This window comes from Streptomyces sp. NPDC026417 (assembly GCF_055567695.1).
Window position 1 is genome coordinate 316,693 of record NZ_JBVHPY010000002.1, and the last position, 110,990, is coordinate 427,682.

At 70.2% G+C, this 110,990-nt stretch carries 107 protein-coding genes and 5 pseudogenes (2 of these 112 only partly in view); 54 read left to right on the plus strand and 58 right to left on the minus strand.

Annotated features, from left to right (window positions below; all coding sequences use genetic code 11):
• Positions 1–1,025, plus strand: partial view of a ThuA domain-containing protein gene (locus ACZ4NT_RS04100; protein WP_121409276.1) — the 3' portion only. Its footprint begins 265 nt before the window's first position; only the last 1,025 of its 1,290 coding nucleotides appear in the window; its start codon lies off the left edge, out of view; its stop codon occupies positions 1,023–1,025.
• A 68-nt stretch (positions 1,026–1,093) separates the two neighbouring features.
• On the opposite strand, the gene ACZ4NT_RS04105 is transcribed toward ACZ4NT_RS04100, so the two are convergent.
• Positions 1,094–1,927, minus strand: a complete 834-nt coding sequence (locus ACZ4NT_RS04105) for a DUF1206 domain-containing protein (protein WP_121409277.1) — start codon at positions 1,925–1,927, stop codon at positions 1,094–1,096.
• Positions 1,924–2,322: a hypothetical protein gene (locus tag ACZ4NT_RS04110; RefSeq protein WP_121409278.1), complete on the minus strand. Its 399-nt coding sequence runs from the start codon at positions 2,320–2,322 to the stop codon at positions 1,924–1,926. Before ACZ4NT_RS04110 ends, ACZ4NT_RS04105 begins: the two co-directional genes overlap by 4 nt.
• A gap of 169 nt (positions 2,323–2,491) precedes the next feature.
• Here ACZ4NT_RS04110 and ACZ4NT_RS04115 point away from each other — a divergent pair, with 169 nt between their 5' ends.
• The 6 genes from ACZ4NT_RS04115 to ACZ4NT_RS04140 all read left to right on the plus strand — a co-directional run bounded on the left by ACZ4NT_RS04115 (position 2,492) and on the right by ACZ4NT_RS04140 (position 7,705).
• Entirely contained in the window at positions 2,492–3,415 is a 924-nt protein-coding gene (locus tag ACZ4NT_RS04115) for a MurR/RpiR family transcriptional regulator (protein ID WP_467723231.1), read from the plus strand.
• A 322-nt stretch (positions 3,416–3,737) separates the two neighbouring features.
• Positions 3,738–4,118, plus strand: a complete 381-nt coding sequence (locus ACZ4NT_RS04120) for a hypothetical protein (protein ID WP_183117251.1) — start codon at positions 3,738–3,740, stop codon at positions 4,116–4,118.
• 61 nt (positions 4,119–4,179) lie between these two features.
• On the plus strand, positions 4,180–4,746 hold the full coding sequence (locus ACZ4NT_RS04125; RefSeq protein WP_121409281.1) for an antibiotic biosynthesis monooxygenase: 567 nt from the start codon (positions 4,180–4,182) through the stop codon (positions 4,744–4,746).
• Positions 4,747–4,865: 119 nt separating this feature from the next.
• Positions 4,866–5,759: an MBL fold metallo-hydrolase gene (locus tag ACZ4NT_RS04130; protein WP_467723233.1), complete on the plus strand. Its 894-nt coding sequence runs from the start codon at positions 4,866–4,868 to the stop codon at positions 5,757–5,759.
• A gap of 9 nt (positions 5,760–5,768) precedes the next feature.
• Positions 5,769–6,074: a YkvA family protein gene (locus ACZ4NT_RS04135; protein WP_121409283.1), complete on the plus strand. Its 306-nt coding sequence runs from the start codon at positions 5,769–5,771 to the stop codon at positions 6,072–6,074.
• A gap of 89 nt (positions 6,075–6,163) precedes the next feature.
• A complete protein-coding gene (locus ACZ4NT_RS04140; protein WP_467723236.1) occupies positions 6,164–7,705 on the plus strand; it encodes a CAP domain-containing protein in 1,542 nt (513 codons plus the stop codon).
• A 7-nt stretch (positions 7,706–7,712) separates the two neighbouring features.
• Here ACZ4NT_RS04140 and ACZ4NT_RS04145 read toward each other — a convergent pair whose 3' ends face one another.
• Genes ACZ4NT_RS04145 through ACZ4NT_RS04155 form a run of 3 tightly spaced genes read right to left on the minus strand, consistent with a single transcriptional unit; the run spans position 7,713 to position 11,375 of the window.
• Positions 7,713–8,249, minus strand: coding sequence for a P-loop NTPase family protein (locus tag ACZ4NT_RS04145; protein ID WP_467723238.1), 537 nt, complete (start codon positions 8,247–8,249; stop codon positions 7,713–7,715).
• A 28-nt stretch (positions 8,250–8,277) separates the two neighbouring features.
• Positions 8,278–10,641 (minus strand): glycosyl hydrolase family 65 domain-containing protein, encoded by a 2,364-nt coding sequence (locus ACZ4NT_RS04150; RefSeq protein WP_121409285.1) that lies wholly within the window; start codon positions 10,639–10,641, stop codon positions 8,278–8,280.
• Positions 10,638–11,375 carry a beta-phosphoglucomutase family hydrolase gene (locus ACZ4NT_RS04155; RefSeq protein WP_121409286.1) on the minus strand — a complete coding sequence of 246 codons (738 nt, stop codon included), beginning with the start codon at positions 11,373–11,375 and terminating at the stop codon, positions 10,638–10,640. Before ACZ4NT_RS04155 ends, ACZ4NT_RS04150 begins: the two co-directional genes overlap by 4 nt.
• 225 nt (positions 11,376–11,600) lie before the next feature.
• Between ACZ4NT_RS04155 and ACZ4NT_RS04160 the strand changes: the two genes are divergently transcribed.
• The gene (locus tag ACZ4NT_RS04160) at positions 11,601–12,332 is read left to right on the plus strand and encodes a nucleoside/nucleotide kinase family protein (RefSeq protein WP_467723240.1); all 732 of its coding nucleotides are present in this window, start codon (positions 11,601–11,603) and stop codon (positions 12,330–12,332) included.
• Between the two features lie 92 nt (positions 12,333–12,424).
• On the opposite strand, the gene ACZ4NT_RS04165 is transcribed toward ACZ4NT_RS04160, so the two are convergent.
• On the minus strand, positions 12,425–13,393 hold the full coding sequence (locus ACZ4NT_RS04165) for an aldo/keto reductase (RefSeq protein WP_467723242.1): 969 nt from the start codon (positions 13,391–13,393) through the stop codon (positions 12,425–12,427).
• Here ACZ4NT_RS04165 and ACZ4NT_RS04170 point away from each other — a divergent pair.
• The gene (locus tag ACZ4NT_RS04170) at positions 13,392–13,985 is read left to right on the plus strand and encodes a dihydrofolate reductase family protein (RefSeq protein ID WP_467723244.1); all 594 of its coding nucleotides are present in this window, start codon (positions 13,392–13,394) and stop codon (positions 13,983–13,985) included. The genes ACZ4NT_RS04165 and ACZ4NT_RS04170 overlap by 2 nt on opposite strands.
• A gap of 18 nt (positions 13,986–14,003) precedes the next feature.
• Here ACZ4NT_RS04170 and ACZ4NT_RS04175 read toward each other — a convergent pair.
• Positions 14,004–14,465: pseudogene (locus ACZ4NT_RS04175) on the minus strand (flotillin domain-containing protein); the annotation flags it as partial.
• Positions 14,466–14,730: 265 nt separating this feature from the next.
• Here ACZ4NT_RS04175 and ACZ4NT_RS04180 point away from each other — a divergent pair.
• Positions 14,731–15,567 (plus strand): endonuclease/exonuclease/phosphatase family protein, encoded by an 837-nt coding sequence (locus tag ACZ4NT_RS04180; protein WP_467723248.1) that lies wholly within the window; start codon positions 14,731–14,733, stop codon positions 15,565–15,567.
• 15 nt (positions 15,568–15,582) lie between these two features.
• Here ACZ4NT_RS04180 and ACZ4NT_RS04185 read toward each other — a convergent pair whose 3' ends face one another.
• Both ACZ4NT_RS04185 and ACZ4NT_RS04190 read right to left on the minus strand, forming a co-directional pair.
• The gene (locus ACZ4NT_RS04185) at positions 15,583–16,209 is read right to left on the minus strand and encodes an NAD(P)-dependent oxidoreductase (protein WP_467723250.1); all 627 of its coding nucleotides are present in this window, start codon (positions 16,207–16,209) and stop codon (positions 15,583–15,585) included.
• 96 nt (positions 16,210–16,305) lie between these two features.
• Positions 16,306–17,136, minus strand: a complete 831-nt coding sequence (locus ACZ4NT_RS04190) for an inositol monophosphatase family protein (RefSeq protein WP_467723252.1) — start codon at positions 17,134–17,136, stop codon at positions 16,306–16,308.
• A 113-nt stretch (positions 17,137–17,249) separates the two neighbouring features.
• Between ACZ4NT_RS04190 and ACZ4NT_RS04195 the strand changes: the two genes are divergently transcribed.
• On the plus strand, positions 17,250–18,197 hold the full coding sequence (locus ACZ4NT_RS04195) for a LysR family transcriptional regulator (protein ID WP_467723254.1): 948 nt from the start codon (positions 17,250–17,252) through the stop codon (positions 18,195–18,197).
• Positions 18,198–18,276: 79 nt separating this feature from the next.
• Entirely contained in the window at positions 18,277–18,576 is a 300-nt protein-coding gene (locus ACZ4NT_RS04200) for a YciI family protein (RefSeq protein ID WP_121409293.1), read from the plus strand.
• A gap of 67 nt (positions 18,577–18,643) precedes the next feature.
• On the opposite strand, the gene ACZ4NT_RS04205 is transcribed toward ACZ4NT_RS04200, so the two are convergent.
• Positions 18,644–20,542 (minus strand): SMI1/KNR4 family protein, encoded by a 1,899-nt coding sequence (locus ACZ4NT_RS04205; RefSeq protein WP_467723256.1) that lies wholly within the window; start codon positions 20,540–20,542, stop codon positions 18,644–18,646.
• A 118-nt stretch (positions 20,543–20,660) separates the two neighbouring features.
• Between ACZ4NT_RS04205 and ACZ4NT_RS04210 the strand changes: the two genes are divergently transcribed.
• Positions 20,661–21,242 (plus strand): sugar O-acetyltransferase, encoded by a 582-nt coding sequence (locus tag ACZ4NT_RS04210; RefSeq protein ID WP_121409295.1) that lies wholly within the window; start codon positions 20,661–20,663, stop codon positions 21,240–21,242.
• A 10-nt stretch (positions 21,243–21,252) separates the two neighbouring features.
• Positions 21,253–21,810 carry a TetR family transcriptional regulator gene (locus ACZ4NT_RS04215; protein ID WP_121409296.1) on the plus strand — a complete coding sequence of 186 codons (558 nt, stop codon included), beginning with the start codon at positions 21,253–21,255 and terminating at the stop codon, positions 21,808–21,810.
• Here ACZ4NT_RS04215 and ACZ4NT_RS04220 read toward each other — a convergent pair.
• Both ACZ4NT_RS04220 and ACZ4NT_RS04225 read right to left on the minus strand, forming a co-directional pair.
• A pseudogene (locus tag ACZ4NT_RS04220) lies at positions 21,811–22,089 on the minus strand (DUF899 family protein); the annotation flags it as partial.
• A 94-nt stretch (positions 22,090–22,183) separates the two neighbouring features.
• Positions 22,184–23,209: a GAF domain-containing protein gene (locus ACZ4NT_RS04225; protein ID WP_467723259.1), complete on the minus strand. Its 1,026-nt coding sequence runs from the start codon at positions 23,207–23,209 to the stop codon at positions 22,184–22,186.
• A gap of 683 nt (positions 23,210–23,892) precedes the next feature.
• Between ACZ4NT_RS04225 and ACZ4NT_RS04230 the strand changes: the two genes are divergently transcribed.
• The 7 genes from ACZ4NT_RS04230 to ACZ4NT_RS04260 all read left to right on the plus strand — a co-directional run bounded on the left by ACZ4NT_RS04230 (position 23,893) and on the right by ACZ4NT_RS04260 (position 32,404).
• Positions 23,893–25,842, plus strand: coding sequence for a beta-ketoacyl synthase N-terminal-like domain-containing protein (locus tag ACZ4NT_RS04230; protein WP_183117271.1), 1,950 nt, complete (start codon positions 23,893–23,895; stop codon positions 25,840–25,842).
• The gene (locus tag ACZ4NT_RS04235; protein ID WP_467723261.1) at positions 25,809–27,368 is read left to right on the plus strand and encodes an amino acid adenylation domain-containing protein; all 1,560 of its coding nucleotides are present in this window, start codon (positions 25,809–25,811) and stop codon (positions 27,366–27,368) included. Before ACZ4NT_RS04230 ends, ACZ4NT_RS04235 begins: the two co-directional genes overlap by 34 nt.
• An 87-nt stretch (positions 27,369–27,455) precedes the next feature.
• Positions 27,456–28,643, plus strand: coding sequence for an NAD(P)/FAD-dependent oxidoreductase (locus tag ACZ4NT_RS04240; protein ID WP_467723263.1), 1,188 nt, complete (start codon positions 27,456–27,458; stop codon positions 28,641–28,643).
• 235 nt (positions 28,644–28,878) lie between these two features.
• The gene (locus ACZ4NT_RS04245) at positions 28,879–31,032 is read left to right on the plus strand and encodes a sensor histidine kinase (RefSeq protein ID WP_467723265.1); all 2,154 of its coding nucleotides are present in this window, start codon (positions 28,879–28,881) and stop codon (positions 31,030–31,032) included.
• Complete coding sequence (locus ACZ4NT_RS04250) at positions 31,029–31,460, plus strand: roadblock/LC7 domain-containing protein (protein ID WP_121409302.1); 432 nt, start codon at positions 31,029–31,031, stop codon at positions 31,458–31,460. The genes ACZ4NT_RS04245 and ACZ4NT_RS04250 overlap by 4 nt, the downstream gene beginning before the upstream one ends.
• Entirely contained in the window at positions 31,453–31,827 is a 375-nt protein-coding gene (locus ACZ4NT_RS04255) for a DUF742 domain-containing protein (protein ID WP_121409303.1), read from the plus strand. The genes ACZ4NT_RS04250 and ACZ4NT_RS04255 overlap by 8 nt, the downstream gene beginning before the upstream one ends.
• Positions 31,808–32,404, plus strand: coding sequence for an ATP/GTP-binding protein (locus ACZ4NT_RS04260; protein WP_121409304.1), 597 nt, complete (start codon positions 31,808–31,810; stop codon positions 32,402–32,404). Before ACZ4NT_RS04255 ends, ACZ4NT_RS04260 begins: the two co-directional genes overlap by 20 nt.
• 497 nt (positions 32,405–32,901) lie before the next feature.
• Here ACZ4NT_RS04260 and thpR read toward each other — a convergent pair whose 3' ends face one another.
• The 5 genes from thpR to ACZ4NT_RS04285 form a co-directional block, all read right to left on the minus strand.
• Positions 32,902–33,504 carry an RNA 2',3'-cyclic phosphodiesterase gene (gene thpR, locus ACZ4NT_RS04265; RefSeq protein ID WP_467723268.1) on the minus strand — a complete coding sequence of 201 codons (603 nt, stop codon included), beginning with the start codon at positions 33,502–33,504 and terminating at the stop codon, positions 32,902–32,904.
• Between the two features lie 378 nt (positions 33,505–33,882).
• Positions 33,883–34,599, minus strand: a complete 717-nt coding sequence (locus tag ACZ4NT_RS04270) for a GAF and ANTAR domain-containing protein (protein WP_121409306.1) — start codon at positions 34,597–34,599, stop codon at positions 33,883–33,885.
• A 5-nt stretch (positions 34,600–34,604) separates the two neighbouring features.
• Positions 34,605–35,342 carry a GAF domain-containing protein gene (locus ACZ4NT_RS04275; protein WP_147464455.1) on the minus strand — a complete coding sequence of 246 codons (738 nt, stop codon included), beginning with the start codon at positions 35,340–35,342 and terminating at the stop codon, positions 34,605–34,607.
• A gap of 965 nt (positions 35,343–36,307) precedes the next feature.
• A complete protein-coding gene (locus ACZ4NT_RS04280; RefSeq protein WP_467723270.1) occupies positions 36,308–36,979 on the minus strand; it encodes a hypothetical protein in 672 nt (223 codons plus the stop codon).
• A 337-nt stretch (positions 36,980–37,316) separates the two neighbouring features.
• The gene (locus ACZ4NT_RS04285; RefSeq protein ID WP_467723271.1) at positions 37,317–37,952 is read right to left on the minus strand and encodes a DUF6461 domain-containing protein; all 636 of its coding nucleotides are present in this window, start codon (positions 37,950–37,952) and stop codon (positions 37,317–37,319) included.
• A 178-nt stretch (positions 37,953–38,130) separates the two neighbouring features.
• Here ACZ4NT_RS04285 and ACZ4NT_RS04290 point away from each other — a divergent pair, with 178 nt between their 5' ends.
• Together ACZ4NT_RS04290 and ACZ4NT_RS04295 are read left to right on the plus strand one after the other, a co-directional pair.
• The gene (locus ACZ4NT_RS04290; RefSeq protein WP_467723273.1) at positions 38,131–38,697 is read left to right on the plus strand and encodes a DUF4240 domain-containing protein; all 567 of its coding nucleotides are present in this window, start codon (positions 38,131–38,133) and stop codon (positions 38,695–38,697) included.
• Between the two features lie 344 nt (positions 38,698–39,041).
• On the plus strand, positions 39,042–39,512 hold the full coding sequence (locus tag ACZ4NT_RS04295) for a DUF4279 domain-containing protein (RefSeq protein WP_467723275.1): 471 nt from the start codon (positions 39,042–39,044) through the stop codon (positions 39,510–39,512).
• 259 nt (positions 39,513–39,771) lie between these two features.
• On the opposite strand, the gene ACZ4NT_RS04300 is transcribed toward ACZ4NT_RS04295, so the two are convergent.
• Positions 39,772–39,978, minus strand: a complete 207-nt coding sequence (locus tag ACZ4NT_RS04300) for a hypothetical protein (protein WP_467723277.1) — start codon at positions 39,976–39,978, stop codon at positions 39,772–39,774.
• A 320-nt stretch (positions 39,979–40,298) separates the two neighbouring features.
• On the opposite strand from ACZ4NT_RS04300, the gene ACZ4NT_RS04305 reads away from it, so the two are divergent.
• Positions 40,299–40,964 carry a DUF4389 domain-containing protein gene (locus ACZ4NT_RS04305; protein ID WP_467723279.1) on the plus strand — a complete coding sequence of 222 codons (666 nt, stop codon included), beginning with the start codon at positions 40,299–40,301 and terminating at the stop codon, positions 40,962–40,964.
• Between the two features lie 307 nt (positions 40,965–41,271).
• On the opposite strand, the gene ACZ4NT_RS04310 is transcribed toward ACZ4NT_RS04305, so the two are convergent.
• Positions 41,272–41,790, minus strand: a complete 519-nt coding sequence (locus tag ACZ4NT_RS04310) for a winged helix-turn-helix transcriptional regulator (RefSeq protein ID WP_467723281.1) — start codon at positions 41,788–41,790, stop codon at positions 41,272–41,274.
• 176 nt (positions 41,791–41,966) lie between these two features.
• Between ACZ4NT_RS04310 and ACZ4NT_RS04315 the strand changes: the two genes are divergently transcribed.
• The 4 genes from ACZ4NT_RS04315 to ACZ4NT_RS04330 all read left to right on the plus strand — a co-directional run bounded on the left by ACZ4NT_RS04315 (position 41,967) and on the right by ACZ4NT_RS04330 (position 47,638).
• Positions 41,967–43,439, plus strand: coding sequence for an MFS transporter (locus ACZ4NT_RS04315; protein WP_467723283.1), 1,473 nt, complete (start codon positions 41,967–41,969; stop codon positions 43,437–43,439).
• A 588-nt stretch (positions 43,440–44,027) separates the two neighbouring features.
• A complete protein-coding gene (locus ACZ4NT_RS04320; RefSeq protein WP_467723285.1) occupies positions 44,028–44,507 on the plus strand; it encodes a hypothetical protein in 480 nt (159 codons plus the stop codon).
• A 424-nt stretch (positions 44,508–44,931) separates the two neighbouring features.
• Positions 44,932–47,007: an MMPL family transporter gene (locus ACZ4NT_RS04325; RefSeq protein WP_467723287.1), complete on the plus strand. Its 2,076-nt coding sequence runs from the start codon at positions 44,932–44,934 to the stop codon at positions 47,005–47,007.
• A gap of 208 nt (positions 47,008–47,215) precedes the next feature.
• Complete coding sequence (locus ACZ4NT_RS04330; RefSeq protein ID WP_467723569.1) at positions 47,216–47,638, plus strand: DUF742 domain-containing protein; 423 nt, start codon at positions 47,216–47,218, stop codon at positions 47,636–47,638.
• Positions 47,639–47,884: 246 nt separating this feature from the next.
• On the opposite strand, the gene ACZ4NT_RS04335 is transcribed toward ACZ4NT_RS04330, so the two are convergent.
• Positions 47,885–48,715, minus strand: a complete 831-nt coding sequence (locus tag ACZ4NT_RS04335) for an SDR family NAD(P)-dependent oxidoreductase (protein ID WP_121409314.1) — start codon at positions 48,713–48,715, stop codon at positions 47,885–47,887.
• A 93-nt stretch (positions 48,716–48,808) separates the two neighbouring features.
• On the opposite strand from ACZ4NT_RS04335, the gene ACZ4NT_RS04340 reads away from it, so the two are divergent.
• Both ACZ4NT_RS04340 and ACZ4NT_RS04345 read left to right on the plus strand, forming a co-directional pair.
• On the plus strand, positions 48,809–49,231 hold the full coding sequence (locus ACZ4NT_RS04340; RefSeq protein WP_467723289.1) for a MarR family winged helix-turn-helix transcriptional regulator: 423 nt from the start codon (positions 48,809–48,811) through the stop codon (positions 49,229–49,231).
• Positions 49,232–49,728: 497 nt separating this feature from the next.
• Entirely contained in the window at positions 49,729–49,887 is a 159-nt protein-coding gene (locus ACZ4NT_RS04345) for a hypothetical protein (protein WP_183117254.1), read from the plus strand.
• A 243-nt stretch (positions 49,888–50,130) separates the two neighbouring features.
• Here the strand turns inward: ACZ4NT_RS04345 and ACZ4NT_RS04350 are convergent, their stop codons facing one another.
• The 8 genes from ACZ4NT_RS04350 to ACZ4NT_RS04385 all read right to left on the minus strand — a co-directional run bounded on the left by ACZ4NT_RS04350 (position 50,131) and on the right by ACZ4NT_RS04385 (position 60,715).
• Positions 50,131–50,976, minus strand: coding sequence for a lasso peptide biosynthesis B2 protein (locus ACZ4NT_RS04350; protein ID WP_467723291.1), 846 nt, complete (start codon positions 50,974–50,976; stop codon positions 50,131–50,133).
• Complete coding sequence (locus tag ACZ4NT_RS04355) at positions 50,973–52,862, minus strand: albusnodin/ikarugamycin family macrolactam cyclase (RefSeq protein WP_467723293.1); 1,890 nt, start codon at positions 52,860–52,862, stop codon at positions 50,973–50,975. The genes ACZ4NT_RS04350 and ACZ4NT_RS04355 overlap by 4 nt, the downstream gene beginning before the upstream one ends.
• A 17-nt stretch (positions 52,863–52,879) precedes the next feature.
• Entirely contained in the window at positions 52,880–53,161 is a 282-nt protein-coding gene (locus ACZ4NT_RS04360) for a lasso RiPP family leader peptide-containing protein (protein ID WP_467723295.1), read from the minus strand.
• A gap of 333 nt (positions 53,162–53,494) precedes the next feature.
• Positions 53,495–54,604 carry an ROK family transcriptional regulator gene (locus ACZ4NT_RS04365; RefSeq protein ID WP_467723297.1) on the minus strand — a complete coding sequence of 370 codons (1,110 nt, stop codon included), beginning with the start codon at positions 54,602–54,604 and terminating at the stop codon, positions 53,495–53,497.
• 507 nt (positions 54,605–55,111) lie between these two features.
• Positions 55,112–57,709 carry an aminotransferase class III-fold pyridoxal phosphate-dependent enzyme gene (locus ACZ4NT_RS04370; protein WP_467723299.1) on the minus strand — a complete coding sequence of 866 codons (2,598 nt, stop codon included), beginning with the start codon at positions 57,707–57,709 and terminating at the stop codon, positions 55,112–55,114.
• Positions 57,710–58,138: 429 nt separating this feature from the next.
• The gene (locus ACZ4NT_RS04375) at positions 58,139–59,362 is read right to left on the minus strand and encodes a beta-ketoacyl-[acyl-carrier-protein] synthase family protein (RefSeq protein WP_467723301.1); all 1,224 of its coding nucleotides are present in this window, start codon (positions 59,360–59,362) and stop codon (positions 58,139–58,141) included.
• On the minus strand, positions 59,359–59,655 hold the full coding sequence (locus ACZ4NT_RS04380; protein WP_121409320.1) for a phosphopantetheine-binding protein: 297 nt from the start codon (positions 59,653–59,655) through the stop codon (positions 59,359–59,361). Before ACZ4NT_RS04380 ends, ACZ4NT_RS04375 begins: the two co-directional genes overlap by 4 nt.
• Positions 59,656–59,698: 43 nt before the next feature.
• Positions 59,699–60,715, minus strand: coding sequence for a 3-oxoacyl-ACP synthase III family protein (locus ACZ4NT_RS04385; protein WP_467723303.1), 1,017 nt, complete (start codon positions 60,713–60,715; stop codon positions 59,699–59,701).
• Positions 60,716–61,157: 442 nt separating this feature from the next.
• On the opposite strand from ACZ4NT_RS04385, the gene ACZ4NT_RS04390 reads away from it, so the two are divergent.
• The gene (locus ACZ4NT_RS04390) at positions 61,158–62,060 is read left to right on the plus strand and encodes an AurF N-oxygenase family protein (RefSeq protein ID WP_467723305.1); all 903 of its coding nucleotides are present in this window, start codon (positions 61,158–61,160) and stop codon (positions 62,058–62,060) included.
• A gap of 94 nt (positions 62,061–62,154) precedes the next feature.
• Here the strand turns inward: ACZ4NT_RS04390 and ACZ4NT_RS04395 are convergent, their stop codons facing one another.
• On the minus strand, positions 62,155–63,048 hold the full coding sequence (locus ACZ4NT_RS04395) for an SDR family NAD(P)-dependent oxidoreductase (RefSeq protein WP_121409322.1): 894 nt from the start codon (positions 63,046–63,048) through the stop codon (positions 62,155–62,157).
• Between the two features lie 243 nt (positions 63,049–63,291).
• On the opposite strand from ACZ4NT_RS04395, the gene ACZ4NT_RS04400 reads away from it, so the two are divergent.
• Positions 63,292–64,197 (plus strand): AurF N-oxygenase family protein, encoded by a 906-nt coding sequence (locus tag ACZ4NT_RS04400; protein WP_467723307.1) that lies wholly within the window; start codon positions 63,292–63,294, stop codon positions 64,195–64,197.
• 144 nt (positions 64,198–64,341) lie between these two features.
• On the opposite strand, the gene ACZ4NT_RS04405 is transcribed toward ACZ4NT_RS04400, so the two are convergent.
• On the minus strand, positions 64,342–65,079 hold the full coding sequence (locus tag ACZ4NT_RS04405; RefSeq protein WP_467723309.1) for an SDR family NAD(P)-dependent oxidoreductase: 738 nt from the start codon (positions 65,077–65,079) through the stop codon (positions 64,342–64,344).
• 84 nt (positions 65,080–65,163) lie between these two features.
• Here ACZ4NT_RS04405 and ACZ4NT_RS04410 point away from each other — a divergent pair, with 84 nt between their 5' ends.
• Complete coding sequence (locus tag ACZ4NT_RS04410) at positions 65,164–65,805, plus strand: TetR/AcrR family transcriptional regulator (RefSeq protein ID WP_467723311.1); 642 nt, start codon at positions 65,164–65,166, stop codon at positions 65,803–65,805.
• A gap of 142 nt (positions 65,806–65,947) precedes the next feature.
• On the opposite strand, the gene ACZ4NT_RS04415 is transcribed toward ACZ4NT_RS04410, so the two are convergent.
• Together ACZ4NT_RS04415 and ACZ4NT_RS04420 are read right to left on the minus strand one after the other, a co-directional pair.
• Positions 65,948–66,610 (minus strand): response regulator, encoded by a 663-nt coding sequence (locus ACZ4NT_RS04415; RefSeq protein WP_467723313.1) that lies wholly within the window; start codon positions 66,608–66,610, stop codon positions 65,948–65,950.
• A 3-nt stretch (positions 66,611–66,613) separates the two neighbouring features.
• Positions 66,614–67,906 carry a sensor histidine kinase gene (locus ACZ4NT_RS04420; RefSeq protein WP_467723315.1) on the minus strand — a complete coding sequence of 431 codons (1,293 nt, stop codon included), beginning with the start codon at positions 67,904–67,906 and terminating at the stop codon, positions 66,614–66,616.
• A gap of 404 nt (positions 67,907–68,310) precedes the next feature.
• On the opposite strand from ACZ4NT_RS04420, the gene ACZ4NT_RS04425 reads away from it, so the two are divergent.
• The gene (locus ACZ4NT_RS04425; protein WP_467723317.1) at positions 68,311–69,765 is read left to right on the plus strand and encodes an alpha/beta hydrolase family protein; all 1,455 of its coding nucleotides are present in this window, start codon (positions 68,311–68,313) and stop codon (positions 69,763–69,765) included.
• 192 nt (positions 69,766–69,957) lie between these two features.
• Here the strand turns inward: ACZ4NT_RS04425 and ACZ4NT_RS04430 are convergent, their stop codons facing one another.
• The gene (locus tag ACZ4NT_RS04430) at positions 69,958–70,410 is read right to left on the minus strand and encodes a flavodoxin family protein (protein ID WP_467723319.1); all 453 of its coding nucleotides are present in this window, start codon (positions 70,408–70,410) and stop codon (positions 69,958–69,960) included.
• A 506-nt stretch (positions 70,411–70,916) separates the two neighbouring features.
• Here ACZ4NT_RS04430 and ACZ4NT_RS04435 point away from each other — a divergent pair.
• Positions 70,917–71,291 carry a hypothetical protein gene (locus ACZ4NT_RS04435; protein ID WP_121409329.1) on the plus strand — a complete coding sequence of 125 codons (375 nt, stop codon included), beginning with the start codon at positions 70,917–70,919 and terminating at the stop codon, positions 71,289–71,291.
• A 143-nt stretch (positions 71,292–71,434) separates the two neighbouring features.
• A complete protein-coding gene (locus tag ACZ4NT_RS04440; RefSeq protein WP_121409330.1) occupies positions 71,435–71,791 on the plus strand; it encodes a metalloregulator ArsR/SmtB family transcription factor in 357 nt (118 codons plus the stop codon).
• A 102-nt stretch (positions 71,792–71,893) separates the two neighbouring features.
• On the opposite strand, the gene ACZ4NT_RS04445 is transcribed toward ACZ4NT_RS04440, so the two are convergent.
• On the minus strand, positions 71,894–72,334 hold the full coding sequence (locus ACZ4NT_RS04445; protein ID WP_467723321.1) for a hypothetical protein: 441 nt from the start codon (positions 72,332–72,334) through the stop codon (positions 71,894–71,896).
• Positions 72,335–72,627: 293 nt separating this feature from the next.
• Positions 72,628–73,590: a GlxA family transcriptional regulator gene (locus tag ACZ4NT_RS04450; protein ID WP_467723323.1), complete on the minus strand. Its 963-nt coding sequence runs from the start codon at positions 73,588–73,590 to the stop codon at positions 72,628–72,630.
• A 142-nt stretch (positions 73,591–73,732) separates the two neighbouring features.
• On the opposite strand from ACZ4NT_RS04450, the gene ACZ4NT_RS04455 reads away from it, so the two are divergent.
• Entirely contained in the window at positions 73,733–74,371 is a 639-nt protein-coding gene (locus tag ACZ4NT_RS04455) for an HD domain-containing protein (protein WP_467723324.1), read from the plus strand.
• A gap of 105 nt (positions 74,372–74,476) precedes the next feature.
• Positions 74,477–75,415, plus strand: a complete 939-nt coding sequence (locus ACZ4NT_RS04460) for an NADP-dependent oxidoreductase (protein ID WP_121409520.1) — start codon at positions 74,477–74,479, stop codon at positions 75,413–75,415.
• Between the two features lie 275 nt (positions 75,416–75,690).
• Here ACZ4NT_RS04460 and ACZ4NT_RS04465 read toward each other — a convergent pair.
• A pseudogene (locus ACZ4NT_RS04465) lies at positions 75,691–75,768 on the minus strand (PadR family transcriptional regulator); the annotation flags it as partial.
• Between the two features lie 170 nt (positions 75,769–75,938).
• Here ACZ4NT_RS04465 and ACZ4NT_RS04470 point away from each other — a divergent pair.
• Positions 75,939–76,412, plus strand: a complete 474-nt coding sequence (locus ACZ4NT_RS04470; protein WP_467723326.1) for a hypothetical protein — start codon at positions 75,939–75,941, stop codon at positions 76,410–76,412.
• A 273-nt stretch (positions 76,413–76,685) separates the two neighbouring features.
• On the opposite strand, the gene ACZ4NT_RS04475 is transcribed toward ACZ4NT_RS04470, so the two are convergent.
• The 4 genes and pseudogenes from ACZ4NT_RS04475 to ACZ4NT_RS04490 form a co-directional block, all read right to left on the minus strand.
• On the minus strand, positions 76,686–77,426 hold the full coding sequence (locus tag ACZ4NT_RS04475; RefSeq protein ID WP_467723328.1) for a class I SAM-dependent methyltransferase: 741 nt from the start codon (positions 77,424–77,426) through the stop codon (positions 76,686–76,688).
• A gap of 567 nt (positions 77,427–77,993) precedes the next feature.
• A pseudogene (locus ACZ4NT_RS04480) lies at positions 77,994–78,923 on the minus strand (ADP-ribosylglycohydrolase family protein); the annotation flags it as partial.
• 234 nt (positions 78,924–79,157) lie between these two features.
• Positions 79,158–80,393, minus strand: coding sequence for a PP2C family protein-serine/threonine phosphatase (locus ACZ4NT_RS04485; RefSeq protein ID WP_467723330.1), 1,236 nt, complete (start codon positions 80,391–80,393; stop codon positions 79,158–79,160).
• A 169-nt stretch (positions 80,394–80,562) separates the two neighbouring features.
• Positions 80,563–80,925 (minus strand): DUF4180 domain-containing protein, encoded by a 363-nt coding sequence (locus ACZ4NT_RS04490; RefSeq protein ID WP_467723332.1) that lies wholly within the window; start codon positions 80,923–80,925, stop codon positions 80,563–80,565.
• Between the two features lie 96 nt (positions 80,926–81,021).
• On the opposite strand from ACZ4NT_RS04490, the gene ACZ4NT_RS04495 reads away from it, so the two are divergent.
• Together ACZ4NT_RS04495 and ACZ4NT_RS04500 are read left to right on the plus strand one after the other, a co-directional pair.
• A complete protein-coding gene (locus tag ACZ4NT_RS04495) occupies positions 81,022–81,450 on the plus strand; it encodes a helix-turn-helix domain-containing protein (protein WP_467723333.1) in 429 nt (142 codons plus the stop codon).
• Between the two features lie 344 nt (positions 81,451–81,794).
• Entirely contained in the window at positions 81,795–82,376 is a 582-nt protein-coding gene (locus ACZ4NT_RS04500; RefSeq protein WP_467723335.1) for a DUF1360 domain-containing protein, read from the plus strand.
• 198 nt (positions 82,377–82,574) lie between these two features.
• Here ACZ4NT_RS04500 and ACZ4NT_RS04505 read toward each other — a convergent pair whose 3' ends face one another.
• Positions 82,575–82,913, minus strand: coding sequence for a MerR family transcriptional regulator (locus ACZ4NT_RS04505; protein WP_121409339.1), 339 nt, complete (start codon positions 82,911–82,913; stop codon positions 82,575–82,577).
• Between the two features lie 983 nt (positions 82,914–83,896).
• Entirely contained in the window at positions 83,897–84,304 is a 408-nt protein-coding gene (locus ACZ4NT_RS04510; RefSeq protein ID WP_121409340.1) for a YciI family protein, read from the minus strand.
• Between the two features lie 266 nt (positions 84,305–84,570).
• Between ACZ4NT_RS04510 and ACZ4NT_RS04515 the strand changes: the two genes are divergently transcribed.
• The gene (locus ACZ4NT_RS04515; protein ID WP_467723338.1) at positions 84,571–85,569 is read left to right on the plus strand and encodes an RNA polymerase subunit sigma-70; all 999 of its coding nucleotides are present in this window, start codon (positions 84,571–84,573) and stop codon (positions 85,567–85,569) included.
• A 50-nt stretch (positions 85,570–85,619) separates the two neighbouring features.
• Here the strand turns inward: ACZ4NT_RS04515 and ctaD are convergent, their stop codons facing one another.
• Complete coding sequence (ctaD, locus tag ACZ4NT_RS04520; RefSeq protein ID WP_121409342.1) at positions 85,620–87,320, minus strand: aa3-type cytochrome oxidase subunit I; 1,701 nt, start codon at positions 87,318–87,320, stop codon at positions 85,620–85,622.
• A 602-nt stretch (positions 87,321–87,922) separates the two neighbouring features.
• The gene (locus ACZ4NT_RS04525) at positions 87,923–88,444 is read right to left on the minus strand and encodes a hypothetical protein (RefSeq protein ID WP_467723340.1); all 522 of its coding nucleotides are present in this window, start codon (positions 88,442–88,444) and stop codon (positions 87,923–87,925) included.
• Positions 88,445–88,622: 178 nt separating this feature from the next.
• Between ACZ4NT_RS04525 and ACZ4NT_RS04530 the strand changes: the two genes are divergently transcribed.
• Positions 88,623–89,051 (plus strand): VOC family protein, encoded by a 429-nt coding sequence (locus tag ACZ4NT_RS04530; RefSeq protein ID WP_467723342.1) that lies wholly within the window; start codon positions 88,623–88,625, stop codon positions 89,049–89,051.
• Positions 89,052–89,119: 68 nt separating this feature from the next.
• On the opposite strand, the gene ACZ4NT_RS04535 is transcribed toward ACZ4NT_RS04530, so the two are convergent.
• Positions 89,120–89,533 carry a hypothetical protein gene (locus tag ACZ4NT_RS04535; protein WP_121409345.1) on the minus strand — a complete coding sequence of 138 codons (414 nt, stop codon included), beginning with the start codon at positions 89,531–89,533 and terminating at the stop codon, positions 89,120–89,122.
• Positions 89,534–89,960: 427 nt separating this feature from the next.
• Positions 89,961–90,419 (minus strand): hypothetical protein, encoded by a 459-nt coding sequence (locus ACZ4NT_RS04540; protein WP_147464456.1) that lies wholly within the window; start codon positions 90,417–90,419, stop codon positions 89,961–89,963.
• Between the two features lie 362 nt (positions 90,420–90,781).
• On the opposite strand from ACZ4NT_RS04540, the pseudogene ACZ4NT_RS04545 reads away from it, so the two are divergent.
• A pseudogene (locus ACZ4NT_RS04545) lies at positions 90,782–91,441 on the plus strand (SAM-dependent methyltransferase); the annotation flags it as partial.
• 207 nt (positions 91,442–91,648) lie between these two features.
• Positions 91,649–92,311, plus strand: coding sequence for a class F sortase (locus ACZ4NT_RS04550; protein ID WP_467723571.1), 663 nt, complete (start codon positions 91,649–91,651; stop codon positions 92,309–92,311).
• A 210-nt stretch (positions 92,312–92,521) separates the two neighbouring features.
• Here ACZ4NT_RS04550 and ACZ4NT_RS04555 read toward each other — a convergent pair whose 3' ends face one another.
• Positions 92,522–92,896, minus strand: coding sequence for a hypothetical protein (locus ACZ4NT_RS04555; RefSeq protein ID WP_467723345.1), 375 nt, complete (start codon positions 92,894–92,896; stop codon positions 92,522–92,524).
• Positions 92,897–92,919: 23 nt separating this feature from the next.
• Positions 92,920–93,330, minus strand: coding sequence for an alpha/beta fold hydrolase (locus tag ACZ4NT_RS04560; protein ID WP_467723347.1), 411 nt, complete (start codon positions 93,328–93,330; stop codon positions 92,920–92,922).
• Positions 93,331–93,600: 270 nt separating this feature from the next.
• Between ACZ4NT_RS04560 and ACZ4NT_RS04565 the strand changes: the two genes are divergently transcribed.
• On the plus strand, positions 93,601–94,506 hold the full coding sequence (locus tag ACZ4NT_RS04565; RefSeq protein WP_467723349.1) for an alpha/beta fold hydrolase: 906 nt from the start codon (positions 93,601–93,603) through the stop codon (positions 94,504–94,506).
• On the opposite strand, the gene ACZ4NT_RS04570 is transcribed toward ACZ4NT_RS04565, so the two are convergent.
• The 3 genes from ACZ4NT_RS04570 to ACZ4NT_RS04580 all read right to left on the minus strand — a co-directional run bounded on the left by ACZ4NT_RS04570 (position 94,472) and on the right by ACZ4NT_RS04580 (position 96,624).
• Positions 94,472–95,275, minus strand: coding sequence for a sigma-70 family RNA polymerase sigma factor (locus ACZ4NT_RS04570; RefSeq protein ID WP_467723351.1), 804 nt, complete (start codon positions 95,273–95,275; stop codon positions 94,472–94,474). The genes ACZ4NT_RS04565 and ACZ4NT_RS04570 overlap by 35 nt on opposite strands.
• Before the next feature lie 461 nt (positions 95,276–95,736).
• Positions 95,737–96,270 (minus strand): CbrC family protein, encoded by a 534-nt coding sequence (locus tag ACZ4NT_RS04575; protein ID WP_467723353.1) that lies wholly within the window; start codon positions 96,268–96,270, stop codon positions 95,737–95,739.
• 129 nt (positions 96,271–96,399) lie between these two features.
• A complete protein-coding gene (locus ACZ4NT_RS04580; protein WP_467723355.1) occupies positions 96,400–96,624 on the minus strand; it encodes a DUF1214 domain-containing protein in 225 nt (74 codons plus the stop codon).
• 266 nt (positions 96,625–96,890) lie between these two features.
• Here ACZ4NT_RS04580 and ACZ4NT_RS04585 point away from each other — a divergent pair, with 266 nt between their 5' ends.
• From ACZ4NT_RS04585 to ACZ4NT_RS04595, 3 genes are all read left to right on the plus strand, one after another.
• Positions 96,891–97,304, plus strand: a complete 414-nt coding sequence (locus tag ACZ4NT_RS04585; protein ID WP_467723357.1) for a hypothetical protein — start codon at positions 96,891–96,893, stop codon at positions 97,302–97,304.
• 400 nt (positions 97,305–97,704) lie between these two features.
• Positions 97,705–98,712, plus strand: a complete 1,008-nt coding sequence (locus ACZ4NT_RS04590; RefSeq protein WP_467723359.1) for a glycosyl hydrolase — start codon at positions 97,705–97,707, stop codon at positions 98,710–98,712.
• A 202-nt stretch (positions 98,713–98,914) separates the two neighbouring features.
• The gene (locus ACZ4NT_RS04595) at positions 98,915–100,636 is read left to right on the plus strand and encodes an MOSC domain-containing protein (RefSeq protein WP_467723361.1); all 1,722 of its coding nucleotides are present in this window, start codon (positions 98,915–98,917) and stop codon (positions 100,634–100,636) included.
• 239 nt (positions 100,637–100,875) lie between these two features.
• Here the strand turns inward: ACZ4NT_RS04595 and ACZ4NT_RS04600 are convergent, their stop codons facing one another.
• The 3 genes from ACZ4NT_RS04600 to ribB all read right to left on the minus strand — a co-directional run bounded on the left by ACZ4NT_RS04600 (position 100,876) and on the right by ribB (position 103,145).
• Positions 100,876–101,460 carry a hypothetical protein gene (locus ACZ4NT_RS04600; protein ID WP_467723363.1) on the minus strand — a complete coding sequence of 195 codons (585 nt, stop codon included), beginning with the start codon at positions 101,458–101,460 and terminating at the stop codon, positions 100,876–100,878.
• Positions 101,461–101,775: 315 nt separating this feature from the next.
• The gene (locus ACZ4NT_RS04605) at positions 101,776–102,471 is read right to left on the minus strand and encodes an HAD family hydrolase (RefSeq protein WP_467723365.1); all 696 of its coding nucleotides are present in this window, start codon (positions 102,469–102,471) and stop codon (positions 101,776–101,778) included.
• Complete coding sequence (ribB, locus tag ACZ4NT_RS04610) at positions 102,468–103,145, minus strand: 3,4-dihydroxy-2-butanone-4-phosphate synthase (RefSeq protein WP_220784205.1); 678 nt, start codon at positions 103,143–103,145, stop codon at positions 102,468–102,470. The genes ACZ4NT_RS04605 and ribB overlap by 4 nt, the downstream gene beginning before the upstream one ends.
• A 313-nt stretch (positions 103,146–103,458) precedes the next feature.
• Here ribB and ACZ4NT_RS04615 point away from each other — a divergent pair, with 313 nt between their 5' ends.
• Entirely contained in the window at positions 103,459–104,250 is a 792-nt protein-coding gene (locus tag ACZ4NT_RS04615; protein ID WP_467723368.1) for a hypothetical protein, read from the plus strand.
• Positions 104,243–104,629, plus strand: coding sequence for a GntR family transcriptional regulator (locus ACZ4NT_RS04620; RefSeq protein ID WP_121408812.1), 387 nt, complete (start codon positions 104,243–104,245; stop codon positions 104,627–104,629). Before ACZ4NT_RS04615 ends, ACZ4NT_RS04620 begins: the two co-directional genes overlap by 8 nt.
• Positions 104,630–104,840: 211 nt before the next feature.
• Here ACZ4NT_RS04620 and ACZ4NT_RS04625 read toward each other — a convergent pair whose 3' ends face one another.
• On the minus strand, positions 104,841–105,425 hold the full coding sequence (locus tag ACZ4NT_RS04625) for a 3'-5' exonuclease (RefSeq protein ID WP_467723370.1): 585 nt from the start codon (positions 105,423–105,425) through the stop codon (positions 104,841–104,843).
• Between the two features lie 436 nt (positions 105,426–105,861).
• Here ACZ4NT_RS04625 and ACZ4NT_RS04630 point away from each other — a divergent pair, with 436 nt between their 5' ends.
• From ACZ4NT_RS04630 to ACZ4NT_RS04640, 3 genes are all read left to right on the plus strand, one after another.
• Entirely contained in the window at positions 105,862–106,419 is a 558-nt protein-coding gene (locus ACZ4NT_RS04630) for a SigE family RNA polymerase sigma factor (RefSeq protein WP_467723372.1), read from the plus strand.
• Positions 106,416–107,639: a WD40 repeat domain-containing protein gene (locus tag ACZ4NT_RS04635; RefSeq protein WP_467723374.1), complete on the plus strand. Its 1,224-nt coding sequence runs from the start codon at positions 106,416–106,418 to the stop codon at positions 107,637–107,639. The genes ACZ4NT_RS04630 and ACZ4NT_RS04635 overlap by 4 nt, the downstream gene beginning before the upstream one ends.
• A 188-nt stretch (positions 107,640–107,827) precedes the next feature.
• A complete protein-coding gene (locus ACZ4NT_RS04640; RefSeq protein ID WP_183117214.1) occupies positions 107,828–107,983 on the plus strand; it encodes a hypothetical protein in 156 nt (51 codons plus the stop codon).
• Positions 107,984–108,185: 202 nt separating this feature from the next.
• Here the strand turns inward: ACZ4NT_RS04640 and ACZ4NT_RS04645 are convergent, their stop codons facing one another.
• From ACZ4NT_RS04645 to ACZ4NT_RS04655, 3 genes are all read right to left on the minus strand, one after another.
• A complete protein-coding gene (locus ACZ4NT_RS04645) occupies positions 108,186–109,208 on the minus strand; it encodes an LLM class flavin-dependent oxidoreductase (RefSeq protein ID WP_467723377.1) in 1,023 nt (340 codons plus the stop codon).
• A 339-nt stretch (positions 109,209–109,547) separates the two neighbouring features.
• The gene (locus ACZ4NT_RS04650; protein ID WP_467723379.1) at positions 109,548–110,579 is read right to left on the minus strand and encodes a LacI family DNA-binding transcriptional regulator; all 1,032 of its coding nucleotides are present in this window, start codon (positions 110,577–110,579) and stop codon (positions 109,548–109,550) included.
• A gap of 75 nt (positions 110,580–110,654) precedes the next feature.
• Positions 110,655–110,990, minus strand: the final stretch of a protein-coding gene (locus ACZ4NT_RS04655; protein WP_121408808.1) for an ATP-binding cassette domain-containing protein. Its footprint extends 501 nt past the window's final position; 336 of the gene's 837 nt are visible here — the last part of the coding sequence; its start codon lies beyond the right edge, outside the window — the gene reads right to left on this strand; its stop codon occupies positions 110,655–110,657.

Below are 110,990 nucleotides of genomic sequence, written 5' to 3' on the forward strand. Positions count from 1 at the left end.
TGAACGGCTACCAGGTCGTCCTGTTCCTGGACGACCTGCCGCAGACCGCCGCCCAGCGAGCGGGCTTCGAGCAGTACATGCGAGGCGGCGGCGCCTGGCTGGGCTTCCATGTGGCCGCCTTCACGACCGATGCGGGCAGCTGGCCGTGGTACCACGACCGGTTCCTCGGCAGCGGGAACTTCAGCAGCAACACCTGGGGGCCGACCACGGCGGAACTCAAGGTCGAGGACCGGACGCACGCCTCGACGAGGAACCTGCCGGCCACCTTCACCTCGTCGGTCAGCGAGTGGTACAGCTGGACGAAGGACCTGCGGCAGAACCCGGACATCAAGGTCCTGGCCTCCGTCGACCCCGTGAGCTTCCCCCTGGGCACGGACCCCGCCCAGTCCTGGTACAGCGGGTACTACCCCATCCTGTGGACCAACACGCAGTACCGGATGCTGTACGCGAACTTCGGGCACAACGCGATGAACTACTCGACCGACACGCGTCTTTCGTCGACCTTCGCCAGTACGGTCCAGAACCGCTTCCTGCTGGACGGGCTGAAGTGGCTCGGCGGCGCGGGCGCGACGACCCCTCCGGCGGACGGCATCTCCGAGACCGCCTGGTACTCCTTGACGAACCAGGCCAACGGCACCTGCGTGGACACCCGTTCCGCGGCCACGGCCAACGGGACGGCGGTCCAGCAGTACGCCTGCAACGGCACGCAGGCGCAGCAGTTCCGGTTCCCTGCCACGGACGGCGGCTACACGCGGATCACCGTCCGCGGGAATCCGCAGCAGGTCGTCGACGTCGTCGACCGTTCCACGGCCGACAACGCGGGGCTGCAGCTCTGGAGTTACTCGGGCGGCACGAACCAGCAGTGGCGGCCCGTACGGGAGGCCGGCGGGCGGTACCACTTCGTCGCCCGTCACAGCGGGAAGTGCCTGAGCACGGCGAGCACCGCGACCAACGGCGTCCGGCTCACCCAGCGAACGTGCGACGACTCCTCGGCTCAGAGCTTCACACCGGCCGCACAGCCCTGAGCCCGCACGCACGGAACGGCCGCCCCCGCTGAGCGGAGTCGGCCGTTCACTGCCCTCGGGCCGTCTTCTCAGACCCTGCGCCAGCGCGCCATCGCGAAGGAGAAGACGCCGAACAGGACCAGGCCGGCGGCGACGCAGGCGAGGAGCCACGGTCCCGCGGGCGTCTCGGCGAACGACCTCAGTGTGTCGTCCAGCCCCTTGGCCTTGTCGGGCTCGTAGTCGACGGCTGCCCGCACCGCGAAGGCGCCGGCCACCGCGAACACCAGACCACGGGCGACTCCGCCGCCCACGCCCGTGATGTCGACCACCCGGCGCGTCGTGCGCGACATCTCACCGAGCTTCAAGTGCTTGTGGTACTTGCGCATCACGGCCCGGGCCGCGATCCACACACCCGCACCCACGATGCCGATACCGGCCGCGCCCACGATCCACTGCCCCGCGGGCATCTCCAGCACCCGGGCCGTCACGTCCCGGGACTGCTTGTCGCTGGACTTGCTGCCGCCCGAGCCCGCGGCGAAGGACAGCACCGAGTAGGCGACGAACGCGTAGAACACGCAGCGCGCCGCCGACATCGCCCGCTTGCGCACGGACCGGCCGTCCTTCCCGGCAACTCCGAACACCGCCTCGGAGAGCCGCCACAGCGCCATGCCCACCAGCCCGGCCCCCAGGAGCCACAGCACCGCCGCCCCGAAGGGCTGCGCGGCGATCTCCTCCAGCGCACCGCTGCGGTCCGCCTGACGGTGCCCCTCGCCGAAGGCGATCTGCAGCGCCAGCACACCGACCAGCAGATAGATCACACCACGGGCGGCCAGCCCGGCTCTGGCGGCCTTCTCGGTCGCCGAGCCTGTCGCCGCACCCCGGACGCGGAATCGCCCTCCCCGCACCGCCGCGTCCGCGTTCATATGGACCGCGTCTGGGGGGTCGACTTGTTCTCGAGCTTCAATTGGACCTCTACTTCCTGGTCACCGGCTTCCTCACCCAGCTGGTGCACGGTGAACGCCTCGTCGAGCGCCTCGCGCAGGTGTTTCACCGCGTGGGGGCCGCCCTGTACGTCAGCCGTGACCGGTGCCGAGAGCTGCGCCGGAGGGACGGGTTTGTCTCCGGACGCGCCGGACGTGTCGAAGGTGCCGGTCCACATCGTGGGCCGTTTCCCCTCGGTCTCATGAGGCTCGTCCTCGGCACAGCGGTCCGAGGAGAAGCGGCTGCACAGTGCAGCGAACAGGCTCCCGGCGTCCGCCGCGGAGCAGTCGCTGAGCACCACCTGAACCTGCGATGCGGCCAGCGGACTCGTACTCATCGAAACCCTCTCCCTCTCGCCTGCGCACAGACGCGTTCGTACCGACACGGGTACCCCGCGGGTGGCGGTGAAACAGGTTCGCGGCCGCAGGTGTGTGGCGGTACCCGCCCAGGTCAGCACGGACAGTGAGCTATGTTGAGTCCTCGTGGGACATCAAGGAGGCGGCCCGGTGCCATCGCCGCAGCAGGCACGCGCGCAGGCATCTGCGATCACCTCGGGAAAGACGGCTCCGGAGGCGGGCGCGGCGCCCACCTCCCAGCTCAGGGAGCTGTTCGACGGCCCCCGGCTCTCGCCCGGGCAGCGGCGCATCGCCCAGTACCTGATCGAACACATCACCGAGGCGGCGTTCCTGTCGATCACCGATCTCGCCGAACGGGTGGGCGTCAGCCAGCCGTCGGTGACCCGGTTCGCCGCGGCGGTCGGCTTCAGCGGCTACCCCGCGTTGCGGGAGCGGTTGCAGGCGATCGCGCTCGCCACGCTGGGCAGCGCCCCCGGCACCCCGGCGGAGAACCGCAGCAACGAACTGCAGGCCGCGGTGGACGCCGAGATCGAGAACCTGGAGAACCTGCGGCGCGACTTCGCCGACCCCGACAAGGTGATCGACGTCGGCCGGGCCCTGTCGCGCTCGGCCCCGCTGACCGTGCTGGGGCTGCGGATCTCGGTGTCCCTGGCCGAGTACTTCGCCTACGCGGCGCGGCGCATCCACCCGGACGTGCGGCTGGTGACCCGGGGTGGCAGTGTCGCGTACGACGCACTGCTCCAGTCGCGGGAGGCGGGCGGCACCTGGGTGCTGGCTTTCGCCATGCCCCGGCACGCCCAGGAGACGCTCACCGCGGTGCAGGTGGCGCGCCGGGCCGGGCTGCGGGTCGCGCTGGTCACCGACCTGGCGCTCGGGCCGCTGGCCGACGAGGCCGACGTCACCTTCGCCACCGGGACCGGCTCCCGCCTCGTCTTCGATTCCTACGCGGCGCCCGTCGTGATGTCCTCGGCGCTGCTCCAGGCCATGACGGACGCCGATCCGGAGCGGACGCAGGGGCGCCTGGAGGAGTACGAGCAGATCGCCGAACAACACCACTTCTTCCTGAAGGACTGACGTTCTCCGGGAAGAACTGAAGGGCTGCGGCACGGTGGGTGACCGTGTCTTCACGGACGAATCGGCCCATATCTCGCATGAATTTTTTCATGTCCTTGCGTATCCGGCGGTATATATAAATACTCCTTGCGGATCGTGGCTCCAGAGGCCTCCGGGGCCACGTCCGACGAACACCCGGGGCCGTCCGCTCCTACCCAACGGGTTCCGGGTGCTCGGAACGGGACTCGCTCGCGAGTGCCGTGGCGGCGGCCCCGGTCATCCCCTAGGTCGGGGCCGCCCCAGAACCCGCACTGAGCCGCCGACGTCCCCGGAAGCGATGAACATGGCCCTGACTTACTCGCCGATCAGTACGGACTGGCCGTGCCAGGTCAAGAACCCCGGCAGCTACGACTGGGAGAGGTCCGCCGCCAGGTGGCTGCGCGACCTGGTGCCGGCCCGCTACGCCAGCTACCCCGCATTGATGCGCCACCCCGTGCTGCTCGCCCGCCACGCACAGATCCAGGTGCAGCACGAGATCCGGGTCGCCCGGACCGCCCTGCAGACCGCGCGGGCCGAACTGCCCGCCCTCGGGATCCCGGAGTCGGTCATCGAGCACACGATCAAGATGTACGCCGCCGAGGTCGGCCAGCTCCACCACATCGCCCGCAGTATCAGGGCCGTCAGCCAGGCCCTCCTCGACGGCGGCGGCGGGCGCCCGCACTGACGTCCCGGACCGGACGCGCGTCGGGGCATGACCCGCGCCGCACGTGGCAGACGATGTCGACATGAGCACCCCGCACGAACAGCACGCCGACCCCATCACGACCGTCCTCACCTGGCGGGTCCGGCCCGGACACGAGGCCGAGTTCGAGCAGTGGACGCACGGCATCACGCGCTGCGCGAGAGAGTTCACCGGCAACGAGGGCGTCTCCTGGCTGCGGCCCGAGGACGGCCACCTCTTCCACGCCGTGCTCCGCTTCGCCGACCCGCAGCGGCTCACCGACTGGCTGGCGTCTCCCGAGCGCGCCACGTGGCACGCCCGCATCGAGGGGGTGGCGACCGAGGTCAGCAGCGAGCGGCAGTCGACGACCGGCCTCGAGACGTGGTTCAGCCTCCCGGGCACCGCGGTGCGGGCGCCGGCCCGCTGGAAGATGGTGCTGACGACGTTCCTCGGCGCCTATCCGTGCACGCTGCTGATCCAGTGGCTGGTGACCCCGAAGACCACCGCCTGGCCCCTGCCGCTGCGCGCCGCCGTCTTCCCGATGATCCTGCTGCCCCTGCTGACCTACGTGATCATGCCCGGACTGAGCCGGCTGTTCCGGCTCTGGCTGTACCCGACCCCGGACGCCTGATCACCGTCCGGGCGGGTAGACGAGCCGTGGTAATTTCCCGGCGGCGGCGCGGCCGTGCCTGCCCCGGACGAGATGTGCGCCGTACCCGGTCGGCAGGAGGACGCACCGAAGGAGACGTCGTGGACACGCCAGGGCCCGAGGACACCGCCACCGCCGCATCCCCCGCGGCCCGCACGCTGGACGTGCGGTGGATCCACGGGTCGCCGTCGGCCAAGCACGACACGAACCCGGAGATCCAGGTCCACGCGTACGACGAGCACACCGTCGTCCTGCGGCAGAACAAGGCCGTCGACTACGAAGCGCCGTTCCTCTTCCTGCTGTTCGGCGAGACGCGCGCCGTGCTGATCGACACCGGGGCCACGTCCCGGCCCGAGTTCTTCCCGCTGCGCCGGGTGATCGACCAGCTGATGGAGAAGTGGCTGGCGGCCCACCCCCGCGACGGCTACGAGCTGCTCGTGCTGCACACCCACCCGCACGGCGACCACATCGCCGGGGACGGTCAGTTCGCGGACCGCCCGGACACCCGCGTCGTGGACGCGGCCCGGGACAGCGCCTTCGGCTTCTTCGGGTTCACCGACGAGCCCGGCAAGGTCGCCCGCGTCGACCTCGGCGGGCGCGTGCTGGAGTGCCTCGCCACTCCGGGGCATCACGAGGCCGCCGTCACCTACTTCGACCCCTGGACCGGATTCCTGCTCACCGGTGACACCGTCTATCCCGGCCGCCTCTACGTGACCGACTGGGCGGCGTTCACCCGCAGCATCGACCGGCTGATCGACTTCTGCGCGAGCCGGCCGGTCACCCACGTGCTCGGCTGCCACATCGAGATGACCCGGCGTCCCGGCGAGGACTACCCCGTCCGCACCACGTACCAGCCCGACGAACCGCCGCTGCAGATGACGCCGGACCACCTGCGCGCCATCCGTGCGGCGATCGACACCGTCGGGGACCGGCCCGGACGGCACGTCTTCGACGACTTCGTCATCTGCCGCCTCGACACTCCCGACCAGGACTAGGACGCGGACATGGACCTCACCGCACGGAACCTGCTCGTCGTCGGCGCGATCCTCGCGGCGGCCGTCCTGGCGGTGGCCGTCGTGCTGCTGGTCCGGCTCGTCCGGGCCCGCCGCGACCTGCGCCGCGCCGGGCTCCCGTCCGGACCCCGCTGGGTGTTCTGGGGTGCCGTCGCCTACCTCGTGCTCCCCACCGACCTGCTGCCCGACCCCGTCTACCTCGACGACATCGGCGTGCTCCTGCTGGCCCTGAGGTCGCTGCGCGCGGCCGTGCCGGAACGGGAACCGCGCGGCACCGGCCGCGCGTTGTCCGACTAGGCGCGGGCGGGCCGGTCTGCGCGGGCGGACCCGCGGCGTCCGGGGACGGCGGGCCGGTGCGGGCGTGACTCAGCGACGGGGGGGGTGTCGTGACGAGCGAGCTGGTTCCCGGGGGCAACGTGCCCCTCCCGCCCGGCACCCTGACGCTTCGGGTGCCGGGGCCCTTCGACCTCTGCGCCCTCGTCACCGACGACGGCGGAAAGGTGCGCGGCGACGACGACTTCGTGTTCTACAACCAGCCCGGCGCTCCCGGAGTCCGGCTGCTCGGCGAAGAACTGGCCGTCGATCCGGCGAAGCTGCGGTCGGGGGCCACGCGCGTCACGGTGCTGGTCAGCCCCACGGCTTCCGGGACCCCGCTGGGTCGCCTTCCTACTCCTGTCCTGCACGTGACGGGTCCGGGCGCGGGCACCCTCGCCCGGTTCGTGCCACCGCGCCCCGAGCGTGAGACCGCCCTGCTGCTCGCCGAGCTCTACCGCCGCGGCACCGGCTGGAAGCTCCGCGCCCTCGGCCAGGGGTACGCCGACGGACTGGCCGGCGTGGCCCGCGACTTCGGCATCGAGGTCACGGAGGAGCCACCCACGGCTCCGGTCCGCCCCGCCCCGGGAACCACCGCACCGACGGCCCGGAGGACCCCCGGCCCCGCACCGCGGACCACCGCCCCGGCGCCCCGGGCCGGACCCACGAGAGCCGTGCCGGGCTCCACCGGCGCGGCGCCCACCCCCGCGGGACCCGCTCCCCGGACCGCCCCCTCACCGCCCCGTCCGGCGCTCGGGAGGACTCCGCCGCCGCCCCGCTCCGCACCCCGAGCCCTCGCGCCTCCGGGGGACGCCGCATCCCGGACCGGCGGCGGCTCGGCCCCCGACGGCTTCCTCGATCGCGTGAACGCGGCCCGCGCCGCCGCGGGCGCCCCGCCCGTCTTCGCCGACGCGCGCCTGACGGCCGCGGCGAGCGCCCACGCCACCGCGATGGCGTCCGCCGGGCGCCTGGGGACCGAGAGCCCGGACGGCGTCTCCGTCCACCAGCGCGTCACCGCGACCGGATACGCGTATCTGGCCGTGGGCGAACACCTGGTGTCCGGCCCCCGCACGCCGGCCGAGTTCGTGGCGTACTGCCTGTCCGCGGAGCGGACCCGGCTCACCCTGTGCGACCCGCGCTTCCGTCAGACCGGTCTGGCCTCGGCCGCCGATCCGCGCACCGGTGACATGTTCTGGACGGCGCTGTGGGCGTGCCCCTTCTCCCCCGCCGGGCTGGCTCGGACGGCGGCCGAGGTCCTCGCGCTCACCAACTCCGCACGGACGTCGGCCGGTCTCCTCCCGCTCGCCGCGGATCCGCGGCTCACCGCGGCGGCCCAGGCGCACAGCGGCGACATGGCGGCGCGCGACTTCTACGCACACACCACTCCCGAGGGGCGCGAGCCCTGGGACCGCGCGGCCGCCGCGGGCTCCGTCCACCGCTCCGTCGGGGAGAACATCGCCTGCGGTCAGCGCTCCCCCGCCGAGGTGGTCCGCGGCTGGATGAACAGCCCCGGCCACCGCGCCAACATCCTCAAGCCGGCCTTCACGCACCTGGGCGTCGGCTTCGCCGGCGGCGGCAGGGCCGGCACGTACTGGACCCAGCTCTTCGGGGGCTGACGGCGCGTCAGAGCAAGTCGCCGGCCGCGACGGACCGCAGCCAGGCCGCGGCCTCGCCCGGCGTGCCGAAACGCACCACGCGGAGCGGCGCGAAGCGGGGGTCCCGGGTGCGGCGTGCGATCTCCGCGCGTCTTGCCCCGTGCCGGGACCACGCCCACCACGCGGGGTGGCCGGGCCGGAACCAGTCGGCCAGGGTCTCCCGGTTGCCGCCGAAGAGCCGCTCGCGCAACAGCGTCCTGCGCAGCGACCGGCGCAGCACGCGGGGCATCACCACGCGGCGCCCGTAGTCCAGCCAGAGCACGGTGTCGGCGTGCTCCCACAGCAGGTCGCGGACCTCCGGATAGCCGAGCGAATCGAAGATCCAGCCCGGCGACCGGGCGATGCGCCGCACGTCCTCGGAGAACGTGCAGTTCACCGCCCAGCCCGGCCCGGCGTAGTACAGCTCGTCCATCTCGTGGTAGGGCAGCCGTAGTCGCGTCGACAGGGCGCGCGCGAGCGTGGACTTCCCGGCTCCGCTGATGCCGACCACGAGGATGCGCTTCATCCCGGGAGCCTACGTCCGGGCCGGCCACTTACCCGTCGACGCTGCCCAGCAGATCGCTGTTGGGCCGCCGGTGCACCGGTTGTTCCGGTGCCGGCCGGTGCGGGGTCTTCGGTATGTCGCGCCGTTGCGGCTTGTCGGCGTCGACCGTGAGCGGCTCACCGTAGTGATGGAGGGTCAGCGGCTCACCGGTCAGCAGGGTGTAGGTGGCGGTGGTCGGCCTGACCTCCACGCGCAGGCGGCGGCCGAGCAGTTCCAGGTGGAAGGCGAGGCGGCTGAACCGCTCGGGCAGCCGGGGAGAGAACTCGATCGTCTCCCCGTGGTGGCGCATCCCGCCGAAGCCGGCGACGAGCGCCATCCAGGCACCGGCGAGGGAGGCGATGTGGAGCCCGTCGCGGGTGTTGTGCTCCAGGTCCTCCAGGTCCATCAGCGCCGCTTCCATCAGGTAGTCGTAGGCGAGGTGCGGATGGCCCGCCTCGACGGCGATGACGGCCTGGCAGCAGGCCGACAGGGAGGAGTCGCGGACGGTGAGCGGTTCGTAGTACGCGAAGTTGCGCGCCTTGTGCTCCGCGTCGAAGAAGGGGCTGCACTTGTACATCGCCAGCACCAGGTCGGCCTGCTTGACGACCTGCTTGCGGTAGAGGTCGAAGTACGGGAAGTTCAGCATCAGCGGGTACTGCTCGGGGCGGGTGGCGGCGAAGTCCCAGCGCTGGTAGCGGGTGAACCCGGCGTGCTGCTCGTGGACGCCCAGGTCGTGGTTGTACGGGACGTGCATGGCCTCGGCGGCGTCGCGCCAGGCCGCGCTCTCCTCGTCGTCGACCCCCAGGGCCGCGGCCTGGCGCGGATGGCGCTCGACGACCTCGGCCGCGGCGAGCAGGTTCGTGCGGGCCATGAGGTTGGTGTACGTGTTGTCGTTCGCGACCGCGCTGTACTCGTCCGGTCCCGTCACGCCGTCGATGTGGAACGCGCCGTGGTGGTCATGGTGTCCCAGTGACCGCCACAACCGGGCGGTCTCCACGAGGAGTTCGACACCCGTGTCCCGTTCGAAGCGCCGGTCGCCGGTGACCGCGACGTAGCGCACGACGGCGTCGGCGATGTCGGCGTTCACATGGAACGCGGCGGTTCCGGCCGGCCAGTACGCGGACCCCTCCGAGCCCTCGATGGTCCGCCAGGGGAAGGCGGCGCCCCTGAGCCCGAGCTGGGCGGCCCGCTCACGGGCGGCGGGCAGCGTGTTCTGGCGCCAGCGCAGCGCCTCGGCCACGGCGTTGGGCGAGGTGTACATGAGCAGGGGCAGCACGAAGGTCTCGGTGTCCCAGAAGGCGTGTCCGTCGTAGCCGGAGCCGGTGAGTCCCTTCGCGGGTATCGCCCGCTGTTCGGCACGCGCACCGGCCTGCAGGACGTGGAAGAGGGCGAAGCGGACGGCCTGCTGGATCTCCTCGTCGCCGTCCACCTCGACGTCGGCCCGCGCCCAGAAGTCGTCGAGGTAGGCGCGCTGTTGCTCGACGAGGCCCTGCCAGCCCGACCGGGTGGCGGCCGCGAGTGCCGCGTCCACCTGGTCGCTCACGGCGGGCAGCGACCGCGCGCTCGACCAGCCGTACGACACGAACTTCTCGACCCGCAAGGTCTGTCCGGGGGCGAGGACGGAGGTGACGGTGAGGCGGGCGACGTCGTCCGTGCTCTCGCCGTCCGTGGTCGTCGGTTCGGGGCCGTCCACGGTGTGGTCGGCCGCTGCGGCGACGCGCAGGCCGCTGCTCCGGGTGCGGTGCACGAGCCGCAGCCGGCTGTCCTTCGCGAAGTGCTCCTCCGGCTCCAGCGGAGACTCCAGGGCGATCGCCGCCCTCGGGTCGCCGTTGCGGCCCGGCAGCTGTTCGTTGGCGACGAGTTCCGACTGGACGACGATGCGGCTCTCGCTGTCGACGGCCTCGACCTCGTAGGCGACGGCGGCGATGGCCCGCTGGGTGAAGGAGACCAGCCGCGTGGAGCGCACGCGGACCGTCGAGCCGGCCGGCGACGTCCACTCGCAGGTCCGGGTGAGCAGGCCGGTCCGCAGGTCGAGCACCCGCTCGTGCGAGCGAAGCCGTCCGTAGCGCAGGTCGAACGGCTCGTCGTCCACGAGCAGCCGGATGATCTTTCCGTTGGTGACGTTGATGACGGTCTGCCCGGACTCCGGGTAGCCGTATCCCGCCTCCGCGTAGGGCAGCGGGTGGGTCTCGTGGACCCCGTTCAGATAGGACCCCGGCAGGCCGTGCGGTTCGCCCTCGTCCAGGTTCCCCCGCCAGCCGACGTGGCCGTTCGACAGCGCGAACACCGACTCGCTCTGCGGCAGGACGTCGAGATGCAGGATGTGCTCGCGCACCGCCCAGGGCTCGACGGCGTACGACGTGTGGGTGATCAACGCTGCTCCCTCAGTTCCGCCAGGTCCGGTACGACGACGTCGGCGCCGTGGTCGCGCAGGGCGTCGGCCTGACCGACGCGGTCCACTCCGACGACGTATCCGAAGTGCCCGGAGCGCCCGGCGTCCATCCCGGCCAGTGCGTCCTCGAAGACGGCCGCGGCCGAGGCGTCCACGCCCAGGTCGCGGGCCGCGGCCAGGAAGGTGTCCGGACGCGGTTTGCCGGGCAGTTTCCGCTCGGCGGCCACGACCCCGTCGATACGGACGTCGAAGAGGGACTCCGCGCCGATCGAGCGCAGGACGTCCCGGCAGTTGGCGCTGGAGGAGACGACGGCCGTGAGCAGTCCCTCGGCGCGGGCCGCCTGGATGTAGCGCAGCGTGCTGTCGTACGCCTCGACGCCGTCGGTGCGGATCAGCTCCAGCAGGAGTTCGTTCTTGCGGTTGCCGAGGCCGTGCACGGTGTCCCGGTCCGGCGGGTCGTCGGGGCCGCCCTCGGGCAGTTCGACGCCGCGCGAGGCGAGGAAGGTGCGCACGCCGTCGGCGCGGGGAAGCCCGTCCACGTACTGGTCGTAGTCGGCGTCCGAGAAGGGCCGGAAGCCGTCGCCGTCGCGTCGGTGCAGGAAGTCGTCGAACGTCCGCTTCCATGCGGCCCTGTGCACGACGGCCGTCTTGGTGATGACCCCGTCGAGATCGAAGAGGCAGGCCTGGATTGCTTTCGGAAGACCGAGCTGCGTCATGGTGAGAACCTTCCCCGGGCGGTGCCGTCCCATCGAGTGGCGGGCACCACATGCCGATCGCTTGCGTCAGCCGCGCGAGGCCGGGGGCGCATGGGCTGGTCGGCTGCGGGCATCGTCGGTTCATACTCCTTCCACGATCTCGGGAAGCGTCTTCCCGAGATGGGGGGTGTCATCCCCGTGAGTCCTGCCGGCACCCGTCCGAGCACCGAACGAGGAAGCGCGTTCATGACCTTCGACGACCCGACTCCCGACGATCCGTCCTCCGACGCCCCGACCTCCGGCGATCCTTCCTTCGGCGATCTGCTGAAGCGGGCGGCGGCGCTCGTACGTCCCGGCCGCCGCGCCGTGCTCGGCATCGCGGGCAGCCCGGGGGCGGGCAAGACGACGCTCGCCGAGCACCTGGTGAAGGCGTTGAACGGGAACGCGGCGCCATGGGCGGCGCATGTCCCCATGGACGGCTTCCATCTCGCGGACGCCGAGCTGGACCGGCTCGGGCGGAGGGACCGCAAGGGCGCTCCCGACACGTTCGACGCCGCGGGTTACGCGGCACTGCTGCGCCGGCTGCGCGCGGACGAGGACGACGTCGTCTACGCGCCGGGCTTCGAACGGACCCTGGAGCAGCCCCTCGCGGGGGCCGTTCCGGTGCCTCGGGACGCCCGACTGGTCGTCACGGAGGGCAACTACCTGCTCGTCCCGGACGGCGACTGGGCACGTGTGCGCGCCCAGCTGGACGAGGTCTGGTTCTGCGAGCTCGACGAGGAGGAGCGCGTACGGCGGCTCGTCGGCCGCCACGAACGCTTCGGCAAGGACCACGCCACGGCGGTGGCCTGGGTCCTCGGCACGGACCAGCGCAACGCCGACCTGGTGGCCACCACACGCGACCGCGCGGACCTGGTGGTACCGGCGGCACTCCTGTCGCAGGCTGAGCGCGACACCGGTCCGGTGTCGCACGGCTGAGCGCTGCACCGGACCGGGCGCCGGTGGCGGGATCGGCACAGGCCCGGCCCGGGCGGTGGGCGAGCGGGGGCCGCGGCCCGGCGCGGCGGGCGTCAGTGGCCGCTGACGGCCCGCGGGGTGTACGGCTGCTCCAGTCGTTCGGTCTCCTCGTCGGTCAGCTCCAGGTCGACGGCGGCGACGGCGTCGTCCAGCTGCCCCGCCTTGGTGACACCGACGACGGGGGCGGTGACGGGACTCTGCCGCAGCAGCCAGGCGAGGGCGATCCGGGCCCGGGGCACCTCGCGCTCGGCGGCGATCCGGCCGACCGTGTCGACGATGCCGCGGTCGCCCTCCTGGTAGAGCTTCTTCCCGTACTCGTCGGTGCGGCTCCGCGCGCTCTCCGTGTTCCACGGCCGGGCCAGCCGTCCGCGGGCGAGCGGGCTCCAGGGCAGCACACCGACCCGCTGGTCCCGGCAGAGCGGCAGCATCTCGCGCTCCTCCTCCCGGTACAGGAGGTTGTAGTGGTTCTGCATGGAGACGAACCGCGTCCACCCGTTGAGCCGGGCCGTGTACTGGGCCTTGGAGAACTGCCAGGCGTACATCGAACTCGCCCCGATGTAGCGGGCCTTGCCCGCCTTGACCACGTCGTGCAGGGCCTCCATCGTCTCCTCGACGGGGGTGACCGCGTCCCAGCGGTGGATCTGGTAGAGGTCGACGTGGTCGGTGCCCAGGCGGCGCAGGCTTTTGTCGATCTCCGTCATGATCGCCTTGCGGGACAGGCCGCGGCCGTTCGGGCCCGGGTGCATCGCGCCGTTCACCTTGGTCGCGATGACCACCTCGTCCCGGCGCGCGAGATCCGCCAGCACCTTGCCGACGATCTCCTCGCTGGTCCCGTCGGAGTAGACGTTCGCCGTGTCGAAGAAGTTGATCCCGGCCTCGAGCGCCTGCCGGATCAGCGGTCGGGACGCCTCCTCGTCGAGCGTCCACTCATGGGAGCCCCGGTCGGGGAGGCCGAAACTCATGCACCCCACACAGATCCGGGACACGTCCAGACCCGTCGCGCCCAGCTTCACGTACTGCATGCTCACTCCTGCCGTCACGGAGGCGGGGCGCGCCTCACCCCAGGGGCGACGGTACCCAAGACACCCCCTCCCGGCACTCCCCCGCACCGGCGCCGCGGGCGGGGCCGACGAACTCCTCGACCACCGCCTCGCGCTCTACGACGGGGAGCAGCGGATGGTCTTCGGCGCCCACACCTATCGCGCGTTCGCGCGGATGCTGGCCGGCGCCACCGAGGAGTCCGAGGTGCGCGACCCGTGGGTCACCCGGATGAGGAGCCTGCCGGCAACGGTCGTGTCGACCACCCTGGAAGGCCCCCTCGACTGGCCGGACGCGCAGGTCGCGAGCGGCGACGCCGTCGACGTCGTCGCCCGGCTCAAGGAAGAGTCCGAGGTGCCGTTGCGCTCGCACGGCAGCCTGTCGATGAACCGGGCGCTGATGGCCGCCGGTCTGGTCGACCGCGTCCAGGTGACGCTCTTCCCGGTGATCACCGGCCGCACCGGGCTGGATCCGATCTTCGCGGGTGCGGCCGACTTCGATCTCCGGCTCGTCGAGTGCCGGACGCTCGACGGCGACATCCAAGAGCTCGTCTACCGGCCCACCCTGCACGGCTGAGTCCGCGGGGACTCGGTCACCCGCGACCTCGATCCTTCCGCTGGCCCTGCCGGGAGCGGGCACGGTGGTGGCGGGCTCCGCGCCCTCCGTCCGTCCGGTGAGGTTCCCCAGCAGTGCGGACGGGTCGACTCCCGGGGCGGAGGTGAGGAGTTCGACGCCCGGAGCGACGTTGTCCACGACCGTCCGGTGGAGGCGGCTCGCTCCGTCGGTGGAGATGACGGTCATCCTGCCGATCGCGCCGAGGGGTTCGGACGCGTGGGCGACGACCTGGGGCACGGCCTCGACGAGCATCTCCAGAACGGCCGCCGTACCGCGCGAAAGCGTCGGCCTTCTTCCGCACCGCCCCGGCCTGAGCGGCACTCTTCGCCCCGATCGCGGCGGCCTCCGCCTCCCCCTCGATGCGGACCGCGTCGGCGAGCGCCGCACGGTGCGCCCTCTCCCCTCACCGGTCACGCGGGACCGCTGTGCGTCCACCTCGGCCACAACGTCACGAGAGTCCCCCTGCCGCCTTCACGCCACGTCGCGGTGATCTTCCCGCTCGCCGGGCATGACGGTCATGGCCGGATTCCGGCAGTCTTCACACGCCTTCGATGCCGGGACCGCGCCCCGTTCCGCTCGTGCGGGGCACTCCCGACGACCCGCCTCGGGACGAGATCGAGCACCCATACGCGGCGCCGACCGGACGCCCCATAACCTGGTGTCCGAAGACCTCGGATGCACGAGGGGCCGATGAGGGGAGGCGCAGGTGCTCGGTAGCGGCACGCGTCTGCTCGCGGGCGCCGTGGTCGTGGCCTGCGTGGTGCTCGTCGGCCCCAGCGCACCGAGCGGTGCTCCCTCCGCCCGGCCGCTGCCCGCCGGAGCCGCCGCGGACGTCGTACCGAACCGGCTCATGACGTGGAACCTCTGCAACCCCTGCGAGGCGGGCGACGTCGACCGGGCGGCGGAGATCGCCACGTACGCACCCCAGGTCGTCGGCCTCCAGGAGGCGTGCGTACGCGACGTGGAGCGTATCCGGGACGACCTGGAGAGCTTCTACGGGCTCGTCTACCACGTCGAGTACGGGTCGGTGCTCCGGAAGTGGGGGCGCTGCGGAGGAGCGCCGTGGAGTCCGGGGGCGTACGGCCAGGCGATCCTCTCGGCGGCACCGATGAAGGACGTCGTCACCGCGGAGTACCCCGAAGGCGGTTCCGAGGACCGCGGGTACATGGCGGTGACCACCACGGTGGGCGGCCGGACGGTCCGGGTCTTCAACACGCACCTGGCGCAACGGCGTCAGGAGGCCGTCCGGGCGGACCAGACCCGGGTCCTCGCCGCGGAGGTCGCCCGGCACGAACGCGCGATCGTCCTCGGCGACTTCAACGCCGTACCGAACGCCCCCGAGCTCGCCCGGATCTGGGCACTGGCCACGGACACGGACCCGCAGTGCCACCCGTCGCACACCGGCGCCTGCAAGCCGACCACCGACTGGCAGAGCAAGTTCGACTACGTCTTCCTGCGCGGTGTCGCACCGCTCCGGCACCGGGTGCAGCCGACCCGGTACTCGGACCACCACATGCTGTACGCCGACGTCGACCCGACCTGACGGGTCGTCAGTCGCTCAACCGCCCCCGAACCGGGCGACGGTGTCCGCGTCGGGGAACGACGGCGTCTCCGCCTCCGCGACCATGAGCGCGGCGATCCCCGCACGCGGCGCCGAGGGCGGGATCGTCCGCGGCGCGAACTCCTCGGCGCGGGTGAGGCGTCCGTCGCCCCGGTAGGGCCGGGCGGTCAGCGGGCCGGCATGGACGGTGGTTCCGCCCGCGGCGCGGACGATCCGGTCGGCGACGTCCTTGGCGTGCCACTCGTGGCGCAGCATGCGCTTGAGGAGCGCGCCGGTGACGGCGCCGAGCGCCCCCTCGGTGGCACCCGTGCCCAGCGAGGTGAGCCAGATGACGCGCGGGCCGGCCGAGGCGATCTGACGGGCGCCGTCGGAGAGGATTGCGGCGTCCTGCTTCCGGGAGACACCCAGGGCGCTCACCACGACGTCGGCACTCGCGACAGCGGCGGCGACACTGCCGGGATCGGACACGTCCGCCCGCACGACCCGCAGGTTCCCGCCGGCCGCCGGCGTGTCGACCGCCTCCGGCCTGCGGGCGAGGGCCAGGACGTCGTGTCCGCGCTCCAGGGCGCGGGCGATCACCAGGCGGCCCGTCCGCCCGGTGGAACCGAGTACGGCGATTTTCACGTTGCTCTCCGGTTGCACTGACAGGGGAGATGGATGAAGTGGGTTGCACGACAAGAAGTTGACGACACGTCATGGGTGCGGGCCGGGCGGCTCGGGTCAACTCCGGCCGGACAGGACGTCGACGGCCTCGGCGTGCAGGCCGGGAGCCGACGCCAGCAGATCGCTGCTGCTCAGGCTCCACGGCTCTCCCCGGGTGTCGGTGACCGTACCGCCGGCTTCGGACACCAGCAGCGCGCCGGGCAGCAGGCCGGAACGCACGTCGGAGAACTGCCAGAAGGCGTCCATGCGGCCGGACGCGACGTGGATCAGCTGCAAGGTGGCCGGCACCGAGACCCGTACGACGAGGGCACTGAGCAGCATGGCGGTCACCGAGGCGCCCATGCGCCGGAGGGCCTCCTCGCTCTCACCGGGCCTGGCCTGGCCGGTGCCCACCAGGGCGGCCCGCAGGTCGGTCTTGGCGGACGAGCGCAGGGGCTCACCGTTGAGGAAGGCTCCCCGGCCCCGGACGGCGGTGTAGGTGTCACCGGTGATCGGCAGGTGGACCACGGTCAGCACCGGAGCGCTGTCGCGCACCAGTGTGGCGGTCACTCCCCAATCGGCCATTCCGTGGATGTGGTTGATGTTGCCCTCGGCCGCGTCCACCACCCACCACTCGCCCTCGGGCAGCGGGCCGCCGGCCAACTCGTCCTCCGCCCACCGCGAGCCGGGGCGCGCGTCGAGCAGCGGCCGCCGGACGCGTGCCAGGACGGCCTCGTCGTTGGCGTCGATGGCGCGGACGATCTCGTCGAGGTCGCCCGGGCGCGCGGTCACGTCGTGGCGCTCCCGCAGGTGCGCGCCGGCTGCCCGCACGGCGGCCACGGTGTCCTCCAGGACCCTTTCGAGCCGGTCGGTTCCGTCGGCGGCACCGAGGTCGGAGAAGGCGTGCATGAGCAACTCCCAACGCAGAAGGGGCAGTTTGGCCTCTCGGCCGTTCGCCTTCGACGTTAGGTCCAGGCATGATTGACGGCAAATGCAATGTGGCTACGACTGGATTTACTCTCATGCAACTGGATCTGAATCTGCTCACCGCGCTCGACGCCCTGCTGGAGGAGGGCAGCGTGACGGACGCGGCCGCCCGCCTCCACGTCTCGCCCCCTGCCATGAGCCGTACCCTGGGCCGTATCCGCCGGGCCACCGGCGACCAGATCCTGGTACGCACCGGCCGGACCATGACTCCGACCCCCCGTGCCCTCGCGCTGCGCACGACCGTGCACGACCTCGTGCAGCAGGCGCAGGCGGTCCTCTCCCCCGACACCGATGTCGACCTGGCGTCCCTGGAGCGGACCTTCGTCCTGAAGTGGCACGACGCCCTGGCCGCCGCGGCCGGCCCCGCGCTGCTCGGCTCCCTGCGCGCCGGGGCACCGGGGGTGCGACTGCGGTTCCTGGCCGAGGCCGGTACCGACACGCACGACCCGCGGCGCGGGGACATCGACCTCGAAACCGGATCGAGCGCGCCCTCCTCACCCGAGATCCGCCACGAGATCGTGGGCCACGACCGGCTCGTCCTGGCCCTGCGCCCCTCGCACCCCCTGTGCCACGGCCCGCTCACCCCGGAGGACTACGCGGCCGCCCAGCACATCACCGTCTCCCGCCGGGGACGGCTGCGTGACCCCGTCGACGACGCGCTGGAGGCGCAGGGCCTGAGCCGTCAGGTCGTGGCGGCGGCGCCGACCAACGCCACGGCCCTGCAGTTCCTCCGCCACCACGACCTGGTCGCGGCCGTCCCCCGACTCGTCAGCCGCCCCCTCCTGGAGGACTTCGGCCTGCACACCCGGCCCCTGCCCCTCGCCATGCCCGCCATCCCCGTGCACCTCGCCTGGCACCAGCGGTACGACAACGACCCGGCGCACAGCTGGCTGCGCGCCCAGGCCCGGACCGCGCTGCGCCGAGCGTGCGACTCCGCCGACGACCTCGCGAAGGCCCACCCGGAGGCCGAGCCACGGGACTGAACGGGCCGGACTCGTCCCGGTCACCGCACCGGGCGCCCGCGCGGCGGAGCGCCGCAGGTGCCCGGCTAATCTACGGATCATGTTCGTCATGGAATTGACCTATACGGCTCCCATCGAGCGCGTCGAGGAGCACCTCGAAGCCCATGTGGCATGGCTGGGCACCCTGTACGAGGAGGGCGTCGTGATCGCCTCCGGCCGCAAGGACCCGCGTGACGGCGGGGTGATCCTCGCGGCGGGCATCGACCGGGACCGGGCCGAGCGCATCGCGGCGGCGGACCCCTTCACCACCGCCGGCGTCTGCGCGTACCGGATCACGGAGTTCATCGCGACGAAGACGGCGCCCGCGCTGGAGCCGTACAGGGAGCAGCTCCCGGCGTGACGCGGGCGCGGACCGCGCCGGTGTCCCGGGCGGGCCCGCCTCCGCAGGGAGACGGGCCCGCCCGGGTTCAGGGCCGGTGCCGTACCAGGCGGATGTAGGCGAACGACTCGCCCGCGCGGGGCGCACGGGTCCAGGACCGGGTCGTGAAGGTGTGGAGCGCGCCTCGCGTCAGCGCGAAGCGCGGCAACGACAGGCCGAGTTCGGCGTGCAGGGCCTCCAACATGCGCAGTTCTCCCGCCTGTTCGGTGTCCTGCGGGCGGAAGAGGCGGGCCGGGTCCAGTGCCTCGGGTATCGCACCGGAGCGCTCGGTCTCCGTACCCCGCACGGTGAACGCCCAGAGTTCCTCGCCCTGTTCGGCCACCGACAGATGGAACGCGGTCGGAGGACGGTCGCCCGGGGACGAGCGGCTCGGTTCGCGCCACAGCACCACCGCCCGGCCGGACGTGGACGCGGCCGGAGCGAAGGACACGAACCGTTCGCCGAGGTGTCCGGGGTGGCCGTCGAAGGCGAAGGCCCAGGCTCCGGCGGCGCGACCGACGGCGACGACGGCCCGGTCCTCCCAGGGTTCCACGCCCTCCCGCTCGAATGCCCCGCGGCGCCGCCAGGACGACTCGCGCGCGTCCTCGGGTGCGCTCAGCCCGGCGCCCTCCTCACCGATCAGGGCGGGGAGGCCGTCTGGGTCGACGCCCTCGGCCCAGACGCAGCGGTATCCGTCGTGCGGCCGCCGGTTCGCCTCGGGCCCCGTCAGCCAGGCCAGGCCCGGCGGGTCGAGGTCGGGCACCGGGTCGGGAGCGGGTCCCGTCCGCCCGGCCCGCGGTGTCGCGAGGATCTCCCGTCCGCGCTCCGGGGTGACCAGCGGGCCCAGGACCGGATCGGCGAGCAGGCCGACGGGGGCGATCAGCAAGGGTCCGGGCGCCTCCCACAGGGGCAGCGCCTCCCGCAGCGTCCGCCACGCGGGGTCGGTCCGCCCCCAGCGCGCCGCCCTGCGGGCCTCGGCGACGGCCCGGCCCCACGGCCCCTCGGGCACGTAGCGATGGCTGCCGTCCCGCATGGCGTGCAGTACGGCCTCGGCGGTCTGCCGGGCGGCGCCGCGGGCGGCCATCATCCCGAGCCAATGGTCGTCCCCGCCGAGCCGCGACGCTCCGCGCGCCGGCGCCATGGCCTCCACGGGAAGGATCTCGGGCAGGTAGCACGGGTCGGCCACCAGGCCGCCGTAGCTCCGGCTGTTGTGCGGATCCAGCAGATGCCTGAGCTGGTCCAGCAGCGGTCCGCTGCGCGGCCGTCCGAACGACAGCGCTTCCTCGAGCAGCGGCAGGGCTTCCTCGTACCGTCCGCGCAGGGCGAGCAGTCGGGCCTCCTCCACGCGGGCGTCCTGGGTGCGCGTGGTCGCGTTCACGAAGTCGTCGCGCTCCACCCGGTCGGAGTGGAAGTGGCGGTACATGGCTTCCATGTAGGCCCGGAATGACGGGTAGCGGTCGGGCAGTTCACCGCTCCAGCCCTTGTGGACGTAGAGCGCCCACTCGCCGTCCGGGTCGCTGTCGCCGGGGTCGAGCAGGGCGTACGACATGTCGGAGTCCGTCTCCAGCCGGAGCGCCCGTCGCCACATCCCGGCCAGCAGGACGTCCTCTTCGCACGGGTCGTCGCCCAGGTTCTCCTCGTACAGGTCGGCCATGCCGTGCGGGTCCTGGAACCAGTCGATGTCCGCGACGCCGCCGAGCCGGTAGATCCCGGCCGTCTGGCCCACGTCCCATCCGTCGCTCGCGGCGAGGAACTCCCGGTACGACGGCGGCAGTCGCCGGCCCAGCCGCGCTTCCGCGGCGGCGATCGCCGCCTCGTCCGCCCCGGGCATCCCCGGGTGGCCGGCCGGCCGCTCGTCGTCCTCGTACACGTCGTCGGCCGCGCGCGGGACCCACTCCTCCTGCCAACGCCGCAGGAAACCATGCCAGTCGAAGGACTCCCCAGTCATGTCCGGATGGTGCCACCCGGCACTGACAACGGCGCCCCCGGCGCGGAATGACCCCGCCCGAGGTGCACGCACCACGCGAAGCGTACGTTCGTACACTCCGGGGTGTACGATCGTACGCATGCCGACGGACCACTTCGCGGACGACCCGCGCACGAACCTGCAGCGCATGGAGGCGGGGGACCTCTACATCGCCGACGACCCCGAGATCGCCCGCCGCCAGCAGGACGCGGTACGCCTGGCCGCCCGCTACCAGGCCGCCTACGCCGAGGACGCGGACGGTGCCCGGCCGGTCCTGGCCGAGCTGCTCGGCGCGCTCGGCGACGAGGCGCACGTCCGGCCGCCCCTGTGCGTCGACTACGGCAGCAACATCACCATCGGCGCACGCACCTTCGCCAACTACAACCTCACCGCTCTGGACGTCGCGGCCATCACCATCGGCGAGGACTGCCAGATCGGACCGAACGTCCAACTCCTCACGCCCACCCACCCTTTGGAGCCGCAGCCCCGGCGCGACAAGCTGGAAGCCGCCCGGCCCATCACGATCGGGGACAACGTCTGGATCGGCGGCGGCGCCATTGTGCTGCCCGGCGTCACCATCGGGGACAACTCCGTCATCGGCGCGGGTGCCGTCGTCACCAAGGACGTCCCCGCGAACGTCGTCGCGGTCGGCAACCCCGCCCGCGTGGTGCGGAACCTGTAAGCGCGTCGCCATGGCCACCGGACGCACCGACCCCCAGCGCCGCGAACGCATCCTCGCCGCCACTCTCGACCTCATCGCCGACGAGGGCACCGCAGGCGTCTCCCATCGCAGGATCGCCACGCGGGCCGGTGTGCCGCTGGGGTCGATGACGTATCACTTCAGCGGGATCGACGACCTGCTCCGTGAGGCGTTCGGCCGCTTCACCGACCACATCGTCGCCGTCTTCGACGCCCACCTGTCCCCACCGGCCGACGCGGGTCAGGCCCGAGCGGCCGTGGCCGACCTCGTGCACGCGCTGTCCGCGGGCAACCGGCGCGACCTCGTGCTCGCCCAGGAGCTGTACACCCTCGCCGCCCGCCGGCCCGCCTACCGGGAACTCACCCACGAGTGGATGCGCCGCAGCCGCGTCCACCTGGAGAGGCATTTCGACCCCGCCACCGCCCGCCAGCTCGACGCCCTCATCGAAGGCCTCACCCTGCACCGGGCCCTGGCCACCGAGCCGCACGACCGCGCCCTCACGCTCGACGCGATCACCCGCATCACCGCCGCCGGTGCGCCGGCCTCCTGACCGCCCGTGCGGCACGGTCCTGACCGCCGTGCCGAGCGCCCCGTTCACCCGCTCGTTGCCGCGTCCCGTCGTGGAACAGGTGAGAAAAGCGCGGTCGCCGTCGCGCAGGAAGGAGGTGAGGTGACCCATCTCGCCGCCGACCGTCGGCGCCACGTCGCGCACCGAGTACCAGGGCTCGGTGCAGCCCATGAACTCCACGAAGGAGGCCACCTCTTCCCAGCGTTCGGTGGTCAGGAAGGCCAACGAGACCCCGCGGGCGTTCAGGTGGACCGCGTCCTTCCAGCTGATGACCGCGACGACGACAACAGGACTCGCTGTCCGCGTCAGCCCGTTCGTCAGCCGTACGCGGCCATCGTGGCGCTGTCTGCCGCGTCTACCGCCCGGTATCGGGGTGGGCAAATGCGCCCGAACCCATTTGTTCGAACTGGCCCTGCAGGTTGGCTGCGAAAGTCTGCGGGTTGTCGCCCCCGTATGCCTGTCCCACGGCGTTCATCGCTACCGTGAGGACACCCTTGAAGGGCGCGCCTGGAGCGGTGCGCACGGGTGTGCACATGAAGCTGAAGGCCTGCGGCGTCTCGGAGTCGTACGGACGGAGGGTGACCTTGGACAGTGTGGTGGGCTGTCCTTGGCGCAGGGCGTCGTCCATGGCACGGAACACGCCAACCTGGTCGAGCCCGGGGAGAACGTGTCGGGCGGGGCTGAACTGTGGCACCTGGCCGAAGGCCTCCCCTTGCTTGCGATTGGCGTAGCGCAGCAGGTGATCGGGACCCTCGGTGAGCATGATCGGGAACTGTGCCCCGTCGAAGACGGCGAAAAGTTCCTGCTGCTGGGCGAGGAGGCTGTCGCGCAGCTTGAATTCCGATTGCAGGGTCGCCGTCAGTTCCGTCATGGCGTCCATGATCTGGTCGTCCCAGCGCCGGGGCCGGAAATCCGCGACGCAGACGGTGCCGAGGACCTGCCCGACGTTGTCGAGCAGCGGAGTGCCCAGATAGGAGCGGACGTTGAGGTCGTTGACCAGCGGGTTGCCCTTGAACCGGGGGTAGTCGAACACGTCGTGCAGGGCGAGTTGGGATCGTTGAGCAACGACGTGCGGGCAGAAGCCGTACTCGCCGGGCGCCTCGCGTCCGAGTGCGCTGAGATCGAAGGGTATGCCGCCACCGTCGACGTCCACTCCTGCGTCGGGGGATGCAGGGGGCACGTACATGCCGCGGAACATCTGGCGCTCGTCGCTGATGAAGTTGACCATGGCCAACGGGGCTTGCGTCAGGCGGGCGGCCAGTCGTGCCACGCGATCGAATGTGGCTTCCGCGTCGGGCGCGTTGAGGCCGAGAATCGTCAGCCGACGGGTCCGTTCCGGTCCAGTGCGACGGAACGCCTCAAGGGGATCGTGGGAGTCCATGAGGCTAGATCAAAGCAGAGATCCCGGCTCCGTGGTCCGCCCCGCAGGACCTTGCCCTCCCGGTTGTCACTCTGCCAACACCATTGCGGCCAACGCAAGTTGCAGCGCGCCCGCCGAGGTTCCGGGTCGTCTTCACAGCGTGTCGCTGTGACCAGCCTCTGGGCATCCGGGAAGGCTGCCCAGGTCCTTTGATGTTTCAACCATCACCGATCACTTCTCGTCATTCCAGGCCGCCTCCTCGAACGGAAACGATATTGCGCCCGACAATCGTGCGGTGGACCGGTTTTCGACACTGCCAGAGCACCTCGGCGCGAAGAGGCAAACCCGAATGCATGTTCGTTTTCTGGAGGTGGGTTGAGTGCACGACTGCGCGCCAGTGCCATCCGACAGGGGGCAGCGGTACCTGCCTCGCAGGGCCTGACAACGGGTTTTGCGCCAGGCTCCAGGGCTCCATCACGTAGTCGGGCGAATCGGCGCGGAAGCCCAATGTTGGCCGGAATGAGTGGCCTGCCGAGGTGTGAGCGGACGGTGAGCAAGCCGGCGATCAGCCGCCGGTGCGCGTGTCCCGCTGATCTTCCGGTCACAGTCCGGTTCCGGCTGCCCGGCGGCGGATATCTATGGCTAGGTGCAGTGATCAAGGTCGACTGCTCCACAACGGAGCGATGTACGAAACGGAGTTCTCGATGACCAGGTACCGCAAGTCCGACGTGGACGCTCGGTCGGTCGCGGTGATCGGCATGGCCTGCCGCCTGCCGGGGGCGTCAGGACCCAGCGACCTCTGGGACCTGCTGAAGGCCGGCGGCAGCTCCCTCAGTGAGACACCGCGAGATCGTTTCGACGCCGACGCCCTTCATTCCTCTGAGCCCAGACGGGGCCGAATAGCAGGACGCCGAGCGGGCTACATCGACGGCGTTGCCGATTTCGACGCCGACTTCTTCAACATGTCGGCCACCGAGGCGACCGAACTCGACCCGCAGCAACGGCTCTTGCTGATGACCGCGTGGGAGGCCCTGGAGGACGCGGGGCAGCGCACCGACCTTCTGGCGGGGAGCCGGAGCGCGGTGTTCGTGGGCAACACCCGTGCCGACTCGCTCGAGGCCGCTCTGCGGCAGGGCCCGGAATCGGCGACGGCCGCCCAACTCCACAACTTCCGATCCCTGCTGTCTGCGCGGATATCCCACTTCTTCGACTTCCGCGGCCCGAGCATCGTCGTCGACACGGCCTGCTCCTCGTCGCTGGTAGCCGTCCACCAAGCCGTCCAAAGCCTGCGTTCGGGAGAGAGCCCGCTGGCCCTGGCTGCCGGCGTGAACATCGCTCTGCGCCCGGACGAAAGCCTCGTTCTCTCGCATGCCGGAGCAATGTCGAGCGACGGACGCTGCAAGTTCGGCGACGCGGACGCGGACGGCTACGCCCCCAGCGACGCCGTGGCAGTCGTCGTCCTGAAGCGGCTGACGGACGCGCTCAGCGACGGCGACCGGATCCATGCTGTCATCCGCGGCAGTGCCATCGGCAACGACGGCCGCACCAGCGACACGGTCCTCAACCCTTCGCTCCAGGGCCAACTGGACGTACTGCGCTGGGCCTACGAGGACGCCGGTCTGGATCCGGCCGACGTCGACTACGTCGAGGCTCACGGCGCCGGCTCGCCGGCGCTCGACCCTCTGGAGCTGAGCGCACTCGGCGAAGTGATGGGCGCTGGACGTCCCGCGGACCGCCCGCTCCTCGTCGGGTCCGTCAAAACCAACATCGGGCACGCGGAGGCAGGCGGCGGCCTGGCCGGACTGATCAAGGCCGTGCTGTGCCTGGCCCACCGTGAGGTTCCCGCCAGCCTTAACCTGCAGACGCCCCACCCTCGTGTCGATTGGGACCGGCTTCCCCTTGTCGTCCCGGACAAAGTCCAGCCGCTGCCGGACCTTGGCCGGCCCGCCGTTGCCGGGGTGAGCGGACAGGGCTCGTCAGCTCTGAATGCCCACGTAGTGCTCAGCCAGTTCGAGTCCGCGGCCCCCCTCACCAGTCCGGCATCGGCCGGCACGCCGTACGTTCTGGCACTCTCCGCCCACAGCACGGCGGCTCTCCAGGACCTCGCCCGCTCCTACGCCGACTACCTCGGCCCCGGCGGCGCCGGCCAGGCCCACGCGCTCCGGGACATCTGCTTCAGCGCGGCCACCCGGCGCCGGCACCACGATCACCGGATCGCCGTGGTCGGCTCCAGCCATGGGGAACTGGCGGCCGCTCTCACCGGGACAGCGGCCGTCGGCGGACGTCCCCTGTCGGCTGCCGCAGACCGGTACTGCCGCGGCGAGGCGTTGGACTGGGCGGCGCTCTTCGGCGATGCCGGCCACTACGTACCGCTGCCCGCCTACCCCTGGCAGACCAAACGGTACTGGCCCGGCGAAACGCACGAAGACGAGACCGACCTGGCGGCTTGGGTACTGCGCGAGCACGCTCGCACCAGCTTCGACGACGACTCGACTCTCACCGAGATCGGCATCGACTCGCTGGCGAAACTGCGCATAGTGGTCGAACTCGGCAAACGCAGCCAACGGGAGGTCGACCCTGAAGGGTTCGGCCGGCTGCGTACAGTCGGCGAGCTGCGGCAGTGGACGCGTGCGCTACTGGCAGTGGCCCGGTGAAGCTGCGCACTCTGTTCGACTGGTTCGCCCGCTCGGCGGCCGCGTACCCGGGTGAGACGGCCCTCGAGGTCGGTTCGGTGCGACTGACCTATCGAGAACTGCACGACCAGGTGGAGCGGCTCGCTGCGCGTCTCGTCACGACGCCGGATGGCCGGCGCCCGCGGCGGGTCGGGCTGATGGCCGCACGATCGGTGACGGCGTACGCCGGCTATCTCGCCGTTCTGCGCGCGGGCGCCGTTGTCGTGCCGCTGAGCCCGGAGTACCCCGCGGAACGGACGGCCCAGATCGTCGCGGCAGCCGAACTCGATCTCATTTTGGCTGAGTCCGTCGACAGCGTCCCCGACCTCGGGATCCCCGTCCTCGTCGCCGGCCCGGATGAGCCGCCGGCCCCGGCTGGGGCTCTTTCGACCGCGGTTGCGCACCGGCACGTGGGTCCCGACGACCTCGCGTACGTCATCTTCACCTCTGGATCGACCGGCACTCCCAAGGGCGTACCCATCACCCACCGGAGTATCTGCGCCTACCTGGAACTCGTGGCGGACCGATACGACATCGGGCCGGGCAGTCGCCTGTCGCAGACCTTCGAGCTGACCTTCGATGGTTCGGTGCACGACCTGTTCGTCGCGTGGGCGGGCGGCGGCACGCTCGTCGTCCCCCAACGCAGCCAGCTGCTGTCCCCGGTGAAGACCATCACCAGCCTGCGACTCACGCACTGGTTCTCCGTCCCGTCCCTCATTTCCTTCGCCTCCCTTCTGGGCACCCTTGCCCCGGGCAGCATGCCGACGCTGCGGTGGAGCCTCTTCGGCGGCGAACCGCTCACTCTGCAAGCGGCCCGCCAGTGGCGACTCGCAGCTCCGAACAGCCGGCTGGAGGTCCTGTACGGGCCGACCGAGTTGACGATCTCCTGCACCGCCTACCGGCTTCCCGACGACATGGCCGCCTGGCCGAGCACACCCAACGGCACCGCACCCATCGGAAGTCCGCATCCAGGCCTTGATCTGCTCTTGCTGGACGAAGACGGACGGCCCAGTGACAGCGGAGAGCTGTGCGTACGAGGCCCGCTGCGGTTCTCCGGCTACCTTGATCCGGCCCACACCACAGGCCGCTTCCTCACCACCGACCTTCAACCGGCCGGCGACCGTCCGACACCCGAGCACTGGTACCGGACAGGAGACCGGGTCACCGTCCAGAACGGCCACCTGGTGCACCTGGGCCGAACCGACCAACAGGTCAAAATCCGCGGCCACCGCATCGAACTGGGTGAAATCGAGGCCGCACTACGGGCGCACCCGGAGGTACAGGACGCTGCCGTGATCACCCTGCCCGCCGCAGACGGTGAACTGGAACTGCAGGCTGCGGTGAGCGGCCTCTGCCGCGGCACCGACCGGCTGTTCGCAGCCCTGCAAAGGCAGCTGCCGCCCTACATGCTGCCCCGCCGGATCACCGTCCTGGAACAGCTCCCGCTCAACGCCAACGGCAAAATCGATCGAAGGGCGCTGCTCGACGAACTGGCCAACTCGCGCTGATCACGCCCACTCAGGTCCCAGCCCCCTACACCGCGCCCCCGTTCTCTGCCCCGAGCCAAGGCTCCCAGCCCGATATGAGGAACCCGCATGTACGACGCCATCGTGGTGGGCGCGCGCTGCGCCGGCGCGTCAGCCGCCCTGTTGCTGGCCCGTGCGGGTTACCGCGTGCTCCTCCTCGACAGGTCCGGCTACGGCTCCGACACCCTCTCCACGCACCTCATCCACCAGCCAGGCATCGCGGCGCTCGCCCGGTGGGGAGTTCTGGAGCAGGTCCGTGCCTCAGGATGCCCGCCCCTGAAGCGCACCGTTTACGAGGTCGCCGACATCCGCATCGCGGGCTGCGCCCGAGGCGTGGCCGGCCAGCAAGTAGCGTTTGCGCCACGGCGCCGGGTGTTGGACGCCCTCCTGGTCGACGCTGCCATCGCGGCCGGGGTCGAGTTCCGCGAGCGGAGCCGCGTGACCGGGCTGCTGCGGGACAGGGCAGACCGGGTCGTCGGCGTCGAGGGCCGGTACGGCGACCGGAGTTTCAGGGAATCGGCTCGCCTGGTCATCGGCGCTGACGGCATGCGGTCCACGGTCGCCCAGTTGGCCGCAGCCCCGTACGTCAGGCGGGATCCTCTGCTGACCTGCGCGTACTACACCTACTGGCCGGATGTACCCGCCGACCTTGAGCTTTACGAGCGCCCCGGAGGCTGGGTGGCAAGCGTGCCCACACACGACGACGCCACCCTCGTACTGGCCTACTTCCCGCAGTCCCGCTTCGCCGAAATCCGCACCAACGCACGGCATGCCTACCAGGAGCAGATTCGCCTCACCGCGCCGGCACTGCACGAGAGGCTGCGGGGAAGTGCACCGGTGGAGCGCTTGCGTGGCAGCGGGGATCAGCAGAACTTCTTCAGGCAGGCGGTCGGGCCCGGCTGGGTCCTGGTCGGGGATGCCGGGCATCACAAGGACTCCATCACGGCACGAGGCATCAGCGATGCCTTCCAGCAGGTAGAAAGCCTCGTCGCCGAGGTGGGAGACACGCTCGGTGGCGATCCCGTGAAGCTCGACGCGTCGCTGGCCCGGTTCGCGGAGCGCCGGGACACGACACTCACCCCGGGCTACGAGGCCACGCTCGGCGTCGCCCAGCTGGCCACCCCTCACGGCCAACGTCTCTCCCTGCTTCGGGCCATCCAGTCCGACCCGGAACTCGTCGCGATCTACCTCGACATGGTGGCCGGCATCGCTTCTCCGCACGACCTCTACACGCCTCGGCTCCTCGAACTCCTGTGACCGCTCCCAAGAGCAGTGCAAAGCCCGGCACTTCCCCAGCACGGGGCGCCGATAAAAGGCTCAACTACCAGTGCACACAAACCAGTTGCCATGGCCCGAGTGTGACGCTGCGCGATGATCCTGATACGGTGCAAGCCACGTTGACCTTCGAACAGAGTGAGCAGTCACTCCGCGGGGACCGACGGTCGCGTACCGCTTTCCGCACCGGTGTATCGCTGCTGCACGAGGAATCCAGATGCCAGGCAACCGCGACCAGCGGCCACAACCCCGCGTCACTCAGCGCAGATCTCTGCGATCCTCCCTCGGCGTCCCGTTCGTTGTGCCTCTGGTCTGTCTGACCGGGCTCGGGGGCTTTACCGTCGCAAGCCTCGCGCAGCAGCAGATCCAGCAACACGACGACGCGGACCCCCCTTCCTCCGTCGCGCGGCCGGACGAGTCGCCGGCCCAGCCGCGGGACGGGCAACCCGCCCTGAGTGCGCAGTGGAACAACCTGGCTCCCCACGACCATGGCGTGACCGGCGGCCCAGGCGCACCGTTTCCGGCTGCGGCATTCTCGCGGACGCCGGCCACCGAAAGTCTGCTCGGCAGCTCAGGGGCGCCGACCGCCGCTTCGCCGGACAGTCTGGCGGGCACCGAAGATGACCGGGCCGACGAGCTGCTTCTTGTCGCACTGGTGAGCAGCGGCATCACCCTCGCTGTCGCCGTGGGCGCCGCGGTACTGGCCAGACGCGCCCGGGACGCCCGGCGCTCGACACTCGGACGCCTTTCCGCACTCCAGGAGGGTACGCAGCATTGGGCGACACACCTGCCTGATCTTCTGAACCGAATAGAGCGCGGCGAACGCATAGATCTCGATGCACTCGTCCCGTTCGGACCGCAGGCGACTGATCAGGACCACATCGCTCAACTCTCGACCCACATCGACCAGCTGGTCCGCATTGCCGCCCAGAGCACGATGCGGCAGTCCCAGGGACGCCAGGGCACGGAGAAGGTCGTCGGCCAGCTGATCCGCCGCGCCCAGACCCTCATTCATCGCCTGATCAACCTGTTGGACGACCTCGAACGCAAGCACGAGGACTCCGATCTCCTCAAGGACATCTTCAAGGTCGACCACCTGGCCACCCGCGTGCGACGGCACACGGAGAACCTGATGATTCTCAGCGGTGCCACTTCCGGGCGCCGCACCACCACACCGCCTACCTCCATCACCGACGTGATGCGTGGCGCAGTGGCGGAGACCGAGCATTACACCCGGGTGCACGTCGTGAACACGCCGGACGACCGGAGGGTCGCCCTGGCGGGCCGGGCCGTGGGAGACGTCACGCACCTTCTTGCAGAACTCATCGAGAACGGCACCCAATTCTCCCCACCCGACACGCAGGTCACGGTCAGAGCGGCAAAGGTGGCCCGAGGACTGGCCCTGCAGATCGAGGACCAAGGCCTCGGCATCCAGCCGCAGCAGCGAGACCACGCCAACGAGCTGCTCGCGCACCCGCCGCGGATCGACATGACGGCCCTGGGCGAAGACCCACGCCTGGGGCACTTCGTGGTGGCGAAGCTCGCCGAGAGACACCGCATCAGGGTGGTCCTGCGCGCATCCGATTACGGCGGCACCCTCGCGCTCGTCCTTCTGCCCAGTGAACTGCTGGAAGTTGTTCCCTCGCCGGTCCTCGACCAGCTGCAGTCGGCAGCACAGGCCACGGGCCGGGCAGCTGTGAGCCGGCCCGAAGCGCCCTCGCCAGCCGTCACCGGCGGCCGATCGTCGACCGAGCGCGACGCGCTGCCGAGCGTGGGCGCCAACAGAGGATCGCTGGACGAGCCGGTCACCCATTCGCCTGTGCCGGACTACAGCGGCTTTCCTGAGTACGGAGGTGCCGGACTGCTTCCTCCGCCTCCAGGACATCACGCCCGGCCCGTTGTTGACCCCCCCGGCCGGACAGCCCCGACGGGGTACGCACAGCCCAGCCGCGCCAGGCACCCGGAAGAGAGCACGGGACATCCCGTCAACTCGGGCATGTCCGCAGCTGATGTTCCGGGACACGGCCTTCCACATCGCCAGAGGCCTCCGGCAGAGCCGGGGCCTCCTCAAGAGCATGCAGTTCCAGGCCTGATGCCCGCTGACACCCTTGACCACCCCGACGTCCTGCCGCGGCGTGTGAGGCGCGCCAGCCTCGCGCCGGAACTGCGGCGCGAGCCGACGCCGAACGATCCCGGCGCGGGCGAGGTCCACGACGCGTTCCTCGACCCGCAGGCGGCGGCCCGCACGATGGCTGCCATCGACGCGGGAATCAGGCGGGCCGGACTGAGCAACGAGGCACGCAACGTCCGCGGGTGGCAGGACGAATCGGCACCCCCAATGCCGACGAACGGTGAGGAACCCACGCAATGACTGACACGGTACACAGCGGCAAAGGCCTGGACTGGCTCCTGGACACCCTGGTGGAACGGATCCCAGAGATCCAGTGCGCCGTCGTGCTCTCTGGGGACGGTCTCCTCATTGGCAAGTCCCAGACCATGCATCGCGATGACGCCGAACATCTATCCGCCGTGGCTTCAGGCGTCCACGCCTTGGCCCGCGGCGCTTCCGACCGATTCCGGGGCGGATCCGTCCAGCAGTCGGTCATCCAGATGGAGAGGGCGGTTCTCTTCATCACTACCGCCGGCTCAGGAGCCCGACTGGCGGCGATCGCCTCGCATGAGGTGGATCTCGGGATGCTTGCGTTCGAGATGGCCACCCTCGTCAGGCAAGTTGGCCAGTACCTGACAGCAGCGCCCCGTGTCCAGCACATGCCTGCCGGCCCTGCACAGGATGGCTGAGCCACAGTGGCGTGACGGCCCGCAGGACGGGCGCTACCTGAGGCCTTACGCCATCACCCGCGGGCGCACTCACCACGGTCGTCACGGGTTCACCCTGATCACCCAGGTCGTAGCACGTTCCGATGGGAAGGCACAGCGCCGCCATCTGGAGCCGGAGGCGACCCAGATCCTGGAACTGTGCCGAGGCCGGGTGATGGCCGTCGCCGAGATCGCCGCGCAGCTGAACCTGCCGGTGAGCGTAGTGAAGGTGCTATGCGGCGACTTGCTCGATGCTTCGCTGGTCCTCGTCCAGGCGCCGCCCGGACGGAACACCCAGCCGAGCGTAGAAGTCATTGAAAGGGTGATCGATGCAATTCGCGAACTCTGAGCCGGTCATGCCTACAGCGCTGAAGATACTCATCGCCGGAGGATTCGGCGTGGGCAAGACGACCATGGTGGGCTCCGTGAGCGAGGTTGCTCCTCTGCAGACGGAGGAGCGCATGACCGAAGCGAGCCTGGGCATCGACAACTTGACCGGCGTCGAGGCCAAGTCGTCGACGACGGTCGCCATGGACTTCGGCCGTATCACCATCGGCCCGGAACTCGTGCTCTACCTTTTCGGCACACCTGGCCAAGACCGCTTCTGGTTCATGTGGGACGACTTGGCCACGGGCGCTCTCGGTGCAGTCGTCCTCGCTGACACACGACGGCTGGAGAGCTCCTTCGCCTCGATCGACTTTTTCGAGGAGAGAGGGATTCCCTTTGCGGTAGCCGTCAACTGCTTCCATGGACGCTGCGGAAGCTCGGCCGAGCAAGTGCGCGCCGCACTGGACCTCGACACGGATACACCGGTCCTGCTGTGCGACGTGCGCGACCGCGACTCCAGCAAGGAAGTCCTGCTGACCGTCTTGGGAGCGGCACGCGCGCGTGCGGCCGCCCGCCTCGCGTCCGTGGCCGGTGCTTAGACGCGATCGGAAATTCTTGTCGGCGTACACCCGTGAATGTGGCTCTGACAAGATCTTCAAGGTCGGAGATCATCTCGCGGGTGCGGCAGCCGCATGGCCGTACTTCTGGCCCGGCAGCCCTGCCGGCGCGTCGAGTTCGACGCGCTGGCGGCCGCCGAACAGCGGGACTCACTCGTCCACACCTGCCCCCGCCGCCCGGCGCCAAGTGCTCGCCGACGCCGCCCAGGGCTTGGTCCGGCGCGACCTGGTCCAGCTCCCTCTGGGGACGCCCGGGTGCGACCACTCCGCGCACCCGCCCCTCTCCCCCCTGGGGGTCAAACGCCCCGCCCTGCCCCGCACACCCCGCATCCGGCCCAGGACCCGGGCGTGGGTAGCGCAGCTGTCCGGGCTCGCCGCCCTGGCACTGACCAGCGGCAACCATGCGCCGCTGGATCCGGTCAACACGCTGCTGCGGAACCAGCCGGACGCTGAGCCACTGCATCGAACGGCGCGGCTGGTCACCCGAAGGATCCGGCACGGCCCCCCGTACCGAAAGCCCAGGACTCGATGTCGCGGTAGTGGATCGGTCCGCGGCTGCGCCCGGCGTTGCTGCCGACCAGGTGCAGGCGTTCGGCGGCCCAGCGGCGACCGGCGAATCCGGTGAGAGTTCCGGCGATCTCCCGTACCGAGGAGTGATCTCCCCGGCGGGCACGCGCCAGCGTCAGATGAGGGCGCAGGGGGCGTTCCTCGAAAGCGACTCCGCAGTTCCTGACGGCGGTGCGCACGTCGCCGGCGAGTACGTGCAGCGCGTCGAGGTCTCCGTCGATGCCGCTCCACAGCACCCGGTCGTCGAAGCTCCCGCCGTCTCTCAGGGCCAGGCGAAGCGGCCGGCGGTTCGCCGCGAGCGCGGCCAGCGGCGGTCGCAGCGACGGAACCACGTCGGCGGGCAGTTCCCCGAGGAACGCCAGGGTGACGTGCCAGTCCTCGATACGGTTCCACCGCATCCGCGGATACGCGGTGTAGGCGGGACGCAGTTCCCGGGCCAGCTCCTCCTTCGCGGGGTCGGGCGGAGCCAGAGCGATGAACACGCGCACGGTCGTCGGCTGATTCTGATCGTTCACACCGGACTTCGTACCGCACGCGGGTGACGTATGCGAAGGCCGGGCGGAACAACGCCGTGCCCCCACGCCCACGTCAGGTGCTCGCGGTGCCTTCTTCCGTGATTCTTACGGGACTCTGACGCCCTCCGCCGGTTCCTTGAGTCCGGCCGTCATGTCCGCGACCGTGGTCACGCAGGCCACCGGGGACGACCTCCTGGGTCACAGGACTGCCCGCCTTCACCAAGCCCGGTGGGCGGGTTGCCGCGGTGCAGTGAAGCGGCCTCCGCGGCAGGACGCCCCGGCACGTTCACCGCGTGCTGGGGACGTTCCCCTCAACGGGCCGACGGTCTCTCCCGGGTGTGCGCCGGGGTGGCACCCGCCGCGCCCTCGGATGTCGGGTCAGGGACGCAGGTCCAGTTCACCGTCGATGATCTGCTTGCAGACCTCCAGCATCTTCGCCTGGTGGGAACGGGCGTGGCGGCGCAGGGCCTCGAAGGCCTGGTCGACCGTGCTGTGATGGCGTTCGGCGAGGATGCCCTTGGCCTGTTCGATGGTGATCCGGCTCTGCAGGGCCGCGTCCATCTGGTTGCGTTCCGCGTAGGCGTGCGTGATGGTGCGCTGCTGGAGGATGGCGATGGTCGCCACGTCGGCGAGGGTCTGTCCCAGACGGATGTCGGCCAGGGTGAAGGGGCGGTGGCTGTCCTGGAACAGGTTCAGGGCGCCGATCACCTCCTCGCGCAGTCGCATGGGCAGGACGTGGGTGGTGGTGAAGCCCGCCTGGAGGGCACGCGCGGCGAAGTCGGGGAACGCCGCCGCGGTGGCGGGCTGCGTGAGGTCCACGCCGATACGCTGTGCTCCGGTGCGGTAGCAGTCCACGCAGGGACCCTGGTCGTGCTGCAGGGCGAAGAGTTCCAGCAGGCGGGTGTGCTCGTCGGAGGCGGCCATCACCTGCAGGGTGCCGCCGGGATCGGCGAGCATGATGCCGACCGCGTCGACGTCCAGCAGTTCGACACAGCGGCCGCACAGCATGTGCAGGAAGTCGATCAGATCGAAGTCGTCGACGAGTGTGTCGACGGCCTCGACGACAGTGGCCAGCACACGTTCCTCGCGGTTCATGCTCCTCATCCCCTTGATTCACCGGCTTCACCCGGCATTGGTCCTTCGTACGAAAGACGCAGACGCCGTGCGACCACGTCATCGGCGACCTGAACTGTGGTGCGTCCTTCCTCGAAGGCGTGTGCGCGCAGAAGCAGCAGTGCGTCGGCGAGCGACACGCCCGCCTGCACGCTGATCATGCCGGTGGCCTGGTGGACCGCCCCCCAGTACAGATCCGAGGGGGCTCGCGCCTCGGCGAACGCGGTGAGCTGCTCGGAGGGAGGCCCGGCGATCATCGCGGTCAGCGCCCGGGTCAGGATCAGCGCGTCGTTCATCGCCGGAACCTTCAGATGTCCGGCCGTCGCCCGTTGCAGGGTGAGCGTGCCCCAGCAGGCTCCTCCCAGGGTCAGCGGCAGGCAGAAGAGGGCGCCGACAGCATGGTCGGCCAGGGCGGGCAGCAGCATCGGCCACCGGTCTTCACTCAGCGCCGCGACCTCCGGGACGAGGATCGGGGAGAGGGTGCGGCTGACGTCGGGGCCGGGGCCCTGGCCGAGGGTGAACTGCGCCTCCTCCAGCCACGTACTGGTGCCCGGGCTGGCCCACACCAGTTCGTTGGGCGTCGCGCCGACCCTGAGGGAGACCGCCACCCCGTCCACGCCGAGCACCTGCGCGCACACCGCGGGGTCTCCGCCGACCAGCGACGATCCGTCGCGCCGCGGGCGCAGCTGGGACAGCACGACGGCCATTCCCGCACTGGCGCTCACAGCACTCTCCGCTCTCCGGGGCACAGACACGTTCCACTGCGCACCCGGACTCCCACCCTAACGCCCCTGTTCGTCCGCCATGGCGGAGTGAGAGGCGTCGGTCAACACGCGGTGACCGCACCGGCGGCCTGGTGGAGGGGTGGCGGGTACCCTGCGGACCCGGCTCCGGCGTCGCTTCGTCTAGGTCGGTCAGGGCCGGATGGGCGTTGACGACGAGGAGGCCCGGGATGCGGGCGCGGGCCTGGAGCCGGAAGCGGTCGGCCGCGCCGAGCGAGCCCGGGGCGCTGCGCAGACGTCCGTGACACTCACAGGACGGTCCGCCGGAGGTCCTCGCTCCCTCTTCTCTGCAGGCTGCCTCCGTCCCCACGCGCCCCCTCCGAGAGCGCTGAGCGGCAGCGACGAACACCGACCGGCGCCCGGGCCGTCGGTCTGCCGAACGCGGGCCCGGCGCTCTCCGTGCGGCGGATGCGGCCGGGCGCCGTGTTGACGATTGGCGCGACACGGGCGCGGTCGGCACGATGCGGGCGCGGCGGGGAGGCGGCTGCGGAGGGAAATTCGCTCGCGGAGTTCTCCGCGACCAGGGGCCGGGGCCGCGGAGAGCCGGCCGGGCTGTTTTCCCAACCCAGCCCATACGGTAGCCCAGCCATCACTCGACGAACGACGGCAGGACGCGGCGACCGGGACACAGGCCGCGCCGCCCCGTAGAGCCAACGGGGTGCAGTGTCGGCGGGCATCGGCTCCCGGGCGGTGTGCGGCCGACACCGGCCGTCCCGCGAGCGGCTCCCCGCGTCGTGGCGGCGGGGGCCCGTGGGGTCACGCCGCAGTACAGGGGCGGCTTGCTTTGTCATCAACATCAGGTGCCTGTCCAGGTGACGCGCCGCCGAGATGAGTGCCTGCCCGCGCTGCGGCCCGCCGTCGTCGTTCCGCAGTACAGGTCGTCCGCAGAGCGGGCCACCGTCATCGCGTCATGGCCGCTTCTCGGACGTGACGGTGAACGGGCCGGTGGCGCGGGCCACGCACGGGGTGACGTCGGTGGTCTCGCCCGCCGCCATGCCCGCTTCACACAGCCGGCCGCCGCTCTCGCGCAGGTCGAGGTGGAAGCGCGTGGTCCTGCCGTCCTGCTTCAGAGCGTGGATGCGCTCATCGATGTAGCCGAGGTCGTTCAGGGTCTTGCGGACCTTGGCGGGGGTGGGCTCCTTGACCTTCTGCAGCGCCTCGATGATGCGCTGTTCGTGGTGGACGCTCGCGCACCAGTCGCGGCCGCCCAACTCCGATTCGGGTCCGGTGGGGGGAGCGGGTTCGATCGGGTCGGTGGGGGGCGTCTCCCCCGGGGCGAGGCTCGGCACCGGCTTGGTGCCGGTCGGTTTTCCAGGTGGCGCCATCGGGCTGCCGCCGGGCGCCGGGCACGTCTGCGCGTACGTGGCGAGCATCGCCACGAAAGCCCTCTGCTCGGGAGACGGCTGAGTGGAGCTCGCCTCGGGATCCACACTGGTGGCGGCCCTTACCTGCGGGGCGCCGCCGTCCAGCTCGCTTCCGCAGCCGATGAGTGCCAGGGAGGCGACAGCGGCGAGGGAGACGGCCGCGAGGCCATGACGGTGGCGGACGAACGCCTTTACGGAGCAACGGTTTTGCGTCATAGGCGGAGTCTCCAGCCGTCCCCGATCACCCCGCTTGAGTACGCGTACTCATCCCTTGCAGGTCATCACCAGCCGACGGACGTTCCCGTACGCGGAGGAAGCGCGCGCACCCGCGCGCGGAGCACCTGAAGCGTGACGTGAGCAATGACCGGCGATCGTCGCTGAGTTGCCCTCAGCTCCCGCTGCGGTGCCGGCGGCCGGCCCAGGCAGCGCCGCGGATCCGCTTGGTGCGGCCGGCTCCGGCGAGGATCGCAAGCGCCTCGGTGTTCGTCCCGGCTGCGCTCGTGAACTGGAGCCCCGTCCTCTCCGGTCAGACCGCCGAACCAGCCGGCGCGGGTCAGGGCACTGACCAGGCGGCAGGGTCCGCATGACCGGAGGCCATGGGTACGGCGAACGTGTCGAGCGGCTCGCTGAACCACGAGGGGTGGACGGTGGTTCCCATCACTCGCTCCATCAACGCGAAGATCTTCACGCCCCAGATCTCCGTCTGGTCGTTTACGTCGATCAACCCACGGCACCACTCGGTGTCCCAACGAGGGTCTCCCGCCCGCAGCGGCGTGACCGGCCCCCAGTGCTCTTCGAAGACCACGAGCTCGCCGTCCACGGCGTAGTGGACGCTGTCCGCCCCATTGATATCGATCTGCACGCTGAAGCACCGACCATGACGCGAGAGGGATCGCAGTACTCCCGGAATCGCTGTCGTGCAGCCACCGGCCTCCACCACGAACACCAGATCGCCGATGGTACCGACACCGACCAGGTCCTGGTCACGGCCACCCGGAGCCATCTCGTCCGCGGCTTGTCGAACCGTCAGGAGCCGGCCCGCGTCCGGGTCGCCGTGCAGCCGACGGATCACCTCATCGACCGCCACCCCGCCAACCACCGCAACGGTGGGCGAAATGTAGTCCTCCTCCAGCTCGTCGACCCAGGCGAACCGCTTCTCCGCGACTTCAGCAGCCGTCAACTCACCCATGTTGCCCTCCTGTCCGGAGCCCACTGCGGAGTGTGGACAGCCCGAGCGGCCTTGCAGGCGTCAGCCGCACGTACCCCCCGAGCAAACTCATGCTCGGCAGACTACGAGGAGCCCCTGACAGACCCCACCGCCGCTTCGCAGGACCGTCTGTCGTACCCATGTGACAGAGTTCTGCGTCATGGAAACGGACGGGTTCTGGGAGCTCATCGAGTCCGCACGCTCGCAGGCTGAGGAGAGCGGCACCTTCGACCAGGCGCTGGTCGGCCTGCTGGCCACCCGCTCGAAGCGGGAGATCCTGGAGTACCAGGAGCAGTTCGACGAACTTCACGGTGCCCTCCACCGCTGGGACATGTGGGCAGCGGCGTACCTCATCGGCGGCGGTTGCTCGGACGATGGCTTCATCGACTTCCGTGCAGGAGTGATCGCCCAGGGACGCGGCTGGTACGAACGGATTGCCCTCAACCCCGATGACCTCGCGGAACACCCCCTCGTAGTCGGGGCTGCAGCGGAAGACAATCACGACGCCCTGTTCTGCGAGGTGGTCAACTACTCGGCCGCCTACGCCTTCGAGCAGGTCCCCGGCCATGACGACTTCTACGAGGCCTGGAACGAGTTTCGCAACGCCCAACCCCGTGAACGGGCGGAGAGGGACATGGGCGAGGACTTCGACTTCGACGACGCCGAGCAGATGCACCGCCGACTTCCACGACTCGCCGCCCTCCACCTCCCGAACCACCCCGCGTGACGCTGGGACCGATCAAGGTCAGCCGGGAGACCTCTCGCATCGGTCATCCATCCGCTGATCAACGAGCTTGAACTGTGCTCTTCCTCTGCACTGTTGAGTCCTCGGCACGCGCCGCAAGGTATCCCCGCACCGCCGCGCCCGGCGGGGTATCCGTGCCCCGCCCCGCCCGGCGCATGGGGGCCGCCGCTCCTTCCGCGTGCTGGTCACCGACACCCCGCTGACCGGCGGTCCCCTCGCCGCCGAGCTGAAGATCAGCTATCTGCAGTGAGACAAGCCGACGTCCGGCCTTGAGATTCCGAGGCATGGCTCGGCCACCCGGGTGAGACAGCTCCTATCCTTCCTCGGTGCCCGTCGATCAGTACGTCTACTTCGCGCTGTCCAGCCGCGTCACCTCCGCGGCGGAAATGACCGCAGTCCTTGAGCTGGAACCAGACGAAACGGTCGTCCGTGGCAGCCGCTGCCCCGAGCCCGAGGCAATCCCGGTTCTCCACCGTTGGAAGATCGTCTGCCGCGAAGCGGGACTGTCAGTCGACGAGCAGATCGCCCGCGTGCTTGCGCGCCTCACCCCGCACGGCGAGGCCATCGCCGCTCTCGCTCGACGCCTGGACGATGAGGACCGTCAAGGCCCGAGCGCCGTCCTTGAGATCGTGCGCTACTTCAACGACGCCCCCGTTCGGCAGGACCCTTCCCGCGGGGACGCCCCCGCCGAGCCCCCGAACCTGTTCGGCTGGCATCTCGGCCGCGAGGTGCTCGACTTTCTCCACCTCACCGGGGCCGTCCTGGATGTCGATGAGTACGACCTGACTCAGGACTAGATCCTGGCCAAGGCGCAGGGTCAGGCACCAGAGGTGGGAGTGGCCCCGGGTGCGAAGGGAGGTCCTGGCGGCGTGCGGGATGCTGTCGTGCTCGTCGTCGAGCCACGGATCGCGGTCGCGGATGGTGGGGCTTCCGGCGCGTCAAGGCAATCAGCCGGTGGTCATCCGTGGGCCCGGTACCCAACGTGCCGACGCCCATATACGGCCTTGACCGACCACTCACCGAGGAACACCCACCGAAATGGCCGCAGACCCGGCGTCACTCAGCGCGCCACTTCCGCACCCACCTCACCAGATCCCGTTGTTCGAGTTCTTCGAGCGACAGGTTCCACTGCGAGTCCTCGTCTGCGAAAGGCATAGAGCCAAAGGCACCGACAACCCGCTTGAATCTCTCCTCGAGCTTCTCGGGGTCTGCGTCGTTGTCCTGATCGATCTCGAGCTTGCGGAATTCGAAGAGGCTGTACATCAAGGATTCGACATCCCGGTGCAGCTGAATGTATCCCTCAGATCCTTCCGGGAAGGCATACACCTACGACGAGGGGCGCCCGGTGACCACCGGGCGCCCCTCGTCGTAGACCCATAGATATTGATCACGAGAACGCCCGCCATGCGAGGTCGAATCAACATCTGCGGAAGTGACCCAACCCCCGGGGCCCCGGCCGACCCTCCAGCAGCCGAAGGGCCACCAGAATGGACCTGTCTGCCCTCGCGAGCCAGGGCGGAAGCAGCCAGGCTGGCTATGAGGCCGCCCGGCGACGCATACGCCGGGGGAGGGAGCTGATCACCATGGCGATTCCAGTTGCATTCCACGACCGCCCGGTCCGGGTGAACGCGCGTATCGACTCGCCACTGTCCCGATGGCTGTGGCTCGTGAAGTGGCTCCTCGCCATTCCGCACTACGTGGTGCTGTTCTTCCTCTGGATCGCTTTCACCGTGGTGACCGTGATTGCGTTCTTCGCCATCCTGTTCACCGAGCGCTATCCCCGTGCCCTGTTCGACTTCAACCTAGGAGTGCTGCGCTGGAGTTGGAGGGTCTCGTACTACTCGTACGACGCCCTGGGCACTGACCGGTATCCGCCGTTCAGCCTGGGCGAGGAACCGGACTACCCGGCACGGCTGGACATCGCCTACCCGGAGCGGCTCTCCCGCGGCCTGGTGCTGGTGAAGTGGTGGCTCCTGGCCATCCCGCACTACATGGTCATCGGCTTCTTCCTCGGGGGTGCCCACCTCGGGTGGTGGTCCGGTGGCCTGATCGCCCTGCTGACGGTCATCGCGGCCGTGATCCTGGCCTTCACCGAAAAGTATCCGAAGGATCTGTTCGACCTGATCATTGGCCTCAACCGGTGGGTCCTGCGTGTCACCGCCTATGCCACCCTGATGACGGACAAGTACCCACCGTTCCGGCTGGACCAAGGCGGCTCGGAGATGACCGCTCCGGAAGAGCGGGCGTGATCGCCGCGCTGGCGCATGTGCTCATCGGCGCGTGATTGCGCAGCACCGCCGATGCGAACACTGCGCAAGCGCGGCGATGCAGTCCCGCGTGCGGACGTTGAGCTGACGGCCGCCGTCGTTGGTGCGCAGCCGGAGCCGGGCATCGGTGATCACAGCGCGAGGGCGGCGCGTGGGCGGTGACATGGCGGTACGACACACCGCCGGACGGCTGCGCTGACCAATCAGTCGCCGTGATACACCGACGCGACCGGCAACCCCGTACGCATCCCTGGGTGGGGCGCCTCGAAGAGCTCGGTTCGCCCGGCCCTCACCCAGCGCGCTTTCGGGGTGCGAGGCGCGCCTCGGTTTCCTCGATGGGGACGTCGTGTCCGGCCTCGCACCGCACTGCGGGCATGAGCGGAGCGCCACAGCCGGCGTGTGCGAGTTCGACTCCGCCGTGCACGCCTTCCTCTGTGGTCCGTCCCCAGCGCATCAGCGTGACGAGCAGCGGAAACAGGGCTCGGCCGCGGTCGGTCAGTACGTACTCGTAGCGGGTGCGTGCGCCCGGTTCGCGGTAGGGGCTTCGTTCCATGAGTCCGTCGGCCACGAGCTGGCGCAGTCGTTTGGAGGCCACCGTCTCGGCGAGGCCGGTGCGTCGCACCAGGTCGTCGAAGCGGCGTCCGCCGTAGAACGCCTCTCTGACCAGCATCATCGCCGAGCGGGTGCCGATCACTTCCAGGGATCGCTCCATGGCGCACCAGCCGGCCACCGTGAAGGCGTCCCGGTCGGTGAATTCGCCCGTGCGCGTGAAGACCGTGTCTTCACCCTTGAGGTCAGCGCGTTCCATGGCCCCATTCTAGCCTGGCTAGCATTTTGAGCAGTCAGACTGCTACGTTCCTGGCTATGCAAAACAGCAGTCAGCAGTCCGCGGCAAGCGCGGCACGCCCTCCTGCCCAAGCGGCCCCAGGCCCCTTCGCCCCTTCTGCCGAGCACTCAGGCATACCCGCGCGTCCCTGGCGGGGCGTGCTCACCGTGTGTCTGGGCGTGATGATGGCGTTCGTCAACGTCTCGTCCACGATCGGCGCGCTCGGCGCCATCCAGCAGGACCTGCAGCCCTCGGCGAGCACGCTGGTCTGGGTGACCAGCGCCTACTCCCTGGTCGTCGCCAGCCTGGTGATGTCGGCCGGCACACTCGCCGACCTGATCGGCCGACGCACGGTCTTCCTCGGCGGAGCAGCAGTCTTCACCGCCGGCAGCGTGCTCGCGTTCGCCGCCGACAGCACCGGGCTGCTGATCACCGCGCAGGCGGTCATGGGCCTGGGCGGCGCGGCCGTCCTCCCCGCCAGCCTGTCGATCGTCAGCCATTCCTTCAGCGACCCCCACCAGCGGACGAAAGCGATCGGTGCCTGGGCCAGCTGTTCCGGCCTCGGCCTCGCGGTCGGCCCGCTTGGTGCCGGCCTGCTCCTGAGCCACTTCACCTGGCATGCGGTGTACCTGATCGACGTCGTCATCGGCGCCCTCACCGTGATCCTCACGCCGCTGCTGGTGACCGAGTCCAAGCACCCGACCCGACGACTGGACCTTCCCGGAGTGTTCCTGGGCACGATCGCGATCGCGTCCGCGACCTACGCGATCATCGAGGGCGGCTCCTCCGGCTACACCTCCGGCCGCATCCTCATCATGTACGCCGTGTTCGCCGTCTCTCTCGCGCTGTTCCTGACCGCCGAGGCACGCCATCACGACCCCATGCTGGACCTGCGCCTGTTCCGCAACCCCTCCTACACCGCGGTCATGGGCGTCGCCGCGGCCTCCATGTTCGGTTTCGTCGGCATCTCACTGCTTGCCGTCCTGTACATGGAGCGCGTCCAGCAACTGTCCGCGCTGGCCACCGGCGTCCGCCTGCTGGCCATGTTCGCCACCTACATCGTGGTCAGCGCGCTCGCCGGACGCCTCGTACAGAAAGTCGGCTTCGCCCTCATGCTGACCGCCGGCCTCGTCGTCCTGGGCGCCGGAGCCCTCGTCCTGCTGGCCATCGGCCCCTTCACCGGTTACAGCGCCCTGTGGCCCGGGCTGCTGATCGCAGGCATCGGCTCCGCGCTGTTGACCGCGCCCTCGACCGCGGCCGCGGTCAACAGCGTTCCACGCCTGCAGGCCGGCATGGCCAGCGCCACCGTCAACATGTTCCGCCAGATCGGCTCCGTCCTCGGCCCCAGCATCCTCGGCACCATCGTCACCACCCGCTTCCCCCACTACCTCCAGGACCGGCTGGTCGCCGCAGGCGTGCCTGCCCCTGACGCCGCCCGTATCACCGCCGGCGGCGTCCACGGTGACATCACAGGCGAACTGCCCGCCCAACTCGCCCACACCGTCACCGACTCCGCCGCCCGCGCCTTCACCGACGCCGTCCACCTCGGACTGCTCATCGCAGGCATCACCCTGCTCGTCATCGCGATACCCACCGCAGTCTTCGTACGGCACCGCAACACGGCAACCTGACCCAAGTCAGGACGCACTGAGCGAAGACAGTCAGAGCGTGCTCGCTGCGCTGCGGGTGCGTGTGAGAGTTCCTGAGGAGGAGGCGGCAACGGGGAGCGCGGTCGCACCCCGAGCCGCTCCCCCTGTGACCGGCTCGGCAAGACGATCACACCGACGGAGACAGGGCCGTGCCCGCCAGGCCGCCAGCCCGGCGAGGGGACTCATAGTCGGTGCGCCCGGCTCCGTCCGCATGGCCGCGACCCGCATGCGCCACGGTCGGACGCGCGAGGAGGGCACGCCTGGACGAACACCTACGGCGCCGCGTACCTCCCGCCCGACAGGGCGGGATACCCCTGGCAGGGCACCTGCTCGTCCCGGCCTCCCCCGAGCAGGCAGGCAGTCAGTCATCAGCGGCGAACTCGCCTCTTCCCCACCGGATATGGCGCGCAGCCAGATGCGTGGCGAGCGAGGAGACGCCCGCTGGCCCTGCCCCCGCCGGAACGCTGTCCGACGGTACTCGCGCCACCAATCGAACGCCCGACTACGTCAAGGATGAGATACTTTCGGCCGCCGGGGTGTCAGAACCGGCCGCCTGGGCACTCGCGGCCCATGTCCGGAGAACACGCACGCCCCACAAGCGGCCTTTTCCGTTCCGCACCCGCCCCGCACGAGGCAAGACACGGGCGCCGCGAAGGGTTCGGCAGGCGACTGCGCCGCAGAATTCTCGCGTACCGCGACATCGAGTTCCTCTCCACCCACATCCCCGGCGACCCCGGCCCCGGCCAGGACTGCCTGCTCCTGGTCCACGTCCGCAAGGTCGTCGGCCAGATCCACTACCGGCTCTGCACCACCTGCACCGAAGGTGTGATCACCGGCGTCGACATCGACGACCGCCTCCTCTCCAGCGGACTGCCCACCCGCGCCCTGTCCCACCTGCGATCCCGCCACCCCGACATCACCTGGCGCAGCACCCTGACCCGGCGCACCACGCGTGACCTGCTGCGCCGCATGCGCGTTCCGGCCACCTCGACCGACATCGCGTGCGTCCACACCCGCGCCGCGCCGGACCCGCTGCACACTGTCGGCTGACGAATCCTGCAGACCTCACGTATCCGGTGCGGTCCCGGCCCAAGTGCTCGCGACGGTGCCCGCCGGCTGGTGATCACGCTGCGAACGATCGCCGGTGCAGTGAAAGCGGCCCCGGTCGTCACGGTGGGCACCTGCCCTTCCTCCCTCAGCGCAGGTGTGCACCGGGGTCGGCCGATCCCGGTCTCCGGCCGACCTCGGACATCGACACCGCCGTCCGCGATGACGTCCGGCAGGAGCCGGCATCGTCCTCATGCTGAGCGACGTGCCGGCCTGCAAGAAGGCCGTTTCGTGGGCGGCGCCTTCGTGGGCAGGAGACGCCGCAGGCTGCGGGCGCAAGCTGCAGCCGCGTGTCTGCTCCCTGCGGCAGGGCACGTGGTGTTTCGTGAACGCCGCTTCTGCCTGACTGCACCCGCAAGGAGATTCGATGGCGCCCCTGGCCCGTCTCGTCGTACGGCACCGGTGGTGGGCCATCGCTTGCTGGGTTCTGCTGGCTCTGGCCGGCGCCTTCGCCGCGCCTCGCGCTACCGACAAGTTGAGCTACGACTTCGGCCTGCCGGGTTACGCGGGCTACGAGACGAACCAGGAGATCGTCCAGCGCTTCGACTCGGGCGGCGAGAACGCCCCGGTGCTGATGGCCGTCACCGCGGAACAGGAAGCGCTCGGGACTGCGCAGGCCAGGCAGGTCGTGGCCGCTGTGGAGCGAGTCCATCCCGGCGGCCGGCTGGTGGACTGGGAGCAGGAGCCCGATTTGCTGGCCGAGGACCGGCGCACCGGTGTGGTGCTCGTCTTTCCCCGGCCGCTCAACGGGGCCCCCGAACCCTATGCCCGGGTTCTTCCGGCTCTCAAGGAAGCAGCTGCGCAGGCGAGTCGGTCTTCCGGTGCTGACGTGACCGTCACGGGTCAGGCGGCACTCGCCGAGGCGGGCGGCAGTGGGGGTGAGGCCGGTGTCTTTGCCGAGACGCTGTTCGGCGGCATCGGCGCGCTGGTGGTGCTGGTGCTGGTCTTCGGCTCCGTACTCGCCGTCACCCCGCTCGTCGTCGCCATGGCATCGATCCTGACGACCTTCCTCATCATGTGGGGACTGACCGCACTCACCGAGATCTCGTTCATCGTGCAGTTCCTCCTGGCCCTCATCGGTCTGGGCGTGGCCATCGACTACGCGCTGCTGATCGTCACCCGCTGGCGGGAAGAGCGTGGCCAGGGGGCCTCGCCGGAGGAGGCGGTGGTGAAGTCGATGGCCACCGCCGGGCGTTCGGTGCTCTTCTCCGGCGTCACGGTCGCGATCAGCCTGGCTGCCCTGATCGCGCTGCCGGTCCCCTTCCTGCGCAGCGTGGGCTTCACCGGGCTGCTCATCCCGCTGGTCAGTGTGGCCACCGCGCTGACTCTGCTCCCGGCGTTGCTGATCGTCGCGGGCCGCCGCCTGGACTGGCCGCACCGCCGCCGCAGCGAACCGGACAGCAGGCTGTGGCGCCGCATCGCGACGATTGTGGTGAGGCACCGATGGATCTGTGCGGCCGCCAGCCTTGTCGTTCTGCTCGCGCTGGCCGCCCCGGTGCTCGGGCTGCGGCTGGGTGCGCCGAGCAATGACTCCGTGATCAGCGCGGGCGGCACGGCCGCACGTGCGCTGCAGCAGGTCCAGGACGCCGGGCTCGGGGACGGACTGACTCAGCCGGTCGAGGTGCTGACCCGGGATCCGCACCGTGTCCGTTCCCTCGTTGCGGAGGTGCCGGGCGTGGCCGGCACCGCAAGTCCCACCCGGTGGCGCCGCGGCGACCTGACCGTCGTCGATGTGTGGACGGCCCGGGATCCGGCGACGGCAGACGGCACGGCGGCCGCGAAGCGGATCCGCACAACGGCGCAGGAGGCAGGGCAGCGGGTGGGTGGCGTTCCCGCCCAGGACGCCGACTTCGTCGAAGCCGTCTACGGCAACGCCTGGTGGATCTGCGGGATCATCGTGCTGGTGACTTTTGTGCTGTTGGTTCGCGCGCTCCGATCGGTCGTCCTGCCGCTGAAGGCCCTCGTCCTCAACGTCATCTCACTGGCGGCCGCCTATGGGATCACCGTTCTGATCTGGCAGGAGGGATACGGCACCGAGCTGCTCTTCGGCCAGAGCGCCACGGATGCCATCACCACCTGGATCCCGATCGCGGTCTTCTCGTTCCTGTTCGGACTGTCGATGGACTACGAGGTGTTTCTCCTCTCCCGCATCCGCGAGGAGTACCTCCGCTCGGGCTCGACCGACCAGGCCACCGTCGACGGCGTCGCCAAAACCGGACGTCTCATCACCTGCGCGGCGATCATCCTCTTCCTCGCGTTCATCTCGCTCTCGCGAGTGCCGGCCACGGACGTCAAGATCCTGGCCACCGCGCTCGCCCTCGGCATCCTGATCGACGCCACGATCGTCCGCGGCATCCTCGCCCCCGCGCTCGTGGCGGCCCTGGGGAACGCCAACTGGTGGCTCCCGTCTCTCGTCAAGAAGCGCCCCTGCGACACCAGCTGACCGCGACTGGGGCGAGGAGGCTCGGCGGCTCCATGTGGCAGACGTGCGCAACGTGCTGATCGAGCCCGGCGCGGGCCCGGCGGCATCGTCCTGCGCGTCTCCGGCTGCGTCGCCCGGACTGAGACCGGAATCTAGTCACATGCGAGCCCAATCAGCCGTAAAATGCCCGGTGTCCGTCTTATTCGATCACGTGGCGGCATCCGCGCAGATGCAAGATCCGGAGGAGACGGTGCAATTCCATCCTGGGGCGTCACCCGCTCCCGAGCCGCGCCACGGCGCGGCCACACCGCAACCGAACTCGCTGGTTCGGCCTTACGCGGTGACGGGCGGACGCACTCGCCCTGTCCGGCACCTGGCCATGGAAGCACTCGTCCACACCACCGCTCCCCCGAGCGCGTGCACCAGCCAGGTACCCGAGCACGACAAGATCTGCCGGCTGTGCGTAGAGATCCAGTCGATTGCCGAAATCTCCGCCCTGCTGGGGCTTCCCCTCGGAGTGGCAGGCGTACTGGTGGCCGATATGGCCGCGGCCGGACTGGTCACCGTGCACGAACCGGCCGCAGCCACCGCCGGCACCGGACCCGATACGGACCTGCTGCACCGAGTACTCACCGGACTGCGCGCCTGGTAGACGGCCTTGCTTCCGGGCCACTCCGCTCGCACCGTGTGGCGGCCGGTGATCACGAGAGGGATGGGCTGTCCGATGTCGAGGACGTCGGTGAGAAGACGACGACGCAGTTCGAAGAAGTCCACGCGGCGCAAGCGAGGCTCGTCGCGTCCGCAAGAGCTGCGACCGGACAAGACGACGCCCCCGGCGATCGCAGCCGTGCCGTGAGCCTCGAACAGAGGCGAGGCGCACCCGGGTTGCCCTGGGTGCTCAATCGGCCTGGGCGATCCAAGCGCTGGTCATGGACTGCACGGCCGAACCGTCGCCGTCCGCGAGCTTCACGGCGGTGAATGCGCGCGCAGCGTCGGAGGTCTGCACGCGGAAGGTGGGCTGCACGGCTTCCAGCAGCTCGACGATCGGTTCCGCCGCGCCTTGCGGGGTCTGCGCGGCGGCGAAGGCATCACGGGTGCGGGCCAGGTAGGCGGCCAGCGCGGGCCCGTAGGGGCCGGCCTGCTCGATCACGGTGTCGCGGCCGGCCACATTGCTGACGAATTCGCTGGCGACCGCGCCCGGCTCCACCACGCTGAGGGCCACGCCGAGGGTCGCCGCGACCGGGGCCAGCGATTCCATGAAGCCCTCGACCGCGAACTTGGCCGCGCAATATGCCTCGTTGAAGGGCTGTCCGACCACGCCGCCGACGCTGGTCACGGTCACCACACGGCCCTTGCTCGCTCGCAGCAGGGGCAGAGCCGCCTTGGTGACGTGCAGGACGCCGAAGAAGTTGACCTCCATCACGGCGCGCACATCGTCGACGCTTCCCTGCTCGAGCGTGCCGAGGTGACCGGCACCGGCATTGTTGACCAGCGCGTCGAGACGGTCGAGACCCGCCAGGCAGGCTGTCACCGAGGCCGGGTCGGTCACATCCAGCGCGCGCACCTCGACACGCACGCCCGCCGCCTCAGCCTGCGCCAACAGAGCGCCCGCCTTGGCGGTGTCGCGCATGGTGGCGATGACGTGCCAGCCGCTTCGTGCTGCCGCGACGGCGGTGGCGAGGCCGATGCCGGAGGAGGTACCGGTGATCAGAACGGTCTTGGGATTCATCTACAGCGCCTTACTTATGGATCATAATTACTATCTCAGATAACTATGCGACCCGATATTTCATGTTGTCAAGCACATGGATAGACTGATCTCATGCCCACGCCATCGGACGACACGACCAGGGAGGTTGTCGGCCTCTTCGCCGCCATCAACCGCCGCTACGCGCAGGAGTCCGAGGCCGCAGCCACCGCCCACGAACTGACCCCGCTCCAGGCCAAGGCACTGCTCGCCACCGAGGACGCGGTCCCGATGCGCCGCATCGCCGACCACCTGCACGCGGAGCCGTCCAACGTCACCGCGATCGTCGACCGCCTGGAGCGCCGCGGCCTGGTCGAGCGCCAATCCGACCCGGGCGACCGTCGCGTCAAGTTCGTCGCCGCCACGACGGCCGGCCGAACCGTCATCGCCGACCTGCGCACCCGCATGCCCTTCGCCGGTGCCCCGCTGGCCCGGCTCACCGCGGAGCAGCGCGCGTCATTGCGTGAACTGCTGCAGCTGATGCTGGAGGAGGCCTGACCGAACCGTCAGAGGTGTGATCTGCATCACAATGCGGCAGGTGTGCGGTGGTTGCTCGCATGAGGGGTCGATCCGCTGCGGGGCGTGCATCGCGCCTATTCACTGAGAGCGAGTGGCCTTAAGCCTCAACTCGCCTTCGATTTACGCGAGATGCCCGGCTGGGCGGGGACGGTGGGCAACGAGCGGTACCCCGGCGCGAGCGGGCGCGGGGCGGGCCGCGTCCGCGGCGGCCCCTGAGGTCTCGTGAAGGTCGGAGAGCGGTCTCAAATTTCGGTTCACGCTGCGGCGGTATTCACCGCCCGCCCCATTCCGGCAAATTGAAGTGCAGGGCTGCGGGACCCCTCAGGACTGGGGCTTCTGATACGTGTGGGGACACTCCAAAGGCCATTGTTTTCCCGCGGGTTGACGGCAACACTCGTCTTTACACGGAGTCGGTGCCGCATTCCCGGTCTTCCGGGAACGGGTGCCGCCGCGTGGAGAAGGGAAGGTGAAGTCCGATGGGCATGAAGATGACGATGACCACCCGCTGTTCGGTCTCTGTGCGTTGGCAGCACGTGCAGGTGGTCATCATCGTCATCGTCCTCGTGTTCCTGAGTGTGATGACTCATGGGCACGGCGACGTGACGCTGCTCGACGCACTGTTGCCGCGCGTCTGAGGGGTGAACAGATCCCTCTGGGGGCGGTTGCCGGGAGACCGGTGACCGCCCCTTCACCCTTTCTCAGGCTAGCGCACAAGGGCCAGTCCCTGAAGGGCAGTCGACTCCCATTCGAGCGACGCTCTTGGAACTATCCGGTAGCGAGCGCTCCCGAGCGTCCTGTGTATGCGAATTGAACACCTACGGCGGGAAAGGGCGGCGACTCCGTGGCCTGTTCCTGGTTCCGGGCAGCGCAATTGGTGATCACACGGAAAGGACACGGCGGAATTCGGCGATGCCGTAGTCGTCCGGTGAGGTGATGGCGACTCCCTGCGCCTCCACCCATGCGTGGAAACGGTAGGGGTCGTCCGCCGTGCCGATGCACCACACCGCCCGTCGGCCGGTCAACGCCAGGACCGCGAGGGTGGCCAGGGACAGTTCCAGGCAGGCGGCCCGTCCGGGGTACAGCCGGGCCGCGCGCCGCACCGCTGCGAGCGAGGCTGACGCATGCTCCGGTGACGCATCCCTCCGGCACCAGGTGCGTCCGATCCGGTTCACCGTACTGCAGACGGCGCGTAGGGGCAGTCGGATCAGCAGCAGAGCGCCGAGGAGTGCGAGCAGGCCGAGTGCCGTGGCCGCGGCGGCGCGCGGGGTGCGGCCGCCTTCGTGCCGGACCGGTGCGGCGGCCATGGTCATCTGCGCTGCCGCCAGGGGGACTTCGGCGGCCGGTGGGACCGGGGCGGGCGGGGGCGCCGGTGCCGGTCCGGACGTGGGAGGCGTCAGGCCGGCCGCCGGATCCTGGTCGAGGTACTGCCTGGCCATGGGGCGCGTCGTGCCGGGGGTGCGGGCGGCGAGGAGTCCGCGGTCGATCAGGGCGTCGGCGAGGCGGCGGGCGTCCCCGCGGATCCGGTCGTGGTGCAGCTGCGGGTGACGGCGGGCCAGGAGCAGCACCGCGGCGTCGAAGTTCCCGGTGCGGCACCATTCCTGCCACAGCGTGCGGGCCATGGGGTTCATTGCGAAGCAGTGACCGGAGCGCACGTCCAGCAGGACGCTGCCGCCGTGGGGTGAGATGCTCTCGCGGACGTGCTCGGACACGCTCAGCTGCGTCATGGCCGCTCCTGCCCGCCGTCGCCGGCCGTGAGCCACAGGTCCGCGCCGAGCAGGCGGTTGAGCGCCGGGAACGGTACCGGCAGGCCTGCGACCGCTCGGTCGAGTGAGGCGATCACCCGCGAGGGTTCGATGATCCCGAGGTCTGCGAGTGGTGATCGGGTGAGCCGCGCTTTGAGACGGGCCGCCGAGCGGCGGGCGCCCTGGTAGTTCTCCGCCGCGTAGTCGCCCTTGGTCCTGCGCCGCAGCACGGGGTCGGGGACCAGGCCGGTCAGTGCGGCTGCCAGCAGCGGCTTGGCAGTGAACGGGTCGATCCTGCGCGGCAGCGACAGGCGTGTGCAGGCCCGTACGACTTCGCTGTCCAGGAAGGGGGCGTGGGGCCAGATGCCGAACGGCCGGGCGGTGGAAGTGAACTGCGCTTGGACATCGGCGGAGTTGCGCAGCTCGCACAGGACGGCCCGGGTGCCCGGTGTTGCAGGCGTGGAACGGGAGCAGGCCGACTGGGCCTGTTCTTGGGCCAGTTCGGCCAGGTGCCGGCGTGCGCCCGTGGTCAGCCAGGCCGCCTCGGGTCCCGGGGCGGGCCACCAGGCGACCGCGTCCGCCCACTGCGGTGGGCGGTCCAGGGGTTTGTCGAGGTGGGTGGCGAGGTCGCTCATCGCCTGGTGCAGGGGGGTGCGGGCCAGGCGCCGCGCCCGCAGGATCACGTCCGTCGGGGAGAGTTGGCGCATGCGGGCCAGCGCACGTGCGTCGGTCAGAAGCCGGCGCAGCCCGGCGGTGGCTGCGATGTCGCCGAGGTACGAGGGCGGTGCGGCCAGCAGGGCATCGCCGCCCTCCCCGGTCAGATGGATGCCGGGGCCGCCGCGCGCGATGTCGTCCAGTCGCAGCCGCTGTCGTGCGCCGATCGCCGCCGCCGGGTCGGGCTGGTCTGCGGGGCCGTGCGCCGGCAGGCCGCTGTAGGGCAGAGAGTCCTTGCTGCCGCGGGTGACGGTGAGTCGGATCGTGGCGGCCTGCCCGGCGTGGGCCAGCGCGTGGGCGAGATCACCGGCGGGCGCGTCGGGGTGGTGGTAGACGAACGCCTCCAGCGGCGGCCTGTTGGTGGTGCGGGCGGCCAGGAAGGCCAGTGAGGTGGAGTCCAGCCCGCCGCTCAAGTCCGAGGTGATTCGCTGGGTGCCGCCGGTGCGCAGGGTGACCGCTTGGGTGAGAGCTGACCGCAGTCGGGGCGCGCTGTCTTCGAACCGCGCACTGGGGTCGGGGCTGAGGTCCTCGTACGTCCAGTGGGTGAGGGCGCCAGAGGGTGCGATCCTCAGCGCCTGTCCGCCGGCGAGACGGTGGGTCCCGGCGAAAGCGGTGCGTCCTTCGGTGAGTTCGGGAACTGCGGGGCAGACGATGTGCGCAGCGAGCGCTGCCGTGTCGGTCCGTTCCGCTGTTCCCGCCAGAGTCGCCGCGGTCCTGGCGCGAGTGGAAAGGACCGTGCCCTGGCCGTGGCGCGCGTAGTAGAGGGGGAACTGCCCCGCCGGGTCGGCGTACGCGGTGAGGTGGCCGTCGTCGAACACGAGGAGCAGGTAGGCGCCGGGCCACCGCGTCAGACGTTCCCAGTGGCCGTCCCGCCGTGTGTGCCGCAGGTCCTGACGCATGGTCGCCTCGTCGGCGAGGCACTGGCCGACGGCGGCCAGCCGGGTGTGCTCGCACCGAACGGTACGGACCTCACCGGGATGCCAGGGACCCCAGGACCACAACACGGGTTCGCCGGGCCAGACGCGAGCGGCCCCGCGCGGCGGCGAGGGAGGTGCCGGTGACAGCCATCCGGCGATGGTGGGCGCGTCAGGGGAAGGCGGAGCGAGGGGCGGGCGGCAGAGGTCCGTGGCGGCGGGCGCCGCGAAAGGGGGCATGACAGCTGTCCGTGCTGTCAGTAGTAGTACTGGGCATTGGCGTCGGCGCTGCCGCTGGGGGAACTGCCCAGCGTCACTTCACGGACATGACCGAGATCGACCAGCATCGGCGGCTCATAGGCCGCCGCCTCCTCCGGGGACGGCTCTGCGCCGGGCCTTTCCGCCGGGTGCGGGTGTCCGAAACCCTCGTACAGGGATACGGCAATCGACTCGTGGGTCATGGGGCCGCCTCGGGTCAGGGGCATCAGCTGCCCCGGAAAAGAATCGGGAACGCGGAAAAAGACGCGTGCGCCGGCCATTCCGGCAGCGTCGGGGCCCCAAAGTGTAGCGATTCGCGAACTGCGCCAGGTGTCGAACCGGCCCGCGATCGCCAGTGCGCTGACCTGGCGTTTGTCGTCCGGCCTTGCCGGCGGGGAGAGGGGTTTCCGGCCCCGCGGTCAGGTCCGCGGGCGGTCCCCCGGCTCATTCGGTGAACGTCGCTCACTCATTTGAAGAGGAGCGGCGGTGCAATGAGCGGCCGCGGCGTCATATTGAAGGAGCAAAGGGCGTCTGACGGCAGGCGGCCATCGAGCATCCATCCGGGCGCCCCGGAAAGCGGGATGTGTGCACGGCAGCCATGGATGTGCGGTTGCCTAGGCGCTGGCGGCCACGTTCTCCATGCCGCGAAGACCCAGGACCAGGGCGCCCTGCGCTTCGGCCCGGGTGTCCAGTTCGCTGAGGTCGAGGACGAATTCGGAGTCCTCGGCGACCGCGCCGGGCAGCGCGAAACGGTGCAGCGACTCCCTGCAGCCCGCCAGCAGCAGCGGGCTCTGGGCGAGTTGCCCGCCGATGACGACCAGGTCGGGATTGAGCAGGTTGCACAACTGGGCCAGGGACTGACCCAGGCGCCGGCCGGCGTCGTGAATGACCCGCATGCAGATCGCGTCCTGCGCCTGAGCGGCCCCGATGACCTGCTCCAGGGTCTCCGGCGCAGGCAGGCTGTTGCGAGCGCGCGCGGCACGGACCTGCGCGATGAGCGCATCGGCTCCGATCTCCGTCTCCAGGCAGCCGCGTCCGCCGCACTGGCACACCGCACCGTCCGGGTTCACGGTCAGGTGCCCCAGCTCCCCGGCCATGCCGCCGTGGCCGCGCAGCACGCTGTTGTGCACGATGATCCCGGCTCCCACACCCGTCGACGCCTTCACGTAGACCACCGTTTCGGCGTGCTCGCGGGTGCCGTACGTCTGTTCCGCCAACGCGCCGAGGTTGGCGTCGTTGTCGATGAACGCCCGCACGCCCAGCCACGCGCCGAGGTCCCCCGCCGGATCGTCACCCACCCGCCAGGGCGGCAGGATCGGCGGCGTGAAGCCGCCGGTGCGCGGGTCGATCATCCGGGGCACGGCGATCCCGAGGGAGAACACGTCGGAGCGGCGTCGGCCCGTTCCCTCGATCGCTTCGTCGATCATCTGCCTGACCTCCGGCAGAGCCCGGTGCCAGCCCCTGCTGACGCCTTCCGAGCTGACGCGTGAGGTCACCTGGTCGAATTCCTTGTCGAGTCTGCGGGCGACCACGGTCATGTGGTTGAACCCGAGATGGACGCCCACGCCGACGTCGTTCACGGGTGAGAGGCAGACCTTGTTGCGCTCCTTGGCCGCCGGTACGAGGCCGGCCTCCGCCAGTTCACGGACCGCGGCCGACACCGTCGCCTGCGAGAGCAGGGTGCGATGGGCGATGTCGGCCTGGGTGCCGGACTTGATCGCCACGGCGAGCAGCACCTTTCTGCGGTTCGCCGCTCGGGTGGGGCCGGCCGCCGGTAACCGACCTAAAAGATCTTCCGCGTCCGCCATTGGCCCCCCTGCTCCGGTACCCGCATCCCGCTTTTTCTATGGTCGAAACGGAAATAATATCAGTGAGCCCTTCAATTCGAACCGGCTTCGACTTCGAATAATTGGGCCCCTCATGAGACTGCCGGGCACCCTGGTGCACTCGCTGGATCTCTTCGCCAGTCCACAATTGGCTGAAATTGTGGATAGGTAGTCGATAGGGTGGACACTTTTGAACAGCGCGCTCACCTATTGATCATGTTTGGTTGCACGGACCGAACGCCGGTGAGGTGCAGCGACAGGAGTGGCCGCTGAGTCACAGGGAAGTCCCGAAGCGGTGCGTGGGGCGAGTTCGGCCGGTCCCGGCGGCCACCGGCACGGCGGCCGCGTCGTCCCCGTCTGCCGCGTCGGCTCGCCGGGCGCGGTGTGTGGACCACCGGGACTGGTCTATGTCGTGAAGAAGCCGTCCTTGTCCATCTCCTCGATGCTGCTCGCGAATGCGTGGGAGACCTGCTTGAGGTCGTCGTCGGTGTGCGCGGCGCTGAGCATCATCGTGTGCAGTTCCGGCACGTAGACCCCGTATGTGCGCATGTAGTAGGACAGGGCGAGGTTGGCTTTGAAGTTCGATCCGGTGAGCCGGTCCCTGATGAGTCTGGGGGCGGCGTGGTCGAAGGTGATGGAGAAGATGGAGTGCGCGGCTGTGATGGTGGAGGGAATTCTGCGGTCGGCCGCCCGTGCCGTCAGCTCCTGCGCCAGCCAGTCCGTCTTGCGCTGCAGTTCCCGGTAGATGTCGGGGTGCGTTTTCAGATGGCCGAGTACTGCGGCCCCCGCTGCGGCGGTTACCGAGTTCCCGCTCATGGTTCCGCCCACGAAGGCCTTGCTGTCGAGGTCGAGGTAGGGGTCCCCGGTGGTGCGGGCGACGTCGATGACGTCAGGACGTCCGACGACCGCTCCGCAGGGCAGGCCGCCGCCGATGATCTTGCCGAGGCAGGTGAGATCCGGCTCCACACCGGCAAGATGCTGGACTCCGCCGTAGTGGACGCGGAAACCGGTGATGACCTCGTCGTAGATGACCAGGATGTTTTCGCGTGCGCAGACGTCGCGGAGCTGCTGGAGGAAGGTCCGGTCGAATGCTGCCGTCGTCACCGGCATGGGTTCGAGGATGACGCACGCCAGCGTCTTCGCGTGCGCGACGATCCGCTCCAGCGACCCCGGATCGCCGTACTGCAGGACGAGTGTCTCGTCCACGACCGTGCGCTGGATGCCGGCCGAGTTCGCGACCGGTTCGGGGCGGCGCGCGTCGCCGCTGTAGCGGAACAGGGAGCTGACCAGGCTCTGGTCGGAGAATCCGTGGTAGTGGCCCTCGAACTTGGCGACGCGCTGCCTTCCGGTGTGTGCGCGTGCCATCCGCAGCGCCATCTGGACGGCTTCTGTGCCGGAGTTGCCGAGGATGACCTTCGAGCCCGGGGTGAAGGCCTCGGCGATCAGTTTCGTCAGATGCAGTTCCGCGGGGTTTCCCAGGGCGTTCACGGCGCCGCCGGCGGCGGCCTGCTGGATGGCCCGCACCGTGAGGGGGTGCGCGTATCCGAGGATGTGGGGGCCGTAGCCGCAGGACAGGTCCACGAAGGTGTTGCCGTCGACATCGTGGATGCGCGCCCCGGCGGCCTTCTCGATGACGAGGGGGAAGGCGCTGGGCAGGCCGTAGCGGTCGAGGTGGGTGGGGGCGACGAGGTGGCGGGCGGCGTCGCGCCTGGCGGCCATCGAGCGGGGGCTCACCCCGCCGATCTCGCGTTCGAACCTCGCACGGACTTCTTCGCTCATGTACGGGGAGAAGAGGTCGGTGAACCGACGGGCGTTGCGGTAGAGGTCGATGTCCGGGTCGGTCTGCGTGACGAATCCCTCGCCGGTGAGCAGGGACAGCGAGAGCAGGGAGAACCGGGTGGAGGCGCGGGCGCCGTAGCGGTACAGCAGCCGGGTGGCTTCGTCGAAGAACTCCATGGTGGACCATCGGGACGTCTGCACCTCGAAGTGCCGGCGCAGGATGTCCACCAGCTTCTCCGCGTAGTCCTGGTGGGCCGGGCGGAGGCGTTCCGGGTTGGCCACGAAGGTGCGGATGAAGCGGTCCATGGCCAGCTGCCATTGACCGCGGATGCAGGCGTAGTAGAACGAGGAGAGGTTCCATTTGTCGTCTGCCGACAGGGACCCGACAAGGCCGAAGTCGAGCAGGACGATCCGGCCGTCGGGGCGGAACATGATGTTTCCGGGGTGGGGGTCCACGTGGAAGCGTCCGTGGAAGAACACCATGCTGTAGAAGACGTCCTGCAGCCGGCGGGCCAGGGATGCTCGCGGATGGCCGGCCTGCTCCGGGTGCAGTCCGCTGACGCCTTCCACGTACTCCATGACCAGGACGTCGTCGGTGCACAGCGCGTCGAAGGTCCGGGGCACGTCCAGGAAGGGATGGTCGCGGAAGTTCTGGGCGATGTCGTTCTGCCGCAGGGCTTCCTGGCGCATGTCGCACTGGCCGACCAGCAGGGGCCGCAGTTCGGCGAAGTGCCCGGGCAGGTCGTACCGGCGCAGCGGCGGGTACAGGGCATGTCCGGCGGCGAGCAGCTTGTGCAGAGCCCAGGAGCTGACCTGGAGTCGTTGTCTTACCCCGCTCTTGACCACTTTCACGGCGACGACGTCACCGCCGCTGAGAACGGCCCGGTGGACCTGGGCGACGGAACCGACGGCGACCGGCTGCCAGTTGAACGCCCGGAAGGCTTCTTCGACGGGCACGGGCAGTTCGCGGTCCAGCGTGCTGCGCAGGTCCGCCTCACCCATGGGCGGCAGTTCGGAGAAGAAGGAGCGGAACTCCTCGGCCGCTGTTCCCGGAAGGAGCCCGGACTGCGTTCCCAGTACCTGCCCCGCCTTCATGTAGAGAGGTCCCATCCGCAGCAGGTAGCTGCGCAGCAGGACCGCGAGGCGGTGCCGTGACTCTTCGTGGCTGCGGCGGACGGTCTTCCCGGTGGCCCAGCGCACGAGGAAGACGGTCGTCCACCACACGAGCCGACCTGCCTCGGCTGCCGCTCCGGCCGCCAGGCGCAGCCTCCGCCCGCCTGCTCGGCGGGTTCCGGCCGCCGGGGGCTCAGGAGAGTCCGGCCTGTGGCCCGCTGTGTTGGTGACTGCCTTCCGAGGCGGCGGCGGAGGACTGTCGAGGCTGTCTGTGGCGGGCAGGGGGCTGTTGGGGGCGTGGTACACCGCGGCGATCCCTACTTTTCAGGCCGGCGCCGCAGCGCCTCGCCGTGTGAACGGGGTGCGGCGGGGCTCGGGCACTCGCGTATCTCCTGGTGGTGGGCGCCCGCCCGGCGCGCTCGGGGTGGTGCCACCGTCGGCAGGCCGAAGGGTGCGCATGGACGTGGCTGACGCTGCTCGGGCGGGAGTTGACGCCCGTATGGAAAGCCCGGGCTTCGGGCCTCGTCGTGGGAGCAGCGCTCAGGCCTGGCGCAGGACGAGTACGGCGTTGTGTCCGCCGAATCCGAAGGAGTTGCTGATCACTGCTTCCATCCGGCAGGGACGGGGGGTTTTGGCGACGACGTCGAGGTCGATGGCCGGGTCGGGTCGGTCGAAATTGGCGGTGGGGGGAATTGTCTGGTGCCGCAGCGTCAGGACGGCGAGCGCGGCTTCGATGGCCCCGGCGGCTCCGAGGGTGTGGCCGGTGACGCCCTTGGTGGACGTGACGGGAGGCGGATGGCCGTTGAAGAGGCGGCCGAGTGCGAGGGCTTCGATGCGGTCGTTCATCGGGGTGGCGGTGCCGTGAGCGTTGACGTGGGCGATGTCGGCGGTCTGCAGGCCCGCGTCGGCCAGTGCCGCGGTGAAGGCCCGTTCGAAGCCGACACCCTCGGGGTGGGCGGCCGCGTAGTGGTGGCCGTCGGTGGAGGTGCCGTAACCGCAGAAGTAGGCGTGCAGTGGGGCGCGGCGGGCTCGGGCGTCCTTGGCGCGTTCGAGCACGAGCATGCCGGCGCCTTCGGCGAGGACGAATCCATCACGGTCCGCCTCGAAGGGGCGGCTGGCGCCCCGCGGGTCGTGTACGCGTGTGGACAGGGCGCCCATCTGGGAGAAGGAGAGGGAGGTGAGGGGGTGGCACGGTGCCTCGACGCCGCCGGCGAGGACGATGTCGCAGCGGTCGGCCAGCAGCAGATCCCGGGCGGTGCCCAGCGCGGTTGCCCCCGAGGCGCAGGCCGTGGTCACCGCCATGCTCGGGCCGTACGCACCCAGTGAGATGCAGATTTCGGCTGCGGCGGCGTTCACGGTCGAGCGGGGCACGGTCAACGGGGACAGCGTCTCGTACGCGTGGTCGGTGAACTTGCGCAGGGCCGCGACGCTGGTGTCCTTGCTCTCGGTACCGACCCCGACGACGACTCCGACGCGGGCACCGTCCCAGGCAGCGGGATCGAGCCCGGCGTCGGCAACAGCCTGCCGGGCGGCGGCCAGAGCCAGGTGGACGAAGCGGTCCGTGCGCCACACTTCTCGGCCGAGCAGCGCCTTGGCGTCGAAGCCGGGGACGCGGCAGCTGAGGGGGACGGGGACGTCGCCCAGGTCGGGGTCGACGGCGGCCGTGGGTTCGCCGGAGCACACTCCTCGCCAGCTGCTCTCGACGTCCGTGCCGGCGGGGGTCAGGAGGCCGATGCCCGTGACGGCGATGTCGCTGCCGCTCATGCCGGGGAGACCGGGGCGGCAGCGGCCGGGCCCGGACTGTGGGCCGGTGCGGGTTCCTGGGCCTGTTCCACGGCGGTCACGGCCTCGCCGAAGGTGGCCCGCAGCGATTTCAGGGCGTCGTCGCTGCTGGGTACGCGCAAGCCCAGCTCGTCCTGGAGGACGCACATGAGCTCCACGACGGCCAGGGAGTCCATGCCCAGGTCTTCCAGGGTGCTGTCGGCTCGGACGGTGTCCTCGGGAATGTTGAAGTGGGTGACCAGGGCGGTCTTGATCGGTTCGTAGAGAGAGGTCATCAGTTGCTCCTCGCATCGGTGGGGTGCTTGCTTCGTGTGCGACTCACAACCGGATCACCATCAGGCCCGCGCTGCTGCCCGCCGCCAGTCCGAGGAGCGCCACCAGGTCGCCCGGGGCGGCGAGTTGGCTCTCCATGGCCATGGAGAGCTGGAGCGGCAGGGACGCGGAGGCGACGTTGCCGTGGCGGGGAAGGGTGACAACCAGCTTCTCCCGCGGGATCCCCCAGCCCGCCGCGCACAGGTCGTCCAGGTCGGCGAGTGACACCTGGTGCACACCGATGAAGGAGAAGTCGGCGATGTCCAGGCCGAGTTCGGTGAGCAGAGGGGGCAACTGGGTCCGGCTCAGAAGGCGCAGGCTTTCGCGTATGCGCGTGCTGTCCATTTGGAAGTAGGCCGTCTCCTCGTGCGGCGGCCGGCGTACGGTGCGCGTCCCGCCGTGAAGGACGGTGGCGGACTCCCAGGTGGCGGAGTCGGCCGCGAAGCGGCTCCCGAGTACGCCGCGGGCCTGTGCGGGGATGGCGGCGGTGTCCTCCTCGGCCGTGAACAGGAGAGCGGCTCCGGCGTCGGAGAAGCCGTAGGAAGGAAAGGACCGGGCGAAGGCCGCGGCGTTGGGGGTCTGCAGTCGCGTGTACAGCGAGGGCGCCTCGCCGCAGGTGATGAGCACGGTGCGGTACTGCCCGGAGGCGATGAGTCCTTGGGTGATCTCGATGGCGTTGAGCACGCTGTTGCAGGCGTTCTTCACATCGAAGACAGGGCAGCTCAGGCCCAGCTTCGCGGCCACGATGTGCGACGTCGCCGGCTCCGACATGTCCTGGCTTGCCGCCGCGAAGATCATCAGGTCGATGTCGTCGGGTGCGGCGCCGCGGTCGGCCAGGAGTTTGCGCGCGGCGCCTGCCGCGAGGTCGGACGCCTGCTGATCCTCGCCGATGAGGTGCACGCCCTCCACGCCTGTCAGCAGCGTCAGCAGTCCTGGAGGCGGGGTGAATCCCCCGCTGGCTGCGGTGATCTGGGCTTCCCGTTCGGCCATGGTGACCCACCGCTCGGGCAGGTGGGCAGTCACACCCGCGAGGCACGCTCTTAGGTCGCTCACCTGCGTCAAGCTAGCAACGGAGCGGACAGCCGCGCGTATTCGGCGCCGACACGGCGGCAACCGGGGCCGAGATTCATTCAGAAGGCGGGCGGTCCATCACCGTGATGCGGTGGTGTGCGTATATATATGGCCAGGCGCCTTTCAGCCCTGCCGGTCATTCACGTGCGGGGCGCGTGCGTGACCGTTCACTTCCCGGCTGTTGCGCTCGCTGCTCCCACATCCGACTCTCAACTCCCTGCTCCTGGTGCCCGGTGCGCACGCCGTGGGAGCGGCCCGGTCCGTGATGCGGAAGCGAACGGCATCTGCGGACCGGGGGCCCAGGGGCGATCGCGGGCGCCGCGCCGGCATCGAAGAGGTTGCCGGCCCTCGTGCGGGGCCGGACGGGAACCGATCCGAAGGAGCGAACCACATCATGGCCGACCGCCCCCCGCCGCGCGTGCAGGACCCGGACAGGGTGGCGCAGCGCCTGCTGCGCGCCTCCGGCTCTCACGAGCCTTCGGCGACCATCGACTGGGACACCCCCGTGCTGGAAGGGGCCTGGTTCTGCTGCCCCGAGCGGTTGTCGCTGTACGGCACGCCGTTGTGGGACGAGATGGACCAGCGGCAGCGCATCGAGCTCTCCCGGCACGAGATGGCCAGTTTCATGAGCGCGGGTATCTGGACCGAGCTGTGTCTGATCCAGCTCCTGGCCCGGCACATGGCGTCCTCCCGGGATCTCGGGGACAGCCGCACCCACTATGCGCTGACCGAGGTGGCGGACGAGACACGGCATTCGGTGATGTTCGGCCGGATGGTCCACGCCATGGGCTGCCGCACCTACACCCCGCCGCCTGCGGTACACCGGCTGTTCACCCATGCCAGCACGTTGTACAGCGAACTCAGCATCTTCGCCCTTGCTCTGGTGATCGAGGAGGTCAACGACCAGCTGCAGCGGGAAATCGTCCGGGACGAACGCGTCCAGCCTCTTGTCCGGCAGGTCTGTCGCCTGCACGTCGTCGAAGAGGCTCGCCATGTCGGCTTCGCCCGGAGTGAGCTCCTGCACGCGGCCGCTCGATCATCTGCGACTCGTCTCGCATTCCAGCGGGAGCTCACCGCGGTGTCCGCCTTCGTGGCGCTGGGCCAGCGCCTCCACCGTGACGTCTACCGCGCGGTCGGCCTCGACCCCGTCCGCGCCCGCCGGGAGGCCCGCAGCAACCCGCACTACCGCGAGACGTTGCGCTGGAGCGGTGAGAAACTCGTCGCTTTCCTGGGGGACGTGGGGATGATCGGCCCCTGGCAGCGGCACTGGTGGCGCCGGGCAGGTCTCCTGCGCTGAACGCTGCGTGCGCCGCACCACCGCATCGCGACGGACGAGCCTCACGCCGCCGCACCGCATCGCGACGGACGTGCCCGGGTCACCACGGCCTGTGTCACCACGGTCTGCACCAGCGGTGCGCGAGGTGCTCCAGCAGCGGGTGCGCACGGGATGCCCCCAGCGCGACGCGCTTGACGTGGTCCCCGGCCCGGCAGGGCGTCAGCGCGTCGGCCGCGATCCCCACCCGGGTCCGTGCTCCGACGATGTACCGGGCCCGGGGGCGGTCGGCGTCCAGTGCCCGCTGGACGGCGTGCGCCATCGGTTCCGGGGGCGGCAGCTTCACCGCCGCCCGCAGCGGCCCCTCGGCGGCCCGGTACAGCGCGGCGAAGGGGGAGCGCTCCTGCACCGCCAGCCTCTGCAGACCGTCGGCGGCCCTCTCCCAGATGCCGGTCGCGTATCCGCCGCCCTCGATGACGACGACGTGCACTCCGCCGGGTCCCGTCTCCATCCGCAGCGCGTCGTTGAGGACTCCCAGGGCGGTCTTGCTCGCGCAGTACCAGCCCATGGCGGGAGCGGTGACGTGTCCGCCGAGCGAGGAGATGTTGACGATGCGCCCCTCCCCCCGGCGCCGCATCACCGGCAGGACGAGCCGCGCGAGACGGGCGGGAGCCAGCAGGTTGACCTCCAGCAGGTGGCGGGCGGCGTCGTCACCGATGTCCTCCACCGCCCCGGCCAGCGGGATGCCGGCATTGTTCACCAGGGCCCACGGACCACCGTCGCTCCGTTCGGCGACCTGCTCGAACGCGTCCCGGCAGGAACAGGGATCCGCCACGTCCAGCAGGACGCAACTCAGCGGCACTCCGCGCTCCGCCGCCGCAGCACGCAGTTTCTCGGCCTTCTCCGCGCTGCGTGCGGTGGCGAACACGTCGTAGCCCGCTGCGGCAAGCCGCAATGCGGTTGCCCGTCCCACTCCGCTCGTCGCTCCGGTGACCATGACGGTGCGCCCCATGGGCGGGCCTCCCCAACACCTTCGTCCGCTCTTCGTGCTGCATGGTGTGCGGCACTCACTGTGCCGAACATTCGAGGCCGTGCTCGGTAACGGACCGGCGCGTCGGTGTGCGGGCGGGCACTCCGGCGACTCAACTCCCCCGCCGCCGTGGATCCCCCACTCGCAGATCCGTCGGCCGTAGATTCCAAGACCCGCACAGCCTCGCCGCCCCGGGCGAGCGGGCCGCTGAAGGAGTGACACGTCATGACCCACCAGCCCCTGCCGCAGCCCCAGACTCCCGAGGCCCTGGCGCGACGCCTGCTGCGCAGCGCTGCCTCCCACTCGTACGACCCCATGGCGGACATCGACTGGGAAGCACCCCTGCAGGAGGGGGCATGGTTCTGCGTGCCCGAGCGTCTGTCGCTGTACGGCACGCCGCTGTGGGAGCGGATGGACGAGCGGCAGCGGATCGAGTTGTCGCGGCACGAGTTCGCCAGTCTCGCCGGAGTGGGGGGCTGGCTGGAGTTGTGCCTGATCCAGATGCTGGCGCGGTACCTGGCGTCGCGTGATCTCAAGGACCCGCGAACGCACTACGCCCTGAACGAGATCGGGGACGAGACCCGGCACGTGACGATGTTCGGGCTGCTGCACCGGAAGCTGGACTGTCCTGACTACGGGCCGCCCGCCTACCTTCGCCATGTGTTCGCGGTGGGCAGCATGGCCTTCCAGGACCTCACCACGTTCGCGCTCACGCTCGTGACCGAGGAGGTCCTGGACCGGTTCCAGCGGGAGATCGCGCGCGACGAACGCGTACAGCCTCTGATCCGCAGGATCTGTCACATCCATGTCGTCGAGGAGGCCCGCCACGTGAGCTTCGCCCGCACCGAGCTGCGCAGCGCGGTGGCACGGGCCTCGGTGTCCCGCCGCGCTGTCCACCGCCAGCTGACCGCTCTGGCCGCTTCCTTGGACGTGCCGTGTCTGCTGGACCCGGGCATCTACCGCGCGGTCGGTCTCGATCCCGTCGAGGCCCGACGGCAGGCACGCAGCAACCCCCACTACCGGCAGACGCTGCTGTGGAGCGGGGAGAAGCTGATCGCGTTCCTGACGGAGGTCGGCATGATCGGCCGGGCCCAGCGGCCCTTGTGGAGGCGATCCGGGCTGATGCGGTGAGCCGGCCTGCGAACGGCGTAGCGAGCCGTGTCGGTCACACGCCCCCCAGGCAAGGTCGTGTCCGGCGGATCCCATGACTGCCCTTGCTTGGCTTGTCGGCATCCCCACGGGGCGGGGAACCGGATGCGTGCCACCGGCCGTCGTTCAGGCCCGCGCGTAGCCACCGTCGGCGAAGAGTTCGGCGCCGGTGACGAACGACGAGGCGTCCGACGCCAGGAAGAGGGCGGCCTCGGCGATCTCCTGGGCGTCGGCCGGCCGCCCCAGTGGCACGACGGCCTCGGCGAACCGGTCGACGTCCGCCCCGGCGGCGCCCAGCAGGCCAGGGGTCCGCGTGGGTCCTGGGCTGAGCACGTTGACCCGGAACCGGCGCTGCCGCGACTGCCGGGCCCAGTTGTGTACGAGGTTGCTCAGCGCCGCTTTCGAAGCGCTGTAGACCTCGAGCTGCTCATTGGGCCGCACGCTGTTGCTGGATCCGACGACCACGATGGAGGCGTTCTCCGCCAGCAGCGGAAGCGCCTTCTGGACGGTGAACAGTGGGCCCTTGACGTTGACGGCGAGCGTCAGGTCGACGTTCGCCTCGGTGTGGGCGCCGAGCGCGGCGTCCGCGACGATTCCGGCGTTGGCGACCAGCACGTCGATGCGCCCGGCCTCGTCACGGACTCGCGAGTAGAGCGCGTCCAGGTCGGCCGGGACCGAGACGTCGGATCGTATGCCGGTGGCCGCAGGGCCGATTTCCTCGACGGCCGCTTCGAGGCGGTCGATGTCCCGGCCGGTCACGAAGACCCGTGCCCCCTCCCGGACGAAGCGGTGGGCGATGGCCAGCCCGATCCCGCTGGTCCCTCCGGTGATCACGGCCACCTTCTCCTGCAGTACGCCTGGCATGTCGAACCCCATCAGTTGTGGAATGGATCGTCCATAACGTAGGCAGTAATGGACGATCGAGTCAAGAATGGTTAGCCTGAGGTCATGCCGAGACCACGCGCATTCGACGAACACCACGTCCTGGAGCAGGCCCGGGAACAGTTCTGGGCGACGGGCTACGCCGGAACCCGGATGGACGACATCGCCCGGGCGACCGGCCTGGGCAAGGGCAGCCTGTATGGCGCATTCGGCGACAAGGGCAAGCTGTTCCACCGTGTGTTCGGCGACTGGTGCACCGCAGTCGTCGAGGTGGCCGAAGGACGGCTGGCGGGTGGCCCGGATGCGGAGGCCATGGCCCGGCTGTCGGCATATGTGCACCTGATGGCCGAGAACACCGCCTCCGACACCGAACGCCGCGGGTGCCTGTTGGCCAAGGGCGCGGCGGAACTGGCCCAGCACGATCCGACGGTCGCCGGGCGGTCGGCCGAGACCATGACGGCGCTGCTGGGCCTGCTCCGGACGGAGATCAGCGCCGCCCAGCGCCACGGCGACATCGACAGCGCTGCGGATCCGGAGCGGTTGGCGGCGCTGGTGCTGACGGTGGTCCGCGGTATCGAGGCGGTAGGCAAGGCCGGCCTGGACCCGCAGACGCTGCGAGGCATCGCAGACACCGCGCTGGCGGTCCTGCCTGCACCCCAGGGGCACAAGCGCCTCGCAACCGGGCGCAGCCCGGCCCGCGAGAACTGACTTGGCCTTCCGGTCACACGTTCCGCCGGACAGCGCCGGGCAGCGCGCCGAACCCGCTCTGACGCAGGTCGATGAGGATTCGGGTCCCGGCCTCGTGCTGCGTGTCGTGGAAGGGGCTGGCGTCTCCTCGGTCCGGGCTGCCTCAGGCCGGGGGGACGAGGCGGCTTTCGTGGGCGAAGACCACGGCCTGGATCCGGTCGCGGAGCCCGAGCTTGCGCAGGACCCGCCCCAGATGGGACTTCACCGTTGCCTCCGCGAGGCACAGGGCGGCGGCGATCTCGGAGTTGGACAGACCGCGGCCGACCTGGACGAGCACCTCACGCTCGCGGGCGCTGAGCCGGCCCAGCCGCTCGTCGCGGCCGGCGCTGCCCACGTCGGGGATGTGGGTGCGGAACTTCTCCAGCAGGCGGCGGGTGATCCGCGGGGAGACCGTCGCGTCGCCCGCGGCCACGCTGCGTATCGCGGCCAGCAGTTCCTCGGGCCTGGTGTTCTTCAGCAAGAAGCCCGAAGCCCCGGCCTTGAGTCCGGCGAAGGCGTACTCGTCCAGGTCGAAGGTGGTCAGGATCAGCACGTGGCTCCGCGGGGAGAGCCGCACGACCTGCCGGGTCGCCTCGATCCCGTCGGTCCCGGGCATCCGGACGTCCATGAGGACGACGTCGGGGCGCAGCTCCCGGGCGAGGCGGACGGCCTCCGAGCCGTCCGCGGCCTCACCGACCGCTGCCATGTCGGGCTGGGCTTCCAGGACCGTACGGAAGGCCATGCGGAGCAGACCTTCGTCGTCGGCGATCAGGATGCGGATCGTCACGCGTCACGCCTCTGCGGTGGGGGTGAGGTGGAGGCGGGTACGGACTTCCCAGCCGCCGCCCTCGAGCGGTCCGGCGTGCAGGTGTCCGCCGTAGGCGGCCGCGCGCTCGCGCATGCCGGGGATGCCGTGGCCGGGTGGCGTGGCGGCGTGTGGGGGCGGGCCGGGGCCGTTGTCGGTGACGTGCACGGTGATGGTCCGGGCCGAGCAGCACACCCGGACGTCGGCGTGGGTGCCGGGCGGTGTGTGTTTGAGCGTGTTGGTCAAGGCTTCCTGCACCAAGCGGTGGACGGTCAGTTGTGCGGTGGCGGGGATGCCGGCGGTGGCGCCGTGCACCTCCAAGCGGGTACGTAGTCCAGCGAGGCCCATCTGGTCGGCGAGAGCGTCCAGTTGTGCGATGCCGGGCAGCGGGTGGCGCTCCGCGTCGGGTTCGTCGGCGGACAACACGCCCAGGGAGCGCCGCATGTCGGTCAGAGCCTGCCGGCCGGTCTCGGAGATCTGGGCCATGGCGGTGGTCGCAGTGTCGGGCGACCGGTGCTGGGCATAGAGGGCGGCGTCGGTGAGTGCGACCATGACGGACAGGTTGTGCGTGACGATGTCGTGCATCTCCCGGGTGATACGAGCCCGCTCCTCAGCGGCGGCCAGTCGCGCCTGCTGCTCCTGTTCCTGCTCCAGGCGTGCGGCCCGTTCCTCCAGGGCGGCGAGGTAGTCGACCTTGGTCCGCACGTTCACGCCCAGGACGGCGGCGGCGAGGACCATCGCCGTCGCCGCGACGAAGGGGGTCAGGAACGCGCCGTCCGGTACCCAGCTCAGGCAGGCCAGCACGACCCCTGTCTGCACGATGGCGCCGGCGATCAGTGTGCCGCGCCGGCCCGAGTGGGCGGCCACCGTGTACAGGGCCACCAACAGGGCGATGTCCGCGAACAGTTGGACGTCCGCCAGCCACTGGACGAAGGCCGCGGCTGTCACGACGCCGAACACGGTGAACGGGGCCCGGCGGCGCCACACCAGGGGCAGCGCGAGGGCGGCGGTGAGGGTCGCGGCCACCGGGAGCCCCGTCGGCGCGGCCGTGGTCACGATGTTGGCCAGGAGCAGCGCCGGCACCAGCGAGTCCCACAGCACGGGCGGCAGCCGCAGGGCCCGGCGGCGGACGGCACGCACCCCTCGTACCGCGCGTGCCGCTCGCGCGTAGCCGGGGGCGGTGTCTTCGGTCAGCGGTGCTGCTGTCCTGGACCGCCGCACCCTGGCCCGGCGGCGGGCCTGGTCGGCGGTGCCGGTCTGCGCGGCGGCCTCGGTCATCACACCGTTCCTCATCGATTCAGCGACATCGTGGCGGCCGGCGCCACCGCCGTGTGCGCCCGGAGCCGGGTCGGGCACGGAAAGCGTCGAGTCCCACACCGCCCGGTGGGGGCGCGTACGTTCCGCGGTCCTGTCACGGTAGGCGGCGGTCCGGCGGTGCGCATGGGTCCACGGACCGAGGGCGGCGGGGCGGGATACGACCCCAGGATGAGTGCTGCCACCTCCCGTGGTCGCAAGGGCGGCCGCTGAACCGGGTGTTCGATGGCGACTGCGGTCGCAGCGGCGACCCGCGCGGGTGCGACCGCGGTCGGACGAGGGACAGGCCTGGGGGTGCGACGTGGGGTGCACACGGTGGCGACCGGAGGGCGATGTGGCAGCGCGTGCCGTGAACCGAGGATGGCCGGGTGACCGAGATCATCACGGGGCTGTACCTGTCCCCCTTGGAATTGTGTGTCGTGCTGGGTGCCCTCGCTCTGGTGATGGCGCGCTGGCTTCCGCCCGCTACCCGTCCGCGCGTCACGGTGGCGGCCGGAACGGCTTTCGTGCTCTCCGCGATCGTGCTGGGCGTGGCAGGGATGCGCTGGCAGATGCTGCCGGTACTCGGCGGTGCTGTGCTCGCGCTGCCTTTCGCGGTCTCTGCGGTGCTGCGCGGCCGTGGCGGCCGGCCGGTGCGGCGGGCCCGATGGTGGCTGGCGTTGCCGGGTTCGGCTGCCTGCGTCGGCCTGATCGCTGCGGGTCCGGTGGCCGCCTGGGCGTTTCCGGTGCCGGTGTTCCCCGAGCCGTCGGGCACCTTCGCGGTCGGCACCCGCGTGATGCAGTGGACCGACCCGCACCGCGCGGAGAGCTTCACCGCCGACCCGCACGACCGGCGCACGGTCGTGGTCCAGCTCTGGTATCCCGCGCGGCCAAGCCCGGCAGGGGTGCAGCGGGCCCCGTACCTCGGGCGCACGCAGCGTGAGGCGCGCACCGTCTCCGGCGCCCTCGCGCGCTACGCCGGCCTGCCCGGCTTCCTCCTCGACGACGTCCCGCGGGCCCGCACCCGTGCGGTCTTCGACGCCCCGGTGGCCGGCAGGGGCGGACGGTTCCCCGTCGTGCTGTTCTCTCCCGGGGCCGGCGGAGTGCGCACCCAGAACACCGCCTGGGCGGAGGAACTGGCCAGTCACGGCTACGTGGTTGCCGCCCTGGACCATCCCTACGACTCCGCCGCCGTCGTCCTCGCCGACGGCCGAACGATCACCACCACGCTCGCGTCCACCGGTGACCGGGACAAGGACGAGCGCCTGGGGGCCCGCTGGACGGGAGTCCGGGCCGCCGACCTCGGCTTCGTCCTCACCCAACTGGGCCGGCTGGACCGGGGGGAGCTCACCGGCCCGCTGAGTGGACGCCTGGACACCGGCCGGGTCGCGGTGACCGGCCACTCGATGGGTGGTGCCGCCGCGCTGCAGGCCGCCCGGCAGGACCGCCGGTTCGACGCCGTCGTCGATCTGGACGGCTACCCGCACGGCCCCCTCTCCCCCTCCCTCCACCAGCCGACGCTCGCGCTCACCCAGGCCATCACCCCGGAGACCGACCCGCGGTACCTGCCCCGCCTCACCAAGGTCCTCAAGCTGGGCACCGCGACGAGCTACCGGCTCACCGTCCCCGGCGCCGCGCACCTCACCTTCATGGACGCCCCCCTGTATCTGCCGCCGGTGCCCTCACTGGTCGGATCCCTGGGCCGCACCGAGAGCCCGCGGGTCGTCGCCGCCGCCTCTCTCGCCTTCCTGGACACCACCCTGCGGCACACACCAGGTGACCTGCCCGGCGTGCTGTCGTCCTACGGCGACCTGACCGTCCACCGTCCGGGCAGCGGCGGCTGAGCGCCTCGCCGGCATCAACTGCCCCGGGTGTCGGACACGCGTGCTCCGGCCGCATCGGCGGTGCGCTCCGGCGCCGGTACCGGTCGGACGGACCGCTCGCGGCCGGTACGACAGGTCCTCGTCCGGTGGCGAACCCGATGTGCGCCGGTGGGAGCCTTCACGGTCCCCCGCGCCCGGGGCCCGCGGCGGGCTTCACTCCATGAGGCCTGCGGCGGTCGTCGCGCCGAGTTCCCAGCAGGCCTCCACATCCGCCTTGCCGGGTTCCCCGGTGACGGTCACCGTGTCGGCCACGCGACGCCAGCCCAGGCCTGTCGTCACCGCCTCGATGCCGCGTACGGCGCCGGTGACGTCGTTGCCCCCGTGCACGTAGTAGGCGAACGGGCGGCCACGGGTGGCGTCCAGGCAGGGGTAGTACACCTGGTCGAAGAAGTGCTTGAGGGCGCCGGACATGTAGCCGAGGTTGGCCGGCGTACCCAGCAGGTAGCCGTCGGCGGCCAGGACGTCGGACGCGGTGGCGGCGAGGGCGGCCCGGCGCACGACACGCACGCCTTCGATCTCCGGTGCCGTCGCCCCTTGGACGACCGCTTCGAACATCGCCTGGCAGTTCGGCGAGGGCGTGTGATGGACGATCAGCAAGGTGGGCACGGCATCGAACCCTGCCCGCTCGGGCGCCCCGCCGCAAGCTGCGACGCACGTGGACCCCCGTGGCCGCGGGCGCCCCGTCCGGTGGGCGGCCGCCGGCCACACCTTCCGGTGGGCGGCCAGGGGCGCACGTTCCGGTGAGTGCCGGCGGCGGCCTCGGGACCCGGGCCCGCGGGCGAGTACGTGCACATCCACCCCGATCCCGTCAGTCGTCCGCCACGGCGGACGGCGCCGCGGCCTGCGGGGACCGCCCGACACCGGCTTCCCGCCCCGCGAGGCAAGGTTCCGGGCCTCAACTTTCCACCGCTGCAGAGAACTTGACCTCGGACCGGTCAGCCTCCGCCTCCCATGTGATCAAAGTGCGGCACCCTTTCACACCTTTTGAAACTCCGTGCGCCAGGTTCGAAGGGTGTCACCCGCACGAGGGACCCTCTCCGTACGGTTCGGGGCACGAACGGGGCCGGAGGACTCGGACCCGTGCAACCGGCAGAAGCCGCAGGAGGACCGCCATGACGAACGTGGAAATCTCGCTCAAGGAGACGATGACCGCTGTGGAGGGGGCGCTGGGCGCAGCCGTCGTCGACTACACCAGCGGTATGGCGCTCGGCACGCTGGGCGGAGGCAAGGATCTCGATCTGTCCGTTGCCGCCGCGGGCAACACCGACGTGATCCGCGCCAAGGTCCGCACGATGGAACACCTGGGACTGAAGGGCGAGATCGAGGACATCGTGATCACGCTGGGAACCCAGTACCACCTCATCCGGCTGGTGAAGGGGCGCCAGGGCAGCGGGCTGTTCGTCTACCTCGTCCTGGACCGGGGGCGCTCCAACCTCGCGATGGCCCGCCACCAGCTCAAGCGGATCGAGGCGGACCTCGAGTTGTAGCTGTGACGTCCGGTTTTGCATGCCCATGAATTGAAGATTTCTTCATCTCGGCACATCCACATCAGTGCATCACCAGGGCGTACGGAGCCCGCAGTCGCCAGGATCGTGACGGACACAGGACCCGTGAGCGGTAGGGAGCGAGCGTGCAGGTCCCCCTCTATCAGGCCAAGGCCGAGTTCTTCCGCATGCTGGGGCACCCGGTGCGCATCAGAGTCCTCGAGCTGCTTCAGGGTGGGCCCGTCGCGGTGCGGGATCTGCTCATGGAGATAGAGATCGAACCGTCCAGCCTGTCCCAACAGCTGGCCGTGTTGCGCCGCTCCGGGATCGTGGTGTCGATCCGGGAGGGATCTACGGTCAGTTACGCGCTGGCGGGAGGTGACGTCGCCGAACTGCTCCGCGCCGCCCGCCGGATCCTGACCGAACTCATTGCCGGACAGAACGAGTTGCTGGCCGAGCTGCGCCACTCGGAACCGCCGGTGCCGGCTCCCCCGCTGCCCTGACCAGTGCGTTCCCGCACCGGGGCCCGGTCGCCGGGACTTTCGTCGTCGCGGCGTCCGGGCCCGTGGGACAAGGAGCTGTGCCGCGCGTGGGCGGCCGGTCGGTCAGGTGCAGTTGCCGTTGTCGGAGTTGTAGTAGATGTCGATCGCGCCGCTCCACGTCAGGCACTGCCCGTCGTCGGGCACGTCCTTGTAGACCGGGCCTGCATAGCTGGTGAAGGAGCCGGAGTCCTTGGCCTCGCCGCTGCTGTAGGGCCAGGTGTCGAGCGTGACCTCCATGAAGACGCGGGCACCGGGGTTGGTGCGCACGGTGACCGCGCAGACCTTGCCGGCGCTGCTGTTGTAGGTCACGAACGTGGTGGCGGGGATGGTGGACTGCGACGAGCGGATGGGCGTGGCCCTGATGACGTCGTAGCCGGCGCCACAGGCTCCGTTGTACTGGGTGGGTGTGGCCGCCGAGGCCGGTGTGGTCGCGGCGAGCGTGCCGCCCAGTGCGAGTGCGGCCAGGACGGTGGCGGTGGCTGCCTTACGGCGGGTCGACTTCACTTGGTTCCCCCTGTTGTGGTCTGAGAGGAGTTCAATTCGCGGTGCACGGCGGGTCATTGCCGTCCACGCACAAGGAGACCCGGGGTGCCCGCCGATAGTTGTGGGGCGTTTCGTCACTGTCCTGTCACCACTGTCACGGTGGGGCGTGCGCCGCCGCAGTCCATCCGCTTCCGCCGGCAGCCTCGGCTCCGCTGTGTTCCGCCACACGGGTCGAGAAGGTCTCGGGCAGGTCCGTCGCCCGTTGAGGATCAGGTCGGCGCGGACCACCTCGCGCATTCGGTGCATGCCTCTCGCTACCGGGGCGTAGTCCGCCGGGCGGTGGCGAAGCGGCGCTGGTAGGCCGCGGGGCTGAGGGACAGCTCCCGTGCGAAGACGCGGCGCAGGCTCTCGTAGCCGGGAAAGCCTGCCAGCGCTGCTGCCTGCGTCGCGGTGTATCCCTGGTCCAGGAGTGACTTCGCGATGTCGAACCGGATCGATTCGACGTATCGGGCGGGCGTGGTGCCCAGCTCCTCCCGGAACAGCCGCGTCAGATGGCGGGGACTGATGTGCAGGTGTGCGGTGAGCGCGGTGAGTGAGTGATCGCCCGTGGGGTCCGCCGTCACCCGGTCGACGACGCCGCGCAGAGCGGGTGAGCGGGGCGGGGGTCCTTGCAGAGGCGCGGAGAACTGTGACTGGCCACCTGAGCGCTGGAGGTAGACCACGAGGGAGCGGGCCACCTCCCGGCTGACGTCGGGGCCGTTGTCCTCCTCGATGAGAGCCAGCGCCAGATCGATGCCTGCGGTGACGCCCGCCGAGGTGTAGGTGGTGCCGTCGCGGACGTGGATGGCATCGGGTTCGACATGGACCTTCGGATACCGGGCGGCGAGCTCGCTCGTGATCTTCCAGTGGGTGGTGGCCCGTTTGCCGTCGAGAAGACCCGCGGCCCCCAGGACGAACGCGCCGGAGCAGACGGAGGCGACGCGGCCCGACCTGGCCGCCAGGTTGCGTGCGGCGTCGGCGAGATCGCGCGTGACGGGAGTGCGGGGGTACACGTCTCCCCCGGGCACGAGCAGGGTATGGGGGTCCGGCTGCGAGGCGGCGTCACCGTCGGCGGCGATCCGTACACCCATGGAGGAGACGATGTCGGCGCCGGTCGTCGAGATGAGGGCGATCCGGTAGTCGGCACCCAGTCCATTTGCCTCAGCGAATGCATCTGCCGGTCCGGCGACGTCCAGCAGTTTGACCCCGTCGTAGACAAGGATCGCTACCCGATGCATGTCGCAGGTCACATTCCCATCCCCGTATGGCTGGATTCGAGGGGGTCACGGCCGAACCGCTGCAGCGACGGGGACCGGAAGGTCGCCATCGTGGAGAACGGCTGCCTCACCCGCACACACCGCACCGGAAAGCACGGACACCATGACCGACATCATCGCAGGGGTGGAAATTCCCGACACCCCGGCCGTCGCCGAAGCCACGGCGTTTCTTCGGGAAACAATGAGCCCCCTGCTCTTCCACCACTCCCGGCGCGTCTTCCTTTTCGGCTCCCTGCACGCGCGGATCATGGAGATCCGGGCCGACCCGGAACTGCTCTACATCTCGGCGATGTTCCACGACGCGGGGCTGTTGACGCCGTTCTCCGACACGGAACAGCGTTTCGAGATGGACGGCGCGGACCACGCACGGAAGTTCCTCCTCGACCGCGGCTTCCCGGAGCGCGCCGGAGAGGTGGTCTGGGCGGCGATCGCCCTGCACACCACACCGGGTGTCCCCGGCAGGATGGGCGGGGAGATCGCCGCCACGAATTTCGGCGTGCTGACCGATGCCATCGGCTGGGGACTCGCCCGGCTGGAGGACTACCGGGTGGAGGAAATCGTCTCCGCTCATCCGCGCGGAGATTTCAAGAAGGAGTTTCTGCACGCGTTCGTCGAGGGCCTGCGGCATCGCCCGGATACGACCTACGGAACCGTCAACGCCGACGTTCTGGAGCACTTCGTTCCCGGCTTCCGACGGGTGTCCATGGTCGAGCGCGTCATGGATGCTCCCTGGCCGCACTGACCCGGCAGGCGTGCGGGAGCCAGTGAGCCCGCACGCTGCTCGCCTCGGCCGTGGCCGCACGAGCCGTCGCGCCGCGTCTGTACCCACACTCAGAAAGGAAAGATGGTGCGAGCCCTTACCGTCCGGGACCGCGAAGCCGGCCTCAGCGGGCTGAGCCTGGAGGACCTTCCCCACCCTCATGCAGCCGAGAACGACGTCGTCGTACAGGTGTACGCGGCGGGCTTCACCCGGGGCGAGCTGGACTGGCCGGCCACCTGGACCGACCGCGCCAACCGTGACCGCACCCCGAGCGTGCCCGGCCACGAGGTCTCCGGCGTCGTGACGGAACTCGGCTACGGGACCACCGGTCTCACCGTCGGCCAGCGGGTCTTCGGCTTGACCGACTGGACCCGCAACGGCTCACTCGCCGAGTACGTCGCCGTGGAGGCCCGCAACCTCGCCCCTCTGCCCGCCGACATCCCGCACACCGTGGCGGCCGCCCTGCCGATCTCCGGGCTGACCGCCTGGCAGGGACTGTTCGACCACGCACGCCTCACCGCAGGCCAGACCGTCATGATTGACGGCGCCGCCGGCGCCGTCGGCTCCATCGCCGTCCAACTCGCCCGCGAAGCGGGAGCCCGAGTGATCGGCACAGGCCGCTCAGGAGACAAGGACGTGGTGCTCGGCCTCGGCGCTCACGCCTTCCTCGACCTGGAAACGGAACCGCTTCAAGACGCCGGCGAGGTCGACGTCGTATTCGACGTGATCGGCGGCGACATCCTCACCCGCTCGACGCCGCTCGTGCGCGCGGGGGGCACACTCGTCACCATCGCCCACCCACCCGCCGTGCGCCCGGAAGACGGGCGCGCCGTCTTCTTCGTCGTGGAACCCGACCGTGCGCGCCTTGCGGACCTTGCCCAGCGGCTCCGGGACGGACGGCTCACCGTGCGGGTCGGCGCCGTCCGCACGCTGACCGAGGCAGCGGAGACCTTCACTTCCGGTCAGCGCGTCGCCGGCCGCACGATCATTCAGGTCTTCGGAGGAGAGCAGGACGAGAGCGCCTGACGCGACGGCTGTCCGCACTCGGGCCGCGGGCCGGTTCGGCCCGCGAGTACCGCGGGCCGAACCGCGGGCCACCACGCCCAACTGGTGACGGAGCGGCAGGCGTCACTTCCCGGCCGTACCGGGTTCCCTGGCGAGGGACTCCTGGTAGGCCGCGTGGGTGCGTGAGTCCTCGACCAGGTCGTCGCAGAGCGCGGCGACGTCGGTGCCGACGAGTTCCAGGACCCTTGCCCGCGGCGGCGCCTTCCTCGAAGAAGTCGACGATCCCGGGGAGCAGGGGCCAGCTCCTCGCGTCCGGCGTCGTTGAGCGCGTGGAACGTGCGCGGCGGGCCGACCCCGGACGGGCGCTTCGTCACCGGTGGGGCTTGAGGCAGTGCAGGCTGTAGCCGTCGCGGGCCGGGTCCCGCGTTCTGGTGGGCTGTCCGAAGAGGTACTCGGCCCGTGCTCAGATGGTGTCGCCCGCGATCCGGCCGTCGATGCGGGACCACGACGACGACTTCATCGGATATACAAGGGTGTGCATCGAATGACCCGTTCAGAGATCGTCTACACGCTCGTATGGCGGGGCGAGCCTCCCTACACCCTCACAGCGGTCGGCCTGGCGACTGACCGTCTGGGGGAGGCGGAGGCACTGGCGTGGGAGGCGTTGGGCGGATTGGTCCTGCCGAAGTCCTGGGAGGAGCTGGACTCGCCGTCGCGTCGCCGCGTCGTGCGCGCCTGTCGGCCGATTCCCACGCAGGGGCTCTGGCACGTCCGGGACGACCGTGCGGAAGTACCGGAGGAATACTCACGACGCGACTGTTTCGCGCAACTCAAGGACGAATGGCCCCACGCGAGTCCGCTGGTGAAGCGCGATGCAGGGCCGGGGCTGGCCGCGCTGGCTCGGCTGTCGGCGCTGGTGTGCCGCATGCCTCCTGACGTCTTGCTCGATGCCGAGGAGGACCTCCTCGACATCTATGACACCTACACCGTGGGCGGCCTGGCCCCTGCCACGCCGTGAATTCGACATCCTCCCCCGCCACGACCCGGCCGCCGCGGCGACGCTGATCGCCTGGCAATGGCCGGGACGGCGATGTGCACGGTGCACGCCCCCCGGTTCGAGCAGCCCGGGTCTGCCCGGGCCGGTCGGCCAGCCCGTCAGGCAGCGGAGCTGGTCGGGGAATCACGTCGGGTTCGGCAGCTGGCCGGCGCCGTCCCGTCGCTGAGCACGGAGGCGGGAGCTCCTGGCGCCTGTCCGGCGAGGGGAGGCCGGCACGTCTCGGCGCGCCGGGACTTACGGTTTGCGGGTCACCCACAGCAGTTCCGCCGGCCAGCGGTGTGCCCAGTCGGGTGGGTCGGTTTCGTTGTAACCGTTGGGTGTTCCGAGTTCGGGCCGCGGCTCGATGAGGTCGTCGATGATGAGACCCGCGCCGCGCAGGACCTTGACCCAGTCGCCGTAGGTGAGCTGATAGCTGGTCGCGCCGTCGCCTTCGGCGATGGTGTTCAGCCCGAAGTAGTCCCGCTGCAGCGTCGTGGTCACGCGGCCGGCGGCCTCGTCGTAGCAAGCTTCGAACCATGGGCTGGCGACGTTGAACACCAGGCGCCCGCCCCGGCCCAGGACACGTGCGGCCTGCGGGACGGCCAGGTGCGGGGACGCCCAGCTGAGTCCACCGAAGTCGCAGAACACCAGGTCGAAGTTGCCGTCGGCGAAGGGGAGTTGTTCGGCGGCGCCTTGCACCAGCGGGTAACGGGCCGCTCCCATCGCGTCGGCTGCTGCGGCGAGTTGGGCTTCGGACAGGTCGAGCCCGACCACGGTGGCGCCCTCGGCGGCGAGCGCCCTGGACCACTGGCCGGCGCCGCAGCCGAGTTCGAGGACGCGCTTGCCGGTGACGTCGCCCATGGCGTGCAGGTGCGCGTCGGGGATGGAGTACATGCCCCACAGCCGGGGTGTGGCGCCGATCTGCGGGTCGTGCTCGTGCTGGTAGGCGCTGCTGATCCGGTTCCAGAGCCGCCGGTTGGCGGGGATGCTGTCCACGTGCCGACTCCAGCACTGCCTGCCGGGGACGGTCAACACGATGAGGGCACTGGCCGGCCCTCGCCCAGGTCCGATCCCCGGCTCGGCCCGTCATCCGCCGGACGAGCCCTACGTGCGTTCACCGACGGCGGGTCCGGGAGCGGGCTCCGCTCGCCGCAACTCCAGGTAGCGCTGCCACAGTTCGGGCCGGGTGTCGTCCATGTACCAGCTGCGCAGGAAGACCTCCAGGAAGGCGCTCTCCGTCTCCCCGCTGCGGCGGCGGTAGCGCTCCGGGTCCGCTTCGACCAGCGCGGCCACCGGCCGCCACCGGCCGGCCCGCCCCTCGGCCACGGTCAGCCGGTAGATCCCGCGTCCGGTCCAGCTGCGGTGCAGCGCCAGTTGGTCGCCCTCCAGGTAGGCGTTCCACTTCTCGTCCATGCTGCGTGCCCGGATGCCGTGCTTCACTCGCTGCCACTGCCCGGGGCTCCACTCCAGGTCCGGGACCGGTATGGGTTCGGGGCGGTGCAGCGGTGTCATCTCGCGGCGGAGCGCGGCGCGGCCGAGGTCCTCGCCGAGAGCGTCTTCACTCACCCAGTCGGGCAGCGCTTCGCATGCGGCCCGCCATGCTGCGGGGATCCCCGCCGTGCCGACCCGTGAGGCGACGATGCCGCCCACCATCGCGCAGGTGGTGTCCACGTCCCCGCCGGCCGATGCGCACACCCACAGCGCCTCCTCGAAGTCCTCGAGGTGCCGGGCCGCGCACCACAGGGCGAAGGGCACGGTGTCCACCGCGCTCACCTGCCGTCCGTTGCCCAGGCGATGCGCCGCGTACTCGGCGTGCGGCTGTTGCAGCAGCCGGCGTACCTCGGCCACGCCCGAGCGGACGCGTCCGGGCGGGGTCAGTTCCTCCACCTCGGCGAGCAACTGGGCTCCGGTCAGCGGCCGTACGCGCCCGCCTGCGGCGCAGGCGGCTGCCACCGCGACCGCGACGGCCCCGGCCACCGCCTCCGGGTGGGTGTGTGTCACCCGCGCCGACCGTCCGGCCTGGGCAGCCGCCTCACCCGGGTCCACGGCGAACCAGGCGCCCAGGGGCGCGACGCGCATCGCGGCCCCGTTGCCCCACGACCCCTGGCCGTCGAACAGTCCCGCGGCCAGCTCCGCCCACCGTCCGCCCTCACGGATCAGCCGCAGCAGCCTGTTCATCGCCGGACCGTAGCCTCGGTCGAAGTCGTGCCGGCGGGCGAAGCCGTACGCCAGGTCGTACTGGTCGACGGCGCCGCGGCTGCGCAGGACGTCGAAGACCGAGCAGGCCATCTCCGTGTCGTCCGTCCACGGCCACTCGGCGGGCGGCAGCCGGCGCTCCCGCAGGCACGGGAGATTCTCGGGTACGAAGAACTGGGCACCGAAGGCGTCGCCCACCGCCAGCCCGCGCAGAGCGTCACGAGCGGCCGAACGGTGGTCGAAGGAAGGGGAGTCGGGAAGGTCGAGGGAGAAGGATTCAGTGGGCATCGCCGCCATCCTGCCAACCCTGCCCCCGACGGCGCCACGGCATTGCCCGCCCGCACCCCGTCACCGGCCTGCTCCCCTATGCCAACCGGCGGCAGGATCTCCGGCCGCGCCGGTGATTCCGCCTCGTTGAAGGTGTCGCGGAATTCGCGCAGCCGCCGGAAGATGCTCGCTTCGCCCGTACACCCCACCCTGCACGACGACGTGATCATGCCCGTGTGAGCGAAGCGCATGGAGACGCTCCGGTCACGGCTGCCGCTTCGGGCGGGCGGCCGAGGCTCGCCGGGTGTCCGCTCCGGAGCTGACCTGCCGCCGGGTCTCCTGAGGGCCGTGCCAGTCCAGGCACATCACCGTGGCGTCGTCCTCCAGCCGGCCGTCGGCGGCGTCGCGGACCGCGGAAGTCAGTATCAGCGCGGTCTCCCGCGGGTGAAGGTCCCGGGTTTGCTTGAGGAGTGCGGGCAGGTCGACCTGCTCCCCGTGGCGTTCGAGCATGCCGTCGGTGTACATGAGCAGACGGTCTCCGGGGCGCAGGTCGAGGTCCTGGACGCGGTAGGGGTGGGGAACGAACTCGGACAGCCCGAAGGGGTGGTCCACCGCGCAGGTGACCATCTCCACGGTTCCCTCGCGCATGCGCAGAGGCCAGGGGTGGCCGGCGTTGACGATCTGGGCCCGCCCGGTGCGGAGGTCGACGCGCAGCAGCTGTCCGGTGGCGTGGCCCTGGCCGTGGTCGATGAGGGCCTGGTCGGCCCGGTGGGCCTGCTCGGCCAGGTCGGCTCCTGCCCGGCGGGCGCCACGCAGGGCACTGACCAGGACGGTTGCGGCCAGGGCGGCCTGGATGTCGTGGCCCATGGGGTCGGTCACGGACAGATGCAGGGCGTCACGGTCCAGGATGTAGTCGAAGGTGTCGCCGCTGAGGCCTTCGGAGGGCTCCAGGTTCCCGCACAGGGTGAACTGCGCTGCTTCGCAGGACAGTGACGGGGGCAGCAGTTGGTACTGGATCTCCGCTGCCAGGGTGGGGGGCCTGGACCGTTTGCCCCAGGTGTAGAGGTCGGTGAACCGCCCGTTGGCGATCACGATGTAGGCCAGGAGGTGGGCGGCTTCCCCGATCTCATCGAGGATCCGATCGCCGGGCTCGGTCGGCAGCAGGAGTTCCAGCAGCCCGATCGCGTCCCCCCGGTTGGTGACCGGCATGATCACCCGCTGTTCTCGGCCGGTCGACTCCTGGTACAGGCGCTGGGTGCGGATCACTTCTTCGTAGGCACTGCCGAACAGGGGGATCCGTTCCGCCTGTCGCCCTCCCTCTACGGGGGCGGTGGACAGACGTGCCACGGCTTTCCCGGTCAGGTCCACGATGAGGAAGGAGACTTTCGTGGCCCTGAAACGCCGCCGCAGGTCATCCGCGACCACGTCCACGGCGTCCACGGGTGCCGCCGCCTCGGCTGCTGTCAGCACCAGGGGGAGGCCACCCTGTCCATCACGCACGACCGCGGTCCCTTTCACCAGCCCCTCCCCCAGCTTGGGAGTCGTGAAAGGGCACGTCAATCCGTGGCGGTCAAGGGCAAGACGCCCCTGCCGTGCGTTCGCGCGGGACCGGGCCGCGATGTGCCTGCGTCGGCGGCCCGGCCGTTTCTCCGCGGGAGCGCGGGGTCGCTCAGCCCAGCAGGCGCCGCGCCAGCTGGGCTCTGTCCGTCAGGAACCACAGCCGGCGCCCGCGGTTGCTTTCCCGGACGAAGTCCCGCAGCGCCGAACTGGCCTGCGTATGGCGGGAGATGTCGCCCAGGACGACCAGGCCCATGTCGTACTGGGCGAACTTCTGGACGATGGCCCCGGCGGTGCGCGTGCGGAGGACGAAGAAGTCCTCGGCGAGGCGCTCGGCGGGGAGGACGACCCATCGGGCGCCCTGGTAGGAGGCGTCGCCGATCAGGTCCAGAGCGTCCCGCTCGGATGCGACGGGCGCTCCTTCGGCGGTGCACGTCAGCACGGGGACGTCGTGGATCTCTTCCAGGGAGGTCATGCCGACCAGGCTAACGCGTGCCCGGACAGCAAACGACCGATTACTTCCCTATCGCTCCGTGAAGAGAGGACCTGATCGATGCCTTAAGGTGCGTTTATGGAACGTCTCTACTCCGTGGATCAGGTCGCAGAGCGGCTGGGGCTGCACGTGCGGACCGTGCGCAAGTACGTGCGCGACGGTCACCTGAAGGCAGTCAAGATCGGCAAGCAGTACCGGATCACGCACGAGGACATCGAGGCGTTCACCGGGCGCCCCGTGCCCGCTCCGGCGCGGGAGACCGTCGGACGGCACCGGCGGGTCGAGGTCTGCAGCGTCGTCGAGATCGATGCGATCGACGCCGAGACGGCCGGCCGGGTGTCCACCCTGCTCACGGCGGCGCCGGCGCACCGGGATCCCGGCGAGCCGCCGCTGCGCGTGGAGACGGTGTACGACGAGGAGCGGGCGCGCATGAAGGTTGTCATTCTGGGCGGCCCGGCCGACACCGCGCGGCTGCTGGAGTACGTGGACGCAGTGGCTCACGCCTGAGCGCCGCGGGCACGGGCCGCCGACGCGCCCACCACTGGTTGAGGGCGGTTGCGGCCCCGGCAGGCTGATCCGGCGAGCCGCCCACGATCTCACCGCGGACCGGGGGCAGGCACCACCCCGGCAGGGCGCTCCGGCGGGCCGCCCACGGCCTCACCGCCGACCGGGTGCGGTTTGCCACCCCTCCGGACTGCTTCGGCGGCCCGATCCGGGTACTCGGCGCCTGGCGGTCCTCGCCCGGACCGGTCGGCCGACGTCGGGACTCCTCCTGGCGCGGTCCGGCGGCGGGCAAGCCGCTCACGGTCAGGAACGGACCCGGCGATCGGCCGGGGAGTCAGGAGGAACCCATGGTGTTCGGCGCGGCCGACGAGAGCGGGACCGGTGGCGGTTCGCCCTCCTGTGCCCACACGCGGCCGGCAGACGGCGCGGACGGCCGGGCAGGCGGCGGCCCGTACGCGCCTGGCGGGACGGTTCCCCTCGGGGGTTACGCCGTCCTCGCGAGCCTCTACGGTGCGGCGACGGGGCTGGCCGCGCTGTCGCTGCGCAGGTCGGGGCGCCCGCTGCCGTCTTCCGGGGTGCCGCCGTGGGATCTGCTGGTGCTGGGCACCGCCACCTACAAGGTGTCCCGGCTGGTGACCAAGGGGAAGATCACCAGCTTTCTCCGGGCGCCCTTCACCCGGCGCCGGGAGGCGGCCGGCGGCAGCGAGGTGGTCGACGAGCCGCGCCTGACCTCCCCGGTGGGGCAGGCCGCCGGTGAGCTCGCGGCCTGCCCGTTCTGCGCCTCGACCTGGGCGGCCACCGGTCTGGTCTGCGGGTACGTGGCCGCGCCCGACGCCACCCGGCTGGTGGCCGCGGGCCTGAGCGCCGTGGTGATCTCCGACTGGCTGCAGTACGCGTGGAGCTTCACCCAGCAGCGGGTGGACGGCTGAGGGCGCGGCCCCGGTCGCCGACTGCAGCGGGGCCGGCCCGCCACCGCCCCCGCAGAGTCATGAGCTCTACGGGAGGCCAAGTCGCCGGCCCTGCGAGCACGGCCACGGCCCGCCGGGTGCCCCCGGCCCGATGAACCGACGGGGCAGCAGGCGGGCCGGAAGTCGGGAAGCAGGCGATCAGGGGAACGGCACGGACCGTCAGGCGGCGGTCATCGGGTTGGCCGATGCGGCGGACCGGCGGTACTGCGCGTTGAGCCGCTGGGCCTCTTCGAGCTGGTCCTCGAGGATGACGATGCGGCAGGCGGCCTCGATGGGGGTGCCCTGGTCGACGAGTTCCCGGGCGCGGGCGGCGATGCGCAACTGGTAGCGGGAGTAGCGGCGGTGTCCGCCCGCGGAGCGCAGCGGGGTGATGAGGCGGGCCTCACCGACGGCACGCAGGAAGCTCTGGGTGGTGCCGAGGAGTTCGGCGGCCCGTCCCATGGTGTAGGCGGGGTAGTCGTCGTCTTCGAGACGGCCGAATGCATCGTCTGCTGTCATTGCACCTCTCTGTTCTGTGGCACGCGTCGAGGGGCCCTGGTGCCGTACGGCACCAGGGCCCCGAAGGAACTGCTACACCATCTGCCGGCCCTGATACTGCACCGGCCTGTTGTTTCCGCCGACCCGACCGAAATACTGCCGGGGATGCGGGGATCGCGGTTGCGTGACCGGAGACCACCTCACTATCGATGTCCTGCGGTACCCGGACTCAAGGCAATTCGTCCGGGCGATCCTGATGGCGTTTCGCTCCTCCGTTCTTCCCTCTTGATCTGCACTTACCTTGGGGGGACTGCGTACTGCTGGTGCTACGAGGTACTGCTCTTTGCGGGTACTGCCGGCACTGCGTACTGCGCTGTACTGCTGGTGACCTGAGTAAGCGTCACCCTTCGGCAGCCGGCCCCGTCGCCCTCCTGCATCTGCTCTGGCGCGGAACCCCACCGCCGAACTTCCCGGTGCGCGCGTCCGCAGCCGACGCCTTCACCGAGGTGTTGCTCACTGACTTCGCTGCTGGGTACTGCGAACTGCACCTGCGGGTACTGCCATGGCGGCTCCTGATGACTGCGAGCCACCCGGTCCGGTCGTCAGCCCCGTCGCCGTCCTGCAACAGCCATGGCTTCGGAACTCCACCACCGCACCGTCCTGCCAACTGCAACTGCACACTGCTGACCGGCAGTTCATCTCTGCCAGGTCCTTGCGGTCCTTCTGGCTACGAGAGAAACCATAACCACAGCACCGACCAATGTCTACTCTCGCCAGAGTAGATTTTTGGGCAGTCGACGGTGAGGTAATCGTCCGCGCACGTGGAGGGAGGTCAGCGCCCGTGCGGTGGGGGCCGAACGGGTGAGCCGCCGTCGGAGCGTGCCTGCCGCGCGGTTGAGGCCGCATGGTCCTGCCGGTCCCACGGGCGTTGCGGGGGTCGGCGGGACCACCGGCAGCCGAGCGGCGGCATCGCGGCGCAGCAGGACTTCGCCCCCTCTGCGAGGTCACTCCGTGACAGCACAATGCTCGGCGTAGAACGCGCGCAGTTCGAGCCATTCGTGGATCGGCTTGCCCCCGGCCCCGGGGGCGGCGGACAGTTCGCCGGCCAGTTCCAGGGCCCGCTCGTGGCTGTCGACGTCGATGATCATCCAGCCGGCGATGAGGTCCTTGGTCTCGGCGAAGGGGCCGTCGGTGACCGGCGGGCGGCCCTCTCCGTCGTAGCGGACGAACGTGCCCTCGGGGACGAGTGCCTGGCTTTCGACGAACTCGCCGGTCTCCTCCAGGCGTGCCGCGAAGTCGCGCATGTACTGCACGTGGTCCGAGATCTCCTGCGGCGTCCACTGCTCCATCGGCACGTCGTTGGACGGGGCCGGGGCGCCACGGTAGTGCTTGAGCAGCAGGTACTTGGCCATCATCGTTCTCCTTGAGCGGTGCGAGCCGTGCGGTCGCGTTCACGGCGGGGACGGAGCCGGCCACTCGTTCTCGACATCGCTGCCCGACCCTTTTCCAGGTTCTCGTGGCTGAATCCGGGGCGCGCCCCCTCCAGCGGGGCAGGCCCCTGGCCCGACCGCCCGTCGGCGCCGCTCTGCCGGCTCTGCCGATTCATGCCGGTGATGAGTTTTCGCGCCCGTGCCCGTCACATCTACGAGGGGGCACGGCGAGGCGGAAGGATGACGTGATGGGTACGGACACGCGGCTTGAGGAGCTGGGCGTGAGCGGTGTGGGAGAGGTCGACGAGCCGGCGTTCGCGGGTCTGGCGGAGCGGCACCGGCGGGAGCTGCACGTGCACTGCTACCGGATGCTGGGGTCGTTCGAGGACGCCGAGGACACCGTGCAGGAGACGTTCCTGCGTGCCTGGCGCCGGCGGGAGACCTTCCAGGGGCGGTCGACGTTCCGGGCCTGGCTGTACCGGATCGCCACCAACGCCTGCCTGGATCTGCTCGCCAGGAGCCGGCCGGAGCCGGCGAAGAGCGGTGAGGTGCCGTGGCTGCAGCCCTATCCGGACCGGCTGCTGGACGAGGTGCCCGCGGCCGGCGGGGACGAGCCGGAGAGCGTCGCCGTCGCCCGGGAGACGATCGAGCTGGCGTATGTGGTCGCGGTCCAGCACCTCGCGCCGCGCCCGCGGGCCGTGCTGATCCTGCGGGACGTGCTCGGCTGGCCGGCGAAGGACGTCGCGGAGCTCCTCGGGGATTCCGTCAACTCCGTGAACAGCGCGCTGCAGCGGGCCCGGGCGGGCATGCGGGAGCATCTGCCCGCCGAACGGCAGGACTGGAGCGGCGGCGAGCAGGACACCGCGACCCGCGAGCTGGTGCGCCGCTACACCGAGGCCAGTGTGGCCACGGACGTCGACGAGCTCGCCGCCCTGCTGCGGGACGACGTCCGCTGCTCGATGCCGCCCACGCCGGGCCTGTACGTCGGCCGGGACGCGGTGGTGAAGGACTGGGTCGAGAGCGGCTTCGAGAGCATGCGGGGCCTGCGCGCCGTCCCGACCTGCGTGAACCGGCAGCCCGCCGTCGCCTTCTATCTGTGGCACGAGCGGCAGGGCGTGTACCTGCCGCTGACGATCGACGTCCTGCGTGTCGTCGGCGGGGCCATCGCCGAGATCATCACGTTCCACGACGACCGGTTCCCGCGGCTCGGGCTGCCCGGGCGCCTGCCGGCCCACGGAAGGGAGTAGTGCCGGTGCGGGCGCGCGCGGCAGTGCATGCGCTGCCGTTTGCGGCGGGCTCAGTTCCCGTCCTCGGTGGGGTCGAAGGCGTCGCGCCTGCCGGAGTGCTCCTTCTGGTCCAGGGCGGCGACCTGGGGGTGGTGGAGGTCGAAGGCGGGGGAATCGGAGCGGATCCGGGGCAGGGCGACGAAGTTGTGGCGCGGTGGCGGGCAGGAGGTGGCCCATTCCAGGGAGCGGCCGAAGCCCCAGGGGTCGTCGACGTCGATGCGCTTGCCGTACTTGGCGGTCTTCCACACGTTGTACAGGAACGGCAGGGTGGACAGCCCCAGCAGGAACGCGCCGATGGAGGAGATCGTGTTGAGGACGGTGAAGCCGTCGGCGGCCAGGTAGTCGGCGTAGCGGCGGGGCATGCCCTCCGCGCCCAGCCAGTGCTGCACCAGGAAGGTGGTGTGGAAGCCGACGAACAGGGTCCAGAAGTGGATCTTTCCCAGGCGTTCGTCGAGCATCGTGCCGGTCATCTTCGGCCACCAGAAGTGGAAGCCCGCGAACATGGCGAAGACGATGGTGCCGAAGAGTACGTAGTGGAAGTGCGCCACGACGAAGTAGGTGTCGGTGACCTGCCAGTCCATCGGTGGTGAGCCCAGGATGACGCCGGTCAGGCCGCCGAACAGGAACGTCACCAGGAATCCCAGTGCCCACAGCATGGGCGTCTCGAAGCTGAGGGAGCCGTTCCACAGGGTGCCGATCCAGTTGAAGAACTTCACTCCCGTCGGCACCGCGATCAGGTAGGTCATGAAGGAGAAGAACGGCAGCAGGACCGCGCCGGTGGCGAACATGTGGTGCGCCCATACGACCACCGACAGCCCCGTGATCGCCATGGTCGCGCCGACCAGGCCCACGTAGCCGAAGATCGGCTTGCGGGAGAAGACGGGGAAGATCTCGGTGACCACGCCGAAGAACGGCAGGGCGAGGATGTAGACCTCGGGGTGGCCGAAGAACCAGAACAGGTGCTGCCAGAGGATCGCCCCGCCGTTCTCCGGGTTGAAGACCTGGGCGCCGAAGCGGCGGTCGGCCTCCAGCACCAGCAGCGCCGCCGCCAGCACGGGAAACGCCAGCAGCACCAGGACCGAGGTCAGCAGCACGTTCCAGGTGAAGATCGGCATGCGGAACATCGTCATGCCGGGGGCGCGCATGCAGATGATGGTGGTGATGAAGTTGACGGCGCCGAGGATCGTGCCGAACCCGGACAGCGCCAGCCCCATGATCCACATGTCGCCGCCGATGTAGGGCGCGCGCTCCCCTCCGCTGAGCGGGGTGTAGGCGGTCCATCCGAAGTCGGCCGCGCCCTGCGGGGTGAGGAGGCTGCCGACGACGATGAGCCCGCCGAACAGGAACAACCAGTACGCCAGCATGTTCAGCCGCGGAAAGGCCACGTCCGGGGCGCCGATCTGCAGCGGCATGATCGCGTTGGTGAAGCCCGCGAAGGTCGGCGTGGCGAACAGCAGCAGCATGATCGTGCCGTGCAGGGTGAACGTCTGGTTGTACTGCTCACTGGTGAGCAACTGCAGGCCCGGCCGGGCGAGTTCGGCCCGCAGGAGCAGGGCCAGCACGCCCGCGAACAGGAAGAACACGAACGATGTGATCAGGTACAGGTGCCCGATCTTCTTGTGATCGGTCGTCGTCACCCACGACACGATCACCTGCCCCTTGCCGCGCCCCGCCACTGGCACCGGCGCGACCGGTTCCGTCACTGCAGCCATTGCATCCCTCTATGCTCGGACGATCAGTATCTATCCGCTCTTTTCGCTCACGATGGCCTATTCCGGTGCGGCGGTGCACTCCTGCCACGCCGCCCTTCGCGTATCGCGCACGCTGTGTTCCCCTCTGCCCGCCTTCTAGGCATTCCAGAGAGCAGCCAGCGCCCGTTGGCGGGTGGCCGGGTCAGAGAGCGGCGGCCGGGCCGCTGGGGCCGCGTCATTCGCACAGCGCCGTCGGCCCGGTGGCGGCTGACGTAGTCGACAAAGCGCTCACGGCCGAATTCCTGCCCGAGTGCGTCGCGGGCCTCGACGATGGCAGGCGACGGTACTGCACGACCTTCAGGTCCGGGTGAGCGTCCCCCGGAGCGGGACGCCGTCACCGAGCTGGCCCTCGGCGTGATGCCGACGTCGTCGTCGACGGCGAAGAGGGACGAGACTGTGCACGCCAGGTGTGCCGGTCGGCGTCGGCGCGGCCGCGGCGGAGCTCGAGCCGGGGGATGCCGCGTCAGACGTCGGGACGGCGGCGAACTCGGCGGCGACGTCGACGCAAAGCGCCGGACGGGCAGGTCCCGTCGAACCGTCGTGATGGCCCCCTCCTTGCCCGATCACGCCCCGCCCGTCGGCCGCTGGACAGTCCGCCATCGCGGCGCCCGGTCATCGGGGGTGTCCGGGGAGGCGAAGTGAAAGGGCACGCCGAGATGGCCGGCCAGCGCCCGGCCCGCCTCGGCGGCGGCGACGGCGGGCGGAGAGCCGTCCGGGCGGTGGTGGACGGTCGCCAAGTGGCGCTCCCCCTCCGGGGAGTCCAGGACCGCGACCAGGATCACGAACCAGTCGTGCACGGTGTCGCCGTCCCACAACGCCTCCACCGCCGCCACACGGCCCGGGGGTGCTGCGGCGCGGGCGGCGAGCGAGGCGAGATCGAGCGGATCGGGCGGTCTGCGCTGCACTCGGTCTCCCAATGCCTCGTACCGCGCGTGGACCACCATCTCGGCCTCGTGCAGGCTCGCTCCCAGCGGGCGCAACGCCTTCAGGACGGATACGACCGCCGGCAGCCGGCGATCCCGCAGCACGTCGGCGTCGACCTCCCGACGGGTCTGTTCCTCCAGGTGGGCCCACCAGTCGCTCACCGGGCCACCCTCCTTGATTCCAGGGCATACGTCACGCGCACGAACGTACGTCAGGGCGCGGAGTCCGACGCAGCCCATTTCTTGGTGCCGCCGACTTGGAGATGTGCGTTCTTGTCGGCAAGGACACGTACCGGGTGTCCGTAGCGCCGATGAGGGGTGTGCACGGCACAGTGGGAGGATGAGCGATGGCGGCAGGAACGAGGTACTGGCCGGGGCCCGCGTGGCGACCAGGCTGTCGGCCCGGGATCTGGAGCGGGCGCGGCGCTTCTACGCCGAGCGGCTCGGCCTGGAGCCCGTCGACGAGCGGCCCGGAGGGCTGCTCTACCGGTGCGCGGGCGGGGAGTTCGTACTGTTCGCGTCGACGGGAGCCTCGCCCGGCACCTTCACGCAGATGGCGCTGGAGGTCGGGGACATCGAGGCGGCCGTGGCCGAGCTGAGACGACGCGGCGTGGTGTTCGAGGATGTCGACGTGCCCGGTCTGCGTACGGTGGACGGGATCGCCGAGGTCGAGGGGAACTATCCCAGCAAGGGTGCACGCGGGGAACGCGGTGCCTGGTTCCGCGACAGCGAGGGCAACCTGCTGGGCATCGGCGAGCCGGTCTTCTGACGCCGCCGGACGCGGCAGCGGACACGCTCCCGGTCCTACGGCATCGGCGCCCCCTACGTGACGGTGCCTCAGTCGGCGGCGGGGCGCTCTGCCCGGCGTCCCGGCGCGCCGGAGGCCAGCCACTGCCAGCGCCGGCGCTCCGTGACGAGGGTGGCCAGGGCCAGCAGGGTGACGGGCGCCGCCGCCCAGCCGGGCCAGGCCAGCCACGAGGACGTCACGGCCGCGGCGAGCTGGAGCAGCACCAGAAGGATCGTGACCCGGCCCGGCACCGCGATGATGACCGTCGCCTTGTCGCCGGGGGTGGAGAAGCAGGTGGGCAGGCCGACCAGGAGGACCACCGACAGGACGGCGAGCAGCCAGGAGTGGCCGGCCAGCGCCCAGGGCGTCGCCACCCAGGCGATGAGCTCCACCACGAAACGCAGCACGGACGCGGTGCGGTCGTCCGGCCGCGGCAACGTCGCTTCTCCCCCGTCGGTCGTCATCCGCGGACGATCTCACGGAGTGAAGCGGTCCGGCCACCCTCCCCCGGCACCGAGGCCCCTTGCCCAACGGCCGCCAGAGCGACTGCAGTTGCTCCGGCCCGCGTCCTCAGGAGTGGGCGGGCGGGCGCGCCGCAACGCAGAAAGCCCCACCCCGGGAGGACCGGGGTGGGGCTTGTGTGGAGCGCCGGGCAGGCCTTGCACCTGCATTTCCCCACGGGAAGTGGGGCGTCTTTCCTTGGACCACCAACGCGAGGCGCGGTCACCGCAGTTCGGCGGCGCGCTCAAGATCGATGATAGCCCAGGCGGGGCGGTGCGCGCGACCCCCGCGGTCGCGGTGCTCCCCTGCCGGCGGGGGCGGTGCCGTCTGTGCCGGCAGACGGTGTCCGGCTGGGTGGCGGGGCTCGTCACCGGCGCCACCGTGGCGGCGTCAGTGGCAGAGCACCGACGACACGGCCACGTTGATCTTTCTGGCCTCGGTGTGCGTGACCTTGTGGGTGCTGGTGGAGAAGCGGGACTTGGCGGCGGTCTCGGCGTTGCCGCCGCCGTTGATGGTCGAGCACTGGTTGCGTGCGTTGGTCACGGCCTTGTCCTCGTCGGCGACCAGAGCGGGGTTGATGGCGCTCAGGGCGCGCAGGAGCTGGGCGCGGGTGGCGGGGTCGGGGTCGGCCGGGATGCCTGTCTTCTTCTTGGTGTCGCCGGAGTCCGCGCCCCCGGCGCCCTTGGAGTCCTTGGAGCCTGTGGGGTCCGGCGTCTTCGCGGCCGGCGTCGTGGCCGTAGTGGCCTTGCCGGGCTCGGACTTGGCGTCGGCGCCGTCGTCGCTGCTGCAGCCGACGAGGGTGAGGGCGAGTACCGCGGTGACGGCCGCGGCGGTGGTGCGGATGTGCATGATCCCCCCTGGGACGTTGTTGCTGAGGGACATCATGCAGCAACGGAGGGTGTCGTTCGGTGCGCTCGGCACTTCCCCGCCGTTCCTCCGCTGCCCGGAGGTGCTGCCGGTCGGTGTCCGGCCCCGCGTCCTCGCCGCTCGGCCACCGTCGTCGCGGCCGCGGCGGTGCCGCAAGTGGCCTGGATGGTCGGGCAGTTGGAAATCGGTGGACAGGCGGGGGCTGCGGGCTCTAGCGTCCCGGCCTGTCCGATCCACACGTCCTGATGGGGTGCATTTGATGACGGTCCAGGCTCTGGTGGCCGGCTCCGGCCGGCTGTCCTTCGTGAACGCCATGACCGCATCGAACCGAAGGAATCCCTTCCGTGGATCTTCCGCGCATTTTCAGTATTCGCGAGAGCAGTCACCGCATCCACAACCCGATCACCGCTGAGAAGCTGGCCGCGCTCGGGCAGGCACTGGACCTGAGGCCCGGTACGCGTGTGCTGGACCTGGCGAGCGGGTCGGGTGAGCTGCTGTGCACCTGGGCACACGATCACCGCGTCACCGGGACCGGCGTCGACATCAGCACCGTGTTCACGTCGCGGGCCCGCGCCCGCGCCGCCGAACTGGGGGTGGCCGACCGCCTCGACTTCGTGCACGGCGACGCCCGCGGCCATGTCGCGGACGAGCCGGTCGACGTCGCCGCATGCATCGGCGCCACCTGGATCGGGGACGGCGTGGCCGGGACCGTCGAGCTCCTGGCCCGCAGTCTCCGCCCCGGCGGGCTGCTGCTGATCGGTGAGCCGTACTGGCGCCGGGAACCCTCCGGCCAGGAGTGTGTCGAGGCCTGCCATGCCGCCGACCGGTCCGACTTCCGCCTGCTGCCCGAGCTGCTGGAGCAGTTCGCCGGCCTGGGCTACGACGTGGTGGAGATGATGCTGGCCGATCAGGACAGCTACGACCGCTACCGGGCCGCCCAGTGGCTCAACCTGCGCCGCTGGCTGGACGAGAACCCCGGCGACGAACTGGCGGCCGAGGTACGGGCCGGGGGGGGGGGGGGGGGGGGGGGGGGGGGGGGGGGGGAGAGGGGGGAGGGGGGGGGGGGGGGGGGGGGGGGGGGGGGGGGGGCCCCCCCCCCCCGGGGTCCCCCCCCCCACGTCCCGGCACCCGCTCGCCTTGCCTCCCAACCCGTCTCGCGAATTCGAAAGGTGTTCCTGGTGAAGTCCCGACCAGATCTCACCGGTGCGGGTGTGTCCCGGCGTAGAGCGCGATGGGTCGCAACCACCGTCTTCTGGACCTTGGTCCTGCTCGTGCTCGTATTCGTGGTGGGCCCGAACAGCTTCACCCACGATGCGACCGGTTCGCCCGCGTCTCGAGAGCCCACCTCGTCGTCCGCCAGGAAGTCGTCGCGCCCCGGTGAGCCCAGCGCCTCCGCGGCGGTCGGCGTGACGATGCCGAGGTCGGCACCCACGCGTCTGAAGATCCCGAAGATCGGAGTGAACGCGCCCTTCACGGCCCTGGCGATCGGGCCCTCCGGCGCCCTTGGAGCGCCGCCGGCGAACAACACCAACCTGGTGGGCTGGCATGCCGCGGGGATCTCGCCGGGCGAGCAGGGGACCGCGCTCATCGCCGGGCACCTTGACACCGTCACAGCCCCTGCGGTGTTCGCCCGGCTCAATGAACTCACGGCCGGCGACAGCTTCGAGGTCATGCGTGCGGACGGCACCACTGCTGTATTCGTCGTCGACTCCGTCGAGAGCTTCAGCAAGGACGACTTCCCGAACCGCCGCGTCTACGACGACACCCCCAAGGCACTCGCACGGCTCATCACCTGCTCCGGCGCCTACGACGGCACCGCGAAGGACTACACCGAGAACCTCGTCGTCTTCGCTCACCTCGCCAAGAGGGCGTAGTCCCGGGGTGTCGGCATCTCGCCGTCACGTACGGCGGTGTCCGGCTCCGTCCCGTACGGCGGCCGGGCCCGATGAGGAATCACCTGGCCGGAAGACCGGGCCCTCGTCGCCCGTCGCCCGGACGTGGTTCCAGCTCAGCCGCTCACGGCCGTACTGCGGGGGAGTGGGCGTTGCCGAGGCAGGGGGCGTATGCGCCGTGGGCGGCGTTGCTCACGCCTGCTCTCCGGTCGTGAAGAAGTCGGTCAGGACCGGGGCGAGGAGCTCCGGCTCGATGCCGTGCTCCTGGCCGGAGAAGACGTGCAGGGTGAAGTTGTCTGCCAGTGCGGCGAGTTCTCGCGCTCCGGTGAGCATGTGCGGCGCGCCTGCGTCCCCGCTGCCGACGAGAACGGGCACGCTCACGGACTTCCAGCGACCGGCCGGCAGCGGCCGCCCGGACATGGTGTCGCCCATGACCTGGCCGTCGTAGGGCAGGGTGCGCGCGGTGGCCTCCATGCCGGCCCAGAAGGGGGCCTGGCGCATTCCGGCGACAGCCTCGGCAGGCATGCCCACGGCCGCGGTCATGAAGTAGGCCACGGCGTCGCCCAACGCGCCTTGTCCGACGAGCTCCGTCAGGTGGGCGACGTAATCGGCCGGCAGCGGCGGACGGCTGTCGTCGGTGATGAAGGGGGCTCGTACACGGCCAGCCGAGAGACGGCGCTGCCCCGGGCCACGGCCTCCAGCGCCAGCACGGCGCCGGAGGACATGCCGAAGACCATCACCTCGCCGCCCGCGCGCCCGATCAGCGCTTCCAGGTCCTCGACCTCGCGCCGCACGTCGTACTCCGGGCTGTTCCCGCTGTCGCCGCGGCCCCGGCGGTCGTACGTGACGACGGTGAAGTGCTCGGAGAGCAGGCCGGCGAGCGCGGCCGAATCGCCACGGGTCATGAAGGCACCGCCGACGAGCACCACGGCAGGACCGGAGCCCCGCTGCTCGAAGGCGATCGTCGTGCCGTCGGCCGAGAGCACCTTGTCCATGGGCATAGCCCCAAACTTCTACGCAGACCCTAGGGGTCGGCAGCCCCGAACGTCGGAACTGGACGGTACAGTACCCGTATCGGTACTGTACCGTCCAGTACTATGCGCGACGATGAGCACCGGTGAAGGGGGAGTGGGTGCGGACAGCAGCTCGGCACACCGAAGCCTCCTGGCAGACCGTCTGCAAGTACACGCGGACAAGCAGAAGTTGTTCGCCGAGAGCATGTCGGCCACCAGACCACGACAGCCGATCCACCCGACCCGGAAAGGGGCCGCATGACCTGGTCCGAACGCACCGTGCAACGCGACGGCGTGCGCTTGTCCTGCCGGGACTGGGGCGGCTCAGGTCCGCCGGTCGTCCTGTTGCACGGACTGGCCGGCCACGCAGGCGAATGGGACGACCTCGCCCGGACCCTGAGCCCCGGCTACCGGGTCGTCGCCGTGGACCAGCGTGGCCACGGTGCCAGCGAGCGCTACCCGGACCAGGTGAGCCGTGCCGCGTACGTCGCTGATGTCGTCGCCGTCCTCGAACAGCTCGACCTGCACCAGTCCGTTCTGGTGGGGCAGTCCCTGGGCGGCCACACCGCCATGCTCGCCGCCGCCGCGCACCCCCGCCTCGTGCGTGCACTCATCTTGGTCGAGGCCGGCCCGGGCGGTCCGAACCCGAACGTGCAGAACGAGATCGGCGGATGGCTCGACGCGTGGCCGACACCCTTCCCGTCGCGGGAAGCCGCCGTGGAGTTCCTCGGCGGCGGTGCCGTCGGCGAGGGGTGGGCAACCGGACTGGAGGAACGCGACGGAGGCTGGAGGCCGCGCTTCGACCGGGACGTCATGGTCGCCTCGCTCACCGAGAACGCCCAGCGCTCCTTCTGGGACGAGTGGGCGAGAATCACTTGCCCGGTCCTGGCCGTGCTCGGCCAGGACGGCTTCATTCCCCAGCAGGAGGCCGAGGCCATGCTCCGACGGCAGCCGGGGGCGACGGCCGTGAGCGTTCCCGGCACGGGGCATGACGTGCACCTGGAGCGCCCTGACGTTCTGCGGCCTCTGTTCCGGGATTTCATCGACGCCGTCGCCGTGCACCCCCCCTTGCGGGCGGCCCTGACCGCCGAACAGAATCAAGCGGTGTCCAGCGTGCGGTCTGCTCCCATCAGTCGTAAAAGGTGTTGGTGGAAGACCACATGACGTTGCTGTCTCGGGGGCTCTCGGGCGCGGGCTCGAGCGCCCTGCCGACTGCTCTCATCACGTCCCTCCACCGGATGCCGACGTCTCCTGAGGCCCTCGCCAGCAGTACCACCAGGGCGATGAGCAGGAGACCGACGACGCTGGTGAGACTCAGCATGATCACTGCCGGCGAATCGGGACCTGCGGCCGGGATGATTTTCTTCTCACCGAATCTGACGAACCAGGTGGTCCACACGACAAGGGCGGTGCCCAGACCGACGAGTGTCACGCGCAGAGCGCGGATGGCCCGGTGTGCATGGACGCCCACCGTGCCGGATGCGGAGCCCAGTACCTGAGCCGCCTCCGCCTGCGTCATCCCCAGTTCCCGCGTCAGAAGCACCACTCTGCGCTGCTGCAGGGGCAAGTTCGCCAGTGCTTCGTCGAGCACATGCCGCACCTCGGCCTCGGCGATAGGCTCCACCACTGGCTCGTCCTCCGGCCGCACGTCCGCGTCGAGCGACGCGTACCCCCTCCCCAGGCGGTATCGCTGCGCGGCACGATCGGTCTCGCGCTCCATGCACCGGTAGACGTACGCGCGTACGTTATCGATCGGCTCATCGAGCGCCAGTACGGATTTCAGGACGTTCTGCACGACGTCCTGAGGGTCCGCCGACGACTGCGGCACGTCGCGGCAACAGAGCCGCTTGGCGGCATAGCGCACCATCCGCTCCTCCACCAGCGCTGCCAGTGCCTCGGCGTGCCGCGACCGCGGCCCGTCCCGGTCAGCCACGCCGCCCCCGCTTCCTCGCCCGGCGTCCCTCGCACGTCTGGACCGCAGATTCGCCCTCGGCGCGAATCATCTCAGCTCTCCCCGTGGCGCGGTCGCGGAACGCGATGCTCTTCAGCGCGCAGCTCGGCGACGACGCGAACGGCACTGCCAGGGACACCTCGGCGCCCATTTCTGCCGATTTCACCGGACCTCCTTCAGCCTGCGGCCCAGCGCCTCACCTTGAAGCAACGGCCGTACGCTTGCTGAGAGGCCGAACGCCGCCGGATTCTTTACCCGACGCCAAAGATTTCGGAGTCCTCCGGCCCGGCCTGGCCCTCCACGGGAGGCACGCGGCCACCCCCTGCGGGCCATGCACCATGGGCGACGTTTCCCTCGCCGCCGGCTGCTCCCACGGGCCGGCCTCCTGGCGCACGATGGTGGTCAGCCCCAGGCCGATCAGGAAGCCAACGATCGCCCCACTTCTAGGATGCGTCGGCGTAGGCGATATGGGCGCCGCAGACGGTGCAGCGGAAGAGCATGGCGGTCGCCCCGTCGCCCAGGTGGGTCAGGAAGTGCTCAAGCTGCTTCTCGTCGTGCCAGCCGTCGCGGCGCATGTCGGCCCGCATCTGGCCGAGGGCTTCGGGGTGCGCCGCCAGCTCGGCGTATCCGGCTTCGCCGATGAAGGCGGCCGCGTCCTGGCAGTGGACGAGCCAGTGCGGGTCCTGCCAGGCGTGGAAGCCAGGAGTGCGGCGAGTGACCTGATGCAAGACGTCCTCGCTGACACCGTCGAGCCCGTAGGAGTCAGTCAATTCACCCGCGAAGCGTTCGGCCGCGGCCCCGTCTGCGATGCACCACGGACAGAAACGTCCGTTGACCTCGTGTGTGGTGTAGAAGGTGGCCGTGTAGATCCAGCCCGTGTTGCGTTCGCAGCAGGCGCACGTATCGGCGGCCGCGCGGATGGACCCGCTGGCGAGGGGATCGGGGTGATAGCGAAAGAAGGGCAGGTCGGCACTCATCGGTTGTTCCCGAGTTGTCCCTCGGTGGCCACGTCTACTGATCCCATGGAAAGCAGTCTGTCCGCGAGCAGGTCCTCGATCAAGCCCGGCCTTGGACTCCTCGCGCCTCAGCCAATGGCGTCCCCCTGCTCAGTCCGCCACGGTCGGGCTGCGTGGCTGCCAGGTGCTGTCCAGCACTGCGGGGTCCGGGCCGTAGACGCGAAGGACGACGGAGAAGGGGCCGTCGGGTGCTGGCAGCCGGTTTGCGGCCTGCCGCGGATTGGTGGCCCGGGTGTGCTGGAAGTACAAGGTCAGGCCGCCGTCCCTGTCGTAGGCCAGGCCCGGTGTGCGATCGCCCGCCGGCCAGCGCCACACGTACGGTGTGCCGTTTCGGTGTGACGATGTCGGTGTTCTCCGGACGCGAGGGCTGCGAGTAGTGCCAGTGTCGGGCCGGCGTCCGCCAAGCTCAGTGTCGCCAGTCCATTCGTGCGCCGTGCAGCGGGCTCGGGTCCCGGCGTCCGGGCGGAGCCCGCTTCTGTGCGACCGACCTGGGGAGCGCTGACCTCGTAAACGAAGTAGGCAGGCGACCCGTGGGAAGGCAACATGGCTGCGTGAGCCGGGAGCCAAGGACAGGCGAATTCATGGCAGCCCTCCGCGACGCCGAGTCGGAGTCGTGGTCGTGCAGAGCTGCCGCTGGCAGGCAGCTTGCGGCGATCGCAGGTCAGGACGAAGCCGCGCAGGTGCTTGAGCGGCTTCTCCTGGACCCGCACGACACTGGCGTCACGCAGAAAACGGCGGAGGCGCTGATGCGACGACGGGATCTTGTTGCCCTGCGCATTGTGCTTGCGGCGCTGTCACGGGCTGAGGAGTGGTGGACTGCTGACCAGCTCGATGGAGAGGTGTTCAACCATCAAGAGTGGATGATCGCCGATGATCGGCTGGGCCAGTTCGTGCAGCAACTCGAAGCGCTTACGGCCGATGAGGACGCCGGCGTGCGCGAGGAGGCCAAGCGGCTTCTCGGGAGCGGCCCAGTGTCGGTCCCGCCTGCTCTGTGAGCAGAGAATCGGTCAGCTGACTCCAAGGGCCTGGTCACGCTTCGGGGAGGGCCAGATGCGCGTCGGTCAACCCACCCGCTTGCGCGGGCCTCTGAAGTGGGCACAGCGCAGAGGTCACGGTCAGCCCCTGCCGACACAGGCTTCGCAGGCCAGCAGGTGATCACCTATGGACAACTCGGCCGGTTCTTCCGGGCCCCGTGATGGGCGTCCGGGAATTTTTCGGATGAAAACGCGCATGGCGCAGAAATCGGCGGCCTCCACGGCTTTTTAGTCAACGTTAAGTAAATCTTCCTGCCGGGTGGTTGCGGAAAATGGCGCACCCCGTTGACGGACGTCACGAGAGCAGCCATCTTCCTGGCTGTAAGGAATCCGTTCAATCAAACACGGAAGCCGGGATGCCATGAACAAAATTCGGCTCGGTATTACTTCGACCCTGACCGCAGGGGCCGTCATTGCGTCGGTCTCCTACTCGCCGGCGACGGAATCGGCGCAGGCGTTTCCCGCCACGCCCAAGCAGAACGTTCTGAACTACCTGCAGTCCATTTCCGGGAACCACATCGTTTCCGGTCAGCACAACAAGGAGCCCGCCACCTCGCCAGGGCAGTACACGCAGCAGGTGAAGGACGTCACCGGGCAGTACCCGGGGCTCTGGGGCGGCGACTTGATGTTCAACGCCTCGGACGTGGCCAACCGGCAGCGCGTGGTCGACCAGGCGAAGACCGAGTGGGCCAACGGCTCACTGGTCGCTCTCACCTGGCATGTCTGCCCGCCGACCGGTGGGAGTTCCTGCGCCTTCGAGGGTGGCGTGGAGTCGAACATCACCGACGCGCAGTTCTCGCAGATCGTCACCAACGGATCGACACTCAACGCCGCATGGAAGCGACGGCTGGACGAGGCCGTGCCCTATCTCCAGCAGCTGAAGAACGCGGGCGTCCCGGTTCTCTTTCGTCCCCTGCACGAGATGAACGAATCGTGGAACTGGTGGGGGAACCGCCCCGGCGCCAACGGCAGTGCCCGCCCCTATCAGATCACCCGGGACTACCTCGCCGGTACCAAGGGTCTGGATAATCTGATCTGGGTTTGGAACGTCCAGGACAACCCGGCGGGCGGCTGGAGCAATTACTACCCGGGCAGCGGATACGTGGACGTCGTATCGCTGGACGCCTGGTACAAGAATTACCCCAGCGCCGCCGACTACCAGCAAATACGAAACCTGGCGGGAACGAAACCCATCGCGATCGCCGAGATGGGCAAGATGCCGACCGGTGCGTTCCTGGACAGTCAGCCCAAGTGGGCATGGTTCATGATGTGGTCGGAGCAACTGCGCGGGAACAACACGAACGCTGAAATCCAGGCGGCTTACTTCCATTCCCGCGTACTGAATCAGGGCGAGATCGCTCTGCCCTGACAGCAGCTGCCGGAATGGGTCCCGCGAACTGGTCCACCGAGATCACGGTTCGCTGTCGTGATCTCGCACGGTCTCCTTCGAGATCACACACTGGAGGAGACACGCCGCGTCACGCCGGATCCCGTGACCGCTACCCCCACGGCGGTGGACCGTCGCCGCCCGGCCGACGTGGGCCAGGCCCAGCATCAGGGAGGAGCGGGAGATGCCTTCATTGCTGTCGGTCAACGTCGGCATGCCGCAGCACGTGGACTGGCATGGCAAGACCGTCTACACCGGCGTGTGGAAGCAGCCGGTCAGTGGCCCGGTGATGGTCCGCCGACTCAATATCGAAGGCGACGGCCAGGGCGACCGTGCGGGGCACGGCGGTGAACAGCGCGCCGTCCTTGTCTATCAGCTGCAGTCCTACCGGTACTGGCAGCGGTACTTCGGCCGCGACGACTTCGGTTTCGGTCAGTTCGGCGAGAACCTCACCGTCGACGGCCTGAGCGATGACCAGGTCTGTATCGGTGACCGCTATGTCATCGGTGATGCCGAGTTCGAAGTCACCCAGCCCAGGGTCACCTGTTACCGCGTCGGGATGCGGGTCGGTGAACCCCAGCTGCCTGCCCTGCTGGTCAGCCACCGCCGGCCCGGCTTCTACATGCGGGTCATCCGCGAGGGCCACGTCCAGGCCGGCGACACGATCACCAAGACCCGCACCGGGCCGGGTTCGCTGAGTGTGACCGACACCGATGCCCTGCTCTATCTGCCCGACCGGGACAGAGACAAGCTGCGCCTGGCCCTGTCCATCACCGCCCTGAGCCCCGGCTGGCAGGGGTCCTTCCGTGACCTGCTCGCTTCAGGAGACTCCGGTGCACTCAGTGGCCCGGCCTGGACGGGGTTCCGCGAACTGCAGGTGGACGACGTGGTGAGTGAGAGCTCCTCCGTCACCTCTTTGTACCTGCGGTCGCCCGACGGCACTCCTCTGCCTCACGCCCGGGCCGGCCAATACCTCACGCTGCGGCTCCCCTCGACCGCTCAACCCCCGCCAGTCCGCAGCTATTCGCTCTCGTCGACGCTCGTCAACGGCCGCTACCGGATCAGCGTCAAGCACGAACCCCGTGGGACGGTGAGCAGTTACCTGACGAGCCGGATGCGCCCCGGCGCACTGGTCGACGTCGCAGCGCCCCGCGGCGACTTCGTCCTCACCGGCGGCAGCGAGCCGGTGATCCTCGTCTCGGCCGGTATCGGTCTCACACCCGTTTTGGCCATGCTCCACGAACTCTCCGACCGCGACCGCGACCGCGAGGTCTGGTGGATCCACGGCGCCCGCAGTCCCTCGGAGCATCCCCTTGCCGCCGAAGCACACGACCTGCTCACCACCCTGCCGCACGGACATGAGCACGTCTTCTACAGCGCGCTCACGCCGACGGATCACCTCCGCAACGGATTCACCGGGGGGCGACTCACCCGGGACACCCTGATCGCACTGTCCCTTCCCACCGACGCCACCGCCTACCTCTGCGGCCCCGACGCCTTCATGGCCGACATGCGACACGCCCTCACCGCAGCCGGCATCGACCCGGCCCGCATCCACACCGAAGCCTTCTCGGCGCTGCCCAGCATCAACCCCGGCCTCACCGCTCAAGCGGCCGGGCCGCCTCACCAGCCCTCCGACGGGCCCGGCACCGGACCGCAGGTGACCTTCGCCCGCAGCGGCATCTCCACTCCCTTCCCCGAGAGCCGAGGCAGCGTACTGGAACTGGCCGAGGCCTGCGACGTGCCCACGCGCTGGAGCTGCCGTACCGGCGTGTGCCACACCTGCACCACCCCGCTGCTGTCCGGCGCGGTCACCTACGCCCCTGCGCCGCTGGAGGAGCCGCCGGAAGGCGAGGTGCTCATCTGCTGTGCTCGGCCGGATGCCGACATCGTTCTCGACATGTGAGGCGGCGCCCCTCTCCGACCGGCAGCCGCGATACGGGCGCGGTAGACCGTGCTCGCGGATTTTCGCAGCGCCGGCGGCCGCAGACCCCTCTCGGTTGGCCCCGCCGGCCACTGGGCGCGTGCCATCACGATGGCGGTGACCCCGTCCCATGGAGCGGCGGGGCGATGGCGACGAGGTCGGTCCGGCGCCTGTTCCCCCAGAGTTCCGTCCCGGCCGCCGAGCCGCCCCACCCGACTACCTCAGCAGCCGCCCTCGCGACTTGTCACCGCGTACGCGAACGCCGGGACGGTGACTCCCTTGCCGCCCGCGATGCCCGGTGAGTCCCAGTCGTGCTTCTTCGACCTGTGGCGCTGGACGTGTACGCAGAAAGCCTTTTCGGCGCCGGAGGCGGTCACGGTGTAGTCGGCGTCGGACTCCTGGTTCGTCTCGGCGGGTTCCGCGTACACCCCCATCTGCGGGGCGTCTGCGGCGCCGTGCTCGACGATCTCGTCCTCGAGCACAAGGGCGTACCCCTCGTCCGTGACGCCGTCGTCGAGGCGGAACGAGCCGTCCAGAGATGCCACGGCCTCCTGTACCGCGACGGTCAGTTCGTCATCACTCCACTCCGAGTCGTCGGAGACGGCAAGGCCGTGGACTCCCGTGTAGACCAGCACACCAGCCAGGCCGAAAAAAATCACTCGGCCCAACAGGAAGGCTGAGTCGGGGAGTTCGGAAGCCGAAGGGTTGAGGGAAGAACGCAGGGCGCGGACCCGCTCCGCCTTGACGCACCCCGCGACGACGAGTACGGCAGCCAGTACGAAACCGATGACCGTCAAACCCGTCACGACCGACCTCCGCATCCGTGGCTGCGCCGCAGCCGACCACCGGCTGGGCTTTGCCCGAGCAACCCTATCGGTCGATGATCGGGACTCATGACGGCGTTCGGACACACTGCAGACGCGTGATCCCGCCTTTCGATCTGGCGCTGTGCAGGCCGATACCGGGGCGACAGGCCCGGGCCTCCGTCGGCGTGTGTGGTCGATCTTCGGGGAAGGGACGGGTTCTTCGGCGTTGGCACGCAAATCGCCCTGGGGCATCGGCGAAGCAGCTGCGAGGCCGCTCCCCGGGGTCGGAGAGCGGCACCCGCACCGCGCTGTGAATCAGGTAGCGGCGCTGTCACGGATGAGGGGGCGCTCGCCGGTGAGCAGGCCAGTGAGCAAGGGCAGGGCGCCGACTGCGGAATGCGCGCGGGCGGTGGGCAGGTGGGCGATGTCGAGGGGCAGTGGCGTGCCGGCCCGAGGGATGGCAAGGATGCGCATCCCCGCGGCGGTTGCCGACCGGATACCGGCGGGCGAGTCCTCGACAGCCAGACAGTCGGACGGCGGCAGGCCGATCTCTGCGGCCGCGCGCAGGTAGGGGTCCGGTGCGGGCTTGACCCGCGTCACGTCCTCGCCGCACACGACGGCACTCAGGTATGGCATGAGGCCCAGCCTGCCGAGGACGGTGTGGACGAAGCGCCGAGGGCTGGCCGTGGCCACACCGACAGGTCCGTGCCGTTCGGCCTCACGGACCAGCTCCACGGCTCCGGGCAGCGCCTGCACGCGCCCCGCCACGCACTCCTCGATCATCGCGTCCGTGCAGGAGGCGACCACCTCGGCTGCGTTCACCGCGCCGGCACACAGGCCGACGACGTACGACGCCCAGGCGCCGTTGCCGTGCAGGGCGGCCGTGTCCTTGGTCTGCCACCGGTGGCCGTGACCGGCCGCGAAGCCGGCGCACGCCCGGGCCCACGCGTCCTTGGTGTCGACCAGCGTGTCGTCCAGGTCGAAGACCGTCGCGTGCACCCTGCGGCTCACACGGCCGCCGTGTCCGCGAGGGAAATTCCGTTGGCCAGCTGTTCGATCGAAATCAGCATGAGGCTGTGCTCGTCGGCGAAGGTCCGCAACTTCTCGAATTTGGCAACGGAGCCGTCGTCCTCGCAGACTTCGCTGATGACGCCTACCGGGTGGAGCCCGGCGAGGCGCAGCAAGTCGACGGTGGCCTCGGTGTGCCCGCGCCGTTCGAGGATCCCCCCAGCCCGGGCCCGCAGCGGCAACACATGCCCGGGCCGGATCAGTTGTTCTGGCCGGGTTGCTGGGTGGGCGAGTGTCCGTACGGTGAGCGCGCGGTCGGCGGCCGAGATGCCCGAGCCGACGCCGGCCGCGTCCACGGACACGGTATAGGCCGTCGCTTCGACCGGGTCGGCGCCGGCAGCGGGCGGGACCATCAACGGCAGCTCCAGCCGGTCGGCGACGTCCGCGGCCATCGGCGCACAGATCAGCCCACTGGTCCAGCGGACGAAAAAGCCCAAGCTCTCGGCGGTCGCGAACTCGGCCGCCATGACCAGGTCGCCCTCGTTCTCCCGGTCCTCGTCATCGACCACGATGACCGGCCGCCCGGCCCGCAGCTCCTCGACGGCGGCCGCGAGCGAGTCCAGAGACCGTCGCAACGGTGCTGAGGTCATGACATCCTGCCCTTCTTTGAAGATCATCCCCGCAGACGCATCGGCCGTCGCACACCCGATCTTGAGAATCCATGCCCATCAGGCCGACTTGTCGGATGAACGGCAGCCCACGCGGCCCGATCGGGTTCGCAAGCGCGCGCCCGCCACTCTCAGGCCATGGCCACTCTCGTCCTGCCGATGGTCGGCCCGACCTTGGACGCCGCCCGAGCACGGCGTTGCCTTGGCGCCGTCTCTGCCGGTCCCTCAGAAGCAGCCTTGTACCTGATGTTTGACACAAGGTTTCCGCCTAGGACATCTTGTACTCGCCACTTGATACAAGATGATCTGGGGGGATCCCTCAATGCTCGACAGCGCCGCGCGCCGGCACCGCTTCCTCGATCACGCCGATCACTACGCACGCTGGTCCGGCCTGGCCATCGGCATCAACGCCGCACAGGCGCTGTCCACGCTGGGGCATATCGAGTTCGAGCAGAGGGTCGTGTTCTGCATCACCGTCTTCGGACTGTGCGCAGTGGCGGGCGTCCTTCTTGCCGACGCGCTGACTCTGGTCCCCCAGGAGGTGGTACGTACCGCCAGCCTCACCCCGCGCTTGATCAGAGACCACGTGCCACCGCGCATGGGCCCCCTGATTGCCCTTCAGGGGATCACGCTCGTCGCGCTTTTGACGATCACGGCCGCCACGGCCTCCGGCAGCTCCGACCACGGCTTCAACACGGGAAAGGTCGTAGCCGTCACCTGCAACGGGATGCAGACCTCTCTGGGCCCCTGGCCCGGGCTGTACTACAGCCTCCCGATGTTCGGCGCGCTCGCCATAGCCACTCCCACGTGCCTCTGGGCCCTGCGCCGCATCGCACACGGGCCGGGCCGAGAGCAGCAGCGCCGCGACCGCGCGTGGGCGGTCACGGGGGCCTGGGGCCTGCTGGTGTCGAGCCAGCAGCTTTACGCCGTACTGATGGTCTCCATCTCGCTGACGGACACGGGCTGTGCCGGTGCCCTGGGGGCGCTCACCTTCTGGGTGTTCTACCCTCTGGCCCTGTTGAATCTGTTCACTGTGGCCTGGTCTCTGGTCACTGTGGTCGCCCCCCGGGCCGTCGGCGACGATGCGACGCAGGAGGCCCTCGGCCATGAATGAGCCTGCAGTCCAGGTGGATACGAACAGCCAGGTGCCGCCATACGTCCAGATCCGCGCCCAGCTCGGCGCGCTGATCGTCACCGGACAGCTGGCCGAGGGTGACCGGTTGCCCACCGTGCGCCAGTTGGCCACCGACCTCGGCCTCGCACCCGGCACCGTGGCCCGCGCCTACCGCGAACTGGAAGCCGCCGAGCTGATCCGCACCCGCCGCGGGGCGGGCTCCAGGGTCGCGGCAGCCCCTACTCACCCGACGCACACGTATGCCTCTCAACTTTCCACCCTGGCACGCGACTTCATCTCCTCCGCTCGCGCGCTGGGCGCCGACACCGACACCATCCTGGCCGCCGTCCGCGTCGCCTTGGGTCCCGAGACGCACTAGATGTCGTTCCATTCTCAGCTTGCTGGAGCGACTCACTACGCCAAGGCGGCCAAGCCGTACAAGGCGCCCAAGGCATGCTGAGAGTCTGTGCGTTCGGGCTGTGCGGGCCTGTCGGCGATTACGGGCGCCTCGTCAGTCCTGTCTCGGTGAGGCAGTTGTCCATGAGGTCCGCTGTGCTGGATGCAGCGGAGGCCTCTTCGAGTGTGCCGCGTCAGGCGGGTAGTTCTGCTGCGTTCGGCCAGGCGCCCCGTTCGGAGAGGCGAAGCACAAGGGCGGCGATGTTCCAGGCGTCGTCCTCGCCGCGGTGGTGACGGCCTTCGAGCTGCAGCCCGGCGATCTCCAGGGCCTGTGCCATGCCGGGGCGTTTGCGGAGTCTGTATGCCTCCGTGAAGACAGCTTTCGCATTTGTGTGGTGGCGGCCGAAGGGGTAGGGCGTCTGCGTGGCCTGACACTGCCGCGTGAATTGGTGGCGGTCGTAGTCGCCCCAGCTGACCCACGACCGGGCCCCTGCGTGGTGCTCGGCTGCCAGTAGGCGGCACGCCTCGGCGAACGTGACCCCCTGATCGACCTCGCTCTGGGTCAGGCCGGTCAGTTCCGTGCAGAACGCGCTGACCGTGGACCGGGTGGGCCTCACCAGGATCCGGTGCCGAGCGAGGCGCTCGCCGGCATCCAGGTCGATGACAGTCAGCCCGATCTCGATGATCTCGCTGACCTGGTGAGGTGGCCGGGAACCAACCCAGCAGGTCGCCTCGACGTCCACGACGTTCACGAGGCTTTCCGTCCGGGCGTTGTCCATGACGTGAAGCCTAGGGAGGTGCAGCGGCCGAGGCACACGGTTTTTCGAGCACGCAGAACGGCCGAACTCCCGCAGTCCCAAGGCCTCAGCGGGTGGCACAGCCTCATTGAAGTCCGAAGTGCCTGCCCGTTTGCGCTCTGGCCGGGCGCAGGGTTGGGTCTGCCTGACCGCGAAGACTGCAGGGGCTGGACTACTCCGCGTTGACGTTTCAGGTTGGATCCTTGCAGCTCATGGTCGTGGTGGGCAATGGAGGGCATCATCAGAATCCCTCTTGTCCGGGCCGCCATCAGGACGCCGGACTCGACGCGGCCCACGAGCAGCGTGGGGGACTGCGGGAGTTGAGATTCTTGCCAGCTGAGGCATAGCGGTGGCCGGCCGGGAGCGTCACACGGATTAGAGGAGGCGGGTGCTGTGCCCGCCGGAAGAGAAGGTGACGATGGATGCCTCGGATCAGGAGAGGTTCCGCGAGTTCGTCGCGACCCGGGCGTCGGCGCTGCTCAAGACCGCGGTGCTTCTGAGTGGCGGGGACCGCCTCGCGGCTGAGGGCATGCTGCAGAATGCGCTGGTCAAGACGGCTGGCCGGTGGAGCCGGATCGAGGAACCGGAGGCGTACGTACGCCAGATCCTGTACCGGCAGCAGGTCGGTCGCCGGCGGCTGAAGTGGCCATGGCGGGGCCGGAGCATCGCCCCACGGCCCGAGGGGGCGGCGACTGCGGTCACCGCCTCGGCTGCCGAGGTGCGTCTGGTGATGCGCGGGGCGCTGGCCCGGCTTACCGCCCGGCAGCGCGTCTTGCTGGTCATGCGCTACTTCGAGAACCTGCCGGAGGACGACGTGGCCCGGATCCTGGGGTGCTCGGTGGGGGCCGTACGGTCCGCAACCCGCCGCTCGCTGACCCGGCTGCGTGCTCATGCTCCCGAGTTGGCCGCTCTCGGCCCGGCCGAGGCCGAGGAACCGCTGTCCCGTGACTGCTCACCGGTGGAGGTGCGTCCGTGAACGTCGATGAACTGGTGGGCGAGGCATTGCGTGAGCAGGCCGCGGACAGTATGCCCGCGCCCCCGTACTTCGCCGACCGCGTCCTGGCGGTGCGGCGCCGCCGCCGCACCCGCAGGTTCGCCTCTCTTGCCGTGGCCGCAGTCGTAGTGGTCGCGGGCGCTGTGGGTCTACCGCGCCTGAGCGGGGGCGGTGACGAGGTGCGCCCGGCCAGCCAGATGAACCGCAGCGACATCATCGGCCACCCTCAGCAGTCGCCGCCCCGGGACCTGATCGCGGCGGGCGACACTGTGATGTCCGCCTTCTATGTGCACAAAAAGGTCAAGCAGCCGGGCGGCGACATCGTCCTCACGCGCGTCTACGGGCTCCTGGACCAGAAGACGGGCACGTACGAGAAGACCAAGTGGGCCTTCCTGGACGTTGCGCCCGGCTCCCGCACCGCTGCTGTGCTGGAGGGCGAATTGCCGGCCAGGCGCATCGGGCTGCTCGACCTGATCACCGGTCACGTGGATCGCTGGATCGACATGGACCGGGGCGTCGCAGCAGTGGCCTTCTCCCCGGACGGCACGAAGCTCGTGGCAACCACGTACGCCAAAAACCCCGACCGCAACTTCAAAGACCACATCCAGAAGGTGAACGGCAAGGCCGTTCCGGGGCCCGTGCCCAGCCGTACCGGTTTCACCATCGTGGACGTGAACTCCGGCGAGGCGCAATGGCACAAGGCACCGCATGGGCGGGAGGACGACGGGGGCTGGTTCGGCAACCCGCGCCAGGACTTCGAGTGGAACCATGACGGCACCCTCGTCCACGCCGACACCCCGCAGGAGCCATTCCGCGACTACTACGATTTGAAGGGCGAGAAGACGGGCTGGCCGGCGGACGAGAAGAGCCCTGTATCGGTTGCCGCGGGGCTCTCGCCCGACGGCAAGCTCGCGGCGGGCGACTTCGCGGGCCACGGAACCACCGTCGCCTCCGCGATCCTTGACCCGCACACGGGGAAGCAGATCAGCACCGTGCCGGTCCAGCAACTCCTGGCCTGGGCCGACAACAAGCGCCTGATCGCCTGGGGCTGCGACCCCAGGAAATGCGGCGGCAAGGGCGAGTTCCGCAATCAGCTGCTGCTGGTCACCGTCGGCACCAAGAGGGTCGTGCCGCTGAGCGGCTTCCGCAAGGCGAGCGCCGACTACCCCGGCCGCTGGGTTCCGCTCTTCAGTACGCGCTGACCCCCTACGCCGTCTTCGGCCCGTCGGCCCTCGCAGGGGCTGGCGGGCTGGCCTGATCTGCCCGCGGGCAAGGCCCACCGACCTTCATTCTGAAACGATCAGTTACGTGTCCGAGGCCTGGGACGCCGACATCGCCGACGATGTCACCGCACGCGCGGCGCGGCCCCAGAGCGGTGGCGGGAGCCGGCGTGACGAGGGATTCCGTCCGCGCCGACGGCACGTGGACGACCGCGGCCCAGGTGCCGGGCACCGCCAACGCGTCGCTCCTGGGCGGGATCAGTGCGGGCCCGAACGGGAGCGCCACCGCCGTCTGGTCCGGTGCGAAGAGCGGCAGCGCCAACTGACAGCTCTCGGGCTCCGGGACTCGTTGCCGGCCCTCGCCGTCACCGGCTCCGCCGTTCCCGCAGGCGCCCGGGCGCCGAAGTTTCCGCCGTGGGGCCTCGGCGACTGCCAGGCCGGCGAACGCGCCAACCGGGCCTGTACGCGTGACCTCTCGCGGCGCCACCGGGCCGGCCACCTGAATCCTGCGCCTCACCCACGCCACATTCAGCGCCAACCCAGTGCCGGAGCGACGTGAGTCAGGATGCTGTCGAGCACGTGAGCGTTGTACTCGACGCCGAGCTGGTTGGGCACGGTGAGCAGCAGGGTGTCGGCGGCGGCGATGGCTTCGTCCTCGGCGAGCTGCTTGACCAGCACGTCGGGTTCGGCGGCGTAGGAGCGGCCGAAGATGGCGCGGGTGTTGGCGTCGATGTAACCGACCTGGTCCTTCGAGTTGCGCTCCCTGCCGAAGTAGGCACGGTCCCGGTCGTCGTCCAGTGCGAAGACGCTGCGGCTGACCGAGACCCTGGGCTCGCGGGTGTGACCCGCCTCCCGCCAGGCCTCGCGGTAGACCTCGATCTGCTTGCGCTGCTGGACGTGCAGTGGTTCACCGCTCTCGTCGTCCTTGAGGGTCGAACTCTGCAGGTTCATTCCGAGCTTGGCCGCCCACGCCGCGGTGGCGTTCGAGCCGGAACCCCACCAGATACGGTCCCTGAGACCCTCGGAGTGCGGCTCGACGCGCAGCAGCCCCGGAGGGTTGGAGAACATCGGATTGGGGTTGGGCTCGGCGAAGCCCTCGCCCTTCAGCACGTCGAGGAGTCGCTCGGTGTGGGCGCGCGCCATGTCGCTGTCGCTGCTCCCCTCGGACGGCACGTTCCCGAAGTGGCGCCAGCCGTCGATCACCTGCTCCGGGGATCCCCGGCTGAGACCGAGCTGCAGCCGGCCACCGGAGATCAGGTCCGTCGCGCCCGCGTCCTCGGCCATGTAGAGAGGGTTCTCGTAGCGCATGTCGATCACGCCGGTGCCGATCTCGATCCGGCTGGTGCGCGCGCCGATGGCCGCGAGCAGCGGGAATGGTGAGGCGTACTGCCGTGCGAAGTGGTGGACGCGGAAGTACGCGCCGTCGGCGCCCAGCTCCTCGGCGGCGACCGCGAGGTCGATCGCTTGGAGGAGTGAGTCCGCCGCGGAGCGCGTCTGCGAGTGCGGTGACGGCGTCCAGTGTCCGAAGGACAGGAACCCGATCTTTTTCATACTGCTGTCAACAATCGTGCGCGGAGATCATTCCCCGTGGCCGCACTCGGTGGCGGCATGCACGCGGTCGGTTGACGGACGCTTTCAGGCCCCCGGCCCAGGGGGCACGCGTGATGGCCGGTCGGGCTGTTTGAGCTTGCGCGGCAGCCGGCACCCAGTGAGGTGTGACTGACGGGGGCGCCGCAGACAGGGGCCCGCATCGGCGGCTTCTCCTCGGACCGGTCTACCAAAGGAACCGCGCAGAGCGAATAGGGGGCTCGGCCCACTGTTCCTGATGAAGCCCCCTGCCCGCGGTTGCCCGATGTCAGGCGGACGTCCCGTGCGACACACGCTTCGCCCTCACGCCTCCGGCAGCGTCGGGGCCGGCTGTTCTCCCGACCCGCGGACGATCAGGCGGGTGGGGACGGTGATGCTGCGGGCGCGGGAACGATCGCCGTCGAGACGGGCCAGGGCGGTGGTCGCCGCCGTGCGGCCGATCTCCTCGGGGTTCTGGGCGACGACGGTCAGGGCCGGTTCGAGTGCCTCGGCGAGCTCGATGTCGTCGAAGGCGACGACGGCCACGTCCTTGCGCTTGTTGCGGGCCAGCTCGGTGACGATGCCGAGGGCGACGATGTTGTTGCCGGCGAACAGAGCGGTGGGGGGATCGGCCAGGTCGAGGAGCCGGGAGGTCGCGGTGGAGGCCCCGTGCTGGTCGTGGGCGTCGGTGACCAGGGAGCGGTCGTAGGGGATGCCGGCTTCCTGCAGGGCCGCACGGTAGCCGGTCAGGCGCTCGCGGCGTGTGTAGAGCTTGGCGGGGAGGTCGCCGACGAAGCCGATGCGGCGGTGGCCGTGGCCGATCAAGTGGGCGACGCCGTCCTGGGCGCCGGCACGGTTGGAGGTGACGACGCTGTCCGTGGACAGACCCACTCCGGGACGGTCGAGGAAGACGATGGGCAGACCCTGGGTGCGGTGGGTCTTGAGGTGGGAATGGTCGGCGCCGACGGACGGCACGACCATGAGGATGCTGACGCGGCGGGCGAGGAACTTGTCGGTCAGGGCGCGTTCACGGTCGGGGTCGTCCGCGGAGGAGCCCATGAGCAGGGTCAGGCCGCGGTCGCGGACGGTGTCCTCGATGCTGCTGGCCACGGCGCCGAAGAAGGGGTTGCCGAGGTCGGGGATGACCAGCCCGATGGTGGTGTCGGGTCCGCCGACGCGGATGTTGCGTGCCATGAGGTTCGGCTGGAAGCCGAGCTTGGCCACGGCGGCGAGTACCTGTTCCCTCGTGTGTGCGGAGGCGGGCCCGTCCTCGTTGAGGACGCGGGAGACAGTTTTGGCGCTGACGCCCACTTCGCGGGCGACGTCGGCCAGGGTGGGGCGGCGGTTCGCGGCCATGAGGGAACGGTCTCCTGTGCTCGTCGGTTCCGGCCGCGGCCTCGGCCGGATTCCGTCGAGTCTCGTGTGGTGTGGTCAGGTGGCCTGGACTCCCGCGGCCTTCACCGCCTCGGAATCCGCTACGACAGTATCTCCGGCCGCGTCCACGGTGAGTGCGCCGGTCATGATGGCGACGACCTCCGCCATGGAGTAGTCGGACGGCTTGATCACGGCCGCGCGCCTGCCCAGCCGGTGGACGTGGATCCGGTCGGCGATCTCGAAGACATGGGGCATGTTGTGGCTGATCAGGACGACCGGCATGCCTTTGTCGCGGACGCGGCGGATGAGGTCCAGGACCTGGCCGGACTCCTTGACGCCGAGGGCGGCGGTGGGCTCGTCCATGACGACGACGCTGCGGGCCCAGGCGACGGC

Bases quoted from the DNA above. Each gene is read 5' to 3' on its own strand.
- ACZ4NT_RS04250 (WP_121409302.1), top strand. From the start codon at position 31,029: ATGACTGACACGGTACACAGCGGCAAAGGCCTGGACTGGCTCCTGGAC.
- ACZ4NT_RS04455 (WP_467723324.1), top strand. From the start codon at position 73,733: ATGACCGACATCATCGCAGGGGTGGAAATTCCCGACACCCCGGCCGTC.
- ACZ4NT_RS04575 (WP_467723353.1), bottom strand. From the start codon at position 96,270: ATGAGTGCCGACCTGCCCTTCTTTCGCTATCACCCCGATCCCCTCGCC.
- ACZ4NT_RS04420 (WP_467723315.1), bottom strand. From the start codon at position 67,906: ATGACCGAGGCCGCCGCGCAGACCGGCACCGCCGACCAGGCCCGCCGC.
- ACZ4NT_RS04560 (WP_467723347.1), bottom strand. From the start codon at position 93,330: ATGCCCATGGACAAGGTGCTCTCGGCCGACGGCACGACGATCGCCTTC.
- ACZ4NT_RS04615 (WP_467723368.1), top strand. From the start codon at position 103,459: ATGCTCGACAGCGCCGCGCGCCGGCACCGCTTCCTCGATCACGCCGAT.
- ACZ4NT_RS04590 (WP_467723359.1), top strand. From the start codon at position 97,705: ATGAACAAAATTCGGCTCGGTATTACTTCGACCCTGACCGCAGGGGCC.
- ACZ4NT_RS04240 (WP_467723263.1), top strand. From the start codon at position 27,456: ATGTACGACGCCATCGTGGTGGGCGCGCGCTGCGCCGGCGCGTCAGCC.
- ACZ4NT_RS04325 (WP_467723287.1), top strand. From the start codon at position 44,932: ATGGCGCCCCTGGCCCGTCTCGTCGTACGGCACCGGTGGTGGGCCATC.
- ACZ4NT_RS04530 (WP_467723342.1), top strand. From the start codon at position 88,623: ATGAGCGATGGCGGCAGGAACGAGGTACTGGCCGGGGCCCGCGTGGCG.
- ACZ4NT_RS04405 (WP_467723309.1), bottom strand. From the start codon at position 65,079: ATGCCAGGCGTACTGCAGGAGAAGGTGGCCGTGATCACCGGAGGGACC.
- ACZ4NT_RS04320 (WP_467723285.1), top strand. From the start codon at position 44,028: ATGTCCGGAGAACACGCACGCCCCACAAGCGGCCTTTTCCGTTCCGCA.
- ACZ4NT_RS04515 (WP_467723338.1), top strand. From the start codon at position 84,571: ATGGGTACGGACACGCGGCTTGAGGAGCTGGGCGTGAGCGGTGTGGGA.
- ACZ4NT_RS04345 (WP_183117254.1), top strand. From the start codon at position 49,729: ATGGGCATGAAGATGACGATGACCACCCGCTGTTCGGTCTCTGTGCGT.
- ACZ4NT_RS04290 (WP_467723273.1), top strand. From the start codon at position 38,131: ATGGAAACGGACGGGTTCTGGGAGCTCATCGAGTCCGCACGCTCGCAG.
- ACZ4NT_RS04280 (WP_467723270.1), bottom strand. From the start codon at position 36,979: ATGACGCAAAACCGTTGCTCCGTAAAGGCGTTCGTCCGCCACCGTCAT.
- ACZ4NT_RS04410 (WP_467723311.1), top strand. From the start codon at position 65,164: ATGCCGAGACCACGCGCATTCGACGAACACCACGTCCTGGAGCAGGCC.
- ACZ4NT_RS04450 (WP_467723323.1), bottom strand. From the start codon at position 73,590: ATGCATCGGGTAGCGATCCTTGTCTACGACGGGGTCAAACTGCTGGAC.
- ACZ4NT_RS04260 (WP_121409304.1), top strand. From the start codon at position 31,808: ATGCAATTCGCGAACTCTGAGCCGGTCATGCCTACAGCGCTGAAGATA.
- ACZ4NT_RS04390 (WP_467723305.1), top strand. From the start codon at position 61,158: ATGGCCGACCGCCCCCCGCCGCGCGTGCAGGACCCGGACAGGGTGGCG.
- ACZ4NT_RS04400 (WP_467723307.1), top strand. From the start codon at position 63,292: ATGACCCACCAGCCCCTGCCGCAGCCCCAGACTCCCGAGGCCCTGGCG.
- ACZ4NT_RS04620 (WP_121408812.1), top strand. From the start codon at position 104,243: ATGAATGAGCCTGCAGTCCAGGTGGATACGAACAGCCAGGTGCCGCCA.
- ACZ4NT_RS04565 (WP_467723349.1), top strand. From the start codon at position 93,601: ATGACCTGGTCCGAACGCACCGTGCAACGCGACGGCGTGCGCTTGTCC.
- ACZ4NT_RS04330 (WP_467723569.1), top strand. From the start codon at position 47,216: ATGCAAGATCCGGAGGAGACGGTGCAATTCCATCCTGGGGCGTCACCC.
- ACZ4NT_RS04510 (WP_121409340.1), bottom strand. From the start codon at position 84,304: ATGGCCAAGTACCTGCTGCTCAAGCACTACCGTGGCGCCCCGGCCCCG.
- ACZ4NT_RS04195 (WP_467723254.1), top strand. From the start codon at position 17,250: ATGCAACTGGATCTGAATCTGCTCACCGCGCTCGACGCCCTGCTGGAG.
- ACZ4NT_RS04585 (WP_467723357.1), top strand. From the start codon at position 96,891: ATGGCAGCCCTCCGCGACGCCGAGTCGGAGTCGTGGTCGTGCAGAGCT.
- ACZ4NT_RS04380 (WP_121409320.1), bottom strand. From the start codon at position 59,655: ATGACCTCTCTCTACGAACCGATCAAGACCGCCCTGGTCACCCACTTC.
- ACZ4NT_RS04170 (WP_467723244.1), top strand. From the start codon at position 13,392: ATGCTCACTCCTGCCGTCACGGAGGCGGGGCGCGCCTCACCCCAGGGG.
- ACZ4NT_RS04375 (WP_467723301.1), bottom strand. From the start codon at position 59,362: ATGAGCGGCAGCGACATCGCCGTCACGGGCATCGGCCTCCTGACCCCC.
- ACZ4NT_RS04230 (WP_183117271.1), top strand. From the start codon at position 23,893: ATGACCAGGTACCGCAAGTCCGACGTGGACGCTCGGTCGGTCGCGGTG.
- ACZ4NT_RS04500 (WP_467723335.1), top strand. From the start codon at position 81,795: ATGGTGTTCGGCGCGGCCGACGAGAGCGGGACCGGTGGCGGTTCGCCC.
- ACZ4NT_RS04335 (WP_121409314.1), bottom strand. From the start codon at position 48,715: ATGAATCCCAAGACCGTTCTGATCACCGGTACCTCCTCCGGCATCGGC.
- ACZ4NT_RS04340 (WP_467723289.1), top strand. From the start codon at position 48,809: ATGCCCACGCCATCGGACGACACGACCAGGGAGGTTGTCGGCCTCTTC.
- ACZ4NT_RS04120 (WP_183117251.1), top strand. From the start codon at position 3,738: ATGGCCCTGACTTACTCGCCGATCAGTACGGACTGGCCGTGCCAGGTC.
- ACZ4NT_RS04360 (WP_467723295.1), bottom strand. From the start codon at position 53,161: ATGGCCGGCGCACGCGTCTTTTTCCGCGTTCCCGATTCTTTTCCGGGG.
- ACZ4NT_RS04650 (WP_467723379.1), bottom strand. From the start codon at position 110,579: ATGGCCGCGAACCGCCGCCCCACCCTGGCCGACGTCGCCCGCGAAGTG.
- ACZ4NT_RS04190 (WP_467723252.1), bottom strand. From the start codon at position 17,136: ATGCACGCCTTCTCCGACCTCGGTGCCGCCGACGGAACCGACCGGCTC.
- ACZ4NT_RS04145 (WP_467723238.1), bottom strand. From the start codon at position 8,249: ATGAAGCGCATCCTCGTGGTCGGCATCAGCGGAGCCGGGAAGTCCACG.
- ACZ4NT_RS04215 (WP_121409296.1), top strand. From the start codon at position 21,253: ATGGCCACCGGACGCACCGACCCCCAGCGCCGCGAACGCATCCTCGCC.
- ACZ4NT_RS04125 (WP_121409281.1), top strand. From the start codon at position 4,180: ATGAGCACCCCGCACGAACAGCACGCCGACCCCATCACGACCGTCCTC.
- ACZ4NT_RS04270 (WP_121409306.1), bottom strand. From the start codon at position 34,599: ATGAACCGCGAGGAACGTGTGCTGGCCACTGTCGTCGAGGCCGTCGAC.
- ACZ4NT_RS04540 (WP_147464456.1), bottom strand. From the start codon at position 90,419: ATGCACATCCGCACCACCGCCGCGGCCGTCACCGCGGTACTCGCCCTC.
- ACZ4NT_RS04645 (WP_467723377.1), bottom strand. From the start codon at position 109,208: ATGAAAAAGATCGGGTTCCTGTCCTTCGGACACTGGACGCCGTCACCG.
- ACZ4NT_RS04495 (WP_467723333.1), top strand. From the start codon at position 81,022: ATGGAACGTCTCTACTCCGTGGATCAGGTCGCAGAGCGGCTGGGGCTG.
- ACZ4NT_RS04470 (WP_467723326.1), top strand. From the start codon at position 75,939: ATGACCCGTTCAGAGATCGTCTACACGCTCGTATGGCGGGGCGAGCCT.
- ACZ4NT_RS04165 (WP_467723242.1), bottom strand. From the start codon at position 13,393: ATGCAGTACGTGAAGCTGGGCGCGACGGGTCTGGACGTGTCCCGGATC.
- ACZ4NT_RS04225 (WP_467723259.1), bottom strand. From the start codon at position 23,209: ATGGACTCCCACGATCCCCTTGAGGCGTTCCGTCGCACTGGACCGGAA.
- ACZ4NT_RS04490 (WP_467723332.1), bottom strand. From the start codon at position 80,925: ATGACCTCCCTGGAAGAGATCCACGACGTCCCCGTGCTGACGTGCACC.
- ACZ4NT_RS04110 (WP_121409278.1), bottom strand. From the start codon at position 2,322: ATGAGTACGAGTCCGCTGGCCGCATCGCAGGTTCAGGTGGTGCTCAGC.
- ACZ4NT_RS04435 (WP_121409329.1), top strand. From the start codon at position 70,917: ATGACGAACGTGGAAATCTCGCTCAAGGAGACGATGACCGCTGTGGAG.
- ACZ4NT_RS04210 (WP_121409295.1), top strand. From the start codon at position 20,661: ATGCCGACGGACCACTTCGCGGACGACCCGCGCACGAACCTGCAGCGC.
- ctaD (WP_121409342.1), bottom strand. From the start codon at position 87,320: ATGGCTGCAGTGACGGAACCGGTCGCGCCGGTGCCAGTGGCGGGGCGC.
- ACZ4NT_RS04595 (WP_467723361.1), top strand. From the start codon at position 98,915: ATGCCTTCATTGCTGTCGGTCAACGTCGGCATGCCGCAGCACGTGGAC.
- ACZ4NT_RS04155 (WP_121409286.1), bottom strand. From the start codon at position 11,375: ATGACGCAGCTCGGTCTTCCGAAAGCAATCCAGGCCTGCCTCTTCGAT.
- ribB (WP_220784205.1), bottom strand. From the start codon at position 103,145: ATGATCTTCAAAGAAGGGCAGGATGTCATGACCTCAGCACCGTTGCGA.
- ACZ4NT_RS04200 (WP_121409293.1), top strand. From the start codon at position 18,277: ATGTTCGTCATGGAATTGACCTATACGGCTCCCATCGAGCGCGTCGAG.
- ACZ4NT_RS04135 (WP_121409283.1), top strand. From the start codon at position 5,769: ATGGACCTCACCGCACGGAACCTGCTCGTCGTCGGCGCGATCCTCGCG.
- ACZ4NT_RS04105 (WP_121409277.1), bottom strand. From the start codon at position 1,927: ATGAACGCGGACGCGGCGGTGCGGGGAGGGCGATTCCGCGTCCGGGGT.
- ACZ4NT_RS04535 (WP_121409345.1), bottom strand. From the start codon at position 89,533: ATGACGACCGACGGGGGAGAAGCGACGTTGCCGCGGCCGGACGACCGC.
- ACZ4NT_RS04625 (WP_467723370.1), bottom strand. From the start codon at position 105,425: ATGGACAACGCCCGGACGGAAAGCCTCGTGAACGTCGTGGACGTCGAG.
- ACZ4NT_RS04395 (WP_121409322.1), bottom strand. From the start codon at position 63,048: ATGGGGCGCACCGTCATGGTCACCGGAGCGACGAGCGGAGTGGGACGG.
- ACZ4NT_RS04160 (WP_467723240.1), top strand. From the start codon at position 11,601: ATGACCTTCGACGACCCGACTCCCGACGATCCGTCCTCCGACGCCCCG.
- ACZ4NT_RS04310 (WP_467723281.1), bottom strand. From the start codon at position 41,790: ATGGAACGCGCTGACCTCAAGGGTGAAGACACGGTCTTCACGCGCACG.
- ACZ4NT_RS04245 (WP_467723265.1), top strand. From the start codon at position 28,879: ATGCCAGGCAACCGCGACCAGCGGCCACAACCCCGCGTCACTCAGCGC.
- ACZ4NT_RS04355 (WP_467723293.1), bottom strand. From the start codon at position 52,862: ATGCCCCCTTTCGCGGCGCCCGCCGCCACGGACCTCTGCCGCCCGCCC.
- ACZ4NT_RS04305 (WP_467723279.1), top strand. From the start codon at position 40,299: ATGGCGATTCCAGTTGCATTCCACGACCGCCCGGTCCGGGTGAACGCG.
- ACZ4NT_RS04505 (WP_121409339.1), bottom strand. From the start codon at position 82,913: ATGACAGCAGACGATGCATTCGGCCGTCTCGAAGACGACGACTACCCC.
- ACZ4NT_RS04205 (WP_467723256.1), bottom strand. From the start codon at position 20,542: ATGACTGGGGAGTCCTTCGACTGGCATGGTTTCCTGCGGCGTTGGCAG.
- ACZ4NT_RS04630 (WP_467723372.1), top strand. From the start codon at position 105,862: ATGGATGCCTCGGATCAGGAGAGGTTCCGCGAGTTCGTCGCGACCCGG.
- ACZ4NT_RS04300 (WP_467723277.1), bottom strand. From the start codon at position 39,978: ATGTACAGCCTCTTCGAATTCCGCAAGCTCGAGATCGATCAGGACAAC.
- ACZ4NT_RS04285 (WP_467723271.1), bottom strand. From the start codon at position 37,952: ATGGGTGAGTTGACGGCTGCTGAAGTCGCGGAGAAGCGGTTCGCCTGG.
- ACZ4NT_RS04350 (WP_467723291.1), bottom strand. From the start codon at position 50,976: ATGACGCAGCTGAGCGTGTCCGAGCACGTCCGCGAGAGCATCTCACCC.
- ACZ4NT_RS04255 (WP_121409303.1), top strand. From the start codon at position 31,453: ATGGCTGAGCCACAGTGGCGTGACGGCCCGCAGGACGGGCGCTACCTG.